This is a genomic window from Fuerstiella sp., assembly GCA_022447225.1.
Taxonomy (GTDB): Bacteria; Planctomycetota; Planctomycetia; order Planctomycetales; family Planctomycetaceae; genus S139-18.
The window spans coordinates 1-115,343 of record JAKVAZ010000011.1 but is presented as its reverse complement, the minus strand read 5'-3'; the positions used below and the strand labels follow the sequence as shown (position 1 = coordinate 115,343).

The following is a 115,343-nucleotide window of genomic DNA, read 5'->3' as shown; positions in this document are numbered from 1 at the left end:
TGTGCTGATGTGCGCAAACGACTGGACACAATCGTCTATTATCGTGACGGACAACTGTATTACCGGTCCACAGCTGTCCTGCAGATCTTACGGGATCTGGGAGGAGTTTCGGGCCTGTTCGCAGTATTGCTGTTACTGATCCCGAGATTCGTGCGGGATTTCGGATATCGCTGTATTTCAGCCTCTCGTTATCGCTTATTCGGTCGATACGAGTCGTGTCGTATTCCCACCCCCGAAGAACGCGCCAGGTTTCTGAATTAACTTCGATTGAGTCGCGGGATACTCTGGATGTCCCTCAATCCATTGATTTACCATTTCCCGTGGTTGCAATTCACCGTGCGGGATGATCAGGATTGTATCCGGAGATGTAGTTCTCCGATGCTGACTGACTGCGGTGTGCTGGTCAGGAAATCAACAGATAATCACTTAAAGCCATGTGTTTCTGTCGAAGAGTGATGTGATGAAACGACCGAGAGTATCATCGCCGGGATTCATTGCTCTCACAATGTCTCTTGGAATCAGTGCCGGAACGATTTATGTGACCGTCAGTGCAGCTGTCGCCAATTCAGCGGCAGATGTCCTCGAATCACCGGATGCCCATGGTACAACAGATCCGGCAGAAACGATCCAAACGCTTTCAACTGTCGATGATTCGTCTACCGTCTTACCGCTGACAGCGGATGGTTCTCTGACCGCAGAATTCTCAGCAATGAGTATACCGTCCGGTGAGCTGGGCCCTGTGGCCGATATCGAAGTCACACTGATTTCAGCAGACGGCAGTAAAACAACGGACAGAACAGATTCAGAGGGGGCATGCACCTTTGATCGTTTGAAACCGGGTCTGTATACAATTAATGCGGCTGGTCCCCAGGGAAAGCTGTCGTATGGAATCCGGGCTGTTGCCGGGAACTTCGCAGTCGCTCAGGAGATGACTGCGGGGCAGTCACGTCCCGTGTCTGTCAAGATGGCTGCTCAAATCGAGTCGGCATTGACTCCGGCACGCGACGCCACCACTCTTGATTCCGTGATCAGCAGTGTCACAGTCGATCCTGTGGAAGGGGCCGCAGCATCATCGGGAGGCGCCGCCATGGAAACCGGATTGGCAGCAAACCGTCTGGCTACCGCTGAAACATACCTGGGCCATGCCCCCATTCATCTGACCCCGAATGGTTCACTTGAAGGGCAACTGACGTTGCTTGATCCGGTAACCGGAAATATTTCCCCTGTCAGAGATCTCACGGTCAGCTTTATCTCCGATGACATCGTGGTGGCACGAACAACGGTAAATCCGGACGGATCATTCGTACAGACGAATCTGCTTCCCGGAATCTATTCTATGGTCGTTGCCGGCCGCGACGGTATTGGCTATATGGGAATCGACGTTGTTGGTGGAGTGGCCAGGGCTGGTGCTGGCAAAGGAACATTGACCGCCGTGCGCAAAATGGTTCCGTTTTCCATGGGTATGGTTCGAGGAGCAGGTGCAGCGAACAATAGTTCAGATGCATCTGATTCGAGTGCTCCTCAAGAACTTTCAGAGGCAGGACAACCGTCCGGTGGCGGCGGTGGTGGATTTGGTGAGTTACTTGGTCTGGCCGGGTTAGGATTGGGAGCCGTTGCCCTCGCGAACGACAACAAACCCGGCAGTCCTGCAAACTAGTCCTCACTCAGTGGTCAACTTGTGGGAAATGTTCGGATTCTTTATGCCGGACTCCACGACGCCCGCAGCCACAATGGCAGCTCCGTCAAAAACGCGGACCGAACAACGTTCGTCATCATTCTGCGAATCGGCGAAACAACTCAACCAGAAGCCGTTCCAGACGCTCTCCCCCCTGAGCCGCAACCGAAAGAATTTTTTCAATGTCAACCGGATCAAGTGCATCCGGCAGGCACATATCTGTCACGATTGAGAAGCCCAGTGTCTTCATCCCGGCATGACGTGCCACGATGATCTCCGGCACTGTGGACATACCCACAATATCTGCCCCCATGTGTCTGAGCATACGATATTCGGCTCGAGTTTCCAGATTAGGACCGGCAACAGCGACCAATACACCCGTGTGAGCAACAATCGACAGTTGCAGCGCCGTCGCTTTCGCCAGCTGGAGGAGTTCAGACGAATAGGGTTCGCTCATATCGGGAAATCGAGGTCCCAGCGAATCGTCGTTAATCCCTCGCAGTGGATTGTCCGGGATCAGATTGATGTGATCTTCCAGTATCACAAGATCAGCCAGGTTATACTGGGGATTCATTCCTCCCACAGCACTCGTGACGATCAGTGTCTCTACCTCCAGTGCTTTCATGACGCGCACCGGAAACGTTACTTCGAGCAGCGAATAACCTTCGTAATAATGCAGGCGACCTTCCATCGCCACGAGCGGAACGCCATGCAGATGTCCGCATACCAGTTGTCCGGCATGCGACGGCGCAGTCGATTGCGGAAAATGAGGAATATCAGAATAAGGTATCCTGACAGCCACGTCGATTTGCTCCGCGAGGCTGCCGAGTCCGGTGCCCAGAATCAAACCGTAGTCCGGTGCGGCACCTGGCCACTGTGATCGAATCGCCGTAGCGGCTTCAGCCGCATGAGTACTCAAACTCTGCATACAAGCTGTTTCCGCTGACGTTTAACACAGAACCAACGCCCTGCCGAAAGGACGACCATTTCTGTTTCTGTCCTGAATCACTGAACGGCATCTCTGACCCGAAAATTCAGATATCGTCGTCGTCGAAGTCGTCATCATCGTCGGCGTCGTCGGCGGCGTCGGCGTCGTCAAAGTCGTCGTCGAAGTCGTCGTCGTCGAAGTCGTCGTCAAAGTCGTCGTCATCATCTCCATCGTCGTCAAAGTCATCCAGATCATCGTCGAAGTCATCATCATCATCATCATCTGATACAGCAACCGGACGCACAACGTGCCGAACAGGTGGTCCAGCTGAGGAAAGCGGTTCCAGAAAGGATCGATCCAAAAATTCCAGTGTCATTGCCAACAACATGACAGACCTCGTCGATTACCTGACGATTTGAGTAACGGGGGCAGACAGAAGAAACAGAATTAACCTCAAGTGTGAGTGTGATAGTCACAGAATGAAGCTCTTGTCAAGGCGTGCCGGCCACAGCAGCCAGGAAAAAACAGTCGATCCGCTTTTCAGCCTTTTTATAACGGCAACATAACCGGTCATCACGGCCCGTCTGGTTCCGCCATCGACACACCAGTATTCGGCTGCGGGACTGGCCGACACCCGGATGAAACAGATCACCCAAGGATCGATTCCGCTCAACCGGATATTGCGAACATGTGACACAGCGAGTGCAGTCAATGAATACGTCAGCCAGCGAGATTGTCCTGTTCGAAACAAAATGGTGGATCACCAGTCGTGGACAGACATGGGGACCATTCGACTACCAGTGGAGCGACGATCTGCACGGAATTGAGTTCACCTTTCAAGGCTGTAAATTTGGTGAGGTCTGCAGTTTGGATGAATTCTTTGCTGATCTTGCACCATTTCAGATTCCAATTTCGGTTTGCCGTGTTGCAACGGTTGTCGCCGGATCGCTGGCCGTCTCCCTGTCACTGGCAGAATCAGCTAAGTCCCGCAGTTCTCGCCTGAGAAACGGGCTCACTGAATTTGGATTTCATCGGTTTGGGATACGTAATGCCGTTCACTCGCCCGGTCAGTCTCCGACATCAGGAAACAAGAGCTGAAACAACATGGTTACAACACATTCCGAACGGTGAATTTCCAGTGCGAAGGCATCCGGTGAATCGCTCTGCGTCATGCACATCCGGGACGTCTCTCGTCCCTTACACATCCTCAGGACTCAAACGCCCGACGAAGCTGAGCAGCCTGTTCCAGGATCTCCACAACTGCATCGTGGTCACCATCCTTAAGCGCAGCTGAAAGCCGGCTCAGACCGGCTTCAGCCTTACTGATCGCACTCAGCAGCTGCGTGCGGTTACTGTAAAGAATCTGCTGCCACAGGTGAGCGTCACCTGAAGCGACTCGTGTGGAATCGCGAAAACCGCTCCCGGCAAAAGCAAAATCGGCAGGAGATACGCAGTTCGCGGTAATCGCAGCCATAACGTGCGGCAGGTGACTCGTGAGCGCCAAAATCCGATCGTGTTCCTCACAATCAAGGACAGAAACTTCTGCTCCGAGACTCCTCCAGAAGTGCTGACAACGTCTTTCAAACTCATCGCCGGCAGTTGACTCTGTTACCACACACGGTCGGCCTGCAAACAACTCCGGATCTGCATATTCGAATCCGTTCTTTTCGCTTCCCGCAATCGGATGAGCTCCCACGAATCGGGTGGATGCTGCCTCTGACACGGCGATTTCATCCTGAATCGATTGTTTCACACTGCCGGCATCAGTGATAAGTACTCCGGACGGAGTCGCCTCCGCAGCTTCGATCACCGCTTCAGAAATATGATCGACAGGCAAACAGATCACAACAACAGCTCGGGCTTCTACTGACGCTCCCCTAAGTGTCGTGCACCAGTCGTCAATCAAACCCCCAATCTGAGCAGACTGCAGTCGCTCGGGGTTTCGACCAACTCCGGTAACACGACATGCGGGCCGGCGGTGTTTCACTGCTGCGGCAACAGAGCCACCAATCAGTCCGACACCGTGGACAATAACATGCTGATAAAAACCTAATTCTGACATCCCCGCCATGATAGGACTGCACCGCTTCCCTCGCAAACTCAGCGTCTGTTCTTCGCCCGTATTCACAGGTCGTTCGGCATTAAATTCGGTATGGAAATTTGCACCAGTGCCGCTTGAAAACGCACATCGGAACCGAAATACTACAAAAGTAAAATCTGCGCCGTATTACGGAATTAGTCTGCGGTGTTTGGTAAATGACCAGTGACGAAACCATCATCGGCTCCGAAAGCGAGGACACAAAGCCCAGCGTTCAGGACCCCGCGCAGACTGCCAGCGCATCTCCTGCCGATGTTGGCAACGAAACTGTTGTCAAGCCCACTGTCATCGATCCGCATGATCACGATGACGACACAATCACCGCCCCGCACGATATTGTCGACAGCAGATCTACTGATACTCCCGAAAAGCAACCTTCGCTCAAAGACACCTGGATAGAGCACTACCGCGTCATCGGAGAACTCGGTGAAGGCGGTATGGGGACGGTTTACCTGGCCGAACAGCACCAGCCGGTCCACCGTCGGGTCGCCCTGAAAATCATCAGGGCCGGAATGGATACAGCACAGGTCATCGCGCGATTCTCAGCCGAACGACAGGCTTTGGCTCTCATGAGCCATCCCAATATCGCTACCGTGCTGGATGGCGGAACAACCGAGTCGGGTCTCCCATACTTTGTCATGGAGCTGGTGGACGGTGTTCCGGTCACTGAGTTCTGTGACCGTCACTCACTGGGAATGACAAAAAGACTGCAGCTGTTTCTGAAGATCTGCAGTGCCATTCAACATGCTCACCAGAAGGGCATTATTCACCGCGACCTGAAGCCGTCCAACATTTTGGTATCAATGCAGGATGGTCAACCGGTACCTCATGTGATTGATTTCGGTCTCGTCAAAGCCACCGGGCCACGTCACACAAAAGAACAACAGCTCACGGGACAGTATCAAATTCTGGGAACGCCGGAGTACATGAGTCCTGAGCAGGCACAGTTTGACGCCGTGGACATCGATACCCGAACCGATGTCTATTCACTGGGAGTCATCCTTTACGAACTGCTGACCGGTAGTACGCCGCTCAAACGTGAGACGGTGCGCGAAGAAACGATCATGGAAACGCTCCAGCGCATTCGGGAAGAGGAGCCCGACCGGCCAAGTGTAAGGTTTTCTGACACACAACACATGCAGTCGCTGCCGAAAACTCAGACCATCGAGTCCGGCCGATTCTCGCTGCCGATGAAAGGCGATCTGGACTGGATCGTTATGAGGGCCATTGAGAAAGACCGTAGTCGTCGCTACGAATCCCCCGGCGGCTTTGCCGCCGATGTTCAGCGTTATCTGGATGATGAACCCGTCGAAGCGCGACCACCTTCAACAATGTACCGCCTGCAAAAGCTGGTTCGTCGACATCGTGCCGCCGTCACACTGGCCGCCACTGCAGCCTGTCTTCTGGTGGCCGGAACCGTGATCAGCAGTCTTCTCGCCTTGTGGGCAACCCGTGAGGCCAATAGTGCCAGACTGGCAATGCAGGAAGCTGAGAACGAACGAAAAAAAACCGAAACGGCCCTCAGTGTCGCAGAAACCCGACGCATCGAAGCAGATACGGCAAGAGTAGCTGCAGAGACATCGGAAAGCCGGTCCAGACGAATTCTGGAAGTGGTCACGGATTCATTCCAGAGCGTCAGCCCTGCCGAAGGTGCAGCGTTTGACATGCCCGCCTCAACCGGCCTGTTACTGGCCTACGATCAGCTCGATGACCGACTCAAAGACGATCCGATTGCCAGAGCAGCGCTGCTGCACACGCTTAGCCGATCTTTCACGGAACTTGGACAATACGATGTCGCCTCCCGGTCGGGACGCGAGGCGATCCGCATTCGCAGGGAACATCTTGGACGACAACACAGAGACACGCTCGCTTCCATGCGCGCCCTGACCCGGGTCATACTGCGGTCAGGTGACTATATAAATGGTCTGGAACACGCTCAACACGTGGCATCGCTCACCAGACGGTTTCTGGGAGCGACCGATCCGGACACACTACTGGCAATGAATGACCTCGCCCGCGGCTGGAGAGCTAACGGCAGGTGGGCCGAAGCGATCTCGTTACTGGAATCAACACTGACGACGCAGCGAAAGCAGCTGGGAGAACAGCATCAAGACACCATTGCTTCGATCGCTGACCTGGCCAGGACCTATTCTTCCGCGGGTAATTCGGAGAAAGCGATCCCACTCGCAAAAACGGCACATGAACGACTGCGCAAAACACTCGGCGAACAACATCCCCGAACTTTTTTCTCGGCCGAGGATCTGGCCGCTGCATATGTACAACAGGGATCTTTTGAAAAGGCCATTCCCCTGTTCCAGACTACACTCACCGGACGGTTGCGACTCCTCGGTGAGCAACACCCGCACACCCTGAGCCTGAAATATAACCTTGCCTGGGCGTACGCTCTGGACGGCAAACTTGACAAGGCGATCAGTCTGAACGAAGAGACGCTGCCGCAGCGCATTGCGATACTGGGCAAAGATCACCCGCACACACATCAATCCATGCACAATCTCGCGTGGACGTACTCTCGCAGGGGCAACCTGGATCAAGCGATTGAACTGTATGAGGAGGTTGTTCCGCGTCGTCAGGCCTCACTTGGAAACAGGCATCCTGACACACTCCATTCACTTAACAATCTCGCCTGGACCTACACCCGAAAAGGTGATTTGGACAAAGCAGTCCGACTCTACCGCAAAGTCGTGCCGCTGCGACAAGCGGTCCTGGGCCACGACGACAAAGACACACTCCATTCGCAGAACACGCTCGCCTGGACCCTGGGCGAAATCGGGAAGCTGGAGGAAGCGATCGGAATTTACGAGGACGTCGTGCCGCGTCGTATTGCCGTCCTGGGTGAGAACCACCCGGATACCCAGCAGTCCATCAATAACCTGGCGGCGATTCGAACAAGAAAGACAAAACTTGACGAACTCACAATGTTGAAAAAAGAAGTTAAGCAGCTGCAGGCGTCGCTTGGCGACAGTCACCCGGAGGTTCTAAAAGCCACTCAGCAGCTGGCGACACTCTATGTAAACCGACGTGAATACGATCTTGCTGTTCCAATTCAGAAACGCATGCTGGCTGTTCATAAAGAAACAGACGGTGAAGAAACTCCCGACACACTGGCAGCAATGCAGGCGCTTGCCGGTTCTCTTTTGGCCACCGGAGAAACGGATAAAGCAATCGTAATGCACCAACATGTGATGACGCGACGCATGGAGATTCTGGGACCGGAACACGCTGACACTCTGGCGTCGCTCAAGGTTCTGGCGAGAGCCTATGCCGGTTCCGGAAACATGAAACTGGCAGTCAAACTTCAAAATCGCTGGAAGGCGACTGAAAAAAAACAAAATGCCGAGCGATTTTTTGAACAAGGTCAGTTCGTCTACACGATCATCGTGGGCCGACAGAGTGAAAAGCTTTATCTCACCCTGGCCCGTGATTCCGACGACAATGCAGAATTCCTGCTGCAGGCTTCCGAGGTCGCAGTCCTGCAGGCTCGTTCACATCAGTCGCTGGAACAGACACCGGAGGAAATAGCGTCCCGAGAACGAGCCGTCCATCATTGTCAACAGGCCTCTGAAACTCGAGAGAATCCTGCTGACTCGAAGCTGCTTGTGTCCCTGGTTGATCAGCTGCTGGAACGAATTTCGGCTGTGGAATCCAGCGCCGATAATACCGCAATTCGCAGTCGAATCACTGCAATCAAACAACAGATCACACCGGAACCACCCGGAGACGAAACTCCTGAATCAGGCTAAGTCCTGGATGAAACCATTCGATGGAAGCCCTGATATGATCGCCCGGCAGGATTATCTCTGCTTTCACAATTGCAGCGTCCCGTTGAAAAACCGTCAGGGGACTGGTCGACCTCGGTTTTGCCCGTTGTCGAGTGCCTTTATTCTTTTCCTGAAGCAACTGATCGACAAAACAAGCCGTGCTGCTGATTTAAGAAACCAGCATTCCTGCTGCCGACTGCGGTACAGCTTTTTGATTCATATTGATCACCCGCAGTTGATTGACAGCAGGTGTCCTGCGTAAGTTGGGGAGCCCCCTTGCGTTATTATGTCGGACACCTTCCATGACCGTTGAACACCGGACCGGAAAACCTCGCCGGAAAACAGCATTCTGCCGTCCGGCCGATCCGTTTGAATTCCTCGCTGAACAGGCCATCCGATCATTTTCCGACTGGTCATACATATCAGCAATTCGTGGCCCGTCAGCGAATGGGCTGCGATAACAGAAAAGGAAACATGATGCCTGAATCCCCCGAATCACCCTCCCTGTTCGCACAGCCTCTGCAGGGTGTAATCCCCCCGATGATTACACCACTCACCGACCGTGATACCATTGACGAAACCGGAACGGAACGACTCCTCAACCACGTCATTGAAGGTGGTGTGGCCGGAGTATTTATTCTTGGAACCACCGGTGAAGCTCCCAGTCTGAGTTACCGACTGCGTCGAGACTTCATTCAGCTGGCCAGCCGGATTGTCGACGGTCGGGTCCCTATCATGGTTGGCATCACCGACACATCGTTCGTGGAATCAGTGAATCTGGCGCATGCCGCCAAAGAAGCCGGCGCAGTCGCCGTGGTTCTGTCCACACCGTACTATTTCCCCGCCGGACAGACCGAACTGACAAATTATATAGACCATATTGTGGAAGAACTTCCCCTGCCTCTGATGCTGTACAACATTCCAAGTCTCACAAAAGTCACTTTCGAAATTGACACACTGCGAGAACTCTCAAAGCACAGGAAAATTGTGGGCGTCAAGGACAGCAGCGGAGACATTGATTACTTTTGTGAACTGGTTACGCTCAAAAAAATTCGTCCGGACTGGACGATCCTGGTTGGCCCCGAACACCTGTTGGCAGAAACAGTGCAGGGTGGCGGTGACGGCGGCGTGAATGGAGGAGCCAACATCTTTCCCAAACTGTTCACGGAGATGTTCTCCGCAGCGCAGACCGGTAACACCGATCGGATCTCAGTTCTTCAGTCACAAATCGACAACCTGCAACCAATATATGAAGTCGGCAAATATGCCAGTCGGTTCATCAAGGCAACCAAGTGCGCAGCGTCGCTGCGAGGAATCTGCAGTGACCACATGGCCGAACCATTCAACCACTTCTTGGAACCGGAACGCCACAAGGTCGCGTCGATCATCAATAAAGTGATTGAAACACCGTAGAGACAACCGTTCGCGAACGAAAACCCGGCCAGACGCGTCTAAAAATTCGCAGTCAGACGGTATGCCGACTGTCTGCCCTGCAGTACTTACTTGGCAAGCTGCCTCAATACCGTGTGAAGGATGCCGCCGTTGCGGTAATATTCGACCTCTACCGGAGTATCGATCCGACACGTCGTCACAAAATGGATTTCATCTCCATCCTTTTTTCGGGCGGTCACTTCAACAGCCTGCTGTGGTTCCAGTGCATCGTCCAGACTAATATCAAAGATTTCCGTTCCATCGAGATCCAGGTTTTCACGACTTTCGCCTTCGCGGAACTGCAGCGGCAACACCCCCATGCCCACTAGGTTGCTGCGGTGAATCCGTTCAAAACTCGCAGCAATCACGGCCTTAATCCCCAGAAGGAAAGTGCCTTTCGCAGCCCAGTCACGCGAAGACCCGGTTCCGTATTCAGCTCCGGCCAGCACCACAAGTGGCGTCCCGGTTTTTCTGTAGCGCATCGCCGCTTCATAGATTGACGTTTGTTCACCCGTCGGAAAATGAATAGTCACACTGCCCTCTGTTCCAGGTGCCAACATGTTTTTCAATCGGATGTTCGCAAACGTTCCGCGGGTCATCACACGGTCGTTTCCACGACGACTGCCGTAGCTGTTGAAATCCCTGGCATCAACTCCACTCTCCTGCAGATAACGACCGGCCGGGCTGTCGGGCTGAATTGCCCCGGCCGGGCTGATGTGATCAGTCGTTGTGGAATCACCAACGGATACCAGGCAGCGCGCACTATCGATTGCAGTGATTGGTGACGGATCCGTCGGCATGTCTACAAAGAACGGAGGTTCCTGCACGTAGGTACTGTCCGCATTCCATTCATAGATATCACCGACTGAACTTCTGATCGCCTGCCACTCCTCCGGACCGGCGTTCGCAGAAGAATACTGCTCCGTGAACATCTCGGGTGTCATCGACACTGAGACAGTTGAAGCGATTTCCTGCTGAGTCGGCCAGATATCACTAAGATACACTTCGTTACCGTCCGGATCCTGTCCCAACGAATCATGATCAAGATCAATATCAATCGTTCCTGCCAGTGAATAAGCCACTACTAACGGCGGACTTGCAAGGTAATTGGCTTTTACCAGGGGATTGACACGACCTTCAAAGTTACGATTACCGGACAATACAGCTGCGGCCACCAGATCGCTTTCACTGATCGCCGTGGCCACTGGTTGCGGCAGAGGTCCACTGTTGCCGATGCATGTCGTACATCCGTAACCCACCGTATGAAATCCCAGTTCGTTCAGCGGCTGATCAAGTCCGGATTTTTTAAGGTACTCGGTGACAACCCGGCTTCCAGGTGCGAGACTGCTTTTGACCCATGGTTTGCGTTTGAGCCCTTTGGCAACTGCGTTACGAGCCAGAAGTCCTGCTCCAACCATCACACTCGGGTTACTTGTGTTGGTACAGCTGGTGATCGCAGCTATCACCACCGCTCCGTCCGTGATGTCTGAACTGCTGCCGTTGTCTTCAACCCGAACCGGCGACGCCGGTTCGGCCTTGCCAAAGGTGTCACCCAGTGCGGATTGCCATGCCGTCTGCATGTCTTTAAGCAAAATACGGTCCTGAGGCCTCTTTGGCCCGGCTAATGACGGAACAACCGTGCCCATATCCAGTTCGATACTGCTGCTGAACAGCGGCTCCGGCGCCTCATCGGTCCGGAACAGTCCCTGTTCTTTAGTATAGCGTTCCACCAGGTCGATCAGATCTGCCGGACGTCCTGTACGTTCCAGATACCTCAGCGTTTCACCGTCTACGGGAAAGAAGCCCATGGTCGCGCCATACTCGGGCGCCATGTTCGCCAGCGTAGCCCGATCGGCAAGCCCCAGCTGAGCCATCCCTTCACCGTAAAACTCTACAAACTTTCCAACACAACCGTGCGCCCGAAGCATCTGTGTCACTGTGAGTACCAGATCCGTTGCGGTCGCACCTTCCGGAAGCTTCCCTGTCAGCTTAAACCCGACTACCTCCGGAGTCAGCATGTAGATCGGCTGCCCCAGCATAACGGCCTCGGCTTCGATTCCGCCGACCCCCCACCCGACAACACCCAGACCGTTAATCATGGTGGTATGACTGTCGGTACCAACCAGACTGTCCGGATAGGCGACCCCATCAGTCACCATCACAACTTTCGCGAGGTATTCCAGATTAACCTGATGCACAATTCCAGTGGCCGGGGGAACAACACTGAAGTTAGTGAATGCCTGCTGGCCCCAGCGGAGAAATTCGTAACGTTCCTGATTACGCTGAAATTCAATCTCAACGTTGTTTTGCAAAGCAAAACGACTGGCGAATTCGTCCACCTGCACACTGTGGTCAACGACGAGGTCACAGGGGACCAGCGGATTGATCTTTGTCGGATCGCCCCCCATGCGAACCATCGCACTCCGCAGCGCGGCCAGATCAACGACTGCCGGCACACCGGTAAAATCCTGCAGGACGACTCGTCCTGGCTTAAACGGAAGCTCAACCTGAGCCGGTGCTGCAGCGTTCCAGCCTGCAAGATTCGTGACGTCCTCGCTACTGACAATAAACCCGTCCAGGTTCCGGAGACACGCCTCCAGCAGGACTTTGATGGAATACGGCAGCTTGTCAATGTTTCCGATACCGTCATCATCAAGCTGACGCAGACGAAAATATTTGACGTCTCCGGCAGACGTGGAAAGTGTGGCTTCGGCGCCGAAGGAATTTGAATTGCTCATGACAATGCTCGTTGCGTTCCAGGAGAACAAAAGTCTTTAAAAAGCGAAAGATGAAGAGCACCATAGGTGTCCGATTCTAGACAAGTCTGCCAAAGTCGCAATTGCGGCTCTACTGACCAGTATATGCTGAGACATGTTCTTAGTCTGCCCGGTTTGTGGTCCCGGTCCCCAACTATTGCACAGCATTAAACAACCGTGCACGGTCGTGCTGGAAGGATGACTCAATCGAGGTTTTCCCGAATTCGTCTGATTGAGTAATGCACAAACCTCCTGTTCCGATCCAAATGCCTAATACGACAAGTCAACTGAATTTCAGGTGTCTGCCCGCCGCTGGTTCGGATCCGGATCAAACCAGTGGAACGGACACACACAAGCGGAGATTGAATACAGCATGCAACCCGGTTAACCTCAGTAATCCGCGACCTGGTTCGACTCAACCACGTCGCTTCTCTGATTCCATTTAAAGGCAGCAGTCGAACCTCATCTTCCGCTGAACTCTGCCCCCGTAACAGGGTTTGCTCACCCATGCGAACATCCTGGCTTTTGCTCTTTATGGCCGTGGCAGCAACCTCCGTTGCCGATGATATCATCGATTTCAATCGTGACGTGCGGCCAATTCTGTCAAGGACCTGCCTGCAATGCCACGGCCCCGACGAGAGTGCTCGCCGGGCAGACCTGCGACTTGATCAGCCTGCGGCCGCACAGCAAAAGCTGGCTTCAGGCGATGTGGCCGTAGTTCCGGGAGATGTTACGGCCAGTGCAATAATCGCCCGAATTACTGCCAGGGACCCGGACGTACAGATGCCCCCACCGGATTCGGAGAACCAGCTGTCCGCAATACAAATTGACATCCTGAAACAGTGGATAGCTCAGGGGGCGAAATACGCCAAACACTGGGCCTATATTGCCCCTCAGACACCTTCAGTGCCTGACGCTTCCGCTGATTTATCGGCATGGGCTCAAAACAGCATTGACAACTTTACCCTGCAGCAAATGCAAAGTCACGGACTGCAACCATCGCCTCCGGCTGATCGTTATGCACTGATTCGGCGTGTTTCGCTCGATCTGACAGGACTACCACCAACCGTCGAAGAAGCAGATACCTTTGCTGCCACTCAAGATCTCGACGCATATGAAACACTCGTCGATGAGTTGCTGCAGCGAGACAGTTTTGGAGAACACTGGGCTCGCAAATGGCTGGATCTGGCGCGTTATGCTGACAGCGCAGGATACGCAGACGACCCGCCCCGTACAATCTGGGCCTGGCGTGACTGGGTGATTCGAGCGATCAACAGCAATATGCCATTCGACCAGTTTACAGTGGAACAAATGGCCGGAGACATGTTACCCGGAGCCAGTGATGATCAGGTCATCGCAACCGCCTTTCATCGCAATACAATGACTAACAGTGAAGGCGGTACAATCGACGAAGAATTTCGAAACGTTGCTGTGGTCGATCGCGTGAACACAGTATTCGCTGTCTGGATGGGAACAACAATGGCGTGTGCTCAATGCCACACACACAAATATGACCCGATTACCCAAGACGAATATTTTCAGGTATTTGCAATCCTTAATAATACTCAGGACGCAGATCGCCGCGATGAATCGCCAACACTGCCGATCTATACAGACGAACAGCAGGAACAGCGATCGCGGCTGGAAAATCATATTGCGGACCTGCGTGCGACGCTCAGTCAATCCACACCGGAACTGGTCAAGTCACAGCAAACGTGGGAAAAAGAGGTGCGTTCACCACCGCAATGGACAAACCTAATCGCGTCTCAGATCACCCGCAGCTCCGGCAGTGAGGCATCAACACTTGAGGACGGTTCTATCCTCGTTTCGGCAACTGCCGAACGGGATTCCTACACTGTTGAGTTGCCGTTGACTGACGATTTCAATGAACTCGCGGCAATTCGAATTGAAACACTGCCGCATAAATCACTTCCCGGGCACGGTGCAGGGCATGCCGACGGCAATTTTGTGATCACAGGGATTCGGGCCCGGGTCATTCCGAAAAAGAAACAACTCCTGGAAGGTCGGTTTGTAAGAGTCACAAATGTCGGCAGCAAAAAGATTCTTTCGCTTGCCGAAGTCGAAATTTTTCAGGGGTCGGACAACATCGCAGAGCAGGGCAGGGCATCACAGAGTTCCACGGATTTCAACGGTCCACCCGAATATGCAATCGACGGAATCACCGACGGTAAATACACGAAAAAATCCACGACGCATACCGCGACTGAGAAAGACCCGTGGTGGGAAGTCGATCTGGGTTCTATGGAAAAAATTGAGGCAGTGCAGATCTGGAATCGTACGGATGATGGTCTGCAGTCAAGACTCCGCGACTATCGAATTGAACTGCTCGATGCAGAACGCAGACTGGTCTGGCAGACCGCCGTGTCGGAGCCTCCGGATCCGTCACAAAAATTTCCGATCAACCAGGAACGCGATGTTCATCTCAGTGAAGCATTTGCTGACTATCACCAGGAAAAATTTGAGCCGTCGGATGCCCTGACCGGAAAAACGGGAAGAGATGACGGCTGGTCAGTTGGCGGCCGGACGCTGGACCCACATCAGCTGGTTCTGCTGCCCGAAGCCGCGGTGAGTCTGGAAGAACCTTCGACACTGGAGGTCATCATCGATCAGAATTCCTCGAATGTGGATCATCTGCTGGGTCATTTTCGGATTGCGGCGACAGCAGATACCAACACGGTTCAGCAAAGTCGTTTGCCGTCAGAGATTGTCTCATTGACGGATCTGACAGCCGACCGGCGCAGTCCGAAAGATTCAGCCAGACTTGCACAGTATTACCGTGAGCACATTGCCCCTGAACTGCAGGAGCCACGACAGCAGCTGGATCAGACGATTGCCGAGCTGAACAGCATGAACCCCGTAACAACGGTTCCTGTACTCAGAGAAATTATCGACAGGCGACGTGAGACTCACCTGCAGTACCGCGGCAACTGGCAAAACACCGGTCATCAGGTAATGGCAGGCGTTCCGGCAGCACTGCATCCCGCTAAAGCCAAACAGCCAGGTAACCGTCTCGCTCTGGCTGAATGGATCGTCAGCGAAGCCAATCCTTTAACCGCTCGAGTTCTGGTGAATCGATACTGGGAGGCACTCTATGGCCGTGGCCTGGTTCGAACCAGTGAAGATTTTGGTTCTCAGGGAGCACTGCCCACACATCCGGAGCTGCTGGACTGGCTGGCTGCAGAAATGATTCGAATCGGCTGGAACCGTAAGGCGATGCTGAAACAACTGGTCATGTCCGCCACGTATCGACAAAGCTCGCTGCTCACAAATGAAACGGCGACAATTGATCCGGATAACCGCTGGCTGTCGCGCGGTCCACGGATTCGCCTGAGTGCCGAAATGGTGAGAGACCAGGCATTGGCGGTCAGTGACCTGCTGAGTCCCGACATGTACGGACCTCCGGTAAGACCGCCGCAGCCGATTCAGGGACTCACTGCAGCCTTCGGTAGTTCTACCGACTGGACACCAAGCGAAGGGAAAGATCGTTATCGGCGAGGCCTGTATACTTTGTGGCGGCGCAGCAATCCCTATCCCTCCATGGCCACCTTCGATGCACCAAATCGGGAAGTCTGCACGGTGCGCCGCAACACCACAAATACTCCCCTGCAGTCACTGGTCACACTCAACGACCCGGTCTATGTGGAAGCCGCTCAGTCGCTTGCGAGAAACGCGCTGCTCCACGGACCTTCTCGTGTGGAACAGATCACGTGGGCGTTTCGACATTGTTTGATAAGACTGCCGACTCGGAATGAGCTTCAGACACTTACCAGACTGTTCAACGATGCCAGATTACAGCTGTCGGAGAATCCGGAAGAATCACTGATACTTGCGACCGATCCACTGGGTCCCTTGCCGGAGAACATCAATACGATTGATGCAGCTGCGATGACGGTTGTCGGCAACGTTCTGCTGAATCTGGATGAGATGTTCCTGAAGAGGTAAGTTCAGGACTGTCAAACCGCTTGACGATATTCGACCGTCCGGATCCCGGACACCTGTCAGGCTCACACTGGAAATCTCAACATGAATTACAATCCGGCGAGTCTCACTCAAATCACGCGACGTCATTTTCTTGCGGGATCCGGCATCGGACTGGGCGGCATGGCACTGTCAACTCTGTCTGGCGGCAGCTGTCGTGCAGACATTGACGTAAACCCGGTTCAGCCACTGGCCCGTCGACAGCCACATTTTCACCCAAAGGTCCGACAGGTCATCTACCTACACCTGACAGGGTCCCCGCCTAATCTCGATTGCTATGACTACAAGCCCGAACTGATCAGGCATTCGGGTGAAGACTGCCCGCAGTCGTTTTTGCAAGATCGCACTTTCGCTTTTACGACCGGTGTTCCCAAACTTTTGGGAACACCGCGAACGTTCAGTCAACACGGCGAGTGCGGGACCTGGCTGTCAGATGCTGTGCCGAATCTGCACACCGTGGCTGACGATCTTTGCTTTATCCATTCCGTGACAACCGAACAGTTCAATCACGCTCCCGCGGAACTGCTTGTATATACCGGATCTCCTCGTTCCGGACGACCGTCTCTGGGATCATGGGTCACTTACGGACTGGGTACTGAAAATCAGAATCTGCCGGGATTTGTCGTACTGATCTCCAGCGGAGTGCAGCCAAATGGTGGAGCAAATTCGTACGGCAGCGGATTTTTGCCAGGCGTGTTTCAGGGTGTGCAGTGCCGGTCACAGGGAAATCCTGTGCTGTATGTATCAGATCCGAACGGTATGGACCGCCGTCTGCGGCGCCGATCACTGGATGCACTCAAACAACTCAACGAAATCCAGGCCTCACAACTGGGTCACCCGGAAACACTCACCAGGATCGCTCAGTACGAGCTGGCTTTTCGCATGCAGACAGCCGTCCCGGAGGTGATGGACATCAGCAAAGAAACACGAAAGACTCAGGAAGATTATGGAGCATCACCCGGGAAATCCAGCTTCGCGAACAACTGTCTGCTGGCAAGACGTCTGGTAGAACAGGGTGTACGTTATGTCCAGCTATTCGACTGGGGCTGGGATTTTCACGGAACAGGAGAAAGTAACGCCCTCGGACAGGGACTCACCGGCAAATGGGCATCGACGGATAAACCGATCGCAGCACTTATTCGCGATCTGAAGGCTCGCGGACTGTTTGACGATACTCTGATTGTCTGTGGTGGAGAATTTGGACGAACACCGTTCCGGGAAGGTCGCACCGCCAGGTCAAAACACCTGGGACGAGACCATTACCCGGACTGTTTCACCATGTGGATGGCCGGTGGCGGGGTCAAAGGTGGAGTCAACTACGGACAGACCGATGAACTGGGATTCAGAATCATCGAAAACAGAGTTCATGTGCATGACCTGCAGGCCACCATTTTACATCAAATGGGCTTCGATCATGAACAGCTGACCTATCGTTTTCAGGGTCGTGATTACCGTCTCACAGACGTTCACGGACGGGTCGTACATGACATCCTGTCCTGAGAGTCGTGCACCGGTCGCTGCCAACCAAGAGATTCTCTGCTCTGGTAATCCGACACCGGATGCATGGTTGTCACTGTTTTCGATGCGTTGTGGTTGCGTTCCTCAGTCACAGAACAATGATGGAATGATTCATTTCTCTTTTCAGCTCATTGGGAACAGCTATGTCCAGCCGCCAGTCAGAAGTTCAGGAAGCAATCAAAGAGATCGATTTTGGCGCCCATACTTATCAGGTGGAACTAAAAACCAACCACGGATCGATCCTGCTGGACCTGCTGCCCGACGTGGCTCCAGGGCATTGTGCCAATTTGTTGGCGCTCACAAAGATCGGTTTTTACAACGGACTCACATTTCACCGGATCATCAGTGGTTTTATGATCCAGGGTGGCTGTCCCGGCGGCACAGGAACCGGCGGACCTGGTTATAACATCGATGCTGAATTCAATGAGACTCCGCATTTGGATGGAGTGCTTTCCATGGCACGGTCCAGCGATCCGAACTCGGCAGGATCCCAGTTCTTCATCTGTCTGGGAACACAGAGTTTTCTCGACGGACAGTACACAGCTTTTGGTCGCACGGCGAATGATTCCAGTATGGACGTTGTTCGCCAAATCGGTGCCCTGGAAACTGACGGCCAGGATCGACCACGTTCCCCGGCTATCATCGAATCGGCAAGCGTCATTATTTCTTAAACGAACAGTTTCCGGCGAGTAGAAATTGACATCACTCGAACTGAATCAGCGTGCGGCACAGCTGGTGTCTCAGGCGGTGACAGAATCAGACCGACTCCGAATCGCCGCCTCTGAGCAGGACGGTATCACACTACTGGACTTCGGAGTTAAATCTCGCGGAGGACTCGATGCCGGAATTCTTCTGGCACGAGTCTGCATGTCTGATCTTGCAGATATCAGGATCGTTCCTGGTAACGGTCAGCTGCCGGTGCCGCAGGTGTGTGTGGCAACCGATCACCCGATTGCAGCGTGCCTGCTAAGTCAGTATGCCGGCTGGAAAATCGCAACAGCCGATTACTTCGCAATGGGCTCCGGTCCAATGCGTATTTTGGCCCGGGTCGAAGAACTGCAAAAAGAATTTGACGTCAGCGAAAACGGCAGCTCCTGTATCGGAGTGCTTGAAGCATCAACTCTTCCCTCAACTTCGGCGATCGAATTGATACGGGACACTGTGGAAACAGCAGATAAAATTGCGTTGCTGACAGCCCCGACGGCGTCGATCGCCGGATCCGTTCAGATCGTGGCACGCAGCATCGAAACCGCACTGCACAAGCTGCACGATCTCAGGTTTCCGCTGGAGACGATTGTCAGTGGTACGGGCATCAGCCCGCTGCCACCGGTTGCTAAAAATGATCTCGAGGGAATTGGTCGTACTAATGATGCAATTCTGTATGGTGCCACTGTTAATCTGTGGGTGGATTGCGACGATGAACTGCTTCAATCAACCGGGCCACAGGTGCCATCGGCATCCTCAGAATCCCACGGGCGAACATTTAAAGAATTGTTCGCAGAAGCTGACAACGATTTCTACAGGCTGGATCCCAAACTGTTCAGCCCGGCAGTCGTGCTGTTCCACAATCTGAGTTCGGGTCGGTCGTTTCGATTTGGCCATCGAATGCCGGATTTGGTCGCGGCATCATTTGGACTCGACTTCTAACTCGTATCGTACTTGTCCGGAAACCGGAATGACGACCATGAAAATTGGTGTTCTGGGGAACGAGGGCAGCTGGTATGTGCGCGAACTTTGCCACTCCGGACAGAAACTGGGGCACATCGTCCTCCCGCTCGTGTTTCCGTCTTTGGTGGCTCGCACGGACAGCGAAACACTGCGATTCGCCAGCGGAGAAATCGCTCTGAATGAACTGGACGCAATCATTGTTCGAACGATGCCGCCCGGTTCACTGGAACGTATTGTCACTAGAATGGATCTGCTGCGAGGACTGGAAGACTCCGGTGTTCGAATTGTCAATTCACCGAAGGCTGTCGAATGTGCAGTCGACAAATGGTTAACAACTCAAAAGCTGGTCGATGCCGGCGTACCGGTACCCGACACCGCTGTTTGCGAAGATTCTGAAGCGGCTATACAGCTTTACGAACAGCTGGGTGGTGACGTCGTTGTTAAGCCACTCTTTGGTTCGGAAGGCCGGGGAATGATTCGAGTCGACAGTCCGGATCTTGCATGGCGTATTTTCCGCAGTCTGGAACGCATCGGAGCGGTTATGTATCTGCAGCGATTCATTCCATGTGTCAACGGCGACTACCGAATTCTGCTGCTGGATGGTCAGGTGATCGGATCAATGCAACGCATTGCTTCAGAGGGAGAGTTTCGAACAAATGCGTCGCAGGCAGGGCTAAGTACTGCCTGGACACCCAACAGCGACGAAATCAATCTGGCGGTTCGTGCAGCTGCTGCAACCGGATGTGTGTTCTGCGGTATCGACCTCATTTATGATTTGGATGGAGCTGCCAAAGTTCTGGAAGTGAATGCGGTTCCTGGCTGGAGGGCACTCCAGAAAGTGTGTGATGTTTGTGTTCCCTCAATACTGTTCAACTGGATAACTCAGGATTGATCCACCATGTCCTCACGCGATCGAATAATTACTGAACTCTCAGTGGTACTACCGCCCGTTCTTCGCTGGAGCGGCGCGGTGGCCCGGAGGCTGAGAGAGTTCGATATTGCACTCGACGGCAAATCCAGCGGCAGTTCCAACACAGATGCTTTGACGCTGGCTGATCTGTCGGTTCAGGAACTGATTGTTGCTGCCCTGCGGGATGCCGATCCGATTCTGCGGAAATGCAGAATTGAAGGTGAAGAATCCACAGGTGATATGACGCTGTTTTCCGAGGAGGCGGAACTGTCGATCTCCATTGACCCGATCGATGGAACGAAACAGTTTCGAGACAGAACCGGAGACGGGTATTCAGTGATTGTACATCTTCACGACGCAGAGACCCCCTGCTATTCACTGGTGTATACACCGGAAATGGGTCCGACAGGAACCTGGACCGAAGTCACCGATACCAGAATCGCTTGCGGCCCGGATGATGTCAGCCTGCCTGCCCGTACTGTGCTCAACGGGCTGCCAAACCTAACTAAAAACCGCAGTCGCCCCGGTCGCGGAATTTATCTCATTGGTTTTCAGGACGAAGATGCAGATCGGGCGAGGGAAGTGGATGCACTGGGACTGCAGGGTCGAACATCGGACGAAATGCCGGGCAGTATCTACCCGTTCATGGCAACCGGTGAATATGGCGGCTCACTGATTCACACACCAAACATCTATGATTTTCCGGTCTCGATGCATATCGCTCGTGTCCTGGGGGGTGATGCCGTCCGGGCCGATAACCGCGCCCCCCTGCATTACGAGGATCTTTGGATGGATGAACGCGCCAATATGCTGCGTTTTTCAGGAATCATTGCGTGCAGTGAAGACCCCGGAATTATTGACCAGTTGTGCAACCTGGCCCGCAACTGGGATTTGACACGTTACAAATGAACGAGAATCCGCAACTGCCCCTCTCGCTTCAGCACTGGGGCACCGAATCGGGCAAAGGCTGCTTCACGAGTTCGACCAGGATTCCGCCCAGTCGCAGCATCTCATGTAATCGGGTGAACCACAGCTCCTGTTCCCATGTGAGTCCAACTTTTCCGCAGACCACCCTGAGTTCATTGCGTGAAAAAGTGCGACATTTCCAGGTATGACTCGTAATCAGACCGGAAAAAGAGTCCTCCGTCGCAAGCAGCAGAATCGTGCCGTGCGGCTTGAGAACTCGTGAGAACTCTGCCAGTCCAGGCTGAGGATCAGGCAGGTGCTCAAGGACATAGCCACAGGTAATGCAGTCGAATGATTCATCACGAAACGGCATCTGCATCATGTCAGCTGCCACGAAACTTGGGCGATCGGATTTGAGCCGTTCTCTGGCCCGGCGCAACATCTCCGTCGACAAATCAAATCCTACGATCCTCGTGGCATCCGACGTTGTTCGCAAAAGATGCCGGATAATCTGACCAGCTCCCGATCCGACATCCAAAATCGTTTCGAAACGTGAAGCATCAAAGCGTCCGGACCTGAACAACTGGCCCATCAGCGGTTCATGCAGTGACAACAGGCTACTGTAACGAAGAACTGCGCCTTGCGGCCCGTCGTACAGACGGCGCACGGAGCTCTGATAGCGATTCAGCGACTGTCGCTGAATTCCACGAAACTCCGCAAACCTGCGAACCTGTTGTTTCGCAGACTTCTGCAACGTTGTCACCAGTTTTTTTACCACTGTGGCTCATCCCGATACTGCAACGTTCTCTCGACACGTTCGAACAATGCCTTTTCGCCGGCACACGCAAATCATTCCCCGTTTGATTACACAAAACAACGAATTCTGATCGTGCCGGTCGCTGATTAGCCGCTCAATATGACTTCAACGCGTCTTCAATCACGCTGATTGTCCCGGAAAATCAACCATTATCCATAAACCGTGTACAGGATACATGTTACAGGTTCCACGTCTTATCTCTTACGTCCAACAGCAAGTTGGATTCCAATGATCATAGCACGCAACCGCTTGAGATTTCGCTGAACTCCCGGCATGATGTAACAATTCACGTCATCAGGATTCTTCCCGATCGGGAAGGACCACGAGGTTTCATTCCGAAACCTTCTCAACTGAGTTTCGTAATATCCAGGGTGTTCGACGATGCTCCTTCCGATGGGAGGGGCAGGAAGAATGACCGCGCCTCATTCCGAAATCAGGAAAGGAATGCTCTTTGAGGGTGCTGTTTGTATGTACAGGAAACACATGCCGAAGCCCAATGGCGGAAGCTATTTTTCGCAGGATGTTGAGTGAACGCCTTGGCTGTACGGAAGACGAACTCAGATACAACGGACACGACATTTTGTCGGCCGGAATTGCAGCAGCAGAAAATTCTCCTGCCACTCAGCAGGCAGTTGAATTGATGCGGGAACGAGGGATCGACCTGTCGGATCACCTAAGTCGACAGGTGACTTCTGAAATACTCTCCGAGTGCGATCATGTCTACGCGATGACACAATCACATTTATCTGTTCTTCAGGAAGCACGCCCCGACCTGACTGGACGGATCCAGCTATTGGCTCAAAACAGACAGAGCATTCCGGACCCTATCGGGGGTGGAACTGAAGTATATCGGGAATGTGCGGACCAGCTCACAGAAGCCATCCGACGGATTGCTGACGACCTCACCAGGAAATACGACACAACATCATGAGAATCGCCATTGCCAGCGACCACCGCGGATTCCAAATGAAGAGCCGTCTGCTGCAGACCGTCGAAAATCTGGGATTTGAAGTGGACGACCTCGGCCCCGAATCCGGGGAAAGTGTGGACTACCCGGACTATGCTGCACGCGTGGCGTCTTCTGTCGCAGCAGATGAGCACGCCCGAGGCATCCTGATCTGCGGTACCGGAATCGGTATGTGTATTACGGCCAATAAATTTTTCGGTGTGCGGGCTGCTCCCTGCCATGACACAGTCACGGCTGAATACAGTCGGCTGCATAATGACGCAAACATACTTTGCCTGTCAGCAAACCAGCTTAGTGACCAGTTAGCTGAACAAATGATCCAAATCTGGCTGTCCACTGATTTCGAAGAAGGGCGCCACGCAAGAAGAATTGAAAAGATCGCAGACATTGAACGTGATGCCAGCACCTCCCTGACTTCGGAAGCACCCGGCTGCGGTGGATAAGTCAAATGCGCAACATCTCCGCCTGTCGTGTCATCATTGATCCGGTGCCTCTGGCCGGTTCGGTTAACATGGCGATTGACGGAGCTCTCCTACAGGCCGCTGATGAACAGCCGACAGTACCCGTCGTACGAGTTTACCGATGGTCAGAACCCACTGTTTCACTCGGCTACTTTCAGAACTTCGAAAGTTCATTTACTGATCAGAAATTGACCGAATGTCCTCGCGTCCGACGCATCACGGGTGGTGGAGCCATACTGCATCATCATGAGTTAACATATTCATGCGTTATTCCCCGAACACACCCCCTGCGGCACCAGCCATTGCGGCTGTACGAAGTCGTTCACGGAACGATCGCCAACCTGCTTGAGTCATGTGGCGTAAGCGTCGGATTTCGGAAAGAACACCCACAGCACGGGGACAATCCCGAATCGAACAACCACCGCAAAAACGAACATTTTTTTTGTTTTCTGCGGTGCGATCCCCGGGATTTGGTCGCAGTTGGTGACCACATTGAGGGACATCCAAAAGTTGCAGGAAGTGCTCAGCGCAGGCGAAGAGGCACGATCCTCCAGCACGGATCCGTTTTGTTGAATTCGTCATATCTGCTGACCACTGCAAAAGGCATTTGCAACCTGTTTCCCAAGTTCGACTTACCCGGTTTTACAGCTGCTTTACCTGACAGACTGGCGAATTCGATCGCAGGTGAACACATTACTTCACAATACACAGATCACGAGCGCCATTTGACGCTTGCCAATCTGGAGTCACTGACTCGAGGAACAATCAATCAGGTTCTGCCAACACCCGATGAATCGCAACAGGTGACCACAATCTGAATACCCGTAATAATTACGCGTTCAGTCATTTGTTAAAGACGACTTTTGAGGTGGCAAATGATCCCGTGAGGCAAGTTTTACTTACCCCTGATTTTCACCATATCCACGCTCCTTCCACACACTCTGCACAAGGCATCAGAGGATGCTGAATCTGTGAATCTGCACACCAGTGAGCTGGTTTGAACGTGATCGCTGCCCGTGTAGCCCGTCATCGGCTTCACAATTGTTGCAACAAGCACGACAACGACTATGTCCACCAGTGAATGCGAAACTCCACAAGCTCTGTAAATTTGTGAGTAGCCATATTATTTCTGAATCCACACAGTTGTCGTCGACTGTTGTGTACAATTCCACCAGAAACAAACTAACCTAACTCACTCACAGCACTCATTTTAACACAAGAAACATCAGTGGTAATGAGGCCCTTTTCGCGCGTTAACCGCCACTTTTCCCAAAAAGAACCGTTAAAAATGGAGTAGACAGAAAAAATCTTCTGCTCCCAGTGTTTATCTGACTGGTATGGGTTGTCATACTTCGGCTCCTGTCAATATCTCTGTCCGCGTTCTGCGGACTCGCTTACGCCTGATACTTCCTCACTAAATAATCTCTGTGAGATTTTTTCTGTCGGTTTGCACCGAACAGAAACCACGTTTCATGTTGCGGTTCGGGAGCGACCAATAAATATGATCGAAAGCGAACTTCAAGTCGTTGGTGGTAAACATTCGGGTCAGGTCATTCCACTAAATCGTCGAAAGTTTTTAATTGGGCGAGAGAGTGATTGTCAGCTTCGTCCAAACAGCGATCTTGTAAGTCGGCATCACTGCGTCTTCGCTATTGACGAATATTCTGTTCGTCTGCGTGATCTTGGAAGCACCAATGGCACAACAGTCAATGGCGAACGAGTTGTCAAAGAGACAACTCTCATCGCGGGAGACAGAATCGTCGTTGGCAATCTGGAATTTGAATTTAGGACGTTGAGTCCTGCCTCCGCAAGTGGTGAAGAAACTGTTGTTTCGAATACTGAAACTGTAATGGAAGTCTCCTCTCCTGCGGAAAGCCCGGAGTCGGCCCCGACAACTGAACAAAATCAGCCTGTTGCCGAGTCTCCGGCGAGTGCCACACAGGAGTTAGAAACTCCGATCGATCAGCCGCAGCACATCGGTGACGGTAGTACTGTCATCGCTCAACAGGGAATGATCCCCGGCCAGGCACCCTATCAGCCCATGCCGCAGCAGGTTGGCTACCCGGGACAGATGTACGGTGGCTACCCATACCAACCGCAGCAGCCGATGCCCGTGTACCCAATGGGTTATCCACCACCACCGCAAACCATGATGCCCGGATTCCAGCAACAGCCACCGTCCCTCGTTCCCGGACAGCAACAGCCACCGTCCCTCGTTCCCGGACAGCAACTGCCACCGTCCCTCGTTCCCGAACAGCAACCGCCACCTGCGGATGAACCACTAGCTGATGTTACCCTGCCGGACCCGTCGCAGACAGGTGCCGTGAGTGAACCTCCTAAAACCAAACCGTCGACACAAACGGAGCAAAGCGGATCGACGGGTGAAGGTGATTCAACCAACGCAGCCGCTGATATCATCCGTCAGCATACTCAACGACGCCCAGGCTAAGAAACTTGTGAGTGCCGGAAGCCATCCCTCACATCGGCAGTCTCAGCCTGAAAATGTTCAAACGCATGAAAGTGGTGCGTTCTGCTGACCGGGGTTGAATCATCAGACCTAACGAACTTGGCACCCAACTATTACAGGAATTTTCAGCCTGAGTGGCGTTGTGACTTAACCACAGACATCCAATTTCCGGGTGGATCTTCAGAACCCATGAAGCCTGGGCAAATCCGCAATCGAACGTTGGACACAGGCATCCCGAAATCTGGCGAGAGCATCGGTAAGAATAAAATGTAAGTGAAAGCTTTGGACTGGAAGAGTTGCGAATCGAGCCCGGCGCGTCCGGGCGCCGGACCTGAACTCAACGAGAAAAAATCCCGGAGGGACCAATCTATGGCTGAACAGTCGGAACAACAGCATCGCTACAAGGAATTCGTGGACCTTCTGCCGCTCACTCTGTCTTTGGCTGGCCTGCCCGGCAGTGAACCAGGACGATACTTTACGGCAGAGCAGATTGAATCTCGTGTGTTTACCGTCAAACACGCCTACAAGTCCGCTCGACAACTCACACGTGACTGTGTTCAGAAACAGTCCTAAGTCACGAGCCATCTCGGAATGTCATCCGGCCACAATTTCAGCCAGCGGCGTTCCAATTCCCGGTTTCGACAGGCGGATTCGGACTGTTGACAGATTGAATTCTGGTAAGTATCGTTGTGCTGTTCGATCCTGTGACCTGAGGTCAGCCTTTGGTCGCTCCGGACTCAGTTTTCTCAACGGCAGGTGGTGTTAATCACCATCCGGGACCGAGGAAGTGAAGATGGACATGTGAATTATCCCATCACTTGGCGTGTTGCTCTTCCGAAGAAATTTTCGATTTTTCGGGGCATGGCGCACGTAAAGGCCGGTTGGGCCGGGTCATTGCAGAATGGCCAGCGGCACTACTAAAAGTGGGACAATGTCCCACTTTTTTTGTTATAGCGTCTTTGCTGAGCGGCTCTTGAGCATGAACGGACCCGAAATTCTGCGGATCGTCGATGCGATTCATCGCGACAAATCTATCGATCCGGAAATCGTTTTCGAAGGAATTGAGCAGGCGATCCTCTCAGCGGCGCGAAAACATTTTTCTGAAGAAGAAGAACTCGTCGTTCAGGTGGATCGCATCACTGGCGAACCGTCTCTGACTTGTGATGGCGCTCAACTGGAATCCGACCTGCTGGGAGACCTGCTCGGTCGTATCTCCGCCCAGACAGCCAAGCAGGTAATGATCCAGAAAATTCGCGAAGCCGAGCGCGACGCCCACTATGAAGAATTTCTGGATCTGAAGAGCCAGATTGTTTCAGGCAGTGTCACGCGGGTAGACCGCGGTACAGTCATCGTCAATCTGGGTCGTGTGGAAGCCATCCTGCCCCGAAGTGAGCAAATCCAGAAAGAAACCTATCGAGTTGGTGATCGTGTGCGGGCTACCGTTCTGGATGTTCGAAAGTCCGGTTCACGGGTACGCGTGATCCTGTCTCGTACTCATGCCGATTTCGTACGTCGACTCTTCGAAGTAGAAATCCCGGAAATCAACGACCACGTTATTGAGGTTCGCTCGATTGCTCGTGAGGCCGGACATCGGTCCAAAGTCGCTGTTTCGTCATCTGATACATCAGTTGACTGTGTTGGAGCATGTGTCGGCGTTCGAGGTGCGAGAATTCGTGGCATCGTTGAAGAACTCAACGGAGAACGAATTGATATCGTTCGCTGGAATGACTCACTTCAAATACTGGTGCCCAATGCACTACAGCCCGCAGAAGTGGAAGATGTAATTCTTTGTCCAATGCTCGGCAAAGTTCTGGTTCTGGTACGGGACGATCAATTATCACTGGCAATCGGTCGTCGCGGTCAGAATGTCCGACTGGCGTCGAAACTGGTTGGCTGGGACATCAACGTCATGACTCAGGAGTCACTGGACGAGCAGCTGGATATTTCCATCGAAGCATTCAGCGTAGTTCCGGAAATGGCACCCGAACTCGTTGAAAACCTCGTGTCTCAGGGTTTCTTCACTTTCGACGATTTGTCTGTCATCGAACCCGACCAGCTCGCTGAACTGGGAGGACTCACACAGGAACAATGCGATACGATTGTTGATTTTGCAGACGTTGAAAGTGAGCGAATCGAGAAAGAGGAAAGACTGGCAGAGGAGGAGCGAAAACGGAATCCTCCGCCGCCCCCCACTGAGGCCGCTGCTTCCACTGAGACTGCTGCTTCCACTGAGACTGCTGCTTCCACTGAGACTGCTGCTTCCACTGAGACTGCTGCTTCCACTGAGGCCGCTGCAGTGCAAGCAGGGACAAAGCCTACAACGCAAAATGACCTATTGACAGAAAACACCAGTGAATCAACGGCTGCGGCAGAAGCCGATACTGATTCCGAAGAGCACGATGAAAACGATCTCGTTGCAACGTCCGAAAATTCAGATGTCGGCAGCGAACCAACCAAATCGGCGATGGTGGACACCGCCGAGACGACGAACGTCGATTCGGACGAATTGACCAACAGACAAACCGAAGCAGCAGGCGATTCGGAAGAAGTCAGCTAGACGCCGTGGAATTGTCGCCGGGACTCCCGCGGTAATTCCGGAAAAAAGCCGTGTCCACGCCAGACCGGCACCCAAAATCTTCTTGTTTACCATACTGTAAAGTCAGATAAATCAGCTACTGATCCTTTGGTCAGTCTGACATACACATTTACCGCACATACTCGTTTGCTGGAAACAGCGACCAAATCGGGAAAAGGGTAGTTGTTTTGAAGATTCGTCTCTTTGCTCTGGCAAGAGAACTAGGCCTTGACAGCAAAGTTCTGATCGAACTTTGCGATGAAGCCGGTGTGAAGCTTCGTAATGCGCTTGCAACAATTACACCGGAAGAAAAAGATCAGATTGTGGCGTTCATCAGGAACCGCAATTCCGGTCCTCGGCCTTCCAAATCGGTCGAAGCACTCGCTCCAGTTCGCGAAGAAGCCACAGCAGCAGCCAAGGTCCGTGAAATACGGGCAATGGCACCTCGTTCAATACAGGATGAAGTGCCAAACCATGAGACAACACAAAGTGAAATAGCCAGCGAGGCAGAAGCTTCCGACTCCGATGAGATAGATGCTGCTCAGAACGAAGAGCCAAAAGCTCCGGAAGAAGTAACCACGAGCGATACATCATCGGTATCCGAAGAAACAATTGACGACACACCTGCCGCCGCTGAAGACGACACTCCTGCTGCCGCTGAAGACGACACTCCTGCTGCCGCTGAAAACGACACTCCTGCTGCCGCTGAAAACGACACTCCTGCTGCCGCTGAAGACGACACACCTGCCGCCGCTGAAGACGACACTCCTGCTGCCGCTGAAGACGACACACCTGCTGCTGCCGGGTCAGCACCGCAGGTCCGGCGTCCCACCATGCACCGTATGCGGGACATGAAACCCATCGGTTCTGTAAAGGATCGCAAAGCATCCGATCCTTCGCAGGAAACACCAGACGATTCCGAAGATCCACCTGCGAATCCCCAACCAGGTAATGGCAAAGGACGACCCATCGTCGCCCGACCGATGGTTGCTGCACCCCCATCTTATACACCGCCACCCGTTTCACGCCCAAAAGAACGGGAGGAAAAAGTCCAGAAGCCGGACATGGCGTTGAAAGATATCGTTGACCGGCACAGTCCACTTGCCGATCAACTCCAGCAACTTAAGGACGCACGGGCAGAACACGACGGTGGACCTGCACCCAGCCGAGGTCGTGGATCCAGAAAAGGTTCATTACTCAAGGATTTCAACGACCAGCGCAAACTAGCTCGCCAATCCAAACGAATGAAACGGCGCCGGAATCGCCCGGTGGCAGAACTCAAGACGTCGGCTCGAATCGAGCTTCCGATCACAATTCGTACGTTATCCGAAGCGATCGGTCGCCCGGCGGGTTCGATCGTAGCAATCCTGTTTAAAGAAGGACGGATGGCCACGATCAACGACGAACTGACGGAAGATGAAGCGATGGAACTCGCCATAGAACTTGGCGTGGATCTGGAAATCAAACGGGGCCGTGACATCGAAGCCGAATTATTGAAGTCCATGGACCATGAGGACAGCGAAGAAACACTGCAGTCGCGACCGCCGGTAATCACAATTCTGGGACATGTGGATCACGGAAAAACCACCCTCATCGATCGTCTGCGACGATCAAACGTCGCCAGCGGTGAGGCCGGTGGAATTACTCAGCATATTGCTGCCTATCAGGTCGACTATGAGGGACACCCGATCACGTTTGTCGATACGCCTGGCCATGCGGCGTTTGGTGAAATGCGATCCCGGGGAGCCAACGTCACAGATATTATCGTCCTGGTGGTCGCTGCAGATGACGGTGTGATGCCTCAGACGGAAGAATGTATTAGTCACGCCCGTAACGCCGGAGTCCCGATCGTCGTTGCTTTGAACAAAATGGACCTGCCAGGTGTCGACGACCAAAAGGCCCTCCAGCAACTCGCTCAGCATGAATTGTTGCCGGCAGAATGGGGTGGAGAATACGAAGTGGTCCGGACGTCCGGTGAAACAGGACTTGGAATCGATAGTCTGCTGGAAACACTGTTGCTGACGGCAGAACTTCACGAATACAGAACTGATCCCCGTCGTGAGGCTATCGGAGTCTGTCTGGAATCATTTCGTGATGAAGGCCGGGGAGTCCTGGCGTGGTTGATCGTGCAAAAAGGAACGCTTCGCGTCGGTGACAACGTGCTGTGTGGCAACAGTTACGGTCGTATTCGGGCGATGTATGATGATCAGGACCGCCCGGTAGACGAAGCCGGACCATCTACGCCGGTTCGAGTCGCAGGTCTGGACAGCGTTCCCGGAGCCGGCGTGCACTTCTTCGTTATGAAGGACATCGAAGAGGCTCGCACTGTCGCAGAAACACGGGAACACGAAGGACGCTCGCGGTCGCTCTCCGGACGTGGACAGGCAAAGACCATTGAAGACATCCTTGCCCAGGTGCGCGAGGGTGAAGGCATTCAGGAGCTGCCACTAATCCTTAAAGGGGACACACCCGGTTCACTCGAAGCACTGCGAAGCGAACTTGACAAGTTCGAGCACCCGGAAGTGAAAATCAATATCATTCATAACGCAGTGGGTGGCGTTAATGAGAGTGACGTCTCGCTTGCGACCGCAGCCAGCGCTGTCATCATTGCCTTCCATGTGATCGCAGAAGACCGCGCCCAAGCAATGGCCGATCAGGAAGGGATTGAGATTCGCCGCTATGACATCATTTACGAAGTCACCGAACATATCCGTCAGGCTCTGGAAGGATTATTACGACCGGAACGTGTCGAAGTCACGACGGGACGGGCAATTGTACTGCGAACATTCCAGATCAGCCGGTTTGGTACTATTGCAGGTTGCCGGGTTATGAATGGCACGATTTCACGAGACAACAGAATCCATGTCATTCGCGACCAGAAAGTCCTGAATGACTACCGCATTGGTTCACTCAAGCGGGAAAAGGATGATGCCAAAGAAGTGCGCGACGGTATGGAATGCGGGATCCGACTGGAGGGATTCAATGATATTAAGGAAGGCGATCTGCTGGAGGCTTTCCGCGTCGACGAAATCCAAAGAACTCTGAGCGACAGCAAGTAGGCGTTGACTGACCCAGACTGCCACCAGCACTGAATATGGATTTGCGTCCCGTCTGTCCGAAAGTGACATCGTTTCTCAGGAGATCTTTGGTTCTGCTGCATTTGACATTTGTGCCTGCCGTCCCGTTTTCCCTTTTATGTCCGTCACTTAGTCGATTCCGCCATGTCCACCCGTCGAACTGCTCGAGTCGCTTCCGTCATTCGCGAAATCGTCAGTACTGCAATTCTTCAGGAGTTACGAGATCCGCGTATTCAAAATGTGACTGTGCTCGGCGTCGAAGTCTCCGCAGACGTACGTTATGCAAAAATCGCAGTCTCGGTCAGGGGATCCGAGCAGGAAACGTCGCTGTCGCTGCATGGTTTGAATTCCGCCCGGGGATACCTGCAGTCCAAAGTCGCAGGCAGCATCAAGACCCGATATACTCCCGAATTAAGTTTTGAAATTGACCGGGGAATTCAGACATCTTTTGAAGCCACCCGGATTCTGAAGCAGGTCCTGCCCGATTCGTGTGCAGAAGGGGCATTGGATGCAAAACCTGATGCCCAGAATGACCAGGAATCCCCTGGGGACCCTGTTGTCGAAAACGAAGCGTCACCAAACGACGACTATGCATAAATCAAACAGCATTGCCAGGAATGAATCCGGCCTGACAGGAAGCAACAATGCCATCTCCCACCGCGACGAAAGCCAGTGAAAAACAACAGGCCTGTAAAAAGCTGACATCGTTGCTGCATAAGGACTACGGCAGGAACGTTCCCAAGTTCAGTCTGCCCGTCCTGGAAACCATGTTATTTGCAGCGTGCCTGGAGGACAATCCCTGGGAACCGGCAGAACAGGGCTATGATCGACTGAACAGACTTTACTACGACCTGAATGAAGTTCGTGTGAGTTCGGTCGCGGAAATCGAACAGACACTCTGCGTGATGCGGTCAGGTGACTGGGCCGGACTCCGCATTCGTTCGATTCTGCGCTTCGTTTTTGAATCGACTTACACATACGACTATGAAAAGCTCAAACGGCTCACACAGGACTCTGCACAGAAAAGACTCAAAAAAATCGACAACATGTCGGCCTTCATCAGAAACTTCACCGTCCAGCATTCACTTGGCGGCTATCTGGTCTGCCTGGACACGTTGTCCACCCGTGCAGCCATTCACCTTGGAATCGTCCCCCCTAAATCAACAGAGGAGCAGGCCGGAGATTTTTTGAAGCCCGGACTCAAGAAAGCTGATACGCACGGATTTACCTGTGCATTGCGTTGTCTGGCTACAGATCCTCGATTTATTGAGCGGCTAAGTGAACCACCGGACGAAGACGAAGAATTCAATGTGAATCTGGTGGAAGAACGATACAGCAGCCTCAAGAAACCGAAAAAAAGAAAGAAGAAGAAGCCAACTACAGTCACAAAAAAGGCTGCAGCAAAAACAAAGAAACGAGCAGGAAAAAAATCTGCAGAAAGCAAAACGACGAAAAAATCCCGTTCTGCCAAAACTTCTCCGTCAGAAAAGGCCACGTCCAGGACCGCCGGGGGAAAGAAAAAGACCGCAAAGAAAACATCTTCTGTGAAGAAAAAGGCGTCCCGAAAAAAGGCTGCCTCTACTTCTACCGGGAAAAAAACAACCGCAAAGAAAACCACATCGAGAACAGCAGCCGCGAAAAAAAAGCCGGCAAAAAACAAAGCGACAGCCCGAAAGAAGGTCGCAAAGAAAAAATGAGTTGCGACCCTGTGGAAATCATACTGGCAGGTGCAGTGCCCCTGATCCGGATCGATCCTCCACAATGCCGGCACGCAAAGGCACTGCAAAAGATGAAACGAAGGAACCGGGTTCAAAACGGTTTTTTGAAAACCGAGCCCTGAGTCACAACACTAAGTGGTCTGTGTGACCTCAAGTAAAGACGACAGTCCCGTCGCTGCCTGTCCACCAGACACTTGTGATATTCCCGACAATGACTGATCGCTCTGGGTACAGAATCTATGACTTCTGAATCCGGAGCAACGGTATCAAGGGTTCTGATGACGGAAAACACGGTATTCCGCACTGTGCAAGTGTGTCCGGACCGACCAGGTAGTCAACTCAATTGAGTTATTCGACAACCTGGACGGCACAGCAAAACACCAATCCATCACCAGGCAAACTCCTGCATTGATTGAATTGAATGCACTTTTCAATATTTGAGCAATCCAGGACAATTCAAATTAGGGAAGTTCGTCCAGTGAATGGCCAAAGCTCGCGAACTTGCCGCTTGCGGCAATCTGAGTTGCCGGAGATCATGATGTATAAAAGGTGTTACCGTCACATTCCTGCACGCAACGGCGTTTAATTCACCAGACGGTTTCGTTGCGTGCCCGGAATAATTGTGAGTGATGTGGCACAACGGAAAACCAGTACAGGAATCGCTGATGTTGAATCAACTCAAACGGGTACTGCTCGTTGCCGGACTGCTTTGGGGAGGAACTTCTGTCCAGGCTGCCGGACAGGAGACAGATTTGCAGTCGGAGGGTTCTCCTCGCCAGCCCGGAGACGATGTTACCAGCCCTGCCGAACCTGTACGGGCGGTTGATTCGAGCCGAACCGAAGCACTCGCCTGGTATATGAAAGGTGTCGAGGCACAAAAAAACAACCAACTGGATGTGGCCCTGAAAGCATTTGAAAAGGCATCTGAGGCCGACGATACGGCTCCCGAGCCGATTCGGGCGAGAGCAATTCTGCTGCTGCAGATGGGAGATGTCCAGAAGGGATTAAGCCTGGCGCGAAAAGCAATCAATCTGGACAAGACAGACTTCCGCACACGTTTTCAACTGGCAACAAGTCTGCTCCGACAGCCCGGCAGCGTCCAGACAATCCGTGAAGCCATTCAGTTGCTGGACGAAGCCGCAGCATCAGAGCGTCTAACTCCGACTGATCCGGAGTTTATTCTGATTCACAGTGTCCGCGGTCGAATTCTACTGCAGTTGAAACAAAATGCGAAAGCAGCAGAAAGCTATCAGGTGTTACTTCAGGCGCTGGAGCGTCCCGAGGATTTCGGGCTCGATTTCCGACGACACAAGGCCCTGATGGATGACCGGATGACGGGATATGAAACAGTGGGAGAAGCCCTGCTGTCAGTTGGCCGCACTGACGATGCACTGAGGGCATTTGAGGCACTCGTACGTATTCGACAGGACTCTCCTGGACGACACCATCTGCTGCTTGCACAGGCTCGTTTCCGCGCAGACGATCTCAAAAAAGCAGAAGCCAGCCTGGAAAGCTATTTTGCCACAGGACGACGCGAAAAGAGTTCTCTCGAACTGTTAACTCAAATCTATTCTGCCACAACTCGACGTAGTAAGATCATCGCAAAACTCACGGAATTGCAGACCGAAACCCTGGATGAAACTGTCGTCCGACTGTATTTGGCGGAGACTCAGCTCCGCCAGGGACACTTTGATGATGCTACAAAAACATTCGAGAGTATCATTGTGGAATCCGGGGATCCCGCAGGCTACCCGGGACTGATTCGTATTGACATTGTTCGGGCTGACGCAGATTCCCTGATCAGGACACTCCAAAAAGCTTTAAGAGCACGCGTACAACTGGCCGAAATCGTTCCGTTTCTCCCTGAAATTCTGACGGATGATGAGTTTGCAAAATCGGTTGTGGACTCCTGTCTGGACTCGATGGAAAACAATGACAATCTGTTTCCCGAAGTTACCTGGATCTGCGCACAAATCGCTCAGGAAATCGGTCGCTCCGAAGAACTGGGGAAGTTACTGCAGGCAACCCTGGACCGAAATCCCAGTCAGGACATCGGCCAGCGCGCCCTGCAGCAACTGGGAATGCACCATCTGTTAAATGACCGGTTCGCAGAGTCTGCCGTTGTATTTCGCCGACTGCTGGCAATCAGAACACTGCCAATGGAGGCACGCGTTTTGACACTGCGAAATCTGGCAATCGCAGAAGTCTTTAATGAACGGATCCAACAGGCATTGGAAGCAATTCAATCCGCACTTGCAATTTACCCGCAGAATCCTGAACTCCTGTATCGACTGGGATGGATCTATTTCCAAGACCGTAACGCCGGCGACGCACAGGAATCACTGGAAGCAGCAATTGAGAAGGGCGGAAACGCACCTGACATTCAAAACACTGCCAGAATGCTGTTAGCCACAATTCACTCCCAGGCCGGACGCTGGGACGAATGTATCAGTGTCTATCAGAACATCATCAACAGTGATACACAGGATGACGATATCAGGCGACGCGCACGGTTGTCATTATCCGCCGTTTATGTTGAACGTGGCGACAACTCGTCAGCTGAAATGATTCTGGAGGAATTGTTAAAAGAAAGGCCAGATGACCCGGGGGTCAATAACGACCTCGGTTACCTCTATGCGGATCAGAATAAAAAGCTTGAGCAGGCACTTAATATGATCGAACTCGCCGTAGAGGCTGAACCGGACAATCGGGCATACCTCGACAGCCTCGGCTGGGTACTCTATCGACTCGAACGCCACGAAGAAGCACTTGAGGCACTGCTCAAAGCAAACAACGACCCCGATTTCCAGGACGCAACCCTTCAGGAACATCTCGGTGACGTATACAAAGCACTGGAGCGCACTGAAGACGCCGTCGAATTATGGAAAAAAGCCCTGTCAACGGAGCAGTCATCAGACGCTCCTGATGACAAAGTGATTCAGCGACTGAACTCAAGATTAACTGCAGCAGATGTGGCATCCGAATCGGTGGAAGTCGAACCGGTCACATCAGAATGATCTGAACGTCGCATAATTTGACCGATCACGCCGTTAAAACAGACTGGCAAGACCTCTCCAACGCCAATTGACAGATACTCAGATGACACCTGACCGGTTTTGACTGAACTTCAAGACGTTCCATGGACGCAAAACGCCGGTTAAGTTGACAATCGCACTGACAGTGTGATGCAGTAACGAACAGACTGCAGAAACGTGAATCACGTTACCGGGTCTGTTCAGGTCCGTTTCATACCATTCTCAAAACGTCCAATGGCTCGTGAACCCATAATCCACGGTGAGGCACCTGGTGACAGCACACCCGGACCTGACCAAAGAACAGCCCGGTCACTGGAATCAGATGACGAACTTCGACCGTCTCAGCTGGACGATGTGATCGGACAGGCTGCCGTGGTCGAACGAATTCGCATTCTCCTGCAGGCGGCCGAAAAACGCGGAGACCCACTCGGCCATCTGCTGATGGACGGACCGCCGGGACTTGGAAAAACGACTCTGGCTATGGTCATTCCCCGGGAGCTGGGAACTGATTTTCAGATCACGGCCGGACCATCTCTGAGCGCCCCAAAAGATCTGCTGCCATACCTCACCAATGCCAGCGAGGGTTCAGTGTTGTTTATCGATGAAATTCATCGTATGCCGCCGGCAGTCGAAGAATTCATCTATCCGGCCATGGAGGACTTTCGTGTCGACATCACACTGGGGGAGGGACTCAATGCACGCACTATCAACATGAAACTACAGCCGTTTACCGTCATCGGCGCCACTACTCGCAGTGGAATGCTGACAGCTCCATTACGAGATCGATTCGTCAGCCGTGAACATCTGTCGTTCTATTCGCTGGAGGAACTTGCCACAATAGTCCGCAGAAATGCTGATCGACTCAATACAAAAATCGCCGATGAAGCAGCATTTGAAGTTGCGCTCCGATCACGCGGCACACCGCGAAAAGCAAATAACTGGCTGCGCTGGGCTCGTGATTATGCAGATGCCCGGGCTGACGGAGTCATTACTCTGCAGGTAGCCCAGGCCGCTCTTGAAATGAAGGGTGTTGACAGCATCGGCCTGGAAGAACCTGACCGCCGCTACCTGGAAACCATCATGTCCGTCTTTATGGGTGGCCCGGCCGGAGTGCAGGCAATCGCTCACACCATGAACCTGCCGGCCGATACACTGGAAGACGAGGTCGAACCATTCCTGCTGCGGGAGGGGCTTCTTCAGCGAACCCCCAGAGGAAGGATGCTGACGGCAAAAGCCTATACACACCTCGGCTGTACGCCTCCGGAAACTCCGGACAGCGATTTCGCTCAGTCAGAGGACCAGCCCGGCCTTCTTTAGGTCCACACGGAATGCCTGCCACAGACTTCTATGATTTTGATGTCATCGTTGTTGGTGCCGGACACGCCGGCACCGAAGCAGCACTGGTCAGTGCGCGCCTGGGAGCAAAGACTGCCCTGTTAACGATGAATTGCGACACGGTCGGTCAAATGAGCTGCAATCCGGCAATTGGAGGTGTTGCCAAGGGACAAATTGTCCGTGAAATCGATGCTCTTGGGGGCGAGATGGGACGTGTTATTGATGCAACCGGTATCCAATTCCGAATGCTGAACAGTGGTAAAGGGCCGGCGATGCACAGCCCGCGGGCACAGGCAGATAAAAAAGCCTATCAGTTCGAAATGAAATGGCGAGTCGAACAGCAGAAACATCTGTCACTGCGGCAGGAACGTGTCGAATCGATCGAAACAGACAAAGGCCGCGTCACGGGCCTCCGAGCAGCAGGAGGAACCGTTTACCGTGCTGCCGCCGTCATACTGACAACGGGAACGTTTCTCAAAGCGATCATGCACACGGGTAACTCGACAAGTGAAGGTGGAAGGGCAGGTGAAGAATCGGCACATGGAATTTCAGGGATCCTCCGCAATCTTGGGTTCCAACTCCAACGATTCAAAACCGGGACTCCGGCACGTATTAACGGTCGGACCATCGATTTTTCAAAATGCGAACGACAACCCGGAGATTTGGCTCCTCAGCCCTTTTCCTTTCTGACCGACCGGATTGAACAGACTCAGATGGATTGCCATCTCACAGCAACTACTCCTGAAGTACATGCGTTGATTCGGGAGAATCTGAACCAATCACCAATGTACACCGGACAGATTGAAAGTACCGGACCTAGATATTGTCCGTCGATTGAAGACAAGGTTGTGCGTTTCGCCGACAAGGAATCCCACCAGATCTTCCTTGAACCGGAAGGTCGAAACACTCTTGAATATTACTGCAACGGGATTTCAACAAGTCTCCCGCGGGATATTCAGCGTCAAATGATTCACGGGATTCCCGGACTCGAATACGCCGACATCATGCGGTTCGGTTACGCGGTCGAATACGACTTTGCTCCTCCCACTCAACTCCGCGCTACACTGGAAACACGTCACGTGGAAGGACTGTATTTTGCAGGCCAGATCAACGGGACCACCGGCTATGAAGAAGCTGCCGGACAGGGTTTGATGGCCGGGATCAATGCCGCAGTTAAAATTGCCGGTCATCCTGAGTTCGTCCTGTCCCGAAATCAGGCCTATCTGGGAGTCCTTATCGATGACCTGGTCACCAAAGGTGTCGACGAACCCTATCGAATGTTCACATCACGGGCCGAGTATCGCCTGTTGCTCCGACAGGACAACGCCGACCGGCGTCTGACACCCCTGGGAATTCAGCGGGGAACAATCTGCGCTGAGCGAACTCGCAGACACAACGCATACGAATGTGAACTCGAAAGGGCCTTTCAATTGATTCAACAGATACGTTATGAGGGCCAGACATTGGAAGAGTGGTTGCGCAGACCGGAATTCACATGGAAAAATGCTGAAAACATCCTCCCTGCGCTCAGGAACGAGCAGTTCTCTTCAGACTGCATCCGGCAGATCGAAATCGACACGCAATACGCTGGTTACATTCGTCGTCAGGAGGCGGAAATCGCCCGCCTCCGGAAAGTTGACAGTATGCGAATACCGGACACGTTTGACTTTGCTGCTCTGCCTCAGCTTAGAGTGGAAGCAAGAGAAAAACTCGGTCGTTTGAAGCCAGCAAACGTTGGTCAGGCCAGTCGTGTGAGCGGGATTACTCCAGCAGATATCGCCGTGTTGGTGATGTATTTGAATTCACCTTAGAACCACGCTCCTGCAGAGATGTGGTGACTTGAGGGCTCAAATACATAAAAGGAACCAGGATCAGCCACCCACAGATGGTGGCTGACTTACTCTCTCTGCGCACAAAACAACAACCCACCAACCCCAAATTACTCAATACAAAACAAACGAAACAAAAAAAGTAACAACAGGTAACATGCACAACACAAACACTGTTGACTGACTTTTGGAAATACATACAATTAGAAACATTAGACGAACAGCATCGATCAGGAAGCTAAAGTCAATGAGTTGCTCTAGTGAGAATCAGCAGATTGTCGATTTTCACCTGACAAAAAAACGCTGGCTGCAAGTTTACCTGTTGAACTGCGGTCGCTGTTTCAGTGTTTGCAGGACCAAAACGGAGTTGTGGTCATGAAAACGGTATTCACCACTGGCGAAGCTGCCAAAATCTGTAAAGTCAGTCAGCAAACGATCATTCGATGTTTTGATTCCGGACAACTCAAAGGGTTCCGAGTACCAGGCTCACGATTTCGTCGGATACCACGCGACGTCTTGTATAAGTTCATGAAAGAAAACGGTATTCCCACGGATGCCCTGGAAAGTGGCAAACGTCGGGCGCTTATCGTTGATGACGATGCAGAGCTTGTTGAGTTGATATCCGATGCACTGATCGCTGACGGACGATTTGAGTTACGATCCGCTGATAATGGGTTCGATGCCGGGATGATGGTGAAAGAATATCACCCTGACATTATCGTGCTGGACGTGATGCTGCCGGACATCAATGGTAAGGAAGTTTGTCAGCGAGTCAGAAGTGATTCGAACATGGACGACGTTCGTATTATTTGTATCAGTGGAATGGTGGAGCAGGATAAAATCCAGGACCTGAAGGATTCCGGAGCAGATCATTTCGTGCAAAAGCCGTTTGAAATTGACTATCTGATTGAGCGAATCTGCAAACTGCTGGACATTGAGCAGCTTGCGTCCTGACTTTCAGGACAGTCATTCGTGTCGACGCCACCAGCAGATTCCTGAAACCCCGTCATCGGTTTTGCCTCGACTGTGGTCGCCAGTTGGTTCGTGTTGTCCGGACCAGTTCTGTCATCTGAATAGTGAGTGCTGCGGTACACGTGGCGCGATGCTGAGGAATTGAGTCTCATCAGGCAGTGTCGGATCGAATCAACTTGCTGGGCGAAAAAAGTCCTGCGATGTCTGACAGCGCCGTCAGCCTCTGAAGAAGCAGTGTCAGCAGCGGCTGCGGTCTGGCTCCTTACAAGAGACGCTGGCTCCGCCGTCGCCATCACTTTTACATCCGCATCCGAATACCTGATCGCAGATGCAACGCGCACATCAGACGGTCACATCAGCGTCTCGGTGGCTTCAGGGCATCAGTCCATTACCGCGTTATTCTCTGTTGAACAGTTAGCAGAACTTGCATCCCCGTACAGATCGTCACTCGATTTCAAATCTTTCGTCTGGCCGGATCGATTTTCGGCATGTCTGGTCCACGATGCCGTTAGTGACAGCGGGACCGCTGCGGATACTGCAGCCGCTGTTCTGTCGGGCGCCTCGTCACAGTACACCCTCGTTCCTGATCCCGGCCATATGGAGTCGATGGCAGAGTTCGCGGCCGGAGCAGGACATGAAATCAACAATCCACTTGGCAGCATCATTGGACAGACACAGTTACTGCTCAATCAGGAATCGCTCACGGGGCGCCGGCAGTCGCTGGCAACAATCGGTTCTCAGGCATGGCGGATTCGGGATATGATTGGCGACTGTATGTTGTTCGCCAGGCCACCGGCTCCCGATCGGAAACCATCCGAAATGGTTGAACTGGTCAGACAGGCAGCTGTGGACACAGTCAGTTCGTTCGATTCCCCGGCCGGTCAGGTACGATTCAATCTTCCTGCACCACCGGTCACAAATGAAATCGATTCCTCGCAGATTCGCACCCTGGTGAGCCATCTGGTTCGAAATGCCATGGAAGCATGTCTCGACAGCGGTATTAGTGAAGACATCATTGTGAGCATGAAAACCGAGCCCGGCGCCGTCATTCTCAAAGTGGAGGATCGGGGCCCCGGCATTACCGATGAGAAACTGCGTCGGCATTTGTTCGATCCGTTTTTCTCGGGTCGAGAGGCAGGCCGTGGCATTGGGTTCGGATTACCGGTCTGCTGGCAAATCGCCAGGAATCATGGTGGCCTGATTCTTCAGGAATCAACACAGGACAGTGGTGCTGGTTTTGTTGTCGTCCTGCCGCATGTCGGGTAATGTCGAGTTCAATTCCTGTGAACTCCGTATCGGTCACCATTTCACATGTCCCTGAAGAATCTCATGAGCGGGGCGATTTTCATGGCAGCCTGCGTGCTGCCGTCAATCTCCACTACCGCAGAAGAATCGGTTTACCCGGTCGAGATCGTATTCGACGGCCCACACACGTTGCCTGCGGGAGCTTCCGTGTCCAGGCTGACGTTTCGAGCTCTTGGTCAGGACAGAAACCTGCTCACAACGTGGTCCGGCACGGTGTCCGTTTCCGGCCTTGAAATCTGTACTGAAGATTCCACAACAAATTCTGAACGGCAGCTATTCGCAGGCGAAGTCTCATTCTCATCGGGGTTACTTCAGATCACACCGGCTCTGATTGGTGCTCGTCGTCTGGCGATATCGCCGGACGGAATCTCCATCACCGCCGATAAGCAGCACTGGCACTTTCCGGTTCAGGTACGGCCATCGTGGCTGAGACTTCTGCCTCCGGTTCTGGCCATCGGACTGGCTGTCGTGTTCAGAGAGGTGACCGTGTCGCTGATACTGGCGATATTTGGAGGGTGCCTGCTGTTTATTCCACTGAAGGAGTCATATCTCGCCGTACCGGTGTTCTGTGAAATAATCGTGCGGCAGACCGCCGATTACGATCATGCCTCAGTGATTTTGTTCACACTGTTGCTGGGAGCCATGATCGGGGTAATGAACGACAGTGGCGGAACAGGAACAGCCATTGAGTCCGTTGCAGGTTTCGCTTCAACACGGCGCAGAGGCATGTTCCTGACCTGGCTTATGGGATTACTGATCTTTTTTGACGACTACGCAAATTCCATGATCGTGGGCGGAGCCATGCGGCCGCTGAGCGACAAACTGAAATTCTCACGAGCAAAACTGGCATTCCTGATCGATTCAACAGCAGCACCCGTTGCCGGACTGGGTATCAGTACCTGGACCGCATTTGAAATCGATCAGGTGGCTGCAGGATTCAAGACCGCCGGCATTGAGGCAAACGCAGCAGATTTCTTCTGGTCAACCGTTCCATTCCGGATTTATCCAATCCTGATGATCTGTGTCGTCGCTGTCGTTGCATGCAGCGGACGTGATTTCGGAGCCATGTTGCGTACAGAACGAAACCAACCGCCACATGACTCCCCGCCCCCAACATCCACAGCCCGTGGCAGCATCTGGCTCGCAGTGGTTCCGGTGTTGAGTATGGTGGTAATCACCTTAACCGGTTTTCAGCAGGGGATGAATGCCTACAAACTGCTTCTGACAGCCTCTTTCGTGTCGTCGAGTCTGGCAGTGCTGCTGGCACTGTCTTTCAGCCAAATGTCACTGGAAGACTGTGTCCACAGCTGGACATCAGGCATCAGTTCCATGATCCCGGCCGTGGTGATACTCGTTCTGGCATGGGGTGTCTCTGACGTGTGTAACTCTGGTCAGCTCGATACAGCGGGATACATCGTTGATATGACTGGAAACTCGGTTCGAGCGGAATTCCTGCCAACGATTGCTTTTGTTGTTGCCGGAACAATCTCAGCAACAATTGGCAGTTCATTCACAACAATGGCACTTCTGCTGCCGGTGATGGTCCCCCTTGCCTGTGATCTGATAGGCGGTACAAACCCGGTAATCGTTAACAATCCCATCTTTGGCAGTACGATCGGAGCAGTTTTGGCGGGAGCTATCTTTGGCGACCATTGTTCGCCGATATCTGATACGACCGTCCTCTCGTCGGCTGCGGCGGGTTGTGAACATCTCCAGCACGTCGCAACTCAGGTTCCGTACGCCCTGTTAACTGCCATCACCTCGATTTTGCTGGGATACCTGCCAATTGGTTTTGGAATTCCGTGGTGGTTCTGTCTGCCGGTGGCAATTGCCGTGTGCACTGGCGGAATCATGTGTCTTGGCAAAGAATCGGATGCATCGACATCAGTTTGATCGCTACAGTAGATCAGGACTCCGGTCAGTCCACGGAATCCAGTAAGCAACCAGAAATCACCAGTAGAGTTTCCAATGCCGCATCAACGTCTTCAGGGTATTTTCACTCCCAATCTCGTCCCGTATACATCGGACGGTTCTATCAATGAGCAGGAACTTCGCCGATATGTCGACTGGCTGATTGAGCGGGGCGTTCACGGTCTGTACCCAAATGGTTCCACCGGAGAGTTTACACGTTTTACCCCGGAGGAACGTCGGCGAATCGTTGCCGTTATTGCCGACCAGACACGGGGTCGCGTGCCCATTCTTGCCGGGGCAGCCGAAGCCAATGTGAAGGAAACACTCGCTGCCTGCGAATATTATGCGTCGTTAGGAGTTCGGGCCGTCGCGATCGTGGCTCCGTTTTACTACAAACTTTCGCCGGCTTCCGTTTATGCTTATTTCAGAGAAATCGGTATCAACACTCCCGTAGACGTCACACTCTACAATATCCCGATGTTCGCCAGCCCGATTGATGTTCCTACAGTTCAGCGATTGTCGGAAGAGTGCGAGCGAATCGTTGCAATCAAGGATTCATCCGGTGAGATTCCGCATATGATCCGGATGATCCAGGCCGTGCGGCCGAATCGACCGGACTTTGCGTTTCTTACCGGATGGGATGCAGCTCTGATGCCCATGCTGCTTGTCGGCTGCGACGGCGGAACCAACGCCAGCTCCGGCGTTGTCCCGGAGCTCACACGAAAACTGTACGACACGACACTAAACGGCGATCTTGACTCAGCACGTCGTCTGCAGTACGACTTGGTGCGTCTGTTTGACGCCATGATCTATTCGGCCGAATTTCCGGAAGGATTTCGGGCAGCGGTGGGACTGCGAGGCTTCAACATGGGACACGGCAGACAGCCGATGTCGTCAGAACAACGAACCGATTTAGCAACACTCAGCAACGAACTACAGTGTCATCTAGCAGCTCACGGATTTACCGATCAGCCCGTCGGGGGCTGTCCGACCGATACAAATGCGGTGATGACCGACCCCGCAGAAGTATCGGCCATCGTGCAAAACGTGCTTGCTGAACTAAAACGTCGAGGACTGTAGAGCCGACCAACTGCTCCTGTCTGCGTTGTTCGATATACCAGACACTGACTGCCGAATCCACGAGGTACAATGGATTGTCACACAGCATGTCCTGTGCGTTTCTGCCGCCACTCATTGAGTCAATTCCGTCCTCACACGAGAAAACAGAACGTTAAGTCGACCACTCGGATCATCACAGGACTGCTGATTTCAGGCCATTTTTTTCGGATTCATCCGAGCTGTTCCTGAAAAGCTTTCTTACCCGCAGTAATCGCTTCAGTGATTCTGTCCAGTTGTTTTGCCCCGGCTTCAGCGATGTCGGGGCGGCCACCACCACCACCACCCGCCTTCTGAGCCGCGACTTTCACTGCCTGACCGGCATTGAGACCCTTTTCTTTCACCAGAGGTTTGCTCACAGCTGCAATGAGGGCAACTTTTCCATCCACTTCGCCCGCAAGAATCACTGCTATCGGACTGTGCCTGTCGCGCAACTGATCCACGTAGTCTCGAAGTGATTCACGTGTCGCGTTATGCACCTGCTCTGCCACGATCTTCACATCGCCGACATGTTCAGCACCGTTAACCAGGTCATCGATTTCCTCGGATACGGAAGCCGACGACAGTACGGCCACTTGGTTTTTGAGATCGCGCAACTGACTCTGCAGGGCGTCCACACGTGGCGGCAAATCGGCAGGCTGGTTGGCCTTCAGTACCCGTTGAAGCTGCAGCAACAGTTCGTCGGCATCACGTCCCTTTTTCAGAGCTCGCGGACCTGTGACAGCCGTAATTCGGCGAACACCTTTGGCCACAGGTTCTTCGGAGCTAATACGGCACAATCCGATCTGACCGACATTCGCAACATGTGTACCACCACAAAGTTCGACACTGAAATCACCCATTGTCACGACACGAACTTCGTCCGGATATTTCTCGCCAAACAGAGCCATCGCACCACGTGCGCGGGCTTCTTCGATTGGCAACAGTTCTGTTTCTACGGAAGCACCACCTGTTATCCTGACGTTGACAATATCTTCAACCTGTCGAATTTCCTCTGGTGTCATGGCCTGCCGGTGGGCAAAGTCAAACCGCAGGGCATCTTCTTCAACTTTGGAGCCTCGCTGCGTCGCTTTTTCTCCCAGTATCTGGTGCAGTGCATGATGCAGGATGTGGGTTGCGGAATGAGCACGCCGAATTCCGGTTCGACGTGTTTCATCAACTTCAGCGTGCACCTCATCTCCGACTGCAAGACTCCCGGTGGTCAGTCGGCCTTCAAGAACAAATAATGTTTGGTTGTGTTTTTGACAGTCTGAAATCTCCACACAGATACCATCGCCGGTCAGTCTGCCGACATCTCCAACCTGCCCGCCTGACTCGCCGTAAAACGGCATCTGATCCAGAACAATTCCAAAGCTTCCTCGTGTACCGCCCGGAATACTGTCAACACCACAGTTGTTGTGGATCAAACCGATAACAGTTGATTCTGACGTAAAAGCATCGTAGCCAAGAAACACGGTGTCACCGTGCTGCTTGCGAATCAGGTCGAGCGGACCAGCCACCATGACCGACGTTTCTTTGCCTCCGCGGCTGATTTTCGCATGCTCACCGGTCAGTTCATCGTAATGGGTCCGATCAACTTTAAGCCCCCGGTCCTCCGCAATCGCTTCGGTCAGTTCAATCAAAAATCCGTCTTCAGTATGAAGTGCAAACGCGTCTTCTCCGCGAATCACACCGTCATCGGAATTAGCTCGTGCCGCAAACTGATCAAATCGGGCAAGTCCTCGTTCAATTGTACCAAAAAAATGGTCTTCTTCTTCCCTGATCGTGTTCTGCACACTTTCAACCGTTTCCGTCAGATCCGGGTAAGCGGCTTTCATCACATCAACGACGGCGGGCACAATTTGATACAGGAACGGCTCACGTTTTCCCAGCAGGTAACCTTCCAACGATGCACGTCGAAGCAACTGACGCACGATATAGTTTTCCTTCTCTGTGTCGGGGATCACCCCCTCATGAATGCAAAAACTAACCGCTCGAAGATGATCCGCTATTCGTCGAATCGGTCGTCCCTGCGGTGCGTCAAAACGATACTCGACTCCTGTGATCTCGGCAGATGCCAGACACAATGGCCTGAACACGTCGTTGTCGAAATTACTGATCACGCCCTGAAGTGCAGCGGCCGTTCGTTCCAGTCCCATTCCCGTATCAATATTTTTTGCGGGCAGCGGTCGCAGATTGTCAGGCGGATCACCAACTCGATTGAACTGCGTGAACACCAGGTTCCATATCTCAACGTCACCATCGAAACCCGCAGGCTGATAGAAGATCTCACTGCAGGGACCACAGACACCGTCGGGCCCCTTACTGGGCGCACTGGCCGGCCAGTAGTTCTCGTCTTCTTCCAAAAGTGCAATACGATTCGCGGACAGACCAATCTCATCTTTCCAGATATTAAAGGCCTCTTCGTCGAAACCGTGGGCTCCCTTATACACGCTGACCGTCAGTCGATCCTTTTCAAGACCCAGCCAGTCTGAACCGGTAAGGAATTCCCACGCCCAGTGAATTGCCTCACGTTTGAAGTAGTCTCCAAAAGAAAAATTGCCAAGCATTTCAAAAAATGTGTGATGATAGGCAGTGACTCCCACATTGCTGATGTCACCGGTACGCAGACACTTTTGGCAGGTGGCAGCTCTTGTAAATTCCAGGTTACCGATCCCCATGAATTCGTTCTTGAACTGATTCATACCCGCCGGCGTGAACAGTACCGTAGGGTCATCCCGAGGCACCAGGACATCACTGGGACGGCGAATGCAGCCTTTAGACTCAAAGAACACAAGGTATTTTTCGCGAATTTCATCAGTTTTCATGGCAGTCTGCCGGCGATGGATTCTGGACAGGGAGCGGGCATTGTCAGGAAGAACGATACCAGACAGTAAACTTCTGAAAAGCAGCCGGGCCGGTTTTCAGGACAGCCGGAAATTGTACTGCTCCGTTTCCTGTACCAGACGAACTCCAGCCGGAATATACGGAATCTGCAACACGCCGAGCAGGTGAGAAAAACTGACTCCCTTGTCTCATCGACCTCAGCATCGGCGACGGGGCGGGACATCACTTCCTGTCAATGCAAGATGGCAGTGATCCTGTCAATGGTCAGGTTCACATTACGAAAGTCAACAAACACATGATCGGGACTGTTTGCGGCGAGTTCATCAATGTTGAACGTGCCGGTTGCGACTGCAATCGCCATCGCTCCAATGGATCTGGCACATTCGATATCCGCCGGCGTATCGCCCACCACACAGCAGTGATGCCCGGGAACCGGACTACCCAGCTCAGATTCTGCGGTCACTCTGGCCGATTCTGCAACCAAATTTCGATTGGCGTGACAATCTCCAAATCCACCGAATTTAAAATACCGGTCCAGCCGGAAGTGTCGGAGTTTGATCCAGGCTCCTTCCGAATAGTTGCCCGTTATCAAAGCAAGTACAAGGTCTTCATTCGAAGACAGCGTTGCCAGCAACTCTGCCACACCGGGCAATACCTGACCCGACGAGGTCTGCAGATTATCCGGAAGTCGCTCCAGGTATGCACATCGAAAACGCTCATACTGTTTGTCCGAGTGAGCGATCTGATATCGATCGAAAATGTCGGTTACAATCCCGTAGTCGGTACGACCGGCTGTCAGAACACCTTCAAACGGAAACTGAATCCGAAATTCTTCGATCAAGGCACTTTCCATCGCCTTTTGGCCGGCTCCCCCCGATGCCAGCAGTGTCCCGTCGATGTCAAAGAATACAACACGTTGCGGCATGAAAGCGGAATCCCTTATTCTACCCGGAATGTTACCCTCTTATGAGGTGCACCACTGTCAGCAAGTTACAGATCGGATCAGACCTCAGCAAAGATTTCGGGTGTCCGTCCGTGAAATCGGCTGAAGCGAGTTTCGATTTCCTGTCGATTGATGTTTTCAGACAATGTGCAGCAGGACAACTGTATCGGAAATCTCTTTGGGAAATACAGAATCTGAGTTGAGTCTGCCTTTCGCGGACTCTCACTGATCGATATTCTGCTCAGCCCGTCCTTCCGCTGAGTATGTTAACTTCCGGATCCAGTCAGGTATTGACATGGCTAAGACAAACCGAAAACTCAACAAAGCAAATCATGGACGGCGTCCGGCAAGTGCAAAAGCTCGACGCCTCAAACGGAAACACGTAAAGCTCTCTCGATAGCACATCGCCCGTCCAGGAATCCTGCGAACGAATTAGAACAACGGATTACCGCATTATCAGCTTAAACCCGCACCATTAACGGTGCGGGTTTCTTTCATTCCGACATCGTTCGGTTTGCGCAACAACGCCAAAATCTTTAGAATTACAGATGTGCCCCGAGAATATATCAGTGTGGTGATAATGGACTGCACTGTCAGTATCCGGACAACGGGTCGGTCTGTCTCTGCCAAAACAAGTCAGCTGTCAATTCACGAAATGCGTGACACGAGTCAGGAACAACCATTCCACGGTTCGTATCCGGTTTCATCGAAAATGATGACACTGGTGCGGATAGTGAACTTAAGGTTGATACATCTGCCGGTACCGCGGAAACATCGGAGGTCCGTGGCTAAACCTCGGTTCTCAGTGGCAGTCTGAACACTTGCGTTCCGGATACCTGGCAGCAGAACACTGTGCAAAAAAACGGCTTTGTTGTTGCTGCCGATCACACCCATTCTGACCAAAGTGTCCGAAGCCGGTACGGAAATAAAGAACAATGTCAAATAGTCACATCGATGAACTCATCGCTTTGTTTTTCCACCGTGACTCGTGTGATCAGCATCAGGTTTGGGTTTCCCGAATAAAGCAGTCCGTTCACATGCCGAGCCCGCGGTGCAACATCGAGCGTACTGTCGGGGACTAAGCATCACGAACAGACGTCTCGTCGGCAGACATCAGCAACGACTGTATTGTGCTGGTGTCATGACTCCGGCCAACAGACGAAATTGCGGAGTCCATCACCCGACGCCATGGAAAATCACAGTAATGAACGTATGGTTTGACGGGTGAAGCCGATAAATCGCGTCGTTCTGCAGCAATCGCCCTTATGGCACAGACCTCACAATTCGTCCCGATCGTACCCAGCTGAAGTGTGGATTTACCGGCAATTCCTGCCAGGAGGACTATCGTCCCCTGATAACCTGCAGATTGACACTTTGATCTCATCCCCCTAACGTAAGGTTATCACTCCGTCGATCATCCTTGGGGATAGTTCTGCGCGTGGGAACGACATTCCAGGTTGCTCCCATCAACTCGGATACGTGTACCAGCGTTACACGCAGGAATATCGGGCTTATGTTCGGGTTCGCAGGCGGCATGAAGACGGGAGGTCTCATTACCGGAATACGCTACTCTTGAGGCAGATACAGATCATGAAAATTGGAATTCTTGCAAGCATCTGTGTGTCGGCCTTGCTCATGCCACACGCCGTTTCGGATGACTGGGCGAGGCCAATGATCGAGACCAAGAAAATCGATTTTGGCGTGATCGCGACCGGATCCGAGGTAAAGAAACTGGTTGAGATCCGAAACATCTACAACCTCAGCGTTCATATTTCGGAAGTGACAACAACATGTGGATGTTCTGCCGCCACGCCTGGCCGGACAACGATTGAACCGGGACAAACCGGAACAGTTGAAGTCAAAATGAACACTCACAAATTCCGACAGAAGAAAGATTCCAACCTTATTATTCGCTTTGACGCACCTCGCTACGCTGAAATACGAATTCCCATCTCGGCATACATTCGCAGTGATGTTGTCTTTGATCCCGGACTGGTGCGATTCAACAATGTTGACCTTGGTCAGGGCGATACCTCAACAGTGAACATCCGGTACGCCGGTCGGCCGGACTGGAACATTGTCGATGTCAGGACTGACAACCCCCATTTGACAGCACGTCTGATTCCCGGACAGCGCAGTAACGGTCGTATGGATTACCGATTACTGGTCAAACTGAACAGCACGGCAGGTGCCGGACGTCTGCGGGATCTGATCACGATCGTCACCAACGACAGAAATAACCCGTACGTTCCCCTGATGGTCGAAGGAATAGTCATACCGGATATTACGGTCACTCCTTCTCTGGTGAAGTTACGACCGGTCCAGGCGGGCAACACGATCCGGCAGCGAATCGTCGTCAAAGGGAAAAAGCCATTCCGAATCGCAGCAATAGACTGTGACGGAATGTCAGACTGCTTCGAGGTCACAGTTCCGGCGGAAAAAAGAACGGTGCATGTAGTGCCTGTTCAATTCAGCGCACCACCGGACCGCGGTCATTTTGAAGATGAATTGATCATTCGCATTGCAGGTCGTTCAGAACCACTGAGACTTCCTGTGAGCGGAGTCATTAATTAGCTGCGCTGTAAAACGTGAATCCGCGAATCGGACTGAGAATTCAGACCCAAAAACAACGCCATACCTGTTCGCGTGTACAGGAAAATCAGCCCCCAACGTCTATCTGACGCCCGGCCTGTTGCATTGTATCCCAACCAGTCTGTTGCGCGGCCGAAAACACACTACAAACGTATTGCGACCATCCTCAATCATCACCGGAAGTTCCACCTGATCGACGGGTCTTCCTGGTGATTGCTGACGTTCCGGAAAGACCTGCAACCTGACCGTGTGATTTCCTGCAGGAAGTTCCATCTGAGCCACTTCAATCGCCGCCGGAAGGAGGTTCCACTGGCGCAGATCCGGCCGCTCGTGAGCTTCCCAGATCATCCCCCCCACGTTCAACAGTAAATCAGCACCAGATCCGTTGCGTACACCAAGAGCATTCCTGGCTCCGTAAACGGCACTTTTTTTGACGACACGTCGCACAACTGCGCGAGCCAGCTGCTGATCCCGATCCGCCTGCCAAGCGTCCCATGCGGCTGCGTTGAGATCGACCAGCAATCGACTACTTTTTGATTCCGCACTACCAACCGACATATGTGTCACAAACATCGGTTCGTAACGCTCACTGACCGGTCGGTCGACCAGAACGGGAAAAATGGTTGGCGGTAGTGAATGGTCACCGGTGACAGACAGCAGTCGATCAGCCACCACTAAAGCAGCCGTCGTCGGCAGGGCCTGTTCAGACTTCCGGGGTGATATTCGGTCGGCAAACGTGACGACCTGCAGCGTACCGAAATTCTGAGAGGTTCGTGTACCCAGTGTGTGCAGATCATCAACGTCGGTATGTCCCGCAGGTTCCCAGGCCGCGACCTGCTTTATCAGTCGATCCGTGGCATCAGCGTCCATCATTCGTTCCGAAGTCAGTGCTGCAGCCAGCCACGCCGTCATACGATTTGCTGCAAACCGTGCAGGAACAGCAACGGCCCGTCTGACCGTCCCCGACTTCGTAAAATCACTGGATTTCCAGGACGGATTGACAATTCGCTCGTCTGTGAAAACACCGTTCATCCCCCTGGAGACCAGTGCGAACGAGTCATCATCGTTCTGTAAAAAACCGGCAATGATTTGAAGATTGTCAACCATTCGTCGCTCGAAATCCTGACCGGTCCAGGCATTGAACGAATCATCATCCAATATGGAAATCCCTCGTTCAACAACATCGATCTGCTTCAAATGGTCGAGCCGTTTGCGAGTGCACTCCAGTTCAGGAACGGCTGACTCGGGACGTGAATCCATGAGATACAGAATGGCACGGTTCAATGAGACAATGTTCGATTCACCGGGACCACTGTCAGCCAGACGTTCCAGCTGAAACAGGGCATCATCCACCTCGCCGCGATCGTACGCTGATATCATCTGCTGATGAACATGCACCGTCGACCGGCAACCGATCGAACTGAACAAATACCACGGAACCATCAGTAAGATACATCTAAATGCCGGACTCATCGCAATGGCTTTCGCTATTCCGGTGGCGTCTGCATCCGCTAACAGAAACCCAGGAACTGCCTGTGATCTGCCAGATCTCCAAATCTGTAACGTCCCGACCGTCTACAGATCCGCTTTACGGACTCGACATCAACTTGTACCTAAGCTTACCAACATAGGATCGATGATACCCTTTGCGAAGCTGTGCCGACTCCTTGATGGCGACTCCTGTGTGAATGTCCAGAAGCTCCAACGTCAGCAGGTAGTCACGCTGATAGTCACCGTTGGTTTCTGTTGTCCCGGAGGTCACCTGCGCGAACAGCAGATAATCAAAAGGCTGCTCGACTCGTTCAAGCGCGGCCTGAAGCTGTCTCTGATTCGCAGGCAGAATCAGTGCGTCCGGTCGGCAGCGAATATCCTTCATCGCTGCCTCAACATATCGCCGACTGATCATCCGAAAACCGGGAGACTGGCCCACGAGTGAGTCAATGTGTTCGTAGATTTGCTCACGAAAATCTCCCAACGGTTCGCTGCTTCGATTTTCCACACCTGCAAAACATACGGTACGAACCGGTACGCCACCCGAAGTTGTATATGAAACGGTTTCGACACTGTCGACAGACCGGCCCAGGAGTCTGACCACTGATTCATCGATCAGCGGCTTCCAGGTTGCGGCACCAGCCTCGTGACTTCCCACCATGTCTTTGTCGGTAGCCGAAAGTATCCGGGCATGCTGATGACTGCGACATCCGATGAGCGCGAACGTCCCAAAAACCACCAGTAGCGCGGTCCATGCTTCTGGCCGTGTATCCATCCTGAAACCTCAATCGATCCATACGCTGTTGGTTGAATCCACATCAATTGTGGAAACGGAAGTATGTCGCGTGACAGGATCTGCGAACAGAGGAATGACAGGAATTCGATCGTTCAGCCAGACGCAAAAAAAAAGGAGCCATCCAAACAGGATAACTCTGCTGGTAAGTCGCCGGAATCAGAACCGGACAGACACAGTCAAACAACCGCCACTGCGGCTGCCGTTGACTCGATACTGATTTCTCCAAACGGCAGCGCAATTCGCAACTCGTAGGTTTTTTCACCACCGAGAGAATCAGCAAGATTTGCCATTACATCACTTCCGATGTTCTTATAGCAGCCGGACAGTTCACTCCACGCAAAACCTCGCACAGGAGTGGGCATGACACGGGCGGCCTCTTCCAGGTGTTCGATTGCAAGCTCCGATTCACCAGCTCGCTTAAGTGCCAGACCGAGTAAAAGACGACGAGGTCCCTCCAGAGGACCAGCATTTTCCATTTTCTGAAGTTCAATCGCTGCCAGTTCAGGAAGTTCCAGATGCAGATAACCGTCCGCTGCCAGCAGTCGGCGAATAATTTTGGGGGTAACGGATGTTCGCATGATACTCTCCCTTTCCGTTCGATACTGCTGACCGAAATGACCGTCTTCGTTATGATCACACAGCTACGCAAGTGTTGCGCCAAAAACGACCCAAAAAAAAGAGCATTGCCTTAAGATGCTGATATCATAACACTTACGAAACATAACCACCAGAAATCATGCGGAGATGTCCACTGCCAAAACTACAAACTGGTTATGAAACGATACCAGAATTGCCATCATCCAGTGAACAAACGAACACCTTTGCATTGAAGTAATTTCCAACTGCAATTGTGGTCCGGCAGCAAAACTGCAAAAGACCAACCAAATCCACCGTCACGCGCAAACTTGTCACCGTAGATTGAGTCACACCGGTCAAAGTCCAATTTCACGCAGAATCCTCCTGATGCAGGTCTGTTCCGGTGCCGGAATTAAACTCCAAGTAACTTATTCCTGTTCTGCGAATAAAATCAGATCGGCGTTGCGGTGAGGCGTCTCAGTGGCGTCCCGTTGCCACCTGGCGAATTGCAAAATGGAAGTGTTAAGTTTCCTGACAGCATGTTTGATTGCTGCATTTTTTCCCAGCTGTTTTTGCGTTCCACTGATCCGTGCGCTCGCACCTCGAATGGGCCTCGTCGACCAGCCTGGACGCCGCAAAGTTCATCAACATCCCACACCACTGGGCGGTGGTATTGCGTTGGCAATCGGGATTGCGGCACCAATGTTCGCGTTGTACCTGGCACCGGCACAGGTTGTTCGCATTTCGTCAGGCTTCCAAACACTTTTGTCAACACTGGACGACAATCCGACACTGTCTCACCAAATGACAGCGATTGTCGCCGGCGGAACAATACTGTTTCTGGTGGGGCTGGCTGATGACCGATGGAATATTCCGTGGCAATTCCGTTTGCTGACTCAGTTGGGTGTTGCAACCAGCGTCACCGCAGCCGGTATTCAGGCAACAGTATTTGTCACACAACCCTGGATCGGATTCGCAGTGACCGTTCTGTGGATTGTGGTTCTCACTAATGCTCTCAATTTCCTGGACAACATGGATGCGTTATCAGCCGGAATCAGTCTGATAGCCTGTATGGTGTTTGCCGGAATTCTGCTCACTCTGGTCCCGACTCCACACTGGGTTGTGGCTTTTGGCCTGTTGATCACATCCGGAGCACTTGGTGGTTTTCTGGTTTGGAATCGACCTCCGGCATCAATATTCATGGGAGATTCAGGCAGCAATCTGATCGGATTTCTTCTGGCAACACTAACCGTATCCGGTACGTTTTATGAGACCTCCGGAAGTCGCCACGTCATCCTTGCACCACTGTGTGTTCTGGCCATACCACTGTATGACTTCTGCACTGTAATCCTGATTCGGCTGCGTCATGGCCGCAGTCCGTTTCATGGCGACAAGAGTCATTTTTCACACCGTCTGGTTGACGTTGGACTGAAACCGGCTCACGCGGTGCTCACAATTCACCTGGCAACACTGATGACAGGTCTTGGCGGATTATTGCTGTATAAGATAAAGGACTGGACCGGTGCGTTCATGGTAATCGCTCTGATCTTCTGTGTACTTTCTGTAGTCGCAATTCTGGAAACCGCCGGACGAAGGTCTGCCAAAAGACACCGGGAGGCGATGGCATCCCGGTCAGTAGATTTAAATCCAACATCCGGACAGGTGTCAATGTGTGAGACTGCGAACACGTCATCTGCTCCACAAGACAGTTCTGTAAACTGAACCGGCTGATGATCCGTACCACAGCAAAAATGAAGAGAACAGGCCGGTCGGTTGCGGATTCGTTCTCAACAGAACCCGTCGGACAGTTTGCAGTTCTGGCATCATTGCTGGCCTGTGAATTTCACTGGCCGTCGCTGGCTGCAATTGAAGGTGATGGGCTGCATCTGTCTTTTTTGTGGCTTGCCGCAGTTACCGCAATCCTGCAGTGGAAACATTGGCAGAATTCGGACTCTCCGCTCGATTCGGGAACCGGGGCCTCAGGACCATCATGGAGATTCCGGGTCACGCCTGGTGGCCTTGTGACTTGCGGCTTAATGGTTCTTACTGTCAGTATCTGGCTTTCAACGTGGAATGTCTTTCGGGTTTCAGGGGACCGACGTGCCGCGATTAATCTGGCAATTGCGTGGACCGCGATTGCTGCCTGTGGCTGGCTGTGCCGTCTGCTGGCGTCGCGTCAGACCGTTCGGCAAACACTGGTCAGTCTGATCGCCGGCCTGGCTTGCGGACTGGCCGTGTTCGGTATCTGGCAAAGTCATGTCTTCTACGCTCGTGAAGCAGAGTCATATCTCGAGAAACGCAGGCTTCTTGACAGCGAAACCAATCCGCTGGAAGCAGCGAGGATCCGGCAGGAGTTCGCAAGTGCAGGAATTCTGGATGGCCCAGGACGTGACTTGTTCGAAGAACGGCTTTTGAACAGTACAGAACCGTTCGGTCCGTTCGCGCTCACAAATACACTGGCAGGAGTTCTCGCAGTCGGACTGGTGCTGCTGAGTGGCGGACTGATATCCGAATGGCGGGTCCCTCAACATGACTGGAAGAAACTGGCAATCCCGATTCTGGCACTCATTGTGGTCGGCTGGTGCCTCATTCTGACGAAAAGCCGAACAGCCTGGGTAGGAACCGGTGTTGGAATCATTCTGCTGCTGAGCAGAAGTAATCGTCAGTCAGACACATCTCCGTCCAGACTGTGGTCGATTTTTAGAATCATTCTGACGATCGCGGTTCCGGCAACACTGCTGTTTTTCGCCGGGATCCTGTCCGGCGTCATCGACCGTGAGGTTTTGTCTGAGTCACCACGATCTTTACAGTTTCGCCTGCTGTACTGGATTGGAACTGTCGGTGTCATCGGTGAAGAACCGCTGTTTGGAGCGGGACCGGGGAACTTTCGGCAGCTGTATCTGACACACAAGCCTGTGCAGTCAAGCGAGTCAATTATGGATCCTCACAATTTCCTGCTGGACGCATGGTGCTTCGCAGGAATTGTGGGGTTTGCGGGAATGCTGCTGATCGTTGCAGGTATCGCTCGCTCTATTCGGTCAGTCCCCCCGGACCGCGGCACAACAGTACAATCCAACATCTTACCAGTCGTCCCGGGAATCATCGGTTGCCTTTTCCTGCATTTTGGATGGCACTGGCTGACGGGGGGTGCATTCGGGTATCCGGAAGCAATGAGCGCCACTGCGATTCTGCTGGCCGCAGTTGTCGGGGCTGCGGCTGGCAAGCTCCCGTGGAATCCACTGGGACCCGCGGCAGGATGTATTACATTGCTTGTGCATCTACTGGGAGCAGGCGGACTTCAGATCACCACACTGTGGTTTCTTCTGATCGCACTGGCCATGGTCGCGGCGCCGGCGTCACAACACAAGCATGACTCTTCTCCGGTACGCCGTCCCGGGTTGAGTCCGTTCCTTGAGTCCGTGATTTGGGCAGCCGCTGCGGCCGCTACACTGATTTGGGGACTCATGCCCGTCCACTCAGCACGGGTTCAGTTCAGCACCGGTCAGCTGCGATTCAGGACCGGGGACAACGGCGGTGCTCAGCACGCATTTGAACTGGCCGCGGCTGCCGACCCCTGGTCCCCGATCATTCGCCAACACATTGTAAGGACTGCAGCGTATTCACTTATGCGGCAAGACCCACAGCAAACTGCGGGGAAAGCCGGCATCCCGGACAGTAAGATAAATACGATTGAATCGGCGTGCGCCAACTACATCGCGAGCGATAAACGCCGAATTGATGCGAGGCTCACACGAGCCCTGGTGTATCATCAGGTCTATCAGCTCACCGGTCAGCATGAATACATTGAACACAGTCTTGACGATTTCAGACAGGTGGTTGCGTGGCATCCCACAAATGCTGCGTTCCGAGTACAACTGGCCCTTCTGGAAGAGGCTGCAGGACAGATTTCCGCAGCCTGTGCAACTGCCGGAAGGGCCAAGGATATCGAATCAGTAAATCGGGCATGGGGGCACAGTGACCAATACCTCTCGGTCGAAGACATCAGAAACATGAACCGAATTATTAGTGGTGTAATACAATGAGCAGCATGGCAAGACAAACTCTGCGACAGCAAACGGTAGACCTCTGGAAACCGAGTTCCTGTCTGATCGGAATTGTGATTCTGCTGTCCGGATGCGAGGATCCAGGTGGTCCCCAAAGCACCAGTGACTTAATCCGGACTGTCGATCATGGAGACCATACTGACGAAGCTGAAAATCACACCGGTACGGAAGTTAGTCCTCCGCCAAAAGTGTCGCCGACCGGTCCCTGGCCGAAAGCGGTATCAGCAGTACAAATGTACGATTTTGGACGTATGCGGCTCCACGCACCCGATAAAAATCATGAATTCACCATTTCCAACGAAGGAGAGGCTCCGCTGGAACTGACAACCGGAGACACCACATGTCAGTGCACCAGCTTTTCAATCGATCGAAATCACGTTCCACCTGGCGAATCTGCAACCGTCACAGTTCAGTGGAAAGCTGAAAGAGAAGACGCTGCATTCCGTCACGCTGCCAAGGTCCAAACCAATGACCCCGACAATACCGAACTCATATACCTTATCACAGGAATCGTAGAGACATCGATCATCACGAAACCGGCTGGTGCATGGTCCGCAGGAAATCTCAACGGAACTACACCTGGAGTTATTAAGACAACCATGTTTTCGCGGATCATTCCGGACTTGACCATCGAGTCCATTTCAACCGATTCAGAGTTCACTACGGTCGAATACGTCCCAATGACAGAATCAGATCTTAGACTGAATCAGGCCCTCAGCGGCTGGAACTTCAACCTGACCATCCAACCTGATTTCCCTGTTGGCAAGCTGGAAGACATCCTGACAGTGGCATTCCATGACAGTAAAGCAGACGACGTTCAGGTACCTGTACACGCACGACGTCTGGGCAATATCCGAATCAGCCCCATGCGGGGAACTCGATTTAGTGATCGGACACGACTCATCAGCCTCGGACAGTTTCCAGCTTCCAGGGGGCACGAATCCAGTCTGATGTTGATTGTGAATCAGGATAATTTCGATGAAGAACTCAAGATTCTCGAAGTCGAGTCGGACCCAAACTTCCTTAAAGTGGCCCTTGAGCCGATGGGAAAACCAAATGGAAACGTGGCTCGATACCGCATGAACATCTCCGTTGCACCCATTGGCCTGAGCTCCAAACGCTCCAGCTCAGATCCAGGAAGCATTCGCATCGTTACCAACCATCCGATGGAAACGGAAATTGTCATTCGTGCGACATTCAACGCATTTTGACATTGCAACATCAAAGATGAGTACTGTGGAGATACCACACCCTCCCGGTTCTCCCCGTCAGACAGTAAGACATTTGTTGGTGACCGTATGTTTTACAGTGGATTTTTTGACAGACTGAGAGCGATAGGACACAAGACACTGAATCGGACATCTGTCCGGGCTTTTGTGAAACCGGTACCGGTCTCGGATGAAGCCTGCCTTCCGTTGCCGTTGAACTTTGTTTTTCACCATCTCGTCTGTCTGAACAGATTTCACCAAAACGACGCCCCATGAAAGAACGGTCGGAAAGGCAGCTGCGAATTCCCGCATGTCCCTTCCCGCTGCGGGACCAACTGCACCTTTTTTTCGGCACTTCTGCATCCGAAAATCGTGAGGACACGGCCAAATGAAACACAGCTGCTGAACATCTCCGCCGGAAAGATCAAACAACTGCCGCAAACATTCTTCCTGGTCCCTCCAAAACTGTTCATGGTCACAAAGTCGTCCGCTCCGAAAATCACAATAAAGAATCCCGCAATCACAGTGTCCATCAGCGGATAAATGAGTCTTCGCCGCCAGGGGCGGTGTGTTCATTAAACGGTTCCTGAACGGAACCGACGCAACTGTGATCTGCGTCGTCTTCAATCTGACTGAACGAATGGATGTTCAACTGTAATCTTGCAACACTTTAAATGTCATGTCCCTCATCGTTACCAACAGCCTGTAATGACAGATTCGCTCCGCAGACGGACCCTGCGGTCACCCCATCGATTATTTCCCGATCTTTACAGACAGAGTTAAAAAATGTCATGATCACCTCCGGTGAATCGATTCCTGCTTAAAACATAAAGCTCCTGCTCCGGAGACTGCTGACGTGCGAAATTTGTCGCTGACTATTATTGGAATCATCCTGACAGGATCTCTGTTCTGGCTGGCCATTCAAATGTCCGGCAAGCCAGGTCCCGCGGCAGACACAGCACTGAATGATCCATCCGAGCCTACACAGCAGGCTGCCCCTAATTCCGACGTCGTACCGATATGGAATAAATGGCCTAAACCTCAGGCGGCCCTGATGATCACTGGTGAACAGCATGGTTTTTTCGAACCGTGTGGCTGCACGTCAAACCAACTGGGCGGCATGTCACGACGGGCCGACCTTTGGCATAAACTCAGAAACGCCGGCTGGGATATTCGAGGTGTCGATTTGGGAGGGCTTTCCCGGCGTACAGTTCGTCAATCGCAGATCAAGTACGAAACATCGATGCAGGCACTCAAAGATCTTCAGTATGTCGCGGTCGGATTGGGTCCGGAGGATCTCCGGCTGCAACCCGACTTTCTCATCACCCAGGACGCGTCGGATGACACTGACGCGGCACTGCGACTGGTTAGCGCCAACCTGCTGTTTTACGACTCCCCGGAAATCGGCACTCCGGTTCAGTCGCGTGTCGTACAAATCGGTGAACGAAGGATCGGCATCACGAGCATCATCAGCAAATCCACGATCGAATCCGTGGTCGCCGAAGGAGCCGGTTCCGACATCACCTGGAGCGACCCTGATCCGTCCATTGAAAACATCCTGCGTGATTTCGAATCGCGGAATGTGGACTGTCGAATTCTGCTGTCTCACAGTCACCTGGAGGACTCCCGGGCGTTGGCGATCCGTTACCCGCAATTCGATGCGGTCGTTGTCGGACAGGGATTCAGCGATCCTGACCCGACTGCCGACACAGAGATAATTGGCGAGACCCTGTTTTTGCAGGTAGGTCACAAGGGGAAATACGTCGGCATTCTTGGCCTTTATCCCGCAAACGAAGAAACACCGATTCGCTTCCAGCTGATTCCCCTGGAACGCAGCGAGTTTGCTGATTCACCGGAGATGATCGTCCACATGCGCAACTATCAGCAAAGACTGCGTGATGAACAAATCGTCCTGACAGATGGGGTTATCGGACACCCGGGTGGCGCGTCATTTGTCGGAGCGACCAAATGCGGTGAGTGTCACACAGAAGCTTACGAGATTTGGAAAAAAACACCGCATGCTCATGCGTTCGAGAGTCTTGATCCGACGAATGAACGTAAAGGATACGAACGTCTGAATGGTGTCAGTCGGACACATGACCCGGAGTGCCTCAGTTGTCATGTCACCGGCTGGGACCCACAGGAATATATTCGCTATCGGAGCGGATTTCTGAACAGCGAGTTTGCCGAAACCAAAGAAGACGAACAACTACAAATACTGCTCGCCGGCAACCAGTGTGAGAACTGTCACGGTCCCGGCAGCAGACATATTGAGTTACTCGACAGCGGCAACCTGGAGCTGGCTCGCAGAGAGGTTAAGGTGACCTACGAGCAGGCTGAGTCAATGTGCTACAGTTGCCATGATACCGACAACAGTCCCAACTTCGACTTTGAGGAATACTGGCCTGATGTAGAACACTACGGATTAGAATAAATCGGAACGATTGTTTCTGCGGCCGCGGGAAGGGACCGTTTCCGACAGACCTGAGAAGCAAACCACAGGGGGTCGTGCATCAGGCTCTCCGAAAAAGAACGTGCCACGCTGCGGACGTCACTGAAATGCTCCGACGGAAATGGTAAGAATGAAACGGGACCGCAGTTCATTTCACCTGAACAGACATCCTGCCTGAGCTGAACGAATTCTGCGGAAGAAAAAAAACAGACAGTGTCGGTCGTTTCACACCCTGTGTTACGCGATGATATCGTCCAGTACGTATCCCCCAATGTCCGTCAACTGACGCAGGCGACCTGCGTGATGATAACGCAGCTCATCGTCGTGCAGGCCCATCAGATTCAGAATGGTGGCATGAACATCGCGAATCGGAATACTCTCATCAGCAACAGACCGCAGTCCAAATTCGTCGGTTTCTCCTGCGGAAGAGCCACCCCTGACATTTCCGCCGGCCATCCACATCACAAGATTCCAGGAATTATGTTCTCGACCAGGTTTCTTTCCCATTGAACCGTTCTTGAAGGGTGTACGTCCCATTTCCGACGCCCACACAACCAAAGTGTCTTCCAGCAGGCCCCGCTCGTACAGATCGGTGAGCAGTGCCGCAACGGGCTGATCAACTTCACGAGAGTGCCTTACCATGCGACCCTGCACGTCCCCGTGATCATCCCAGCTGTGTTTGCCAATTTGTACTCCATGCACCAGAAGCGTATACCGCACACCACTCTCGACAAGACGTCGTGCAAGCAGACACTGGCGTCCAAATCGGGCGGTCACCGGATCATCAAGCCCGTAAAGCTGATGTGTCGCCGATGTCTCGCCTGAGATATCAACAAGTTCGGGTGCCTCAGTCTGCATTCGAAACGCAAGCTCATAGGCATTGATGCGAGCAGCAAGTTCCGTGTCATCAGCACGTCGTGAAAGGTGGCGGTTATTGAGCTCTCCCAATACGTCAAATTCACTGCGTTGCTGATGGGCTGAGATCCCCTCAGCGCGGGCGAGGTTCAGAATAGGTGTTCCTTCCGAACGCAGCAGAGTCCCCTGGTAGCTGGCCGGAAGGTAACCATTTGCCCAGACAGCTGCACCATTGACAGGAGCTCCGCGCGGATCCTGGACGACAACATACCCGGGCATATCGCGATTTTCCGATCCCAGTCCGTAGGTGACCCATGACCCCACTGACGGACTGCCAGGAAACTGGCTTCCTGTTGTCACATGCAGTGTCGACGGTCCATGATTCTGATTGTCGGTCTTAATTCCCCGGATCATGGCCAACTTGTCCGCGTGTCCTGACAAATGCGGATACAATTCGGAAAACCAGTGCCCTGACTGACCATATTTCCGGAATTTAAAGGGACTGCCGATCGTGACATGAGGAAATGTCAGTCGTCCCTGAAGCTCACCGGAAATGCTTGGTATTCGCGGCAGCGGTTTGCCATGGTACTCATTCAGCACGGGCTTGTATTCGAATGAATCCATCTGACTCACGCCTCCCTGCATAAACAGAAAGATGCAGTGTTTCGCTTTGCGCGGCAGATGTTGATCCCGCACAGCCAAAGGATTTACCGCCGCAGACTCCGCCCCTGGACTGTTCACCATCAGGTCACTCAGCGCCAGTGCACCGATGCCGTTGAAGGTCGTGTTGAGAAAATGCTGTCGAGTAATGGGCATTGGACGTGTTTCTGCAGTTGCACACTCCGGTTCGCTTTGGGAGTGATGGCAGGTTTTCGGATTGACCTGAGATTCCTGACGACTCCGGGACGTGCGTCCCAAACTGTTCACTCGATATCAATCCACAAATATAAATTCATTGCTGTTCATCAGCACTCGACACACAGATTCCAGACCACTGTTCGCTGACGTGAACAACGGTGCCATACTTGCCTGTTCATGCTCTGTGGGCGGCCTCCCCAGTGCGATCTGACAGGCTTGTACGATCTGTTCAGCCTGACTCGCATCAGCCCCGGACGCTAATCGCACACGTTGGGCAAAGTACTTTGCTTCTTCATTGACCAGGCGTCCGTTGTACATAGCGAGTGCCTGCAGAGGAGTCACAGAATACCTTCGTCGCGGTCGTGACTCATCACAGACCAGAGCATCAAATACCTGCATGAACGGCATCGTCAGTGTTCGCTGTTGATAAATGTAGATGCTGCGTTTCCGGCCTTCGGGTCCGGTTTGCGTGTCCCATTTGTTTTTTGAATACTTAACACGCTGCTCGATATCGTCCGGAAGCGGCGGAAAAACGGGGAGTCCGTACTGTTCCGGATTAAGGCGACCACTCACCGTCAGAATCGCATCACGAATTGTTTCGGCGTCCAGACGCTGTCTTCGATGTCGCCAAAGCAGAGTATTGTTCGGGTCGATCTCTGATGCTCTTGGATCAACTCGAATGGATGTCTGCCGCCAGGTCGCAGACGTGAGGATCAGTCGGTGGATCGACTTAATGCTCCATTTATTCTGCAGGAACCGGCCTGACAGCCAGTCAAGTAACTCCTGATGGGACGGGCCGCCACTGAGTTGGCCGAAGTCACTGGGAGTAGAAACAATTCCACGACCAAAATGCCAGTGCCAAAGACGATTAACCAGGACACGTGCCGTCATGGGGTTATCCTCACCGGCTATCCATTCAGCCAGTGCGATTCGTCGACTGCGGGTCGGCCAGCGTTTGAAGGGATCCAGTCGAATGTCGGCCGGGTCTTCGTTTCCCGTGATACAGCTCAAAAAACCCGGTTCTACAACTTCACCAGGATTATCGTATTCCCCGCGAATCATAACCCTCGAAACAGGCACTCCCGGTTCAAACGGAGGGCCAAAAGAATGCCGCAGTGACATGGCAACAGGATCCAGTCGTTTGATCTGCTGCCCAAGCATCCGTTCACGATCACTGAGCCATAACAGGAGTTTTCGCTCCTCCACAGACACCACACTGTTATCCGTTTTTTCCAGCGCGGACTCCAGATCTTTGCTTCCGGATGCTCCCGGGTTCACAAAGGTACTGATAAATTCTCCATGACCACCAACGGATAATCCATATCCTTCAGCGGAATGCTCAGCCGAATAAACCACAACGATTGAACCCTGCTGGTCATCGGCAAACGGGGCAGCGGTCAGTGTTGCTGCCAAAAAATCGTCTTCAAATCGAATGCCGGCAACCTGACCGGAATCGGATGTGATTCTGCTGACGACCGGCTGTCGGTCCGGATTGTTCTGTACAAGCGTTATGTTGCTGACACGGTCGGTCCATTCGACCACCGGGCTTCCCGCCGGCGGGTTATCGGAACCGGGATCGGCATCAAGATCGCTTGCATCGAACCAGACACGAAGGCCGTTTTTCGGCAGACCGGCGGCAGCCTGAGAACTTCCGGCCTTCAGCCACTGCCCAAGTTGATTTCGTTCCACCTCACTCAGCGGATGATCGTAAATCAGGATCTGGGCGAAGTCACCGTGATAGGGATTGTCTGCCGCAATTGACCGGGTTCCCCCAGAATACTGGCCAAGCGTCATCGACTCTGATGCAGAAAGATCTCCGAACCACAAACCGCGGTTTGATCCGCTCACAACGCCCGGATCAGATTCGGCAAGACTGTCCGTTAAAAACGTCCAGGATTCCCCGTCGCAGTTTGCGACCGAACAATGCAGCTTTCCATCGTTTACAGAAGATCGCGTGTAGACGTAATCATTTCCGTGCTCCTGGCCCACAGTCTGTAAACCAAATCCTGATCTAAAATTCAGACGTGTGGTAAGTTCAGCACGCAGTTGTTCCAGTTGATGTGCTGACTCTTTGATTTCACGTTCGAATCTGCTTCTTCGCCGGTCGGCCCAGTCCTTTTCGCCATCACGATAGAATGCGGCAGGTATGGAACCACCAATCTGATAAATATCTCCGGGTTCGGGGGGCGGCATGGAAACCGTCGCAAAGAACGCCTTCATTCGGTAGAAGTCTTTGGTGGAAATCTCATCATGTTTGTGATCGTGACATTTGGCACACCCGACCGTAAGTCCCAGAAAAACCGATCCGACAGTCGACGTAATTTCACTCAGCATTTCGTGTCGTGTCTCATCGCCACGTGGTTCGGTAAAGGGAGCCAGCCGTAAGAAGGTGAGTGCCACTGTTCGATCCGGCAGGACCGCCGGCAGCTCGCCGGCCCCCATAACTTCATGGATTTCATCTCCGGCAATCTGTTCCCTCACAAATTCGTCATACGGCTTGTCGGTGTTAAATGCATCGATAACGTAGTCACGGTATCTCCACACGTGAGGCAGATCAGGATCACCCTCGTATCCGGCCGTATCCGCATAACGTGCAAGGTCCAGCCAGAGGCGTCCCCAGCGTTCTCCGTAGCGAGGATCATCGAGCAACCGGTTCACTAAAGATTCCCAGCGATCCTCAGACGAATCCTCCAGATACCGTCGGATGTCATCGGGACTGGGTGGAAGTCCGATCAGATCAAAGTACAACCGCCGAACAAGGACGGCATCCTCTGCAGTTCGGGCCGGCTGCAGTCCCTGTTCAGTAAGCTTCCGGAGAACGAACGCATCGATTCCGTTGCAACCCCAGTCGGAATCAACGGTCGGTGGCTGGGAAGCATTCAGTGGACAGTACGGCCATTCGGCGCCAGCAGCGGAGAGTCCACAACAAACCCACACCCAGCAAACGAAATCAGGTTTCAGCCCGCAAAGTCTGCCCGTACAGGTTCGGATAATACTCATAAGGTTCAGTATAGCAATTTATTGGGCAGGTGCACAAATTTGCGTTCATATGACGTTCACTGCACGTCATTCAGACTTTAATCGTCCTCATTCAGCAGTCGGGATACCATTGAAAACATGTCAGAAACATTCAGTGAGATTCAGGAACTGACCGGACTCCCCCTGCGGAAAGACTACAAACAACTACTCGACAAATTTCCTCCGCAACTGCTCAACATTAATCGTGCCGATGATGGTACGGAAAGGGAAGGTCTTGTCAGTTCGGTTGAGTTGTTGAGTGACTCTGCCGACGTACTGGACATCAATAATGAAGTTCGGTCGGAATCAGTCATGCATCCGGATGGCACTGATTTTCAGTGGCCCGACCAGGTACTGGTGATCGGTGAAAACGGAGAAGGTGATTATTACTGCATTGATTTAACCGGCAAATATCCGGGTGTACTCTTTTTTGACCATCAACTGGTCGAATACGAAGAAATCACAGAGTCCCTGGAAGAATACGTAGAACTGCTGCTGGAATCATTTCCTGCTTGAAATCACATGGTGCGGAGGAAACACTCCGGTGATGAAGACACCTCAAAACATTCGTGTTCATCGTGACGCCGCTGTTCTTGAAATCGTTTGGGATGAAAATGACGTCTCCCGACTGCCGTTTCGCCTGCTGCGACAAAGCTGCCGCTGTGCAATGTGCATAGATGAATTCACGGGGGTTCAGATTCTCGATCCCGACAGTGTCGCCAACGACATCCAGCTGAATGATGTTTCATTGACCGGAAATTATGCACTGAAATTTGTCTGGTCGGACAAACACGACTCCGGGCTGTATACGTGGCCCCATTTACACAGTCTGCAATCGTAACTCGATCCTTTACCTCACGATTCGCTTAGTACATTCGAACGTCTTTTCTGAGTTGTCCGTTTACCAGCCCCGGCTGTCGGCATCTCTGCCAGTTCATGATTCTGCAACAGTCATACCGGCTCAATAACACCCTTACCGAAAGAAAGTGAATTCATGTCAAAATCTGCAGTCCCCGACACGCGGCGAATGTTTCTGAGCGCCAGTGTGACTGCTGCAATGAGCATGGCCGGAACACCACAGGTCCTGATGGCCCGACGTACGACCAACGAAGTGATCGTGGGTGAGGGTGAATATCGCTACCGTGTCAAACATGCATGGCCGCAACTCCCTGACCGATACAACTGGCAGACAACACACAATGTGGCGGTCGACACTGAAGCGAATCTGTATGTGATCCATGAAGGAAGAGTAGACCAGCCGGATCATCCGTCGATATTTGTTTTCGACAGTGAAGGCAGATTCATACGGGCATTTGGCAGTCGATTTCAGGGAGGTGGACACGGACTGGAAGTGCGCAAAGAGGGCAGCGAAGAATTTCTGTACGTCACCGGATATCAGCAGGTCAAAGCGTTTTCAAAAATGACACTGACCGGCGAAATCGTCTGGGAAAAATATGCCCCCATGGAATCAGGCGTTTATGCTGCGAACGAAGACACAGACCGGCAGAAGATATGGGGACGCGATCGCTTTATGCCAACCAATTTCGCGTTTGCCGACGACGGCGGGTTCTGGCTGGCTGACGGCTATGGATCCTTTCAAATTCACCGCTACGACAAAGATGCCAACTGGCTCAGCTGTTTTGGCGGGCCAGGTGAAGGAAAGGGCACCTTCAATACCGCCCATGGTCTGTGGCTGGATAATCGCAAAGGTCGGGCGGCTGAAATTGTGGTTACCGATCGTGCTCACGGCACGTTGCAGACATTCACCCAGGAAGGCCGCTACAAGCAGACATATGAGGGATATGGCCTGCCTGCCAATATTGACACCTGGAAAAACCTAATGCTGGTCCCTGAACTGAAAGCGCGAGTCACTCTGCTCAACGAAAACAATCAGGTGGTTGCTCACCTGGGAGCAGCAGTGGAGCGTATCAGCGAAATTGACAATCTTCGCGTTAAACCTGACCGGTGGCTCAACGGTCAGTTCATCCATCCTCACGACGCATGCTTCGATTCCGAAGGGAATATCTTCGTAGCAGAATGGGTCGGAAGCGGCCGAGTGTCCAAACTGTCGCGAGTCTGACGATCACGCGGCAGCGGACACCATCCAAAATCTTCCGATCCCGTTGCTGCATGAAATGACCAATAGCTGCCGGCGCAGCGTCCCCGACACTGTTCTGACCGCTGAAACCGGTAATGAGGTGCGTCGTCTGCCTGCTCCATCCGGCAGAATGCCCTATGAACTGAACCACCGGAACCTTGCCACTGTTGCGTCACACGGGTAATCTGCGGCGCACCGTAACTGGCCGTTCACTGAACCGCCCCGCCACTCTCAGTCCGAGACTGTCCTGTGCCCGTCAACGATCGTATTGTCATCACTGGAATTGGGCTCACCGCTCCCAATGGAAACAGCCTGAACGAATTTCGGCACAACCTGCTGAAGGGACAGTCGGGCGTCGTGAACTACGAAACCCGATACATGCCGCCGGTTCTGGCGGGTGTGTGTAACTTCGATGAACTGCGCTACCAGTCGCGCAGAGAAGTCCGTCGTGGCACGCGGGCAGGATCTGTAGCGATTTACTGCTCCAATGAAGCCGTCAGACATGCTGAACTGGACTGGGACAGTGTCGAGAAATGCCGCGTCGGCGTGTATCTTGGCATTACGGAACACGGCAACGTGGAAACCGAAAACGAGATCCATGAAATCTCTCAGTTCGAGTATGACACTAAAGTCTGGTCCCACCACCATAATCCGCGTACAGTGGCCAACAACCCGGCCGGTGAGGTCACTCTCAACCTCGGCATCACAGGACCTCACCTAACAGTGGGGGCTGCCTGCGCTGCCGGTAACGCGGGCTTCATTCAGGGTCTGCAAATGCTGCGGCTGAACGAAGTTGACATCGCCATTGCCGGCGGTGTTTCAGAGAGCATCCATACTTTCGGCATCTTTGCCAGCTTCCAGAGCCAGGGCGCACTTGCCACTCACGAAGACCCCACACGAGCCAGTCGTCCGTTCGATAACTCCCGCAACGGCATCGTAGTGGCAGAGGGAGGGGGAATCTGCGTTCTGGAACGACTCCCCGATGCCCTGAAACGGGGTGCAACTATCTACGGAGAAATCATTGGTCATGCAATGAATTCCGACGCCAGTGACTTTGTGCTGCCCAATTCTGAGAGACAGGCAGAATGCATGCGGCTGGCACTTTCACGAGCAGGAATCACTCAACATGATGTTGACCTCGTGAGCAGTCATGCCACGGCAACAGAGCAGGGAGATATTGAAGAGGCGACCGCACTCGGGGAGGTGTTCGGCGGAACAAATGCCGTCGTAAACAATACCAAAAGTTTCATCGGACATGCGATGGGCGCCGCAGGGGCTTTGGAGTTACTGGGAAATTTGCCGTCGTTTGACGATGGGAAGGCCCACGCTACAATCAATGTTGACTGTCCCGACCCGAGGTGCAACCTCGATCAACTGGTGGTGAATCAGCCCCGCGATATCGGGAAAGTTCGTAGCATCCTGAACAATTCCTTTGGAATGCTGGGAATCAACTCTGTGTTGATCGTTCAGAAGTACGAAGGATGAACCAGTCCGGAGTTGGCACTTCTGCCTTAACGGGCACATATTTATTTGGCGGTTGACGTTCTTGAGAGGGTCGATTGATGACGGGTGAGGAGATCAGACAGGTCATACTTGATATTCTGGAGCGGATAGCTCCGGATGAAGATCTGTCCGATCTGGATGATGCAGTGGCGTTCCGCGAACAAATGGAACTCGACAGCATGGACTTCCTTGACATCGTAATGGAATTACGAAAAGCCTATCGAATTCAGATCCCGGAAGACGAGTACGAACACCTGACGACTATGGCGACCACTGTCGCCTATCTGGAACCTCGTCTTAAAGACATATCCATGGCGGGGTAGCGGGCGGGCAGATGACTGTGATGTAAAATCAAAGTCATCACCTGCTGTATCAATCATGTGTCACCATTCCCGCCGGACGATCAAAAGATCGACGGGGGTTGCATTCCGCTTATGGACGAATCACCCCAGGAACGTCTGCCGGTTAAATATGATACCGTGATCATTGGTGCAGGAATGTCGGGCCTCTCAGCGGGAGTCCGACTGGCCTATTTTGAAAAAAGCGTCTGCATTCTTGAACGCCACACCACGATCGGCGGGCTCAATTCGTTCTACCGCCTTCGCAACCGCAACTACGATGTTGGTCTTCACGCAATCACAAATTATGCAGAACCGGGAACGAAAGCCGGACCACTCAGCAAGTTGCTCAGACAGTTGAGAATGAGATGGGAAGATTTTGACCTGCGTCCTCAACTGCAGTCAAAAGTCGCATTCCCGGACTGTGTGTTGAATTTCACAAATGATTTCAATTGCCTTCTGACCGATATCGCTGAAGCGTTCCCCAAGCAAATCGACGGGTTTTGCCGTCTGCTGCAAAAAATCAATGAGCATGACGCCCTCGACCTGAATCGCAAGTCCGTTTCGGCACGGCAGGTCCTCAGTGAACATATCAGCGATCCAATGCTCATCGACATGCTCTTCTGTCCGTTGATGTTTTACGGCAGCGCAACACCTCGAGACATGGATTTCAGTCAGTTTGTGATTATGTTTAAGAGTATATTTTACGAAGGTTTTGGACGACCGTTTGATGGCATCCGCCGAATCCTGAAGCAGCTCGTCAGACACTTCAAATCACTTGGCGGCCATCTCAAACTGCGGGCAGGCGTACAGGAAATCGTGCAGCACAATGGCCAGGCCAGTTCCGTCATTCTTGAAGACGGTACTGAGATCAAAGCTAACAACGTACTGTCGTCCGCCGGAGCGGCAGAAACAATGCGAATGGTCGACCCGACACAGTCCGTCAGTCGACCGAGTCCAGGAAACATTTCATTCGTGGAATCAATATCTGTTCTGGACTGTGAGCCGTCGGACCTGGGACATAATGAAACCATCGTTTTCTTTAATGATGCTGATGAATTCCATTATGAACGACCAAATGATCCGGTTGATCTGCGCAGCGGAATCATTTGTTCACCAAACAACTTTGACTACTCCAGGCCTCTGGAAGATGGCAGAGTTCGAATCACAGCACTTGCGGATCCGGACTACTGGATTTCGCTGTCAGAAGAAGACTATCAGCTTCGTAAGATGGAATGGAATGACCGCATCATCCGCACGGCACTGAAACATATCCCCGACTTTCGTGCGCACGTACTCGACACGGATGTATTTACCCCCCGCACAATTCGTCGATTTACCGGGCATGATAACGGCTGTGTTTACGGTGCACCTCGTAAGTTCGTCGATGGTCAGACACCTGTAGACAACCTGTATCTGTGCGGTACCGATCAGGGCTTTCTGGGGATTGTCGGCGCTATGTTGTCGGGCATCACAATCGCCAATCGGTATCTACTTAAGTAGATCACCACATCGCACAAAAAAACAGTTTAGTTTTCCGGTCTGCTGCGTTGCCGGCGGGCCGATGATGTCGTACAGATCAGTTGCTGACAGCACCGTTGAACTAAGCCCGTTTGTATGTGTGGTGGAATCGTCGGAACGTCATCCGAAGGTCTGTTGTTGATCGGTAGACGAATTGACAGTCAGCAACACCGATACAAAACGACGACTTGATCAGCCATTCAAAGAAGGTAACAGAGTGACCACGTCGATCGAGCACATCTGGTGCGACCGGAAGTCAATTCGTGAGATTCAGTCGCGACGACTCCGGGAAATGCTGACGGAGATCATACCTCGTAATCGGTTCTATGACCGGAAATTTACCGGGATTGATATCTCGGACATTGACGGTTTGAAAAACCTGCATCAGTTACCGGTGACATCCAAGCAGGAACTGGTGGACGGACAGGAAGCACAACCACCATACGGGATAAATCTCACCTATCCTCCCAACAGATATTGCCGCCTGCACCAGACATCTGGGACCACAGGACGACCGATGCGCTGGCTGGACACGGCAGCCAGCTGGGATGGAATCATGGAATGCTGGCGACAGATTTATCTTCTGGCAGGTATAACTCCGGACGATCGTTTTTTTTTCCCGTTTTCGTTTGGACCGTTTATTGGTTTCTGGGCGGCATTTGAGGGAGCAGGGCGGATCGGAAATTTTTGTCTGGCCGGTGGAGGAATGACAACCGAAATTCGTCTGAGGGCAATGATTGAAAACGAAGCCACTATTGTCTGCTGCACTCCCACTTATGCTCTGCGAATGGCAGAACTGGCACAACAGAACAACATAGATCTGCATGAGTCTACCGTCCGTATGCTGATTGTGGCCGGAGAGCCGGGTGGAGCCATTCCTGCGACTCGCAGTCGTATCGAACAAGCCTGGAACGCACGAGTCATCGACCACTGGGGAATGACAGAAATCGGTTCCCTGGGAATTGAATCTTTTGATCGGCCCGGCGGGATGTATCTGCTGGAAACAGAAACAATTGCGGAAATTGTCGATCCGCAATCTCTGGAACCAGTGCAGGAAGGCACTACAGGAGAACTGTTGATTACAAATCTTGGTCGAACTGGATCACCATTGATCCGATATCGAACGCGGGACCTGGTGCGTGCATCGACGGCAAAAGATCCTGCCGGTCGTCAACTGCTGTGGCTGGAAGGCGGCATTTTAGGTCGGTCTGACGACATGGTGACAATTCGCGGCAACAACGTGTTTCCATCGAGTGTCGAGGCAGTACTGCGTGAAATCGATGAAGTGGCTGAATTCCGAATCGATGTCCGGACCGTCCGGGCGATGCATGAGTTGCTGGTGACAGTCGAATCGTTTTCAGCCGATTCGGGCGAACTGCAGACTCGTGTCTCGGACGCATTGAGACAGAGGCTGGGATTTGTCTGCGAAGTAAGAATCGTCAGCCCTGGTTCACTGCCCAGATTTGACCTGAAGGCTCGACGTTTCCACCGAGAGTAGAACAAAGCGCACTTCCGAGGACTAACAGATTTTTATGTTCCTGTTCGCAAAACATTCGGTTAACCGCACAGCCTTGCTCAGGCGGGGTGGGTTCTTATTCTGCAACGGACGCACCCGTCGTTGAGCCGGGCTGACGACGGGGAGCGTCTCTGAAATTACCGTTGTCAGGATCAGCAATCGTCCTCATATGAGGCGACAAGCAGTAATCACTGTGAACACCCCGACAGACACCGAGATTCTTCCTGAGATCACATCAAAAATCAGCTTGTGTCACGAAATCCAACTCCACAGATTGTGTTTGCAGTTGTTCGGCTGTGGCTGCAGATTACAATGCCGGACATTGAATCCCCGCAGGCGTTTGTAAAAGACACCTGTCCGACGGGCGGTTAATTGTAACCAAATGTTACATAAGACTTTACGGGGACACACCAGCCCGATCCCGATGCTCTGTCGCTGCAGTGAACCGCTGTGGCAGAATGATTAATCCCATGCCTACAATCTCAAAAGCTGATCTTAAAAAGTTGCGCAGGCGGCGCGCTCGTCTCAAAAAGAAGAAGATGGAGTGCCCGTTTTGTCCGAACGGTGTGGTACCGCGGCCCGTGTATGTCGACTACAAGGACCTGAAGGTACTCCGTTCTCTTATCGATAGGGAGGGCCGTATTTTGCCACGACGTCGTACGGGAACATCAGCCATTTATCAACGTGCCGTACGAACCGCCGTGATGCGTGCTCGGTTTATCGGCCTGCTCCCGTTTGTGGCAGATGAATAACTGATTCATCAACCGGACCAGTACACAGGGCCGACAGCAAAGATCTGTCGGCCCTGTTTGCGTTCGGGTTCCGCCTTGAGGGGACAGGGCCGGAACCCGAGGCCCTGAACCTAACCATACGGTCATTTTGGCACCAACCTCGTCGCCCGGTCCTCAGATCAGATCGCTTCCTGACCGGTTTCCCCGGTCCGGATGCGGACGACCTGTTCCAACGACGACACAAATACCTTTCCGTCACCGATCTGACCGGTCCTTGCTGACTCACAAATGACCTTGATGGTCTCTTCGCATTTGTCATCGTCAACGACGACTTCAACTTTGACCTTGGGCATAAAATCGACGGTGTACTCAGCACCGCGGTAAGTTTCTTTGTGACCGCGCTGTCGTCCGAAGCCCCGGACTTCACTAACAGTCATACCAAGAACTCCAACGGCTGTGAGGGCCGACTTAATGTCCTCGAGCTTGTAATGTCGAACGACAGATTCAATTTTCTTCATGATCAGCTTTCTGCTGGTAGATGCCGGATTTTTGAATGAGTACGAGGCCTGACTTGAAGCGAAACCCGGGCTCTGGTTCCTGCCAGGGATGTCCTGAAACGTATATCAACACTGTGCCACACGACACATAAAAAAAAACGAAGAGAGACCAGTCATACAACTCCGGCCTCTCTTCGTTTCGGGGCCGTTTTTCAGAATGACTCAGTGCATTCGTGTTGGGCTCAGAGCGTAGGCTTCCATCCCGTGCTCACTGATATCCAGCCCGATCTCTTCGTCTTCGAGACTCACACGGATTCCCATCGTCGCTTTCAAGACAGACCCAAGAACCAGACAAAAGACAACAGTAAAGGCACCGATTGACACGATGCCGGTCAGTTGTTTCATGAGCTGGTCGGCACCGGCCATTGCACCGAACAGTCCGACCGCCAGCGTGCCCCAGATGCCACACACCAGGTGGACACTGACTGCCCCCACGGGGTCGTCAATCTTGAGAACGGTGTCAACGAAAAGTACGGCAAAGTAAACCAAGATTCCCGCGATCAACCCGATCAACAGTGAATCCAGACCGGACATCTGATCCGCACCCGCTGTAATACCAACGAGGCCTGCAAGTATGCCGTTGAGTCCCATACTGAGGTCCGGTCTTCCCCCGTGAACCCATGAGGTAATCGCTGCGGCAAGTCCACCGGCAGCAGCCGCAGTTGAAGTTGTAACCAGCACCAGAGAAACCAGTCCGGGATCAGCACTCAGCACCGACCCTCCGTTGAAACCAAACCAGCCAAGCCAAAGCAGAAATACTCCGATGGCTGCCAATGTCAGATTACTTGCGGGTATGGGTCTGGATTTCCCATCTACATATTTTCCTTTTCGCGCACCCAGCAACCATGCCATCACCAAGGCACCCCAGCCTCCAACCGAATGGACCAGTGTTGAACCTGCAAAATCATAGAAACCTCGATCGTCAAGCCAGCCGCCCCCCCATTTCCAGGAACCGGTAACGGGATAACAGATGGATACGAACAAGGTGCTGAACAGAAGAAACGAGGACAGTTTCACTCGACCGGCCACAGCTCCTGAAACAATCGTGGCACACGTCGCAGCAAACATGGCCTGGAAGAAGAAGTCTGTGTAAGCGGTATAGCCTTCATTATAGGCTGGCGATGAGAAGGCCGGGTCACTGGCCTGTGCAGCTCCATTCATCATGAAATCAAAACCGGCAAACCCGAAATACCCGGTGGAGGGATCATCAAAACCAGGGTACATCAGATTAAAGCCCATCAACAGATAGGTCAGAAAACCGATACAGATGATCATGGTATTCTTGAACAGGATGTTGACAGTGTTTTTCGATCGGGTCAGACCGCTTTCAAGAGTGGCAAAACCCAGGTGCATGATGAACACCAGCATTCCCGCAATCATGATCCATAGGTTGTGGACGATGAATTCCACGGGAATTGAAGCTTCTTCTGCCACAGGCTCCGCTGTGGCAGCATCGTCCTGCCCCAACGCTGCTGTTCCGGCCAGCAAAATAAAACACGGCACCACAATGCGGCACCACGAAAAAAGTTTGTTCACGACTGTTGCTCCTGTCTCAGTTGATTTCGCGGAGTGCACATAAGAAGGTCACTCAAACAACGCACAGCGACTGACAAATAACTGGTCGCCGAGATCTGCCTGTGCCAGAATCCAAGGCAACAATCGTGCCAACCAAAATTCACTGGCTTTTTCTTATCACCTCGCGGCCATTCGCCCAATGAACGGGCACTGTGCCCATGAAAACGACAACCGGCTTATCTTTGTGAGATTTGTTCCGGCCGTGCACTTACCTACACTTCGCGGTCTGTGCGAAACTCGGCCTGTGGACATAAAAGCGACAAGAACAGAACATGATTCGACGCTGGTAACACGACCGAATCAGACCTCAACTCAACTGGAGCGTAACAGCAGCAGTCTGCTTCCCGTCTGGTCCAAATACTCATCTGTCAGCAGGATTCAGCCAACAGCTCACGCCTTCCAGCGATGCCTATGACACCAATTATGCTATTTATTGTCGGCTGTGTGCTGGGCCGGATTGCCGCCGGCTGGGCAGCTCACGTGTTGGCCGGGGATTCATCTACCGGGCTGGATGACTGTGAACAATGCCGGACTCCGTGCTCCATTCAGCAGCGTTGGCTGGGAGTCTGGACAATTCGCTGCAGGATATGCGGAACTCGCCGGGGAGTCCGATGGCCCGTGGTTTCGTCACTGGTCATGGGAATATTGTTTACGGCCTACGCGTGGCTGTTAACAGTAATCGACTGCCAGAAGGTGGCAGAAGTTCAGCCTGTGACCGCGATGCACCTGCTCAGACTTCCATATCACCTGGCACTACTGTTTCTCCTGACCGTCACCGTGCTCACCGATCTGCTGGACTATGTGATTCCTGACCAGGTAATCATCCTGGGTATTTTCGTGGCAGTCGCCGGAGCAACGATGTCGGGTGATTTGCAGGTCATCCACGTATGGGTGAACTGGGATGCCCAGATCCCCGGACTGAACGGTCCCTATCTGCCCGAATGGATGAAAAACCACCAGCACCTGCACGGTTTGATCTGGAGTCTGGGCGGCATGATTGTCGGAGGCACTTTTATATGGCTCGTGCGCGGAATTTCCGGATGGGTCATGGGACAGCCGACGATGGGATACGGCGATGTCACACTGATGGCGATGATCGGTTCATTCATCGGGTGGCAGCCGGCGCTTTGCGCCATCGCCATCGCTCCCCTGACAGGGATTGTGGCCGGATTAGCGGTACGCATCACCACAGGTCGCACATATGTGGCGTTCGGTCCCTATCTCGCTGTTTCTGCTGTGATCGTGCTGGGTACATGGCGATGGATCTGGGCGGAGCCATTATTGATGCGAATCGTGTTCAGTCACTGGCCATCGATCCTCGGACTGACTGGTGGATCTCTGGCAGCGCTTGCGATCCTGCTGGGTGCATTGCGGACGTTTCTGACCACCCCTGCAGAATCAATCCGTCGTTAGTCAATTCCATTCTCGACAGCGCTCGGGTGCCTCAGAGCGACCCCGCTACTCACTGCTGACAATACACAAACATCGATCCAAATGACCATGGACCAAACCCGTCAGAGAAAGTCGGATTCAGTCTATACCTTGTTTTCGCCGGGATTATCCGACCTCTCAAATTCAAATCATGTCCAGTTTGCGATGGCGGCGGGAAGGCGGGCGAGCACACTGAGTACAAATCCCGTGAACTTCCAGACGGTGGCCCGTCATACGAAAACCGTGGTCAGCTGCGATGGTTTCCAGTGTCTTCGAAATCACATCATTGCGGAATTCAATCAACGAATCGCACTTTTCACAAATGAAATGATCGTGCTGTGGATAACCATAATCATGTTCGTACACTTCGCGGTCGTTGCTGCGGGCAACCTTGCGAATCAGACCGGCATCTTCCAGATGACCGATTGTTCGGTAGATTGTCGCTCGACTTACCCGAGTCCCGCCAATGCGCTGTTTCGTCAGTCGTGCGACAATCTCATCGGTTTCAAAGTGCTTGTGATCCGCGAAGATCTCACGGACGATGATGTCACGTTCCTGAGTCAGCCGCATTCGCCGAGTTTCGAGGTATTCCCTGAATTTTTCCACGGGTGCGGCTGAAACAGTTTCCGGCGTCAGATTCTTCACAGCAGTACCTTTGTCTGAAACAACTGTTTGCCGACTTGATCGGCACATATCTTTCGGAAAACGGTCCGGGCATTAGTTTCGCAGCCACGTTCAGCGTTTCAAAGGCTTCAAAAAAAAATCCACAGCGGTTTTCTGCTATTCGGTGTCGTCAGAAAGCTGTTTCAGCATTATTTCGAGAGCCTGGCTCAGAAATTCACCACCTTCGTATTTGCCATTCCTCACGTCCCTTTTGATGCGACGAAGTCTGTCATCCCGCAATTCATCAGAACAAACAGCTCCTGGTGGTCCCTGGCGATTTGCAGACTTTGAGGTTTTCTGCTGTTCCTCTTCACACACGTCGGCAGATTGGATTTTCGTTTTGCCGTCGGCTGAACAAGGAGTCAACCGGGTGGTCTGGGATGACTTTTTCGAGTTCACCATGGCAATTCATTCATGGGTAACACGCTGAAAAAACTACGAGATTGACTGCACATCGTAGAGAGGGATCTCAAACTGGTCCAGCAATTGCTTGACTTACCTCCGGATCGATTGTCACTTTGGCTGACACGACAAATACAGAAAACACCCAGGTCTATTTTCCAATCGTCCGCAACTCCCCCGGAGTTACACAACCGGTTTGACATCTTTTCCGGTCATCAGCCGTGCCGCAAACGATTTCATGTTCAGACCGGTTTGTGGTACGAACATTCCTGCATATGCCGGACTCGCAACAAACCAAAAACACGGCATTCAACAAACCCAGAATGAATTGACAGCAGAATTCAGCAGGGTGATATCAACACTGTTCCTCACGCGACGCTTTGCGTCTCTCCACTGACAGGTGATACGTGTTTACATTCTGTCCACCTCATATCGAAACAGCAAAGTGTCAGAACGGCAACCGGAACCCCTGTCCAAAGTGTCTGCTGGCGACCGGGGTTTCGTCCGTCATTCCGAATGTGGACCACCGGTGGGGACTGTCTGTTCCCTGATACCGGCTGCCATCGCCCTGCGAACCGCGTCTGCTGCTTTTGGGATATCAGCTGCTGTGACATCCAGATGAGTAACCGCACGCATTCTCTGTCCGGGAAAAGGACACATCCGTACGTCAAATTCGGAAAGAGCCGTTCCCAGTTGTGCAGACGTTCCCAGATCGTCATCGATTTCAAAGAACACCAGATTACTTTCCACATCGGCCGGACTGATACGGATCCCTTCAACAGTGGATAACCGGGCAGCCAGCTCCCGGGCATTCCTGTGATCGTCGCCCAAACGACTCACATGGTTTTCCAGGGCATGCACAGCTGCCGCAGCAATAATACCCGCCTGACGCAGAGCACCTCCAAAAATCTTGCGAACACGACGTGCCTCACGAATGTCGTCATGCGAACCGACCAGAATCGAACCCATCGGACAGCCGAGCCCCTTACTGAAACAAATGGAAACAGTGTCAAAACACTGTCCAACATCTTCCGGTGAATACCCGCCGGCCGTTGTCGCATTAAACAGTCTGGCCCCGTCAAGGTGCATTTTCAGATTGTTGGACCAGGCCCATTCGGCGACCCGCTGCATCTGTTCCAGCGGGTAAACGCGACCTCCACCGGCGTTGGCGGTATTCTCAAGACACACCAGCCGAGTGCGACATAAATGCTGATCATCAGGAGCCAGTCGATCACGTAAATCGTCTACATCCAGAAATCCGTCAGGGGACATGATGTGACGTACTGTGATACCGCTCAGCGCAGCGGGAGCACCACCTTCGTAATTGCCAATGTGCCCGGTCGAGTTAATCAGTAATTCATCACCTGGCACACAATGCACGCGAAGAGCCATCTGGTTGGATTGTGTTCCCGAACAGGCAAAGACAGCAGCTTCTTTCCCCAGCATCCCGGCAACCATAGATTCAAGTTGATTGACGGTGGGATCTTCACCCATCATATCGTCACCAACAACGGCGGATGCCATCGCCTGCCGCATCGCGTCAGTTGGACGTGTCACAGTATCGCTGTAAAGATCAAGCATGGACAATGATTACCTTAACAAACCTGCGGTTGACGGAATCGCCACCCAAAAACGCCGGGTTTCGGAATAAAAATGTCAGTGAGTGACTGTACATCCGTCGTTTGCCGGCTTCAATCATCAGCCTGACGGAGTTAGATTCGTCCGTCTCACAACAGAAACCCATCAGCCCCTGACTCAATGACCGGCCCGATTATTCGAATCCCGAGTTACCCATGACGAATTCATCGGACAAAAACTGCCCGATCCCGGTGATTGATTGTCGCCATGATGATGCGGCCGGTCTGTTTCGCTCCTTGAGAGAAAAACTTAGTCCGCGCGGTGACGTGGTTTCTGAAGCCGGCCGACAGCGAACGATTGAGCTGTTCGGTGAAGCCCTCAGCCCGCGTGCCGTGGTACAACGCATCTGCTCAGACGTTCAGAAGAAGGGCATCTCAGCGGTTCTCGACTATACATCCCGGCTCGACAGAAGCGACCTGACTGCAGAAACCGTTCGAGTGCCTCAGGAGCAACTTGAGGCTGCGGTTGATGCTGCCGACCCGAATTTCCTGAACACAATTCGGACGATCCGTGACAACATCGCCGAATTCCAGACAATTGTGCTGCCTGAAGACTCGGAAATCCGACGAGACCTTAATGGCGGCTGCGTCAAACTCCGGCAACGACACCTGCCGATGAAACGTGTCGGAATCTGTGTGCCAGGCGGCGCCGCAGCGTACCCCTCGACGGTATTAATGACTGCTGTACCGGCAAAGACGGCGGGTGTGAAAGAGATCGCTGTCGTTGTACCACCCACAAAATTCGGAGCATGGAATACAGACATTCTGGCAACCTGCCATGAAGTCGGAGTGACTGAAGTCTACCGGATCGGAGGCGCCCAGGCGGTGGCAGCCCTGGCATACGGCGTGGACGGAATTAAGGGCGTCGATAAAATCGTCGGACCCGGTAACCTGTTCGTAGCTTTAGCCAAGCAATACGTCTTTGGTGAGGTGGACATTGACAGTATCGCCGGTCCCAGCGAAGTCGTTGTTCTGGCAGACGAAACGGCCCACCCGCACTTCGTGGCTGCAGACTTGATTTCTCAGGCTGAACACAGTCCCGGCTCAGGAGTCCTGATCACCTGGCATGAACCACTGATTGCGAAGGTAAAAAATGAACTGGAACACCAACTCCGGCAGTTGCCTCGTGGTGATCTGGCCCGCATATGTCTGGTGGACTACGGAGCATTAATTCTGGCAAAGGATGAAACACAGGCAGCTCAAATGACCGATGAACTGGCTCCGGAACATCTGCATCTTTCCATGTCCGCTCCCGAATCAATGCTGCCGCGAATTCAAAATGCCGGTGCGATCTTTATGGGACACTATACGCCGGTCGCACTGGGAGACTACGTCGCAGGTCCGTCTCATGTACTGCCTACCGGAGGAACCGCGAGGTTTTCGAATGGTTTGGCGTCGACCGACTTTTTAAAGCGCAGTTCGGTGATCCAGTATGACCGGCAGTCACTCGCGGCAGATGCCGGACACGTTCGGCTCATGTCCGCCACAGAAGGTCTGACAGCCCATGGCGCCAGTGTCGATATTCGTCTGCAGGACACTTAGCATGTGGCTGCACCCTGTCTTTCCCTTTTCGCCGCATGTCCCGCTTCACGAAATCTGACTGCACATGATCAAATCTGCTGTAACAATCAGTCTTGTCGAACAGGCTCGCCAGGGACCGTTTGTGTTTCACGATGATGCAGCTGCCAGCTGCCGTAAAGCTGCTGAACTGGGCTTCGATGCAGTGGAACTCTTTGCTCCATCCGCTGATGCAATCAAAGCACTTCCATTGGAATCGCTGTTGCAGGAAAATGGTTTGAATCTTGCGGCTGTTGGTACCGGAGCCGGAATGGTGGTTCACGGACTACACCTTTGTGACCCGGATGTCGCTCGACGCACGGCCGCTCAAGACTTTATCCAGTCAATGATTGAAGCGGGAGCAGCATATGGCGCTCCCGCAATTATTGGATCGATGCAGGGAAGATGGGACGACCAAACAAGTAAGTCAGTTGCCACAGATCGATTGCGGGACAGTCTCGAGTCACTGGGAAGCTACGCCGCCGATCACGGCGTCCGTCTGATTTATGAACCATTGAATCGCTACGAGACAAATCTGGCCGTCACCATGAAGCAGGGCAACGAATTACTGACACCGCTGTCTACTGATAATGTGGTGCTGCTGGCCGACCTGTTTCACATGAATATCGAGGAAAGCAATATCTCGGAGGCCCTCCGAACAGCAGGTTCAAACGTGGGACACGTTCATTTCGTTGATTCCAATCGCCAGGCTGCCGGTCGGGGGCACATGGATTACAGTCCCGTCGCTCAGGCACTCAGCGACATCGGATATAAAGGATATGCCTCAGCTGAAGCATTTCCCGTTCCAAATTCAGATGAAGCAGCGCGACAGACCATCGAAACGTTTAAATCCGTGTTTCGCCGGAACGTCAATTAAACTGACGTACTCGTTCAAACTTACGTCCCACAGGCGTATGATTTCCCGTCTCAGTTCGACAGAGGACCGGTTGAGTGAAGATTTTATTGACGGTCGTCACAGCCCGGCACGGAAATGTCGCGCAAAGAATCCGATTCCGTCCTGTGTCGGCGATGGTCTAACAGCAAACAGATTCATCAGTCCCGCAGGTGCAAAACATGAATGAATCAGGTCCCGCTGACGATGTGTGGACCGTTCAGCGGATTCTGGCCTGGACGACAAACTACCTGACGAAGAACGGTATCCCGGCAGCTCGGCTTGAAGCAGAACTGTTATGTGCTCATGCAAGACAGTGTCAGCGTGTTCGTCTGTACACGGACTACGACATGCCAATGACAGATACCGAACGCGTCCGAATGCGGGAATATGTTCAACGTCGGGCCGGACGGGAACCACTCGCCTACATCACAGGTAATCGTGAGTTCTACGGCCGAAATTTTGAAGTGGGAGTCGGGGTACTTATCCCCCGGCCGGAAACAGAAACACTCGTTGACCTGGCGCTTGAACAGATTTCTGATATTCACGCGTCACAGTTCGCCGAAGTGGGATTTGGTTCGGGATGCATCGCTGTGACCCTGGCCGTTCAAAAACCAAAGTGCCGGATTACAGCAAGTGACATCTCGGATGTCTGTTTTGGGTATGCCACACGCAACGCCACGATGTACGAAGTTACAGACAGAATCCGGTTGGTCCGGGGAAATGGTCTGGAACCGATAAAACGCTCGAGTACTGACGTCCGGTATGATGGAATCATCAGTAATCCTCCGTACGTATGTGATCACGAACTGCAGGAACTGCAGCCGGAGGTTGCCGAATACGAACCGCACGACGCACTCCTGTCAGGAGTCGACGGTCTGGATCTGATCCGACGCCTGATTCCGGAATCATCCGACATTCTTAAACCGGGGGGATGGATCGGACTTGAGTGTGATCCCGCGCAGTGTGAGGAAGTCCGTCGACTGATGACAGATTCGGGTTTCACGAAAATTAAGATTCATCAGGATCACCGGAATGTGGATCGAATTGTGACGGCCTTCAAAAAAGGGGATGCGAGTGCAGACAAATAATGCACAGAAAGCGTCCCGCCTGCTCCGTGAATGGATGAACGAGTCACACTGTGTTGTGGCATTTACCGGAGCCGGAATCAGCACGGAAAGTGGAATTCCTGATTTCCGATCACCTGGCGGTGTCTGGTCCAGATCCAGAACGGTGTACTTCGAAGAATTCTGTGACAGCCATGAAGCTCGCCACGAATACTGGCGGCAAAAAGCAGAAACTCATCAGGATTTCTCCCAGGCCAAACCAAATATCACTCATCAAACCTTGGCCAGGTGGGAATCGAAGGGACAACTGCACGGAATCATCACTCAAAACATCGACGGTCTGCATCAGGTATCCGGCAGTCAGCGAGTACTGGAACTGCATGGAACCGCACGCAACGTGACCTGCCTGGACTGCGACTGGCAGGATCCGGCAGATCAGTGGGTTGAAGAATTCGTAGCCACCGACCGCGTCCCGGTCTGTCCCGAATGCGGTGGTCGCCTGAAGCATGCAACGGTGTCATTTGGTCAGTCCCTGCCCACTGATGTTCTGGACACGTCAGCACAGTGGGCCGCTCAGTGCGATCTGTTCCTGGCACTGGGCTCATCACTGGTGGTTGAACCGGCAGCCAGCCTGCCAGGAATTGCTGCAGATCAGGGCGCAAAGCTGGTGATCATCAATCGAGACGAAACCCCACTCGATGCAGTCGCCTCACTGAATGTACGTGCACTGCTGGGAGATGTCTTTCAGCTGATGTGAACCGTGATTCGGCCTGAACTCATGAACATAAGTGCAGATTCGACGTAACGACGATTTACGGGGTAATCCCATACTGTGAAAAAACTTCACCGTATCAACCGTCCTGCGATTGGTCCGTGTTGCTGCTAATGATCACCAAATACTGAACCGTGCCAATCAGATCGATGCCCGGACCGGCATGGCAATGCCTGAGATTGGTGGTGTTTTACCGCTAATCTTTGTATTCATAGCGTTTAAGCAGTGACGGATATTCGATCAGTGGAATCGAACTTCGGGACAGACGTATTTGACGGCTTTGAACAGGCCGATAACTCCTGAGCCTGTCCACTCGCGGTACGGTTTGTCAGCAGGGATACACACGGATGGACATGTTGATCGTAGAGGGAGCCCGACGACTTTCGGGACGCGTTCGCGTTCATGGGTCCAAGAATGCGACGCTTCCCATCATGGCAGCGTCGCTGGCTGTTGATGGCCCCGTCACACTCAACAATGTCCCGGCCCTTGTTGATGTCGTCACCATGGCCCGGCTGCTGCGAAGCCTCGGTGCCCGCGTTTCAGGCACAGAGGACCGTGTGGAAATCGATGCTCAGTGTGCCGAGGGTGTGGTGGCGGAATATGACCTTGTCAGACAAATGCGGGCCGGTGTCTGCGTGCTGGGGCCTTTGCTGGCCAGATTTGGAAGCGCCAGAGTCTCCTTACCCGGTGGCTGTAACATCGGACATCGTCCGATCGATCTGCATCTGCGGGGACTGACGGCACTGGGTGCAGATATCCGTATCAACGGAGGTTATGTCGTTGCTGAATCAGGGACCCTGCGCGGCACTGAACTTCATCTGGATGGTCCCCACGGAAGCAGCGTCACCGCGACATGTAACGTGATGACGGCGGCAACTCTCGCCCGTGGTCGTACCATCATTCACTGTGCGGCAATGGAACCGGAGGTTGCCGGCCTGGCTGCTTTTCTCAACCGTCTGGGTGCTAAGATTGAGGGAGCCGGCACTTCCACGATTGAAATTACAGGAGTAGAGCATCTGCATGGTGGAAGTCAGACCATCGTGTCGGATCGAATTGAGGCCGCCACCCTGGCAATCGCTGCTGCAATCACTCGCAGTGACATAGAAATTGAAGAAGCACCCGTTGATCACCTGGCGTCAGTCATTTCCAAACTTCGCGAAATCGGAGTCAACATGGCAGTCAACGGTAAATGTTTGAAAGTGAACGCCACCGGGACACTGCGTTCATCCGATATCACCGCACGGCCTTACCCGGGAATTCCCACCGACACACAGGCTCAATTCATGGCTCTGCTGGCCACAATTCCTGGAAACAGCCTGGTCACTGACAGTGTTTTCCCGGATCGTTTTATGCACGCCTCTGAGCTACTGCGGATGGGGGCCAGGCTGCGACGAGCCGGTGATTCCACTTTGGTTCAGGGAGTAAATTCACTGTCGGGCGCACCACTGATGGCGTGTGACCTGCGTGCAAGTGCGGCCCTGTTGCTGGCAGCGATGGCTGCCGACGGCGAGTCCCGAATTCGACGGATATACCACCTGGACCGCGGCTATGTGCAACTCGAACAAAAACTCAATCAAATCGGTGCCAGAATCCGGCGCTGCGATGAAACCCGCACTCAAAACAGCCGCGTCAGCTGAACCGGACGGTTGTGTTGCATGGGAATCCGCCTGGATCCTCTTAAATCAGTGCCACCATCGGCAAATCATGCCGATGTGCCGGCTGTTTCTATGACACTCCCTGACAGTCTGTATGTCGTGGTCCTGACAGAATTGATCGTTCGAACGGACAGGTTTCCAAACAGACACCAGATCGTTAGAATTACACAGCTAATAGTAGGAAGACAGTTACTTTTGTCCTGTTGTCCTCAGCCGGCAGACAGCCGGCTTGTCTGATGCTTCCGCTGGTCCACAACAGGATCAGCCTGCAGGTACCACCAATGGATGCACAAACCACCACGGCAGGAGTGCCGGCTTCCACCGGTGTCGAAATCGACGCCGAGACAGTCTGCCAAAACTTGACAGCATCAACACCTGCAGCTTCGAATCCGGAGTCTGCATTTCGAACATCGTCGCGCACTCAAAAACTGCACGGCATCTCGATACGCGGTATCGGATCCGCGCTGCCTGAGGATGTTGTGACCAATGAGGACCTGAAGCGGAACTACGGCTTTGATCCGGAATGGATCGAAAAAAGGACAGGTATCCGCGAACGACGTCGGGCAGCCGCCAATGATTCAACAAGTTCACTGGCTGTCCGTGCTGCCAAAGCAGCAATTTCCGATGCCGGGATTTCTACAACGGATATTGACCTGGTCGTTATGGGGACATTTACTCCCGACTATCACTGTGCTTCCAGCGCCTGTCTGGTCCAGCATGAACTGGACCTGGATGCTGCTGCGTTCGATGTGCAGGCCGCCTGTGCCGGATTCATGTACGCTCTCTCCACTGCAGGACAGTATGTGGCCACAGGAAATTCGCAAACAGCTCTGGTGATCGGAGCAGACATCATGAGCAGGTGCGCAGAACCATCTGACAGAACGACGGCACCCTTGTTCGGTGACGGCGCCGGAGCGGTCATTGTTCAGGCCGGAGGCCCGGAGCAGGGCCTTCTGAGTTACCAGCTGGGTGCCGACGGCAGAGGTGCTGATCTGTTGTACTGTCCGGTTGGAGGCAGCGCCCGACCGCCGGAGCCTCACACCGTTGCTGCTGGTGACCACTTCCTGAAAATGGACGGCCGCAAGGTTTTCAAGTGGGCAGTGCAGACCGTGGCCGATTCAATCAGAGTTGTTTTGGACCACTCCGGTGTTTCAGTCGATCAGGTAAATTTGTTTGTCCTGCATCAGGCCAACATCCGCATCATTGATCACGCAATGAAAGACCTGGGAATTCCGGAGCATAAGGTCGTCAACAATCTGGAACGGGTGGGTAATACGTCTGCGGCATCGATCCCGCTGGTTCTGTCCGAGGCAAACAAAGCAGGTCGTATTAACAGTGGCGATCTGGTCCTGATGTGCGGGTTTGGAGCCGGACTGACCTGGGGCACCGGCCTTTTCCGCTGGTAAGTCCACACACCTCCCGTCAAATACGATGACTGAAATCGTAACCCCTCATGCAGCCCGGGGCTTTCGATTCCTGCTGAACATCGTTTCCCGGACATCGAATGCAGGTCCCGATTCTGTGTGTTCAGGATGATACAGCATTTTACCGTTGCAGATCGTTCTGCATCGAAGTCTCAGCTTCATTCGGACGATCTGACGATTCATCCGGCAGGCGACGACCTGGTCGAAAGTATCGTTTGGATTCATTCACCGCGGTGCGCCGAGTCGCCAGACGAACAAAGACCGTAATCAGATAGTCTTTCCAGCTGGTGACCAGGTACTGCCGACGTTTTTCCAGTCCCTTCAGTGCCTTGCGAACCACGCGGCTGCTCGTTTGTGCCGTGTGTTTTTCCAGCCAGCCTGGAGCACCCGCCAGCTTGAAAAATTCCGTTTCAGTCACTCCAGGACACAACCCCATCACAGTCACTCCACGACTGCGTGCTTCAGCCCAGAGTGCTTCACTGAAGTGCAGAATAAAGGACTTACTGGCTGCATACGCGGCCATGAATGCGACCGGCTGGAAAGCGGCCACCGATGACATGTTGATGATTGCGCCATGTCCCCGCTGCAGCATTCCAGGCAGCAGCCGATAAGTCAGATCGGTAAGCGTGAGAATATTCAGCGTCAGCATCCGCTGAACCTGATTCGGATCAGTCGTCTCGATGTCCCCGATCAGACCGGCCCCGGCGTTGTTAACGACCAGTTCCACATCGATGTTCAGACGTTGAATTTCATTGTACAGCCTTTCACCGGCGTCGGTTGTGGCAAGATCGATCGTTACAATATGGCTGGTTGTCCCGTGACGAGTGAGCAGATCCTGGGCCAGTTCATTCATCATATCGGTACGGCGGGCCGCAAGAATAAGATGCATTCCCCGACCGGCAAGGCGCGCAGCGAACTCACGGCCGATTCCGGAAGAAGCGCCTGTTACAAGTGCCCAACGATCGTTATAGGTGTCCAGCACCAACAGATACCCAATTTGTGTCCACCCGAGTTTCTCAGCGGAAGTAAGTCGCTATTTGTGCTAACCGAAGAAAAATCGGACGGTGCCGCAAAGTTTAACCGATTCTTCACCATTCGTCCCGGCAGGCATCGAGGGCAAAGTCAACCACACCGGAATTTCTCCAAAACACAACGATGAATGCCCCTTCTGCTTCGAACTTAAATGAACTGATTCTGTCCCGGGATGAAGCACGGGCAGTCGACGCCGCTGCCGTTAAAGCACTGGGACTTCCCGGACTACTGATGATGGAAAATGCGGCCCGCGGCACTGCCGACCATTTACCCGATCCCGGAGCGTCTGATCAGGTCGCAATCCTGTGTGGTCCCGGGAACAACGGAGGAGACGGTCTGGCCATTGCCCGACAACGCGCAGCTGAGGGATACCGTTCACAGGTGTTCCTGGAAACGGCTGGCAGGCCTCTGTCGGCCGACACGCGAAGCAACCTCGAATTTCTCACAAACAGCGGCGTGAACGTTCAGATCCTGAATGACGGTTCAGACTGCCCGAGATTGCTGGCTGACATGGCTCCGAATGACTGGATTGTCGATGCACTCCTGGGAACAGCTGTTCGCGGTGAACTTCGATCCCCGTTCAGCCGTTGGGTCGAATCAATCAATTCATCCCCCGCACAGGTATTGTCCGTTGACGTACCCTCAGGTCTGAACTGTGATGATGGCAGTTGTGGGAATCAATGTGTTCAGGCGGACATCACGGTGTCCTTCGTCGGAACAAAACGCGGGTTTCTCACACCAGCGGCACAGAAATACACAGGCCGTGTCGTGATTGCACACATTGGCATACCACAGGCATGGATTCATGACTGGATCATTCAGTATCGTCAGGAAAAGTCCTGACATCCACATGTGTCGAGGCCCCGAGACAACACAACAGGCACCGATCAGAACTGATCAGCCGGCACAAAATGAGTCCTTCAAAGGGTACGAAAGGTGTCCCGTCTTCCCGGGAAACACAATGCAGAACCGACAGGCAGCACACTAACCTTGCTGAACATTGTCAGGATCCGGCTGTGAGATGTTCATACCCGCAGCGAAACAGCGGATCATTCATCCGTTTTCGTCAATTCGTCGAACTGCATTCGTCCCACCTGCCACATATAAGCGGGGCCGAACCCGGCCGTTCGGGGCCACTCACGTGAAGTGGCACTCCGCAGTGCATCCCGCGCAGCCACACGATCGTCCTGCACGGTTTTCAGAAGACCAATATAGAGTTCCGTATAAAACAATCTCTTGTCACGCTCGGAGGCAGGGAGAGACTCCGAAACCTGCTCCAAAGCTTCCTCCGGCGTGACACTGCCGTCAAATAATCGATACACGACAGGAAACGGCTGCCGGTCATCTTTTTCATAACGCAACAGTTCTTTGGCGGCCCGTTCCGCTCCAAAGGCTCGATAGTGGCAAAGAAAACGCCAAATTCCGTTCTCCCGGTCAACATCGTCAAAGGAATGGTATTTATCAAACTGAGCGGCGGCTGTTTCAGGCTGACCATTAAAGAACAATGCAATTCCAAGCCTCCAGTGTGACGCATCAAGTTCAGGCTGAAGTTTGACCATTGCCAGGTATTCCTCAACCGCCTGTTTGTAGTCCCGCAAAAACATACGAGCATCACCTCGACGCGAATGGATCGAGACGGTCGGTGGAATGTCATCCGTGGACTCGATCACTCTGCGGTATTTCTGTTGAATCTTCTGACGCTCTGCTGCTGTCAGAGGATGAGTGACCGGTTCGTCGAATGCCCATGCATACGGAACCGGCAGAACCGCGGCAAAACAACAGCACACCACAGACCGGACCATAGAATTTGTCCCGAAAAACATTAAAAATTCGCAGTAATATTGTCGTGCCGTAAAAGACTCAATTCAACTCAGCCAAGTCTGGGTGTGTCCAAGGTTTCAACTGGTCGACAGTTTCTTTGGTATTCGGAGTCGTTTTCATCTCATGGAGACAACACACCACTGCCACACAGAGTCCCGTAAAAGACAGCACAGCAACGTCCACACTGAAGCATTGCTTCCCCTGATGTCACGGATTCGACAGATCGCGGCAGCGACTTTGAAATCATTAAACAGACATCAATTCGGCATCCGGAGCAAACCGAATCTGATTCTGTAACGAAAATCGTCAAACACGTTTTCTCAGACGTTCCGTATCTGAGCAGTTGCACACCGTCGGGCCTGACGGCACCGGCCACACCTGTACGATTCGTATGATGGCTACTTTGCCAATTCACGCATCGTGAGGGTAGCTGATTCCAGTGTACGATCGATGTACTCGCCGGTGTGGGCCGCTGAAACAAACATGGCCTCGAACTGACTGCAGGGCAGGTACACGCCGCGATTCAGCATACCGTGAAACCATCCGGAAAAACGCTCGGTATCCGACCGCATCGCCGAAGCCAAATCTGTAACGGGACCAGCGTTAAAGAACAGGGTCAGCATACTGCCAACTCGATTCACGGTCACCGGGATACCAACAGCGGCAGCCGCTTCACGGAACCCGGATTCAAGTTGTGCCCCCAGTTCTTCCAGCCGATCGAACGGATCTTCGTCGCGTAATGTGTTCAAGGTCGCCAATCCACTGGCCATGGCCACAGGATTCCCTGACAGAGTTCCCGCCTGATAGACCTCACCAACCGGAGAGACGGAGTCCATAATGTCGACTCGCCCTCCATAGGCACCCACGGGCATGCCCCCGCCGATAATCTTGCCGAGTGTTGTCATGTCCGGCGTCACACTGAATCGGTGTTGAGCACAGTGAATGCCAACCCGAAAACCAGTCATGACTTCGTCAAAGATCAGTACAGCACCATGTTCCGTACACAAACTGCGTAATGTGTTCAGAAACCTGATGTCTGGCACCACACAACCCATGTTTCCACAAACGGGTTCAAGAATCACAGCAGCCAGGGTGTCTCCGTATTCGCTGAATGCCTGAGTGACCGCGTCCTCATCATTGTAAGAAAGAATCAGAGTGTCGGATGTGCAGCCCGCAGGGACCCCCGGACTGGACGGTGCCCCCAGAGTCAGCGCACCACTTCCTGCCTGAACGAGCAACGAATCGACATGTCCGTGGTAACAGCCCGCAAATTTAATGATACGATCCCGACCCGTAAATCCGCGTGCCGCGCGGATGGCAGACATCGTGGCTTCGGTCCCTGAATTCACCATCCGCACACGGTCGATACCGGGTACCAGTTCACAAACCAACTCGGCAAGATCAGATTCCGCCACCGTCGGTGCGCCAAAACTGGTTCCCTTGGCAACGGCCTGTTCAATCGAGGAAACAACTGCCGGATGCTGGTGTCCCAGTATGTGAGGTCCCCAGGAGCCCACAAAGTCGATGTAGACGTTCCCGTCAATATCTGTGATCAGCGGACCATCACCACGGGCAATAAACGGAGGAACCCCGCCAACGGCACCAAATGCGCGAGCGGGACTGTTGACTCCACCGGGAATACTGCGTTGAGCTCGTTCGAACTGCTGCTGACTCTGAGAACGCCCGGAAGTATCGACCATGGACTTTATACCCTGACACCTTGCGAGACCAAGAGACCTTCAACCTTATCCAGGTACGGTCGTCAAACTTAACCCGAAAACGCACCCGCCGGGACTATTCAAATTCTTCAACCTCGAGTCCTTCCCGAGCTGCTTTGAGTTCGTCGATGACGTCAAACCCGATGCTCGTATTGGCAACATTCAACCACTTCAGCTCCGGCATTGCTGAAAGCTGGCGGAAACCTTCATCAGACAATTGCGTCGCACCAACGTTGAGTCTTTTTACCTTAGTCAGCTTCAGAAGCGTCTTCACCGATTCGTCTGTAATCGATGTCGAACTCAGATTCAGTTCCTCAAGTTTCGTGAGTCCGTCCAAAGTATTGAAAACAGCATCATCCATTCGGGTATACCGACAGACCAGAGTCTTCAGGCTGGTCATTCTGCTGATCGGTGACAGTTCGCCTTTTCGGAGCAGGCGACATTCACTGATGTCCAGAAAACTGACATGAGGCAATTTCGAGATAATTTCCAGCCCCTCAACATCCAGCGACGTTTCCCGAAGTTCCAGTCGCTCGATCGTTTCGATTCCCGCCAGATGAACAAACCCGGCGTGCGTAACATCACAACCTGTCAGACGCAGACGCTTGAGTTTCCTGAGATTGGCAACTGCCTGCATTCCTTCGTCCGTGACTTCCGTCTCCGAAAGCTGAATGGCAGTCAGACTTGACATCCCGCCAAGTATTTTCAGAGTTTGATTCGATATCGATGTACAAAAATTGAGATTGATGGACTTAAGCGAAAGATGGCTGATCGCTCTGACGCCGGCATCCGTCACATCGCATTTCTCAACCTGCAGGTCGAGGAGTGACGAAATTTTTGCCAGATGCTCCAGACCCTCGTCTGAGACTTTGGTGTTGCGTACGTCAACAACACGTAACACCGGCAGGCCACTCAGACTGATCAGTCCATCGTTGGTTACAGCAGACCGCCTCAACTGCAGGACTTCCAGCTTTTGTAGTCCTTCACAGGCTTTCAGGGCCCCGTCCGCTGCTCGTGAATCAGAAATGTTCAATTGTTTAAGATTCGGCAGTTCAGCAATGACATCCAGACCATTGTCTGTCAGAGCAGGGCCCGTGAACTGAATCCGCGTCAAACTGTTGAGGCCCCTCAGATGAGACAATTGATCCGACTGATCTTCGTTGAAGGCCATCGATACCGCAGTAACATTGCCGGCCTGATTCGCAGTCAGCTTGAAGCCGGCGGCCGTTAAAGCAGCCACGGCTGCAGGATCGTCCGCTGCTACGGTTGGTGTCTCACCGGCTCCGCCGTCACCGGACGACTTCGGAACAGAACCTGATCGGTCCTCGCTGCAGCCGCACAGCATCAGTGTCACAGTCAGTCCGGCTGCCAGTGCCATTTGACAGCAACGTTTTCTTACATCCACGACCGGGAAAAAGAGGGTCACTCGCAACATCAATTCACTTGAAAAAAGAGGAAGGGGCACCAGGAAACAGAGAAGCGAATCCAACGTTCATAAAAACAACAATACCGGACCGGAATCAGGTCGCATAACTTCTGAAAACATTGGGATTGTTTGCTCTTTGTGGCAGCGTTGTTATCGTGGGAGCAGAGTTTTCGACAAACTTGACTGAATTTCTCAGCCTTCCTGCATCAAGGAACTGGCGTACACCCAGTCCCTGCTGAATTCCACGTTTGTCGTTTTCCTACCGCAATTTGTACAGAATCAAAGGTGATACTTCGATGGCTCGAAATACGAATCGACGTCAATTCATAGGACAGTCTGCAGGAATCGGAGCAGCCTATTGGGTTGGAGGCGGTACTCAGGTCAAAGCCTCACGTTCGGCGCTTCAATCATTGAGCGCCGCATGTGTGGGGGTTGGAGGAAAAGGCCGGTCTGACACCAGCAACATATACGACCAGGGCGTTTCAATTGTCGGAATCTGTGATGTCGACGCAAATACTCTCCAGCAGAAGCAACGCGAATTTCGCGATGCTGAGTCTTTCAGCGACTACCGTGAGATGCTGGATAAGATGGGTGAAAAAGTTGACATCGTCACCGTCAGTACGCCGGACCATAGTCATGCCGCCGCCGCATCCATGGCGATGAAGATGGACAAACACGTTTACTGCCAGAAACCACTGACCTGGTCGATTTACGAGGCACGCCATCTGCGCGAGCTTTCCGAAGAAAAAGGTGTGGTCACACAAATGGGGAACCAGGGCACGGCCGGTGACGGACTGCGCGAAGCTGTGGAAGTCCTGCGAGCAGATGCGATTGGTGACGTGACCTCGGTCCACGTGTGGACCAATCGACCAGTGTGGCCCCAGGCGGTGGGTCGGCCGGAAGGTGAGGATCCCGTTCCTGCACACCTGAACTGGGACAGCTGGATCGGTCCGGCTCCAATGCGTCCCTATAAGCAAGGTGTTTATCATCCATTCAAATGGCGAGGATGGGTCGATTTCGGCACCGGGGCACTGGGCGATATGGCCTGCCACACCACCAATCTTCCGATCATGGCTCTGCATCTGTTTGATCCGATTGCCATCACAGCCGTGAAAAATCCAGGCCTCTACGAAAACGAGACCTATCCGTCCAGCAGTTTGCTGAAATTCGAGTTCCCTGAACGTGAGGGAATGGCTGCCTGCGACATGTACTGGTACGACGGAGGCGAACTGCCACCCGAGGAACTCACCAGTCAGCTGCCGGAAGGCTTCAGGAAAAAGATCACAGCGCAACGCCAGGGTGGTCCGAAAACCAGCGGCATGCTGGCCGTGGGTACCAACGGGATGCTGTTTTCAGCTGATGACTACGGTCAGAGGTATTATCTTTTGCCGCGGGACGGTTTCTCAAACTACGAAAAGCCGGAGCAGACGCTGCCACGAATCCCCTTCAACGGTGCGCCTGACGAACGACAGAAGTGGGAATTCGTGAAGTCAATCACCGGCGAGCACAAGCCCGGCACGATGTCGAACTTCACCTACGCCGGTCGTCTCACAGAGACCATATTGATCGGCAACCTGGCACTTCGTGTCGGTGAAGGGGATCGCATTGAATGGGATGCAAAGAACCTGAAAGCAACCAATGTTCAGGATTTGAGCGTTGACGTGAATCAGTTTGTACATCGCGAATACCGCGAAGGCTGGACACTCTGAACACAGCCCGCAACATCCGCAGTTCTCTGCGGAAACCGGTCACGTGACAGGACACGTCCCTGGAACAGTTCGTACTGTTCGGAGACCGGATTAGGCTCTGATGAAGTTTGATCCGGCGTGCCCCCTATTTCCTCCAGGCGGTACAGTGAATTTTCCGCAACGTTTTTGATGACTTCGGAATAGTGCAAAGTCGTAGTCGTTTGTCCTTCTGCAACCGGTGTTGGTACTCGAAGGACAAACTCAGCGACATCCGTCCGGTTGTACATCACTTAGGCCAGACGTAAACGCTCGATGGACCTCGGAGCTGTCGATGAGAAATCAGGGTACAGGACGGGACCGACATCCACCTGAAACAGCCCCTGCGGTGGATGGACGTTGATGTAGGGAATTGGATATTCCAGTCTGGCCTGCCACTCTCCGGACGGATCATTCAGCGTGGTGCGGCCGACCAGACATTCTCCGTCCAGGGTCGCACGGATGATTTCGTCCACCGACTGCAGAGTTTCGGCATGGCCATGCTCCAGGATGAAACGCAAACCGGTCCAGTTGGCCCAGCTGCCGTCGAACCCCTGGCGAGAAACCGTCATTTCGCCGGACTGGATCACATCGCTGTCATGATTTGCGAATTTCTTTTGCAACGACGAGTCGCCGTCGCTGAAGATCACACAGACTTCTGAGGTCGGCACCTGAGCGATGCCTCGCTTTTGGTACATGTACTCGCCGACGCATTCTTTGCCCAGGAAAAACTGCTGTGTGTCCCCCGCACTTTTGTCTGTGAGTTCGCAGCGGGCCAGCAGCTGCGCGCGACACGTATTATTTTCTTCCCCGTCCACAGCCGAAACACAAATAGCGAAACACCTGCGGTAATCCAAAATTTCCATTGGTTTCAGTACCCGGAAGCCGATCGTTACAACCTGAACACCGTGGTCGAGACAGCAGACATCCCTCTCCAGGCCAGCTTACCGTCCAGGACCGTTGCTTCAAGCAACCACGATTGGTGCCGCTGCCGAAAAGAACTTAAGCTTTTAATTTCGGATGATCCATTACAGGCAAACCACCGGCGTTCACTGTGCCGGCAAATCATGATCCTGCTTCAAGGGTATCTGCCAAGTCGATTGCACGGAATTCCTCCTCAACTGATAATCGGACTTCTCAACATTCAAGGAACAACATTATGCCCCGCTTCTGCACTCTGCTCGCTGTCGTTTCACTTGCCTTCATCGCGCCTCCGGATCCGATGAGTCCCGATCCGGAATCACCACGACTGATCGATTCGGTTGATACTGTGTTCATCGAAGATTTGACATGGATGGAAGTCCGCGATGCAATGCGAGACGGTAAAGACACCGTGATTGTTGCCACGGGAGGCGTCGAGCAAAACGGTCCCTATCTGGTCACCGGCAAACATAACGTCGTGCTGCGAGGGACCACAGCCGCAATTGCCCGTAAACTCGGCGATGCACTGGTTGCTCCAATCGTGCCGTTTGTTCCTGAAGGTGACATCGATCCGCCAACTTTGCACATGAAGTATCCTGGCACGATCAGTCTGACCGAAGAGACATATGAAGCGTTGCTGACAGATATCTGTGCCTCGCTTCGTGCGCACGGATTCAGACATATCATTCTCATCGGTGACAGCGGCGGCAATCAGGATGGGATGAAGCACGTTGCCCAGCAGCTCAACAGAAGCTCTCAGGGCGGCAGGCTGCATTACATTCCGGAGTATTATGATTTTGCGGCGGTAGCAGACTGGCTGGAAGAACGGGGAATTTCACAAACGCCGGAGGGTCTGCATGACGATTTCGGCATGACAGCGATGATGATGAGTGTCGACCCGCAAAGTGTTCGTACCAAACAACGTCTAGCAGCGGACAGGTTTCATATTAACGGTGTGGATCTGGCTCCGGCGGAACAGACAATGGACTGGGGACGGCGTCTCATCAGTTTCCGTGCAGAGCTGACGGTCCAGGCGATAAAAAAGGCACTCGCCGAGTAGGACGTTCGGCAGGAATCTCTACCGATTCGCAGACAAAGTGATCCACCGGTGACGCCTCATCCGATGTACGCGTTTTGCCGCGGTTTTCAGAAAACCGCATGATGAATTCGACTGTCTGTGGAACCTGCAGCATATTTCGACTGCCGAAGTGTTTTGAGATTCCTGCTTCCGCCCCGGCTTTGGGACGGCAACCTGGAATTTGCACCGAAGAGTCTGTTTGGTGATGCGGAACACACATATCGCGTGATGCGTGGTGCTGCGACCATCGGCATCGATACACTCGGTGGCACCGTTTTCACAACGGGAGGCACCGCATGGTCCCGTGGTCTGACCGATAAAGAGCCACAGGTGCAGCAGATTACCCGCAACGTACCGGATCGCCTGTCTTCGTGGTGAAACTTCCGAACAAACGCCGGCAGAAGCCCGGCCGGGATGGGTGGGGCCGGCTGTTCACTCAGAACGTTCGAATCGGTAAATACCCTGACCGGTCACGGTTTGAAGGTTGTAATACACTTCTCCGTCCTCGTCTTCGCCGAATGACAGCACCGGAATTCCGGTCGAAGCGATGCTCATATTCCCGTTCACTCGACCGGTTGATTCGTCGTACTGCAGTGCCCAGATTTTTCCACTGACGAAGTCGGCATACAGATAACATCCCTGCAGTTCAGGGAACTGTTTGCCACGGTAGACGAAACCGCCGGTAATCGATTTCCCAATCTGGTGATCATATTCCCAGACAGGGCCAATCGGAGCGTCATTCGTTGTCGGAGGATTGTTATTGAACGGATAGGAGCCTTCACGAACACTCCAGCCATAGTTACCGCCTGGTTTTACGATATTGATCTCTTCCCAAAAATCCTGCCCCACATCCGGAGCCCACAGAGTGCCTGTTGCCCGGTCCACTGTCAGACGCCAGACGTTACGGAAGCCGTAAGCAAAGATCTCGGGCAGAGCGTCTTCTCGCTGCAGAAACGGATTGTCAGCGGGGACCGCATAATTTTTCCCGTGTTCAGTCGCATTCACATCGATTCTCAGGATCGATCCCATCCACGTCTTTAGATTCTGACCATGCTGCAGAGGATCATTACGTCCCCCTCCATCGCCAAGGCCAATGTACAAATACCCGTCATGACCAAAGGCAATGGCTCCGCCGTTGTGATTGGAAAACGGCTGAGGGATCTTTATGACAATCTGTTCACTGTCCGCATCTGCAACCCCAGGGTTGTCAGCCGAGGCGAGAAAACGCGACACAATAGAAACACGAGGTTCAGTGGCCGAACTGTAGTAAACGTAGAATTGCCGATTCGATTCATAATTCGGATGGAACGCGAGTCCCAGCAGCCCTTCTTCATCATCGATTTCCCAGTCCTGAACCTGCTCACGAAGATCCAGAAACATCCTGGCCTGCCGGGTCTCGGAATCGTTTGGAAAAACGTAGATGGCTCCGCGCTGCGTCGCGACAAACACTCGGTTCGTCCCGTCCCCCGCATGAGTCAGCACCATCGGACGCAGTTGATGAACCAGCCCGTTTTCATCGACGGTTTCAAACCCCTCCCATTTCATCTTTGGAAAGGCAACAACGCCCTTAATCGGCAGTCTGCCATCAACGGGATCTGCAACCTTCCCGTCCATATCGAGCTCACGAATTTTGATGTTCCGAAATGCAACCAGATCTCCATGGTCCTGCAGGCAAATGTGTCCTGATTCGGCTTTCCCAAACTGAGGGAATCCGGCGAATTTACTGGCCGCAACCCGTTTGTCCCAGTCTTCACTGCCCTTAACAAAATAGAAGTAGCTCACTCCGTTCATGGCCACTTCACATTGACTGGGTGACACGCGCAGATAAACGTGGTTCCAGTCTCCGGCAGGTCGAGTGGAATCGTCGACATCCGTACTTTCAATACCTGCCTGTTCTTCCAGCAGCTTCGCCCAGTGTGGTTTTTCAGGCTTGTACAGCTGATACAGCCACCCGGATTTCTGGGGGTCGTGTCCGTCAACATTATCCTGGATCTGCACTTCCGGGCCACTGTACCAGGGCCTGTCGAAATCCTCGGTCACGTGAAACATAATCCCACTGTTGCCGGCCTTCGAAACTCGATATTCGAGAGACAGTTCAAAGAATCGGTACTGTTCGGTGGTGACAATGTCACCCGCACCTTTCGCTGTACGTTCCAGAACACCGTCCGCCACCACCCAGCCGTCGCTCAGTTCACCGGCACGGTAGTTCCGCCAGCCGGCTGATGTTGTTCCGTCAAACAGCAGTTTCCATCCACTGCGCTGCTCTGCAGGTGTCAGTGTGTTAACCGGCACTTCAGCTTTCGCGGATGACACAGCGGGCAACAGACAGATGGAAAGCAGAACCTGGCGAATCGAAACATTCATAGGGATGCTCTGTAATTGATTTTTTCGAAAACTCACAACATCGCGGCGACACCGCTCTATAAGACTCGCCGTAACTGTCAGAGATTGTAGCGGGATCAAGGATCCAAACAGAACCACATCCTTCAATTTCAGCGCAGTTGAATATTCCCAAAGAACAGCAGCCGACCGAATCGAAAGGCGTCTTTCAGAAACATATGTTATCTGCATCTGTCGGTCACTGATCGATTTTTGACATCACCTGTTACTGATAACATCAGGACGATTCAGCCTGAACAACCAACCGTGAGGACTAACAGTGGACTTTAGAAATGTAGGGAAGTGCGGCGTCAAGGTGTCTCCGGTCTGTCTTGGAACCATGATGTTTGGCGGCCAGACGAATGAAGCAGATTCGGTGCAGATCATTCACAAGGCATACGATCAGGGGATCAATTTCATTGATACCGCCAACATGTATAACGCCGGGGAGTCTGAAAAGGTGGTTGGCCGGGCGATTGCGGACCGCCGTGACCGGATTGTGCTGGCCACCAAGGGACGGCAGAAGATGGGGGATGGTCCAAATCAGCAGGGCGGCAGTCGCATGCATCTGATGCATGAGCTTGACGCAAGTCTCCGGCGTCTGGGCACGGATTACATTGACATCTACTACTACCACGCTCCCGACAATTCGACACCAATGGAAGAGTCCCTGCGTGCTCTGGACGACATGGTCCGAAGTGGCCGGGTTCATTACATTGCCTGCAGCAATTTTCGCGCCTGGGAAATCTGTGAATCACTTTGGATCAGTGACCGGTTCCATCTCAATCACTTCGCGTGTATTCAGCCGCTGTACAATATCGTGAATCGTGATGTCGAAGTCGAAATTTTGCCATTGTGTCAAAAACATGGTATCGGTGTTGTCAGCTACAGCCCGCTGGCTCGCGGAATCCTCAGCGGCAAGTACACGAAATTCGGCGAGTATCCCGAAGGCAGTCGTGCATCACGCGGTGACATGAGAATGACCCAGGCGGAACTTCGCCCTGCAAGTTTCGAGATTGCTCAGCAGATTGCTGCCCATTGCAAAACAAAAGGCTGCACCCCGTCACAATTTGCACTGGCGTGGGTTCTGGCCAATCCGATCCTGACGTCCGTGATCATCGGGCCTCGGACGATGCAGCAGTACGACGATAATATCAAATGCCTGGATGTAGAAATCACCACAGACGATGAAGCATTTATTAACGGACTGGTCCCAATCGGTGAACACAGCGGATTTGGTTTTCAGGATGACGCCTATCCAATCACCGGTCGCGGACGATAAGTCCGCCGGGCCATTCCGCATGGGCCGGTGCAGACAGCAGAGAGAACACGTCTGATGCGCATTGATCGAATTGAATTGTTTCACGTCAGCATGCCGCTGATCTATCCGTGGAAAACGGCTTACGGTGAAGACGCAGCCATTCATTCGGTCCTGTGTCGAATGACGAGTGGGTCCGTGGATGCCTGGGGGGAAAGCGCGCCGTTTGCCGCACCGTGTTACAGTCCGGAATGGGCCGGTGGAATATTTGCGATCAATCGCGAGTGGCTGGGACCAGCGGTTGTCGGCCAGGAAATTGATTCCGGCGAACAACTTCAGCAGAAACTCAACCTGTTCAAAGGCAACCCCTTCGCCAAGGCAGTTCTCGATACCGCCTGGTGGGCTCTGCAGTCAAAACTGACAGGTCAGCCGTTGCATCGGTTGTTAGGTGCCAATCGCGATATTGCTCCTGTCGGCGCGGACTTCGGCGTGATGGATTCAACCGACGATCTGGTGACTTCCATTGGACAGGCGGTGGACGACCGGTTTCCCCGGACAAAATTAAAATTTCGTCCAGGCTGGGACAATGACATGCTGGCCATCGTGCGCAGGGAATTTCCCGATCATACCATTCACATCGACTGTAACAGCGGATACCGACTGGCCGACGTTGACCTGTTCCGCAAGGCCGACGAATTCAATCTGGCCATGATTGAGCAGCCACTTCAGCACGACGATCTCGTCGACCACGCGGAACTGGCCCGCACCATTCAAACGCCGGTGTGCCTGGACGAAAGTCTGACCACACCCCGCCGAGCCCGGCAGGCCGCCGAACTGAAGAGCTGTCGCTATTTCAACATCAAACCCGGTCGCGTGGGCGGTCTGACAAATGCAAAACAAATTCACGATATTGGTCGCGATGCAGGCATTCCGTGCTGGGTCGGAGGCATGCTGGAAAGTTCGTGCGGGGCCGGATTTTGTGCGGCTCTGGCGATGCTCGACAACAATTCCTATCCGGCCGACATCTTTCCGAGTTCAAAATTCTACGTTGAAGATCTGAGCGATCCGCCTTGTGAACTGACGCGAGATGAATCCGGAGTTCCGTCGGTGCGGGCGCCCGACCCGTTGCCGGAACCTGTCGAATCCCGGCTGGAAAAACGGCTGGTCGAGCAGGCTCGGATTCAGGCCTGATTGGCACCGTACATGCGTCCAGGTGGCTGGACGACCAGTTGATATTGTTTGGCCGGAACGATGTCGAGATCAACACGTGAACCGAAGGTGCATCCATGAAAGGATCCAAACCAACAGATGGAGACACCTCCTCTCAACGGCCAGCCGGGTTACAGTCAGACAGACCAGCCGTTTCAATGCCGTCCGCACACGGCGTTCCCGACCGATGGTTCATTCTCAGCCTGCTGTTGCTCAACTATTTCATCCTCTACACGCACCGCAGCGTTTTCACCTTCATTCAGACACCGCTGCTTAAGGAACTGAATCTCAGTGAAAGCCAACTGCATTCTGCCACGCTGGCCTGGCAGATAACGTATTCACTGTCGGCACTCTTTGTCGCCTATCTGAGCGATCGGTTCCGTCGGCGTTCGATCCTCATCGTGGCACTCAGTTTGAGTACTGTACTGCTGGCGGGCATCGGGTGTGCACAGGGTTTTTACGACTTCCTGATTCTGCGGATTTTGTCTGCGGCGGCACAGGCAGCGAGTGTCCCGGCGATTGCCGGAATCATGGCGGACTGTTTTACTCAGCAAAACCGTTCCCGTGCTGTCGCCATCTATTTGCTCTCCTCGCCGGTTGCGGTCGTCATGGCGGGCTGGGCCGGTGGAACACTTGCCGATGTGTTCAGCTGGCGGGTTATGATATTTTGGTTCGCAGGCCTCGGACTGGTCGTTGTGGCCACTCTCTGCGCGCTGTTGCGAGAACCGGACCGAACCGAGCGTGGCGACACCGGGCTCGGCAAATCCGGCAGTACACTGGTCGGGACGATCCAGGCTGTATTGATCGTCCCCAGTTTTCTGCTGTTGGGGTTGGCCTATGTTCTGGTTGGCAACGTCTGGCAGCAGTTGAGCTACTTTCTGCCTAAGCATTTTGAAGAACACTATGGGATGAATCTTGGGGAGTCCGGCCTGATGGCGACCCTGGCCCCTCAGATTGGTGCAGCCATCGGCATCCTCACAGGCGGCATCCTGGCCGATTTTCTCTCCCGGCGGCATATGTCGGGCAGATTTCTCGTACAGATTGCCGGCCTGATCATCGGAGTTCCTGCGATCTTCGTCATCGCAACAGTTGAACACCCGATCGTAATCCAGACGGCCTTGTTCATCTGTGGAGTCGGGGTTTGGCTGTATTTCTCGAATCTGTGGACCACCACGTTCGAGGTTGTCGATCCGGCGGCGCGCTCGACCGCCATTGGGCTCTTAAACGTGGTTTCGGTACTGGGAACCTGGCCCTACCCGGTCATCGGCTACCTCCGCGACACGGGCTCCATCACAGATCTGCGATCTGTGTTTCTGGTCTATGCCATCGTACTCGGTGTCGGCGCCGGGTTGCTCGTGGTTCTTATTGTATTCACATTGAGAAAAGATTTCCGCGCCACTCCGCAGGCTGACTGATCATGCCCGAACGTCAACGTATTGCTGCCATCATTACCGAGTATTTTGCCGGCTCCCATGCCGATGTTGTAGTGACGAAGTTCCTCAAGGGGTTTCCGACTGACGAGGGTCGGCACGCACCTCGAGTCGATCTGGTCTCAATGTACATTGATCAGTTCACTGAGAACGACGTGGGGCGCGCGATTGCTGACGAGCACGATGTCCCGGTCTATCCCAGTATCGTCAAGGCACTGACGCTGGGCGGGGACAAACTGGCTGTCGACGGCGTACTGCTGATCGGTGAGCATGGGGACTACGCATGGAATGAAAAAGAACAGCAACTTTTTCCTCGTAAATATTTCATGGAGCAAATCTGTGGTGTGATCGCCACCGGCGACCGTGCCATACCGGTTTTCAACGACAAGCACCTGTCCTGGAACTGGCATGATGCAAAATGGATGGTCGATCGTGCTGCGGAACTGGACATACCGTTCATGGCGGGATCCTCACTGCCGCTTGTGTGGCGGAACCCGTGGCTGGAGCATGATCGCAACACGGAAATGTCCGAGGCTGTTGCCATCGGGTTCTCCGGGCTCGATATTTACGGGTTCCATACGCTGGAAGTGCTGGAGTGCATGGTGGAGCGCCGAGCAGGCGGAGAAAGCGGTGTCGCCGCGGTGACCTGTCTGGAAGGTGACGCCGTCTGGCAGGCTGCTGATGACGGACACTGGTCACGCGAACTGGCAGAGGCGGCATGCTCAACGATCGAGAACAAACCGGATGGACGTATTGAAGAACATTGCAGCAATCCGGCAGTGATACTGGTTGAGTATCGCGACGGATTTCGCGGCGTGGCTCTGATGCTCGAAGGATACGTCCGCGATTTAGCGTATGCGGCCCGAACGACTGACGGAATTGTGGCCACGGAGTTTTATGCCCAGGGCCACGGTGATGTCATCGAGGGACCGTTTGCCCACTTTGCTTATCTGTCACTCAATGTGGAAGACATGTTTCTCAGCGGAGTACCGGCTTATCCGGTGGAACGCACCCTTTTAACGACTGGTGTGCTGGAGGCAGCCCTGACCTCACGTCTGAACGGGCACCAACGTCTGGAAACTCCCTGGCTTGATGTGTCGTATCAATCGTACGAATCAATCCCATGGAGACCAACCGGACCACGACCGAGTGGCGCCTGTCTTGATCCATGGCCATAACCATCCATGATCGACATCACTACCGAGCATGCGGGGACGAATACAACGCAGGCCGGCAGCATTGAGATCAAGAGTATCTTTACGCGTTTCCGGTCGAAAACAGTCTTTGTCGCTGCGCGGATGCCGACGTGCAGATCGTGCCCCCTGAATTCACCACACGATGACACCCGTATATCCCCCGGGATGGGAATGTTACGTTCGTTGAAACCACCACCGCGTACGACGTAGAATTCCATCGCTGCAGCCCCATGATTCCTGACATTTCCTGCTGGATTGCATGGCCTGCAGATTGATCGGACGTGCGTTCCACGGCAGATCTGTACTGGTTCCTTTTTCACGAAGTCAGCTGGTTTTCCGAATTCGAACAGAGCTCTCTGTTCGAAAATGCCCTCAGAAGACATAGCTCTGACAGCATTCTGAAACCAGGCTGACACTTCAACATCGTTACCCCCCTGGAAACCGAGCCCATTTATGGACATCAAAGAAGTCAAACAGTCACTCCGCGGTCCCATGATCCCCGTGGTAACGAACTTTAATGAGGACCTTTCGATTGATCACGCCGGCATCCGCGAAAACGTGCGTTATGTCATCGACCACGGCGTCGTCAACGGATCCGGAGTCCTGCTGGCCGTGGGCGCGGGCGGTGACTTTCCTATGCTGTCAATCGAAGAACGCAAAGCCGTTTCAAAGACGATTGTGGAAGCGGCCGAAGGACGTGTGCCAACGCTTGTGGGTGCACAGGACACCAACGTTTCAGTAACAATTGAAATGGCTCGTTACGCAGAAGAGATCGGTGCCTATGGAATTCAGTTTTCACCCGGTTATTACTATGCCTCATCCAGTGGCGACTGTCTGCGTTTGTTTCAGGCCGTGCATGATGCCACCAGCAAAGTCGCAATCATGATCTATAACACGCACTGGGAGGGCTACGACATGTCCCTTGACCAGCTGAATGAACTTGCAGCCCTGGAACGCTGCGTGTCCCTGAAATGGTCCAGTCCGGATACTTCCGTCTACCAGCGCGGCATCCAGGAACTTTCAGACCGACTGGCGATTGTCGACAATCAGGGGCTGTCCGTTATGAATCATCTACTCGGCGGTACGGGCTTTGTCACACATTTGTGCACGATCTGGCCGGAACACGACTTGTCCGTCTGGAAACTTCTGGAGGCCGGAGATTATGTGGCAGCTCAGCAAAAAATCACGGCTATCAACTGGCCATGGTCTCAGTTCCGTGGTCGGATGTGGAACCGAACGGCTGCGGAAAGCCCGGTCATCTGTGCAGCTCTCAAGATTGTCGGACGCCCGCATGGGCCCAGCCGTCTTCCAACTCGTGAACTCACAAATGACGAGGTCGCGGAACTCAGAACGATTCTCAAAACCATCGGTGTGCCTGGTGTTGACTGATGTCATCCAGTGAGTTGGTATCCGTCCGTAAAACTGATCCCAAATTGAAGCGTCGATAAAACGGGTGGCCAAACGCTGCAAAAACAGAATTGACGATTGAGAAGCCCGAGTGTTCGAAAAAGAGCAGGGCTGCTTCGAAATCGGATCCGGAATTTTGCGGCTTGGCAGCATCTGCTGGTTTCCGGGATTTGAATTCGAATTCTCCGGTCGTCCTGGCTACGATCGAATCATCTGAACAGCTTCGCTCCTTTCCGGAACCAACCTGATGAATCATTCAATGATTACAGCCACAATTTTCTGTGTGGTGTGTTGTCTGTCTCCGTCTTTAGCAGCCGAGAAGGAAAAGGGATTTCGGTTTCTGGCCACGGGCGATCTCCCGTACAAGCCGGAACAGGATCTTCCGTTTCGTCGGCTTCTGCAGCAGTCAGAGCGAGAAGACTTTGCATTCCTGATGCATGTCGGTGACATCAAAGCTCAAAGCATGCCGTGCAGTGATGAGACCTTCGGCAAAATACGAGACATATTTCGTACGTACCCGAAGCCGGTGGTTTACACTCCCGGCGACAACGAATGGACAGACTGCCACGGTACCGGTTCGGATCCGATTGAACGTCTGGGCAAATTGCGGGAATTGTTTTTTCACGATACATCCACCCTGCGTCTCAGCCAGCTTCAGGCAGTTCATCAAAGCCGCCACACACAGTTTTCACAGTATGTCGAGAACTACCGTTTTCAGAAATCCGGCGTCATGTTCATTGTGACGCATGTTGTTGGCAGCGGAAACAACATGCGTACCGGTAACACAGATGCGATGCAGGAATTCGAACAGCGCAACTCAGCGAATATCGCGTTTCTTAACGAAAGTTTTGCTGCCGCCGAAGCCTCGAATGCCAGCGGAGTGGCTCTTGTGATTCATGCCAACCCCGACTTCGAAAAAGGTCAAGACCCAGGGTTCACCGACTTTCTGGCCACGGTTCGCGCGTTTCTTCAGGAATATCGCAGGCCAGTGATCTGCATCCATGGTGATACGCATTACTACCGCATCGACCAGCCATTCAGACGTGCCACCGGAAAGTTATGGCTGAACTTTACCCGCATGGAAGTCTTTGGTTCACCCAACGTTGCAGGCGTAGCAGTGACCGTTGACCCTGCGGACCCGCTGCTATTCCAATTTCGCCCCTATTACCTCGAACAGCAGTAAACAGGCCGCTACTTTGATTGACCCTGTATGACCGAAATCGTAAAGCAGCAACAGTCCGACGGACCACTCTTCAGTTCTCCCGACTGCAATTCGGCCCGCAACGACTTCCGCACAAAGCCCAAAGGCATGGTCGACAAGGTCATGTCGGTCACGGAAGCGGTGTCGCGATTTATTAACGACGGTGATTATCTGGCCTCGGGTGGCTTTGGCGGCGACCGTATTGCCACGGCCGTGATCCATGAAGTCGTGCGTCAGAAAAAACAGAAACTCGGGATTGCCGGCCACACCACGACGCATGATTTTCAGATTCTGTGCGCCGGGAACCTCACGGGTCGCGGCCAGTTGTTTGATCGGGTCGATGCGGCATACGTTGTCGGACTGGAAGCACGTGGACTTTCACCGCACGCCCGAAGAGTCATGCAAAGCGGAAACATCGCCGTCTGCGAATGGTCAAACTACACCCTGGCGCTCAGGTTTCAGGCAGCGGCAATGGGAGTATCTTTCCTGCCGGTCCGTTCACTGGCGGGGAGCGACACCTTTCGGCACAGCGCTGCTAAGCAGATCACCTGTCCGTATACCGGAGAGACCCTGATTGCGGTTCCGGCACTCTGGCCGGATGTTGCCGCTATTCACGTGCACGAAGCCGACTGCTTCGGCAACTGCCGTATTCGTGGCACAACTGTCGCCGACTACCACGTGGCCCGAGCTGCCAAAAAACTGATCATCACCTGCGAGCGACTCATCGACAACGATGAAATCCGCCGGGATCCGTCATCGACGATGATTCCCTTTTACTGCGTCGATGCAGTTTGTGAAGTGCCGTTCGGCAGCTATCCGGGCAATATGCCCTACGAATATTTCTCAGACGAAGTGCACCTGCGGGAGTGGCTCACCGCAGAAGCGGAATCCGAATCACTTCAGGAATTCCTTGATCGTATTCTGTTTGGTACTCATGAATTTTCTGAATATCTGGACCTGTGTGCCGGACCGGCACGGCTTGAAGAACTGCGTCGTGAAGAGTTAATGAAATAATCCGCATGGCTGACTTCAATTCCATGGAGATGATGATTTGTGCGGCATCGCGGCTGATCGATGACGGCGCAATGGTGGTGGTCGGAACGGGGGCTCCGTGTGCCGCATCCATGCTGGCACAAAAGACGACCGCACCGAACCTGACTTTGATGTTTGAAGCCGGCGGCATCGGTCCGTTGCTGCCTCGAATGCCCATCAGTGTCGGGGATTCCCGTACTTTCTATCAGGGATTGATGGCCACCAGTATGGGAGACGTAATGGAAACCTGCCAGCGCGGACTGGTTGACTACACGTTTCTCGGAGGTGCCCAGATCGACATGTTTGGAAATCTGAATTCCACTCAAATTGGTGATGACCACCGGCAGCCCACCGTCCGTCTTCCCGGCAGTGGTGGCGCCAACGATCTGGGATCTTTGTGCTGGCGGATTCTGGTCATTACCCCGCACGATCGACGACGCTTTACCGAACGAGTTGACTTTATCACCACGCCCGGATTCCTGGACGGACCTGGCGCGAGAGAACGATCCGGATTACCGCCAGGAACCGGTCCGTATAAAGTGATCACTAATCTTGCCGTGATGGGGTTCCACCAGCAGTCGAAACGGATGCAGGTCGAATCGCTGCATCCTGGGGTCACCCTGGAGGAAGTGCGCGATAACACAGACTTTGAACTGCTCATTCAGGAGCCACTCGGACGCACGCCGGTGCCGGACGACGAATCGCTGCGAGTTTTGCGGGAGGACGTCGATCCGCAGGGCTACATTATCGGCCGCAGCTGAATTATCGGCTGCAGCTGGCGTCGCGTCGTCAGACCGTTTCCCACGACGAATGGAACAGCACCGCTAATGCTTCGCCGGATTCAGCTCAGCCAAAATCGCACCAGGCGATCCTCAGAATTTAACCGGCCACTGAACACACGAACTGTCTGAAGACACGTTACTCCGGGGGCGGTGTATTCAGTTCCGTTCGGGCTTTCAGACAAAACAAATGTTCAAAGCCGCGAATAAACATTCTGCCGGCTGCAATCGCGGGCGTGCTGTGGGAACGCTCACCGAGACTGTTTCTGGCCAGAAGCCTGAATTCCTGACTGGCTTCAATGACGGCCACCGTTCCGTCCTGGGCCACACAGTAAATCCGACCGTCGGCACAAACAGGCGATCCTGAGTAGTTGCCGGCAACACGACTGGTCCAGGTCTCCTCGCCTGTTTTCGCCTCCAGACACACCACCACGCCGTTGTCTCCCCACAGAAATACAGATTCATCCACCGCAATCGGAGTGGGCACATACGGAAGTGCCCGGTTGCGGGTCCATACCGCAGACGACAGATCCAGGTCCCCGCTGCTGTCAATGGGAACCGCTCCCATGGATGTCCCGCGTCCACCTCCGCCACTGGTGGCCAGCACGAGTTCACCGGCTACCAGTGGTGAACCCACGCAGCGGGCATCCAGGACGTCCGCGCGAAACAGAAGTTCACCATTTTTCGGATTGAGTGCCGCAATTCCGTCGCCTAAATTGGAAACAAACAGCCGCGGTTCTGAATTCGGACGTCGCAGCAGCACCGGCGTGGAATGAGCCGTCATTCTCAGCGTTCGATCATTTTTCCATCGGGTATGACCTGTCGATGAATCCAGAGCAATGATCGATGCCGGGCCATCCTGCTGATTGGCGATGATGACAAGATCTTCGAATACGATCGGTGAAGCTCCACAGCCGTGAACCTGATCGTCGCGCTGAAAGAACGGCCCCAGATCCCGCTGCCAGATTTGGTTTCCCTGGAAGTCGCAGGCTGTGACCTGCATCTGTTCATCGGAAACAAACAGCACATAAACATATTTGCCGTCTGTTGTCGGTGTTCCTGAGGCATAACTGTTCAGGTCGTGGATGGGATGAGTCGCGGATTCGACCGATCGCGACCAACGAACATCGCCGTTGTTCACGTCAATATCCAGCAGGATTCGTGTGCGGCCTTCGTCAGTGGCCGACGTCAAAAACAGGTGGTCATCCCAGATACACGGCGACGAATGTCCCCGTCCTGGCAGATCTGTTTTCCATTCGTAATCAGCATCAGACCATTCGACCGGCAGCCCCTGCTGACTGCTTATACCGGATCCGCCGGGACCGCGAAATCGCGGCCAGTTTTCGGCCAGGACATCTTCCGCCAGCACCATGACGACTGCCAGACTAAGCAGCATTTCGGAAATTTCCTGGACTCTGCGAAGCATTTTTTGCTCCATATCAGCGGTTAAGTTTGTAGAACACCGGTGTCAACATCGCCGGAACACGCGACGTCTGTGCTGAAGAACCAATGATCACAATATCCGATTCAGGTGAACTTACACAATGAACAATCATATTCCGCGCCGACAGTTTTTGGCTGTGGGCGCCGCTGCGATGTCAACGATGCCTGTTGAATCCGCCCGCGGCTATTCGGCAAATGACACATTGAATGTCGCCTGCATTGGCACCGGCGGCAGAGCTCAAAGAACCCTGATGCCGCGATTGGCGATGATCCCCAACGTACGGCTTGCCGCAGTTTGCGATGTGTGGGACGGACACCTGGCCACAGGATCCAAGCTGGCGGATCCGAAGGCCATCCGTGAGGGAACCGATTACCGACGTCTGCTGGAACGGCCGGACATTGACGCGGTACTGATTGCTGCGCCCGACCATTGGCACGTACCAATGACGGTTGATGCCTGTGCAGCCGGAAAGGATGTCTACGTCGAAAAACCGCTCACACACGATCTGGATGAAGCTGCAGAAGTGATCGCCGCCCAGAATGAAAACAGGCGCATCGTCCAAGTCGGCACTCAGCAAAGAAGCATCCCACATCTGCAGGAAGCCCGCGAAATTGTGCGATCCGGGCAACTGGGCGCAATTCACAAGATTCGGCTTTCCTGGAATCGCAACTCAAATCACCGAGGGCGAACTAAATACGGAATCGATCCTGGCAGCGTACGCTGGAAGCAGTTTTTGGGTAACGCTCCGCAACAGCCGTTCGATGAGTACCGGATGCGAAACTGGCGGTGGTTCTGGGACTTTGGAGGCGGAATCTTCACAGATCTGATGGTGCACTGGATTGATACGGCCTACTGGATGCTCGACATGGGTAATCCGGAACTGGCGATGAGCATCGGCAATCACTTTGCTACCGCAGGTGTTTGGGAAACACCCGACACGGTACAAACGTTGCTGTCGTATCCCGAAGTACGCCTGCAGGCGTACTTCGAAGGAACGTTCGTCAACCACCAGAATCGGTCATCACTGCTGTTGATGGGCACCGAGGCAAACCTATACTGCGACCGCGGCCGCTATGAATTGCGACCGGAACGCGGAAAAAAAGTGGTACCCCGTCAGCGGATCGAAGGAAAGCGTGACATTCTCGGACTGGATTTCTATCAGGAGGTCGACGGCGCACTGTATCACCTTCGTGACTGGGTGAACTGCGTCCGCACACGGGCGCAACCTTCCTGTCCCGCCGAAGAAGGAGTCCGGTCGGCTGCCGCCGCCCATCTGGCCAACATCTCCCTCCGCGAGGAAAAAACCGCTCGATGGTCCGACGTTAACTAGAACCGTTTCCAGAAAGAAGCAGCCAGGGAACCGGTCGAGCTTAAAACAGCAGTCACTCATGGAGCTGATGATGACTGCGAGTCTTTCCATCAATTTGCCGGAGCGGATTGTTTTCGTTTACGAGCCAGCAGATGGCTCATACCGGGATATTACCAGGCGGTTCGGAGCAAGTCTCAGCGCAGTGGGTAAACTGGCGTCCCAGTTCCACACCGAGAAGTCGTTACGACCTCATACAACCCGGTGCGGTCGAAGACGATGTCTTTCCGGGGCCGACGAAGCAGCCCCGGAGAACTAACGACATGCCTGTCCGGATGCCACGCTGGAGAAACGGCGTGGCATCGTTCTGACAGATTCGTACCTCTTGTTACCAAAGAACGTGATTGGCTGGCTCAACCCACTGTATCCGGTCTTCGTCCATTACCGTTTCACCCGGATTAAAGGCTTCGTCTTTGGTGTGTCCGGCATCCATGACTCCATCGACAACCTAATGGTCCGCCAGACCTGTATTCATCAGTGCCTCACCTTCCTGTGCAACGAGAGCGCTCACACCGTTCGCCTGCCCGAGGATCGCCACGTTGTCGGGGGCTTCGGGACTCGCGCTCACACCATTCGCCTGACCGAGGATCGCCACATTGTCGGGAGCTTCCGGACTCGCGCTCACACCATTCGCCTGTCCGAGGATCGCCACATTGTCGGGAGCTTCCGGACTCGCGCTCACACCATTCGCCTGTCCGAGGATCGCCACGTTGTCGGGAGCTTCCGGGCTCGCGTCGGTTAATTGGACAACAGTGCCCGCAACACCACCCACAGTCGCCGCGGAAAGTAACATTCGACTTTCCATCCGTTCGACTGCGAACGGCACACTTGCAGATCTGCGCCGAACAGATCGGCGCCGATTGGTAGTCCGGAATATATTTTTGAATATTTGGGATGCGGAAAACATAGGAACCTCTCGTATTTGAAGAGTGAGTTTCACTTTCAACGACAGGGGATGAAACACACAGAGGCTGTCCAACGACCGCACAAAAAACGATGTTTTCTCAATTGAATCCGTTTTGCGTGATCCTGCTGCACAGCATCGCAAAATGCTGCAGTTGTTTGTGGCACATCGCTGCATACTGATGGAACTTTTCCTCACGAGTGACGTCCGCCCTCGTGAAATACAGTCCCGTGGACGTTTTTTGCCTATTGGCACAGGACATGCATTTGTCTGGGTGAGTCACGGGGAATTAACCACAACCAAACGAGAGATCAAATTTTATGAGCAATTGCGGAAAAGCGTTTTCAGAATGGGCAGGGATCCAGGGACTGACAAGTCAACGACTCCGACCGCGCAGGAGAAAACAAAACACTGCAATTCAGACAGAAGCACTGGAAGATCGAGTCATGTTGAGCGCGGTGTTAGGCAGCGTTGATACTCAGGCGGTGGACCTGGGTGGAAACCTTCCCACCTTCTCCGAGTTCGACGCGAGTGAGTCCGGCATGGCTGCTCTCGATACGAGCGGCCATGAGGAAGTTGCAAACAGCCAAAAAAACGACTGGACGATCATCGGCAATCCAAGCCTCGAGACAACGGTCGACACGAGCGGTCATGAGGAAGTTGCAAACAGCCAAAAAAACGGCTGGATCATCGCTGGTAATCCATCACTGCAGGAGCAACCCGGTGCGGATGGATTTTGGGTTGCTCCTTCGCCTGAATCCGCCGCTGTGGTCGAACTCAGTAACCAGATAGACGCGGATTCCGGAGACAACATGAATCAGCTTGGAGATGTTAAGGGCGAAGCCACGGACAAGGATCATTTTGTTGGGCCTGAAGGCATTAAGGGCGAAGCCACGGACAAGGATCATAAGTGATTCAATCCGCAGTCTCAGCCACCCGGAAACGACTGAATAAGCATTAAATCCCACCCCGGCGATCCATCAATCGTGGCGGAGGGCGAGGAATCCCTCATTGGCGACCTCGACTACCCCGAGGAGTCAAAAAATGGTTGGAAATTCGGCCTTCCGGGAGGTGGAGAGGTCATCAGCGATCGTTCGTAGTTCAGACCTCCAGGCAGCCGTTGAGATGAAGCTCGTCGATTTTCGCAGCTATTTTGAGCTACAGCTTTCCAATCAATTCCTGCACATACGATGCCGCTTCCGTCAGAGGAACGCGAGTGGCCTCTGAATCGGTGCGACGCCTGACTTCGACGATTCCATCCTTGAGTCCCTTGCCACCCACGATGATCCGCACAGGCAGACCGATCAGGTCGGCGTCCTTGAATTTGAATCCCGGACGCTGATCGCGGTCATCCATCAGGATGTCGATCCCGATTGAACTGAGCTCATCATAGATAGAGTTGGCCGCATTCATGACCGCTTCATCAGTGACATTCAGCGGAATCATTTCGACGGTGTACGGAGCGACCGCTGCCGGCCAGAGGATCCCGCCATCGTCGTGACAGGTTTCCACAATTGCCGCGACGACTCGTGTGACGCCGATTCCGTAGCAACCCATGATGATGGGATGCTTCTTCTCCTGACGGTCAAGCCAGTCGGCGTCCAGCGCTTCGGTGTACTTTGTTCCCAGTTTGAAAACGTGGCCAACCTCGATGCCGTGAACGATTTCCAGCTTTGCTGCACATCGTGGACAGGGATCGCCGGAAGCGGCATTGCGCAGGTCGTGTGTTTCCTGAAACTCAAAATGA

General features: G+C 53.2%; 86 protein-coding genes (1 of these 86 running past the window's edge). 61 read left to right on the top strand and 25 right to left on the bottom strand.

Annotated elements, in window-relative coordinates; genetic code table 11:
- Window positions 1–261, top strand: the 3' portion of a protein-coding gene (locus tag MK110_13635) for a DCC1-like thiol-disulfide oxidoreductase family protein (protein ID MCH2212341.1). Its footprint begins 195 nt before the window's first position; 261 of the gene's 456 nt are visible here — the last part of the coding sequence; the start codon falls outside the window, past its left edge; it ends in the stop codon at window positions 259–261.
- Between the two features lie 199 nt (window positions 262–460).
- Window positions 461–1,657 (top strand): hypothetical protein, encoded by a 1,197-nt coding sequence (locus MK110_13630; GenBank protein MCH2212340.1) that lies wholly within the window; start codon window positions 461–463, stop codon window positions 1,655–1,657.
- Between the two features lie 115 nt (window positions 1,658–1,772).
- Here MK110_13630 and MK110_13625 read toward each other — a convergent pair whose 3' ends face one another.
- Together MK110_13625 and MK110_13620 are read right to left on the bottom strand one after the other, a co-directional pair.
- The gene (locus tag MK110_13625; protein MCH2212339.1) at window positions 1,773–2,603 is read right to left on the bottom strand and encodes a purine-nucleoside phosphorylase; all 831 of its coding nucleotides are present in this window, start codon (window positions 2,601–2,603) and stop codon (window positions 1,773–1,775) included.
- 106 nt (window positions 2,604–2,709) lie between these two features.
- Window positions 2,710–2,991, bottom strand: coding sequence for a hypothetical protein (locus MK110_13620; GenBank protein ID MCH2212338.1), 282 nt, complete (start codon window positions 2,989–2,991; stop codon window positions 2,710–2,712).
- 323 nt (window positions 2,992–3,314) lie between these two features.
- Between MK110_13620 and MK110_13615 the strand changes: the two genes are divergently transcribed.
- Entirely contained in the window at window positions 3,315–3,701 is a 387-nt protein-coding gene (locus tag MK110_13615; protein ID MCH2212337.1) for a hypothetical protein, read from the top strand.
- Between the two features lie 109 nt (window positions 3,702–3,810).
- Here the strand turns inward: MK110_13615 and MK110_13610 are convergent, their stop codons facing one another.
- Window positions 3,811–4,665: a prephenate dehydrogenase gene (locus MK110_13610; GenBank protein MCH2212336.1), complete on the bottom strand. Its 855-nt coding sequence runs from the start codon at window positions 4,663–4,665 to the stop codon at window positions 3,811–3,813.
- 194 nt (window positions 4,666–4,859) lie between these two features.
- On the opposite strand from MK110_13610, the gene MK110_13605 reads away from it, so the two are divergent.
- Together MK110_13605 and MK110_13600 are read left to right on the top strand one after the other, a co-directional pair.
- Window positions 4,860–8,462: a tetratricopeptide repeat protein gene (locus MK110_13605; protein MCH2212335.1), complete on the top strand. Its 3,603-nt coding sequence runs from the start codon at window positions 4,860–4,862 to the stop codon at window positions 8,460–8,462.
- Window positions 8,463–8,957: 495 nt separating this feature from the next.
- On the top strand, window positions 8,958–9,893 hold the full coding sequence (locus MK110_13600) for a dihydrodipicolinate synthase family protein (GenBank protein ID MCH2212334.1): 936 nt from the start codon (window positions 8,958–8,960) through the stop codon (window positions 9,891–9,893).
- 86 nt (window positions 9,894–9,979) lie between these two features.
- Here the strand turns inward: MK110_13600 and acnA are convergent, their stop codons facing one another.
- Complete coding sequence (gene acnA, locus MK110_13595; protein ID MCH2212333.1) at window positions 9,980–12,649, bottom strand: aconitate hydratase AcnA; 2,670 nt, start codon at window positions 12,647–12,649, stop codon at window positions 9,980–9,982.
- A gap of 525 nt (window positions 12,650–13,174) precedes the next feature.
- Between acnA and MK110_13590 the strand changes: the two genes are divergently transcribed.
- The 6 genes from MK110_13590 to MK110_13565 all read left to right on the top strand — a co-directional run bounded on the left by MK110_13590 (window position 13,175) and on the right by MK110_13565 (window position 21,671).
- On the top strand, window positions 13,175–16,630 hold the full coding sequence (locus MK110_13590; GenBank protein ID MCH2212332.1) for a DUF1553 domain-containing protein: 3,456 nt from the start codon (window positions 13,175–13,177) through the stop codon (window positions 16,628–16,630).
- Window positions 16,631–16,711: 81 nt separating this feature from the next.
- Window positions 16,712–18,166 (top strand): DUF1501 domain-containing protein, encoded by a 1,455-nt coding sequence (locus MK110_13585; GenBank protein MCH2212331.1) that lies wholly within the window; start codon window positions 16,712–16,714, stop codon window positions 18,164–18,166.
- Between the two features lie 161 nt (window positions 18,167–18,327).
- Entirely contained in the window at window positions 18,328–18,855 is a 528-nt protein-coding gene (locus MK110_13580; GenBank protein ID MCH2212330.1) for a peptidylprolyl isomerase, read from the top strand.
- A gap of 25 nt (window positions 18,856–18,880) precedes the next feature.
- The gene (mch, locus tag MK110_13575; protein ID MCH2212329.1) at window positions 18,881–19,831 is read left to right on the top strand and encodes a methenyltetrahydromethanopterin cyclohydrolase; all 951 of its coding nucleotides are present in this window, start codon (window positions 18,881–18,883) and stop codon (window positions 19,829–19,831) included.
- Between the two features lie 28 nt (window positions 19,832–19,859).
- Window positions 19,860–20,744 (top strand): RimK family alpha-L-glutamate ligase, encoded by an 885-nt coding sequence (locus MK110_13570; protein ID MCH2212328.1) that lies wholly within the window; start codon window positions 19,860–19,862, stop codon window positions 20,742–20,744.
- 6 nt (window positions 20,745–20,750) lie between these two features.
- Window positions 20,751–21,671, top strand: a complete 921-nt coding sequence (locus MK110_13565; protein ID MCH2212327.1) for an inositol monophosphatase — start codon at window positions 20,751–20,753, stop codon at window positions 21,669–21,671.
- 28 nt (window positions 21,672–21,699) lie between these two features.
- On the opposite strand, the gene MK110_13560 is transcribed toward MK110_13565, so the two are convergent.
- A complete protein-coding gene (locus MK110_13560) occupies window positions 21,700–22,446 on the bottom strand; it encodes a class I SAM-dependent methyltransferase (protein MCH2212326.1) in 747 nt (248 codons plus the stop codon).
- Between the two features lie 535 nt (window positions 22,447–22,981).
- On the opposite strand from MK110_13560, the gene MK110_13555 reads away from it, so the two are divergent.
- From MK110_13555 to MK110_13480, 16 genes are all read left to right on the top strand, one after another.
- A complete protein-coding gene (locus MK110_13555) occupies window positions 22,982–23,416 on the top strand; it encodes a hypothetical protein (GenBank protein ID MCH2212325.1) in 435 nt (144 codons plus the stop codon).
- Window positions 23,413–23,895, top strand: a complete 483-nt coding sequence (gene rpiB, locus MK110_13550) for a ribose 5-phosphate isomerase B (protein ID MCH2212324.1) — start codon at window positions 23,413–23,415, stop codon at window positions 23,893–23,895. Before MK110_13555 ends, rpiB begins: the two co-directional genes overlap by 4 nt.
- Before the next feature lie 5 nt (window positions 23,896–23,900).
- Window positions 23,901–24,731, top strand: a complete 831-nt coding sequence (locus tag MK110_13545) for a hypothetical protein (protein ID MCH2212323.1) — start codon at window positions 23,901–23,903, stop codon at window positions 24,729–24,731.
- A gap of 683 nt (window positions 24,732–25,414) precedes the next feature.
- Complete coding sequence (locus MK110_13540; protein ID MCH2212322.1) at window positions 25,415–26,362, top strand: FHA domain-containing protein; 948 nt, start codon at window positions 25,415–25,417, stop codon at window positions 26,360–26,362.
- A 387-nt stretch (window positions 26,363–26,749) separates the two neighbouring features.
- Window positions 26,750–26,953, top strand: a complete 204-nt coding sequence (locus MK110_13535) for a hypothetical protein (GenBank protein ID MCH2212321.1) — start codon at window positions 26,750–26,752, stop codon at window positions 26,951–26,953.
- A gap of 406 nt (window positions 26,954–27,359) precedes the next feature.
- The gene (gene nusA / locus MK110_13530) at window positions 27,360–28,937 is read left to right on the top strand and encodes a transcription termination factor NusA (protein MCH2212320.1); all 1,578 of its coding nucleotides are present in this window, start codon (window positions 27,360–27,362) and stop codon (window positions 28,935–28,937) included.
- A 206-nt stretch (window positions 28,938–29,143) separates the two neighbouring features.
- On the top strand, window positions 29,144–32,014 hold the full coding sequence (gene infB, locus MK110_13525; GenBank protein MCH2212319.1) for a translation initiation factor IF-2: 2,871 nt from the start codon (window positions 29,144–29,146) through the stop codon (window positions 32,012–32,014).
- 162 nt (window positions 32,015–32,176) lie between these two features.
- Window positions 32,177–32,629, top strand: a complete 453-nt coding sequence (gene rbfA / locus MK110_13520; GenBank protein ID MCH2212318.1) for a 30S ribosome-binding factor RbfA — start codon at window positions 32,177–32,179, stop codon at window positions 32,627–32,629.
- 47 nt (window positions 32,630–32,676) lie between these two features.
- Complete coding sequence (locus MK110_13515; protein MCH2212317.1) at window positions 32,677–33,729, top strand: hypothetical protein; 1,053 nt, start codon at window positions 32,677–32,679, stop codon at window positions 33,727–33,729.
- 686 nt (window positions 33,730–34,415) lie between these two features.
- Window positions 34,416–36,767: a tetratricopeptide repeat protein gene (locus MK110_13510; GenBank protein ID MCH2212316.1), complete on the top strand. Its 2,352-nt coding sequence runs from the start codon at window positions 34,416–34,418 to the stop codon at window positions 36,765–36,767.
- Between the two features lie 252 nt (window positions 36,768–37,019).
- Entirely contained in the window at window positions 37,020–38,102 is a 1,083-nt protein-coding gene (gene ruvB / locus MK110_13505) for a Holliday junction branch migration DNA helicase RuvB (protein MCH2212315.1), read from the top strand.
- An 11-nt stretch (window positions 38,103–38,113) separates the two neighbouring features.
- A complete protein-coding gene (gene mnmG, locus MK110_13500) occupies window positions 38,114–39,931 on the top strand; it encodes a tRNA uridine-5-carboxymethylaminomethyl(34) synthesis enzyme MnmG (protein ID MCH2212314.1) in 1,818 nt (605 codons plus the stop codon).
- 393 nt (window positions 39,932–40,324) lie between these two features.
- The gene (locus MK110_13495) at window positions 40,325–40,903 is read left to right on the top strand and encodes a response regulator (protein ID MCH2212313.1); all 579 of its coding nucleotides are present in this window, start codon (window positions 40,325–40,327) and stop codon (window positions 40,901–40,903) included.
- Window positions 40,904–41,029: 126 nt separating this feature from the next.
- Window positions 41,030–42,187: a HAMP domain-containing histidine kinase gene (locus MK110_13490; protein ID MCH2212312.1), complete on the top strand. Its 1,158-nt coding sequence runs from the start codon at window positions 41,030–41,032 to the stop codon at window positions 42,185–42,187.
- A gap of 63 nt (window positions 42,188–42,250) precedes the next feature.
- On the top strand, window positions 42,251–44,119 hold the full coding sequence (locus MK110_13485) for a hypothetical protein (protein MCH2212311.1): 1,869 nt from the start codon (window positions 42,251–42,253) through the stop codon (window positions 44,117–44,119).
- 75 nt (window positions 44,120–44,194) lie between these two features.
- The gene (locus MK110_13480) at window positions 44,195–45,217 is read left to right on the top strand and encodes a dihydrodipicolinate synthase family protein (GenBank protein MCH2212310.1); all 1,023 of its coding nucleotides are present in this window, start codon (window positions 44,195–44,197) and stop codon (window positions 45,215–45,217) included.
- Window positions 45,218–45,426: 209 nt separating this feature from the next.
- Here the strand turns inward: MK110_13480 and alaS are convergent, their stop codons facing one another.
- Complete coding sequence (gene alaS, locus MK110_13475; GenBank protein MCH2212309.1) at window positions 45,427–48,060, bottom strand: alanine--tRNA ligase; 2,634 nt, start codon at window positions 48,058–48,060, stop codon at window positions 45,427–45,429.
- 251 nt (window positions 48,061–48,311) lie between these two features.
- Window positions 48,312–49,004: an HAD hydrolase-like protein gene (locus MK110_13470; GenBank protein ID MCH2212308.1), complete on the bottom strand. Its 693-nt coding sequence runs from the start codon at window positions 49,002–49,004 to the stop codon at window positions 48,312–48,314.
- 1,608 nt (window positions 49,005–50,612) lie between these two features.
- Here MK110_13470 and MK110_13465 point away from each other — a divergent pair.
- The gene (locus tag MK110_13465; protein MCH2212307.1) at window positions 50,613–51,596 is read left to right on the top strand and encodes a DUF1573 domain-containing protein; all 984 of its coding nucleotides are present in this window, start codon (window positions 50,613–50,615) and stop codon (window positions 51,594–51,596) included.
- Window positions 51,597–51,695: 99 nt separating this feature from the next.
- On the opposite strand, the gene MK110_13460 is transcribed toward MK110_13465, so the two are convergent.
- The 3 genes from MK110_13460 to MK110_13450 all read right to left on the bottom strand — a co-directional run bounded on the left by MK110_13460 (window position 51,696) and on the right by MK110_13450 (window position 54,479).
- Window positions 51,696–52,994 (bottom strand): hypothetical protein, encoded by a 1,299-nt coding sequence (locus MK110_13460; protein ID MCH2212306.1) that lies wholly within the window; start codon window positions 52,992–52,994, stop codon window positions 51,696–51,698.
- Between the two features lie 208 nt (window positions 52,995–53,202).
- Complete coding sequence (locus MK110_13455; protein ID MCH2212305.1) at window positions 53,203–53,880, bottom strand: penicillin-binding protein activator LpoB; 678 nt, start codon at window positions 53,878–53,880, stop codon at window positions 53,203–53,205.
- Window positions 53,881–54,077: 197 nt separating this feature from the next.
- Window positions 54,078–54,479, bottom strand: coding sequence for a hypothetical protein (locus tag MK110_13450; GenBank protein MCH2212304.1), 402 nt, complete (start codon window positions 54,477–54,479; stop codon window positions 54,078–54,080).
- 511 nt (window positions 54,480–54,990) lie between these two features.
- Here MK110_13450 and MK110_13445 point away from each other — a divergent pair.
- The 4 genes from MK110_13445 to MK110_13430 all read left to right on the top strand — a co-directional run bounded on the left by MK110_13445 (window position 54,991) and on the right by MK110_13430 (window position 62,183).
- The gene (locus tag MK110_13445; protein ID MCH2212303.1) at window positions 54,991–56,199 is read left to right on the top strand and encodes an undecaprenyl/decaprenyl-phosphate alpha-N-acetylglucosaminyl 1-phosphate transferase; all 1,209 of its coding nucleotides are present in this window, start codon (window positions 54,991–54,993) and stop codon (window positions 56,197–56,199) included.
- Between the two features lie 8 nt (window positions 56,200–56,207).
- Window positions 56,208–58,520, top strand: coding sequence for an O-antigen ligase family protein (locus MK110_13440; protein MCH2212302.1), 2,313 nt, complete (start codon window positions 56,208–56,210; stop codon window positions 58,518–58,520).
- Complete coding sequence (locus MK110_13435) at window positions 58,517–59,752, top strand: DUF1573 domain-containing protein (protein ID MCH2212301.1); 1,236 nt, start codon at window positions 58,517–58,519, stop codon at window positions 59,750–59,752. The genes MK110_13440 and MK110_13435 overlap by 4 nt, the downstream gene beginning before the upstream one ends.
- An 853-nt stretch (window positions 59,753–60,605) precedes the next feature.
- Entirely contained in the window at window positions 60,606–62,183 is a 1,578-nt protein-coding gene (locus tag MK110_13430; GenBank protein ID MCH2212300.1) for a hypothetical protein, read from the top strand.
- A 255-nt stretch (window positions 62,184–62,438) separates the two neighbouring features.
- On the opposite strand, the gene MK110_13425 is transcribed toward MK110_13430, so the two are convergent.
- Entirely contained in the window at window positions 62,439–63,872 is a 1,434-nt protein-coding gene (locus MK110_13425) for a DUF1501 domain-containing protein (protein MCH2212299.1), read from the bottom strand.
- Window positions 63,873–63,989: 117 nt separating this feature from the next.
- Complete coding sequence (locus tag MK110_13420) at window positions 63,990–66,914, bottom strand: DUF1549 and DUF1553 domain-containing protein (protein ID MCH2212298.1); 2,925 nt, start codon at window positions 66,912–66,914, stop codon at window positions 63,990–63,992.
- A 117-nt stretch (window positions 66,915–67,031) separates the two neighbouring features.
- Here MK110_13420 and MK110_13415 point away from each other — a divergent pair, with 117 nt between their 5' ends.
- The 8 genes from MK110_13415 to rpsR all read left to right on the top strand — a co-directional run bounded on the left by MK110_13415 (window position 67,032) and on the right by rpsR (window position 74,660).
- Window positions 67,032–67,448 (top strand): SMI1/KNR4 family protein, encoded by a 417-nt coding sequence (locus MK110_13415; GenBank protein MCH2212297.1) that lies wholly within the window; start codon window positions 67,032–67,034, stop codon window positions 67,446–67,448.
- 31 nt (window positions 67,449–67,479) lie between these two features.
- The gene (locus MK110_13410) at window positions 67,480–67,773 is read left to right on the top strand and encodes a DUF971 domain-containing protein (protein MCH2212296.1); all 294 of its coding nucleotides are present in this window, start codon (window positions 67,480–67,482) and stop codon (window positions 67,771–67,773) included.
- 153 nt (window positions 67,774–67,926) lie between these two features.
- Window positions 67,927–69,012, top strand: coding sequence for a hypothetical protein (locus MK110_13405; protein MCH2212295.1), 1,086 nt, complete (start codon window positions 67,927–67,929; stop codon window positions 69,010–69,012).
- A gap of 267 nt (window positions 69,013–69,279) precedes the next feature.
- Entirely contained in the window at window positions 69,280–70,515 is a 1,236-nt protein-coding gene (locus tag MK110_13400) for a beta-ketoacyl-[acyl-carrier-protein] synthase family protein (GenBank protein MCH2212294.1), read from the top strand.
- Between the two features lie 77 nt (window positions 70,516–70,592).
- Window positions 70,593–70,856, top strand: coding sequence for an acyl carrier protein (locus MK110_13395; GenBank protein ID MCH2212293.1), 264 nt, complete (start codon window positions 70,593–70,595; stop codon window positions 70,854–70,856).
- 111 nt (window positions 70,857–70,967) lie between these two features.
- The gene (locus tag MK110_13390; protein MCH2212292.1) at window positions 70,968–72,374 is read left to right on the top strand and encodes an NAD(P)/FAD-dependent oxidoreductase; all 1,407 of its coding nucleotides are present in this window, start codon (window positions 70,968–70,970) and stop codon (window positions 72,372–72,374) included.
- A gap of 235 nt (window positions 72,375–72,609) precedes the next feature.
- On the top strand, window positions 72,610–73,890 hold the full coding sequence (locus tag MK110_13385) for an AMP-binding protein (protein MCH2212291.1): 1,281 nt from the start codon (window positions 72,610–72,612) through the stop codon (window positions 73,888–73,890).
- A 488-nt stretch (window positions 73,891–74,378) separates the two neighbouring features.
- Entirely contained in the window at window positions 74,379–74,660 is a 282-nt protein-coding gene (gene rpsR, locus MK110_13380; protein ID MCH2212290.1) for a 30S ribosomal protein S18, read from the top strand.
- Between the two features lie 158 nt (window positions 74,661–74,818).
- On the opposite strand, the gene MK110_13375 is transcribed toward rpsR, so the two are convergent.
- Both MK110_13375 and MK110_13370 read right to left on the bottom strand, forming a co-directional pair.
- Window positions 74,819–75,157 carry a P-II family nitrogen regulator gene (locus MK110_13375; GenBank protein ID MCH2212289.1) on the bottom strand — a complete coding sequence of 113 codons (339 nt, stop codon included), beginning with the start codon at window positions 75,155–75,157 and terminating at the stop codon, window positions 74,819–74,821.
- A gap of 201 nt (window positions 75,158–75,358) precedes the next feature.
- Complete coding sequence (locus MK110_13370; GenBank protein MCH2212288.1) at window positions 75,359–76,732, bottom strand: ammonium transporter; 1,374 nt, start codon at window positions 76,730–76,732, stop codon at window positions 75,359–75,361.
- A gap of 450 nt (window positions 76,733–77,182) precedes the next feature.
- Here MK110_13370 and MK110_13365 point away from each other — a divergent pair, with 450 nt between their 5' ends.
- Window positions 77,183–78,184, top strand: a complete 1,002-nt coding sequence (locus MK110_13365; protein MCH2212287.1) for an A24 family peptidase — start codon at window positions 77,183–77,185, stop codon at window positions 78,182–78,184.
- Between the two features lie 162 nt (window positions 78,185–78,346).
- Here MK110_13365 and MK110_13360 read toward each other — a convergent pair whose 3' ends face one another.
- Window positions 78,347–78,847 (bottom strand): transcriptional repressor, encoded by a 501-nt coding sequence (locus MK110_13360; protein ID MCH2212286.1) that lies wholly within the window; start codon window positions 78,845–78,847, stop codon window positions 78,347–78,349.
- Between the two features lie 927 nt (window positions 78,848–79,774).
- Window positions 79,775–80,848 (bottom strand): aminotransferase class I/II-fold pyridoxal phosphate-dependent enzyme, encoded by a 1,074-nt coding sequence (locus MK110_13355; protein ID MCH2212285.1) that lies wholly within the window; start codon window positions 80,846–80,848, stop codon window positions 79,775–79,777.
- A gap of 212 nt (window positions 80,849–81,060) precedes the next feature.
- On the opposite strand from MK110_13355, the gene hisD reads away from it, so the two are divergent.
- The 6 genes from hisD to MK110_13325 all read left to right on the top strand — a co-directional run bounded on the left by hisD (window position 81,061) and on the right by MK110_13325 (window position 88,253).
- Complete coding sequence (gene hisD, locus MK110_13350; protein MCH2212284.1) at window positions 81,061–82,446, top strand: histidinol dehydrogenase; 1,386 nt, start codon at window positions 81,061–81,063, stop codon at window positions 82,444–82,446.
- 64 nt (window positions 82,447–82,510) lie between these two features.
- Complete coding sequence (locus tag MK110_13345; protein ID MCH2212283.1) at window positions 82,511–83,338, top strand: sugar phosphate isomerase/epimerase; 828 nt, start codon at window positions 82,511–82,513, stop codon at window positions 83,336–83,338.
- A gap of 197 nt (window positions 83,339–83,535) precedes the next feature.
- Window positions 83,536–84,444, top strand: a complete 909-nt coding sequence (gene prmC / locus MK110_13340; protein ID MCH2212282.1) for a peptide chain release factor N(5)-glutamine methyltransferase — start codon at window positions 83,536–83,538, stop codon at window positions 84,442–84,444.
- Window positions 84,431–85,177, top strand: a complete 747-nt coding sequence (locus MK110_13335) for a Sir2 family NAD-dependent protein deacetylase (protein ID MCH2212281.1) — start codon at window positions 84,431–84,433, stop codon at window positions 85,175–85,177. Before prmC ends, MK110_13335 begins: the two co-directional genes overlap by 14 nt.
- 362 nt (window positions 85,178–85,539) lie before the next feature.
- Window positions 85,540–86,829: a UDP-N-acetylglucosamine 1-carboxyvinyltransferase gene (murA, locus tag MK110_13330; GenBank protein MCH2212280.1), complete on the top strand. Its 1,290-nt coding sequence runs from the start codon at window positions 85,540–85,542 to the stop codon at window positions 86,827–86,829.
- A 299-nt stretch (window positions 86,830–87,128) separates the two neighbouring features.
- Complete coding sequence (locus tag MK110_13325; GenBank protein ID MCH2212279.1) at window positions 87,129–88,253, top strand: ketoacyl-ACP synthase III; 1,125 nt, start codon at window positions 87,129–87,131, stop codon at window positions 88,251–88,253.
- 139 nt (window positions 88,254–88,392) lie between these two features.
- On the opposite strand, the gene MK110_13320 is transcribed toward MK110_13325, so the two are convergent.
- Entirely contained in the window at window positions 88,393–89,253 is an 861-nt protein-coding gene (locus tag MK110_13320; GenBank protein MCH2212278.1) for an SDR family oxidoreductase, read from the bottom strand.
- A gap of 173 nt (window positions 89,254–89,426) precedes the next feature.
- On the opposite strand from MK110_13320, the gene MK110_13315 reads away from it, so the two are divergent.
- Window positions 89,427–90,146, top strand: a complete 720-nt coding sequence (locus MK110_13315) for an NAD(P)H-hydrate epimerase (protein ID MCH2212277.1) — start codon at window positions 89,427–89,429, stop codon at window positions 90,144–90,146.
- A 206-nt stretch (window positions 90,147–90,352) separates the two neighbouring features.
- On the opposite strand, the gene MK110_13310 is transcribed toward MK110_13315, so the two are convergent.
- The 3 genes from MK110_13310 to MK110_13300 form a co-directional block, all read right to left on the bottom strand.
- On the bottom strand, window positions 90,353–91,105 hold the full coding sequence (locus tag MK110_13310) for a hypothetical protein (protein ID MCH2212276.1): 753 nt from the start codon (window positions 91,103–91,105) through the stop codon (window positions 90,353–90,355).
- A 417-nt stretch (window positions 91,106–91,522) separates the two neighbouring features.
- A complete protein-coding gene (gene hemL / locus MK110_13305; protein MCH2212275.1) occupies window positions 91,523–92,824 on the bottom strand; it encodes a glutamate-1-semialdehyde 2,1-aminomutase in 1,302 nt (433 codons plus the stop codon).
- A gap of 94 nt (window positions 92,825–92,918) precedes the next feature.
- A complete protein-coding gene (locus MK110_13300; protein MCH2212274.1) occupies window positions 92,919–94,220 on the bottom strand; it encodes a hypothetical protein in 1,302 nt (433 codons plus the stop codon).
- A gap of 344 nt (window positions 94,221–94,564) precedes the next feature.
- Here MK110_13300 and MK110_13295 point away from each other — a divergent pair, with 344 nt between their 5' ends.
- On the top strand, window positions 94,565–95,977 hold the full coding sequence (locus MK110_13295) for a Gfo/Idh/MocA family oxidoreductase (GenBank protein ID MCH2212273.1): 1,413 nt from the start codon (window positions 94,565–94,567) through the stop codon (window positions 95,975–95,977).
- Window positions 95,978–96,246: 269 nt separating this feature from the next.
- On the opposite strand, the gene MK110_13290 is transcribed toward MK110_13295, so the two are convergent.
- Window positions 96,247–96,858, bottom strand: coding sequence for a hypothetical protein (locus MK110_13290; protein MCH2212272.1), 612 nt, complete (start codon window positions 96,856–96,858; stop codon window positions 96,247–96,249).
- A gap of 293 nt (window positions 96,859–97,151) precedes the next feature.
- On the opposite strand from MK110_13290, the gene MK110_13285 reads away from it, so the two are divergent.
- Together MK110_13285 and MK110_13280 are read left to right on the top strand one after the other, a co-directional pair.
- Window positions 97,152–97,973 carry a creatininase family protein gene (locus MK110_13285; protein MCH2212271.1) on the top strand — a complete coding sequence of 274 codons (822 nt, stop codon included), beginning with the start codon at window positions 97,152–97,154 and terminating at the stop codon, window positions 97,971–97,973.
- Window positions 97,974–98,090: 117 nt separating this feature from the next.
- Window positions 98,091–98,369, top strand: coding sequence for a hypothetical protein (locus MK110_13280; GenBank protein ID MCH2212270.1), 279 nt, complete (start codon window positions 98,091–98,093; stop codon window positions 98,367–98,369).
- A gap of 54 nt (window positions 98,370–98,423) precedes the next feature.
- On the opposite strand, the gene MK110_13275 is transcribed toward MK110_13280, so the two are convergent.
- Window positions 98,424–100,355: a PQQ-dependent sugar dehydrogenase gene (locus MK110_13275; protein MCH2212269.1), complete on the bottom strand. Its 1,932-nt coding sequence runs from the start codon at window positions 100,353–100,355 to the stop codon at window positions 98,424–98,426.
- A 295-nt stretch (window positions 100,356–100,650) separates the two neighbouring features.
- Between MK110_13275 and MK110_13270 the strand changes: the two genes are divergently transcribed.
- The 8 genes from MK110_13270 (at window position 100,651) to MK110_13235 (ending at window position 109,864) form a co-directional block, all read left to right on the top strand.
- Window positions 100,651–101,652 carry an aldo/keto reductase gene (locus MK110_13270; protein MCH2212268.1) on the top strand — a complete coding sequence of 334 codons (1,002 nt, stop codon included), beginning with the start codon at window positions 100,651–100,653 and terminating at the stop codon, window positions 101,650–101,652.
- A gap of 54 nt (window positions 101,653–101,706) precedes the next feature.
- Complete coding sequence (gene menC, locus MK110_13265; protein ID MCH2212267.1) at window positions 101,707–102,819, top strand: o-succinylbenzoate synthase; 1,113 nt, start codon at window positions 101,707–101,709, stop codon at window positions 102,817–102,819.
- Between the two features lie 95 nt (window positions 102,820–102,914).
- Complete coding sequence (locus tag MK110_13260; protein MCH2212266.1) at window positions 102,915–104,252, top strand: MFS transporter; 1,338 nt, start codon at window positions 102,915–102,917, stop codon at window positions 104,250–104,252.
- A gap of 2 nt (window positions 104,253–104,254) precedes the next feature.
- Entirely contained in the window at window positions 104,255–105,445 is a 1,191-nt protein-coding gene (locus MK110_13255) for a hypothetical protein (protein ID MCH2212265.1), read from the top strand.
- A gap of 471 nt (window positions 105,446–105,916) precedes the next feature.
- Entirely contained in the window at window positions 105,917–106,852 is a 936-nt protein-coding gene (locus tag MK110_13250) for a dihydrodipicolinate synthase family protein (GenBank protein ID MCH2212264.1), read from the top strand.
- Window positions 106,853–107,117: 265 nt separating this feature from the next.
- A complete protein-coding gene (locus tag MK110_13245; GenBank protein MCH2212263.1) occupies window positions 107,118–108,053 on the top strand; it encodes a metallophosphoesterase in 936 nt (311 codons plus the stop codon).
- A 27-nt stretch (window positions 108,054–108,080) separates the two neighbouring features.
- Window positions 108,081–109,085, top strand: a complete 1,005-nt coding sequence (locus MK110_13240; protein ID MCH2212262.1) for a hypothetical protein — start codon at window positions 108,081–108,083, stop codon at window positions 109,083–109,085.
- A 5-nt stretch (window positions 109,086–109,090) separates the two neighbouring features.
- Window positions 109,091–109,864: a hypothetical protein gene (locus MK110_13235; protein MCH2212261.1), complete on the top strand. Its 774-nt coding sequence runs from the start codon at window positions 109,091–109,093 to the stop codon at window positions 109,862–109,864.
- 157 nt (window positions 109,865–110,021) lie between these two features.
- Here MK110_13235 and MK110_13230 read toward each other — a convergent pair whose 3' ends face one another.
- Window positions 110,022–111,308, bottom strand: a complete 1,287-nt coding sequence (locus MK110_13230) for a PQQ-like beta-propeller repeat protein (GenBank protein MCH2212260.1) — start codon at window positions 111,306–111,308, stop codon at window positions 110,022–110,024.
- Between the two features lie 118 nt (window positions 111,309–111,426).
- On the opposite strand from MK110_13230, the gene MK110_13225 reads away from it, so the two are divergent.
- Complete coding sequence (locus MK110_13225; GenBank protein ID MCH2212259.1) at window positions 111,427–112,656, top strand: Gfo/Idh/MocA family oxidoreductase; 1,230 nt, start codon at window positions 111,427–111,429, stop codon at window positions 112,654–112,656.
- Between the two features lie 484 nt (window positions 112,657–113,140).
- On the opposite strand, the gene MK110_13220 is transcribed toward MK110_13225, so the two are convergent.
- The gene (locus MK110_13220; GenBank protein ID MCH2212258.1) at window positions 113,141–113,485 is read right to left on the bottom strand and encodes a hypothetical protein; all 345 of its coding nucleotides are present in this window, start codon (window positions 113,483–113,485) and stop codon (window positions 113,141–113,143) included.
- Between the two features lie 431 nt (window positions 113,486–113,916).
- Between MK110_13220 and MK110_13215 the strand changes: the two genes are divergently transcribed.
- A complete protein-coding gene (locus MK110_13215; GenBank protein ID MCH2212257.1) occupies window positions 113,917–114,510 on the top strand; it encodes a hypothetical protein in 594 nt (197 codons plus the stop codon).
- A 244-nt stretch (window positions 114,511–114,754) separates the two neighbouring features.
- Here MK110_13215 and MK110_13210 read toward each other — a convergent pair.
- A partial coding sequence (locus MK110_13210) for a His/Gly/Thr/Pro-type tRNA ligase C-terminal domain-containing protein (GenBank protein MCH2212256.1) occupies window positions 114,755–115,343 on the bottom strand: 589 nt, incomplete at its 5' end.

Coding starts and splice junctions, on each gene's coding strand:
- alaS (MCH2212309.1), bottom strand. CDS start 48,060: ATGAAAACTGATGAAATTCGCGAAAAATACCTTGTGTTCTTTGAGTCT.
- MK110_13485 (MCH2212311.1), top strand. CDS start 42,251: ATGAGCGGGGCGATTTTCATGGCAGCCTGCGTGCTGCCGTCAATCTCC.
- MK110_13290 (MCH2212272.1), bottom strand. CDS start 96,858: ATGGAAATTTTGGATTACCGCAGGTGTTTCGCTATTTGTGTTTCGGCT.
- nusA (MCH2212320.1), top strand. CDS start 27,360: ATGAACGGACCCGAAATTCTGCGGATCGTCGATGCGATTCATCGCGAC.
- MK110_13480 (MCH2212310.1), top strand. CDS start 44,195: ATGCCGCATCAACGTCTTCAGGGTATTTTCACTCCCAATCTCGTCCCG.
- MK110_13255 (MCH2212265.1), top strand. CDS start 104,255: ATGCCCGAACGTCAACGTATTGCTGCCATCATTACCGAGTATTTTGCC.
- MK110_13620 (MCH2212338.1), bottom strand. CDS start 2,991: ATGTTGTTGGCAATGACACTGGAATTTTTGGATCGATCCTTTCTGGAA.
- MK110_13600 (MCH2212334.1), top strand. CDS start 8,958: ATGCCTGAATCCCCCGAATCACCCTCCCTGTTCGCACAGCCTCTGCAG.
- MK110_13590 (MCH2212332.1), top strand. CDS start 13,175: ATGCGAACATCCTGGCTTTTGCTCTTTATGGCCGTGGCAGCAACCTCC.
- MK110_13630 (MCH2212340.1), top strand. CDS start 461: ATGAAACGACCGAGAGTATCATCGCCGGGATTCATTGCTCTCACAATG.
- rbfA (MCH2212318.1), top strand. CDS start 32,177: ATGTCCACCCGTCGAACTGCTCGAGTCGCTTCCGTCATTCGCGAAATC.
- MK110_13580 (MCH2212330.1), top strand. CDS start 18,328: ATGTCCAGCCGCCAGTCAGAAGTTCAGGAAGCAATCAAAGAGATCGAT.
- hemL (MCH2212275.1), bottom strand. CDS start 92,824: ATGGTCGATACTTCCGGGCGTTCTCAGAGTCAGCAGCAGTTCGAACGA.
- MK110_13455 (MCH2212305.1), bottom strand. CDS start 53,880: ATGGATACACGGCCAGAAGCATGGACCGCGCTACTGGTGGTTTTTGGG.
- MK110_13445 (MCH2212303.1), top strand. CDS start 54,991: ATGGAAGTGTTAAGTTTCCTGACAGCATGTTTGATTGCTGCATTTTTT.
- MK110_13605 (MCH2212335.1), top strand. CDS start 4,860: ATGACCAGTGACGAAACCATCATCGGCTCCGAAAGCGAGGACACAAAG.
- MK110_13585 (MCH2212331.1), top strand. CDS start 16,712: ATGAATTACAATCCGGCGAGTCTCACTCAAATCACGCGACGTCATTTT.
- MK110_13470 (MCH2212308.1), bottom strand. CDS start 49,004: ATGCCGCAACGTGTTGTATTCTTTGACATCGACGGGACACTGCTGGCA.
- MK110_13235 (MCH2212261.1), top strand. CDS start 109,091: ATGGCTGACTTCAATTCCATGGAGATGATGATTTGTGCGGCATCGCGG.
- MK110_13565 (MCH2212327.1), top strand. CDS start 20,751: ATGTCCTCACGCGATCGAATAATTACTGAACTCTCAGTGGTACTACCG.
- MK110_13450 (MCH2212304.1), bottom strand. CDS start 54,479: ATGCGAACATCCGTTACCCCCAAAATTATTCGCCGACTGCTGGCAGCG.
- menC (MCH2212267.1), top strand. CDS start 101,707: ATGCGCATTGATCGAATTGAATTGTTTCACGTCAGCATGCCGCTGATC.
- MK110_13625 (MCH2212339.1), bottom strand. CDS start 2,603: ATGCAGAGTTTGAGTACTCATGCGGCTGAAGCCGCTACGGCGATTCGA.
- rpsR (MCH2212290.1), top strand. CDS start 74,379: ATGCCTACAATCTCAAAAGCTGATCTTAAAAAGTTGCGCAGGCGGCGC.
- MK110_13390 (MCH2212292.1), top strand. CDS start 70,968: ATGGACGAATCACCCCAGGAACGTCTGCCGGTTAAATATGATACCGTG.
- MK110_13395 (MCH2212293.1), top strand. CDS start 70,593: ATGACGGGTGAGGAGATCAGACAGGTCATACTTGATATTCTGGAGCGG.
- MK110_13460 (MCH2212306.1), bottom strand. CDS start 52,994: ATGATATCAGCGTACGATCGCGGCGAGGTGGATGATGCCCTGTTTCAG.
- MK110_13570 (MCH2212328.1), top strand. CDS start 19,860: ATGACGACCATGAAAATTGGTGTTCTGGGGAACGAGGGCAGCTGGTAT.
- MK110_13420 (MCH2212298.1), bottom strand. CDS start 66,914: ATGAGTATTATCCGAACCTGTACGGGCAGACTTTGCGGGCTGAAACCT.
- MK110_13435 (MCH2212301.1), top strand. CDS start 58,517: ATGAGCAGCATGGCAAGACAAACTCTGCGACAGCAAACGGTAGACCTC.
- MK110_13240 (MCH2212262.1), top strand. CDS start 108,081: ATGACCGAAATCGTAAAGCAGCAACAGTCCGACGGACCACTCTTCAGT.
- murA (MCH2212280.1), top strand. CDS start 85,540: ATGGACATGTTGATCGTAGAGGGAGCCCGACGACTTTCGGGACGCGTT.
- MK110_13225 (MCH2212259.1), top strand. CDS start 111,427: ATGAACAATCATATTCCGCGCCGACAGTTTTTGGCTGTGGGCGCCGCT.
- acnA (MCH2212333.1), bottom strand. CDS start 12,649: ATGAGCAATTCAAATTCCTTCGGCGCCGAAGCCACACTTTCCACGTCT.
- MK110_13220 (MCH2212258.1), bottom strand. CDS start 113,485: ATGTTACTTTCCGCGGCGACTGTGGGTGGTGTTGCGGGCACTGTTGTC.
- MK110_13260 (MCH2212266.1), top strand. CDS start 102,915: ATGAAAGGATCCAAACCAACAGATGGAGACACCTCCTCTCAACGGCCA.
- MK110_13415 (MCH2212297.1), top strand. CDS start 67,032: ATGTCAGAAACATTCAGTGAGATTCAGGAACTGACCGGACTCCCCCTG.
- MK110_13540 (MCH2212322.1), top strand. CDS start 25,415: ATGATCGAAAGCGAACTTCAAGTCGTTGGTGGTAAACATTCGGGTCAG.
- MK110_13275 (MCH2212269.1), bottom strand. CDS start 100,355: ATGAATGTTTCGATTCGCCAGGTTCTGCTTTCCATCTGTCTGTTGCCC.
- prmC (MCH2212282.1), top strand. CDS start 83,536: ATGAATGAATCAGGTCCCGCTGACGATGTGTGGACCGTTCAGCGGATT.
- rpiB (MCH2212324.1), top strand. CDS start 23,413: ATGAGAATCGCCATTGCCAGCGACCACCGCGGATTCCAAATGAAGAGC.
- MK110_13245 (MCH2212263.1), top strand. CDS start 107,118: ATGAATCATTCAATGATTACAGCCACAATTTTCTGTGTGGTGTGTTGT.
- MK110_13510 (MCH2212316.1), top strand. CDS start 34,416: ATGTTGAATCAACTCAAACGGGTACTGCTCGTTGCCGGACTGCTTTGG.
- MK110_13285 (MCH2212271.1), top strand. CDS start 97,152: ATGCCCCGCTTCTGCACTCTGCTCGCTGTCGTTTCACTTGCCTTCATC.
- MK110_13325 (MCH2212279.1), top strand. CDS start 87,129: ATGGATGCACAAACCACCACGGCAGGAGTGCCGGCTTCCACCGGTGTC.
- MK110_13250 (MCH2212264.1), top strand. CDS start 105,917: ATGGACATCAAAGAAGTCAAACAGTCACTCCGCGGTCCCATGATCCCC.
- MK110_13410 (MCH2212296.1), top strand. CDS start 67,480: ATGAAGACACCTCAAAACATTCGTGTTCATCGTGACGCCGCTGTTCTT.
- MK110_13230 (MCH2212260.1), bottom strand. CDS start 111,308: ATGCTTCGCAGAGTCCAGGAAATTTCCGAAATGCTGCTTAGTCTGGCA.
- MK110_13615 (MCH2212337.1), top strand. CDS start 3,315: ATGAATACGTCAGCCAGCGAGATTGTCCTGTTCGAAACAAAATGGTGG.
- MK110_13310 (MCH2212276.1), bottom strand. CDS start 91,105: ATGGTCCGGTCTGTGGTGTGCTGTTGTTTTGCCGCGGTTCTGCCGGTT.
- MK110_13535 (MCH2212321.1), top strand. CDS start 26,750: ATGGCTGAACAGTCGGAACAACAGCATCGCTACAAGGAATTCGTGGAC.
- MK110_13315 (MCH2212277.1), top strand. CDS start 89,427: ATGAATGCCCCTTCTGCTTCGAACTTAAATGAACTGATTCTGTCCCGG.
- MK110_13515 (MCH2212317.1), top strand. CDS start 32,677: ATGCCATCTCCCACCGCGACGAAAGCCAGTGAAAAACAACAGGCCTGT.
- MK110_13300 (MCH2212274.1), bottom strand. CDS start 94,220: ATGGCACTGGCAGCCGGACTGACTGTGACACTGATGCTGTGCGGCTGC.
- MK110_13465 (MCH2212307.1), top strand. CDS start 50,613: ATGAAAATTGGAATTCTTGCAAGCATCTGTGTGTCGGCCTTGCTCATG.
- MK110_13405 (MCH2212295.1), top strand. CDS start 67,927: ATGTCAAAATCTGCAGTCCCCGACACGCGGCGAATGTTTCTGAGCGCC.
- MK110_13610 (MCH2212336.1), bottom strand. CDS start 4,665: ATGTCAGAATTAGGTTTTTATCAGCATGTTATTGTCCACGGTGTCGGA.
- MK110_13375 (MCH2212289.1), bottom strand. CDS start 75,157: ATGAAGAAAATTGAATCTGTCGTTCGACATTACAAGCTCGAGGACATT.
- MK110_13425 (MCH2212299.1), bottom strand. CDS start 63,872: ATGCCCATTACTCGACAGCATTTTCTCAACACGACCTTCAACGGCATC.
- MK110_13295 (MCH2212273.1), top strand. CDS start 94,565: ATGGCTCGAAATACGAATCGACGTCAATTCATAGGACAGTCTGCAGGA.
- mnmG (MCH2212314.1), top strand. CDS start 38,114: ATGCCTGCCACAGACTTCTATGATTTTGATGTCATCGTTGTTGGTGCC.
- MK110_13365 (MCH2212287.1), top strand. CDS start 77,183: ATGACACCAATTATGCTATTTATTGTCGGCTGTGTGCTGGGCCGGATT.
- MK110_13440 (MCH2212302.1), top strand. CDS start 56,208: ATGATCCGTACCACAGCAAAAATGAAGAGAACAGGCCGGTCGGTTGCG.
- MK110_13215 (MCH2212257.1), top strand. CDS start 113,917: ATGAGCAATTGCGGAAAAGCGTTTTCAGAATGGGCAGGGATCCAGGGA.
- MK110_13495 (MCH2212313.1), top strand. CDS start 40,325: ATGAAAACGGTATTCACCACTGGCGAAGCTGCCAAAATCTGTAAAGTC.
- MK110_13345 (MCH2212283.1), top strand. CDS start 82,511: ATGATCAAATCTGCTGTAACAATCAGTCTTGTCGAACAGGCTCGCCAG.
- MK110_13555 (MCH2212325.1), top strand. CDS start 22,982: ATGGCGGAAGCTATTTTTCGCAGGATGTTGAGTGAACGCCTTGGCTGT.
- ruvB (MCH2212315.1), top strand. CDS start 37,020: ATGGCTCGTGAACCCATAATCCACGGTGAGGCACCTGGTGACAGCACA.
- MK110_13355 (MCH2212285.1), bottom strand. CDS start 80,848: ATGCTTGATCTTTACAGCGATACTGTGACACGTCCAACTGACGCGATG.
- MK110_13545 (MCH2212323.1), top strand. CDS start 23,901: ATGCGCAACATCTCCGCCTGTCGTGTCATCATTGATCCGGTGCCTCTG.
- hisD (MCH2212284.1), top strand. CDS start 81,061: ATGACGAATTCATCGGACAAAAACTGCCCGATCCCGGTGATTGATTGT.